Source organism: Micrococcus sp. 093350064-1, from assembly GCF_053627955.1.
In genome coordinates this window covers 1-80,747 of record NZ_JBSEYU010000009.1, presented here as the reverse complement: position 1 = coordinate 80,747, position 80,747 = coordinate 1, and the positions used below count along the sequence as shown (strand labels likewise).

The 80,747-nt window shown below is 74.5% G+C and carries 68 protein-coding genes, 1 tRNA gene and 1 rRNA gene; 24 read left to right on the top strand and 46 right to left on the bottom strand.

The features are described from left to right. From ACUW6W_RS10095 to ACUW6W_RS10075, 5 genes are all read right to left on the bottom strand, one after another. A 16S ribosomal RNA gene (locus ACUW6W_RS10095) occupies window positions 1–280 on the bottom strand; the annotation flags it as partial. Window positions 281–1,063: 783 nt separating this feature from the next. Further along, window positions 1,064–2,407, bottom strand: coding sequence for a tyrosine--tRNA ligase (gene tyrS, locus ACUW6W_RS10090; protein ID WP_036315682.1), 1,344 nt, complete (start codon window positions 2,405–2,407; stop codon window positions 1,064–1,066). Between the two features lie 68 nt (window positions 2,408–2,475). Beyond that, window positions 2,476–4,764, bottom strand: a complete 2,289-nt coding sequence (locus ACUW6W_RS10085; protein ID WP_069941798.1) for a HelD family protein — start codon at window positions 4,762–4,764, stop codon at window positions 2,476–2,478. A 168-nt stretch (window positions 4,765–4,932) separates the two neighbouring features. After that, window positions 4,933–6,393, bottom strand: a complete 1,461-nt coding sequence (gene argH, locus ACUW6W_RS10080) for an argininosuccinate lyase (RefSeq protein ID WP_454180163.1) — start codon at window positions 6,391–6,393, stop codon at window positions 4,933–4,935. An 85-nt stretch (window positions 6,394–6,478) separates the two neighbouring features. Further along, window positions 6,479–7,720, bottom strand: a complete 1,242-nt coding sequence (locus ACUW6W_RS10075; RefSeq protein ID WP_060775414.1) for an argininosuccinate synthase — start codon at window positions 7,718–7,720, stop codon at window positions 6,479–6,481. A gap of 623 nt (window positions 7,721–8,343) precedes the next feature. Between ACUW6W_RS10075 and rpf the strand changes: the two genes are divergently transcribed. Continuing rightward, the gene (gene rpf, locus ACUW6W_RS10070; RefSeq protein WP_123244378.1) at window positions 8,344–9,282 is read left to right on the top strand and encodes a resuscitation-promoting factor Rpf; all 939 of its coding nucleotides are present in this window, start codon (window positions 8,344–8,346) and stop codon (window positions 9,280–9,282) included. Window positions 9,283–9,396: 114 nt separating this feature from the next. On the opposite strand, the gene argR is transcribed toward rpf, so the two are convergent. The 6 genes from argR to argC are packed head-to-tail and all read right to left on the bottom strand — an operon-like array spanning window position 9,397 to window position 15,319. Next, entirely contained in the window at window positions 9,397–9,885 is a 489-nt protein-coding gene (argR, locus tag ACUW6W_RS10065) for an arginine repressor (RefSeq protein WP_036337506.1), read from the bottom strand. After that, window positions 9,885–10,844 carry an ornithine carbamoyltransferase gene (argF, locus tag ACUW6W_RS10060; protein ID WP_100059021.1) on the bottom strand — a complete coding sequence of 320 codons (960 nt, stop codon included), beginning with the start codon at window positions 10,842–10,844 and terminating at the stop codon, window positions 9,885–9,887. The genes argR and argF overlap by 1 nt, the downstream gene beginning before the upstream one ends. After that, complete coding sequence (locus ACUW6W_RS10055) at window positions 10,841–12,127, bottom strand: acetylornithine transaminase (RefSeq protein WP_036337502.1); 1,287 nt, start codon at window positions 12,125–12,127, stop codon at window positions 10,841–10,843. Before ACUW6W_RS10055 ends, argF begins: the two co-directional genes overlap by 4 nt. Further along, complete coding sequence (argB, locus tag ACUW6W_RS10050; protein ID WP_169577793.1) at window positions 12,124–13,110, bottom strand: acetylglutamate kinase; 987 nt, start codon at window positions 13,108–13,110, stop codon at window positions 12,124–12,126. Before argB ends, ACUW6W_RS10055 begins: the two co-directional genes overlap by 4 nt. An 11-nt stretch (window positions 13,111–13,121) precedes the next feature. Continuing rightward, entirely contained in the window at window positions 13,122–14,282 is a 1,161-nt protein-coding gene (gene argJ / locus ACUW6W_RS10045; RefSeq protein WP_036315662.1) for a bifunctional glutamate N-acetyltransferase/amino-acid acetyltransferase ArgJ, read from the bottom strand. After that, window positions 14,279–15,319 (bottom strand): N-acetyl-gamma-glutamyl-phosphate reductase, encoded by a 1,041-nt coding sequence (gene argC / locus ACUW6W_RS10040; RefSeq protein WP_036337497.1) that lies wholly within the window; start codon window positions 15,317–15,319, stop codon window positions 14,279–14,281. The genes argJ and argC overlap by 4 nt, the downstream gene beginning before the upstream one ends. A gap of 101 nt (window positions 15,320–15,420) precedes the next feature. Between argC and ACUW6W_RS10035 the strand changes: the two genes are divergently transcribed. The 3 genes from ACUW6W_RS10035 (at window position 15,421) to ACUW6W_RS10025 (ending at window position 21,888) form a co-directional block, all read left to right on the top strand. Further along, window positions 15,421–16,422, top strand: coding sequence for a quinone oxidoreductase family protein (locus ACUW6W_RS10035; RefSeq protein WP_454180162.1), 1,002 nt, complete (start codon window positions 15,421–15,423; stop codon window positions 16,420–16,422). 121 nt (window positions 16,423–16,543) lie between these two features. Beyond that, entirely contained in the window at window positions 16,544–20,551 is a 4,008-nt protein-coding gene (locus tag ACUW6W_RS10030) for a Pls/PosA family non-ribosomal peptide synthetase (RefSeq protein WP_454180161.1), read from the top strand. Further along, the gene (locus ACUW6W_RS10025) at window positions 20,548–21,888 is read left to right on the top strand and encodes a M1 family metallopeptidase (protein ID WP_036337490.1); all 1,341 of its coding nucleotides are present in this window, start codon (window positions 20,548–20,550) and stop codon (window positions 21,886–21,888) included. Before ACUW6W_RS10030 ends, ACUW6W_RS10025 begins: the two co-directional genes overlap by 4 nt. 18 nt (window positions 21,889–21,906) lie before the next feature. On the opposite strand, the gene ACUW6W_RS10020 is transcribed toward ACUW6W_RS10025, so the two are convergent. From ACUW6W_RS10020 to pheS, 3 genes are read right to left on the bottom strand one after another with little or no spacing between them, the layout of a single operon-like run. Beyond that, window positions 21,907–22,527 carry a 4'-phosphopantetheinyl transferase family protein gene (locus ACUW6W_RS10020; protein WP_036337488.1) on the bottom strand — a complete coding sequence of 207 codons (621 nt, stop codon included), beginning with the start codon at window positions 22,525–22,527 and terminating at the stop codon, window positions 21,907–21,909. 2 nt (window positions 22,528–22,529) lie between these two features. Next, complete coding sequence (pheT, locus tag ACUW6W_RS10015) at window positions 22,530–25,109, bottom strand: phenylalanine--tRNA ligase subunit beta (protein ID WP_044659791.1); 2,580 nt, start codon at window positions 25,107–25,109, stop codon at window positions 22,530–22,532. A gap of 3 nt (window positions 25,110–25,112) precedes the next feature. Next, the gene (gene pheS, locus ACUW6W_RS10010) at window positions 25,113–26,195 is read right to left on the bottom strand and encodes a phenylalanine--tRNA ligase subunit alpha (RefSeq protein ID WP_012750956.1); all 1,083 of its coding nucleotides are present in this window, start codon (window positions 26,193–26,195) and stop codon (window positions 25,113–25,115) included. 86 nt (window positions 26,196–26,281) lie between these two features. Between pheS and ACUW6W_RS10005 the strand changes: the two genes are divergently transcribed. Together ACUW6W_RS10005 and ACUW6W_RS10000 are read left to right on the top strand one after the other, a co-directional pair. Then, on the top strand, window positions 26,282–26,689 hold the full coding sequence (locus ACUW6W_RS10005) for a CHY zinc finger protein (RefSeq protein WP_073117126.1): 408 nt from the start codon (window positions 26,282–26,284) through the stop codon (window positions 26,687–26,689). After that, window positions 26,686–27,135, top strand: a complete 450-nt coding sequence (locus tag ACUW6W_RS10000) for a hypothetical protein (RefSeq protein ID WP_073117125.1) — start codon at window positions 26,686–26,688, stop codon at window positions 27,133–27,135. The genes ACUW6W_RS10005 and ACUW6W_RS10000 overlap by 4 nt, the downstream gene beginning before the upstream one ends. A 45-nt stretch (window positions 27,136–27,180) precedes the next feature. Here ACUW6W_RS10000 and ACUW6W_RS09995 read toward each other — a convergent pair whose 3' ends face one another. After that, complete coding sequence (locus ACUW6W_RS09995; protein WP_060974027.1) at window positions 27,181–27,843, bottom strand: pyroglutamyl-peptidase I family protein; 663 nt, start codon at window positions 27,841–27,843, stop codon at window positions 27,181–27,183. A 92-nt stretch (window positions 27,844–27,935) separates the two neighbouring features. Between ACUW6W_RS09995 and ACUW6W_RS09990 the strand changes: the two genes are divergently transcribed. After that, the gene (locus tag ACUW6W_RS09990) at window positions 27,936–29,009 is read left to right on the top strand and encodes an Rv2578c family radical SAM protein (protein WP_336575069.1); all 1,074 of its coding nucleotides are present in this window, start codon (window positions 27,936–27,938) and stop codon (window positions 29,007–29,009) included. Between the two features lie 34 nt (window positions 29,010–29,043). Here the strand turns inward: ACUW6W_RS09990 and ACUW6W_RS09985 are convergent, their stop codons facing one another. Continuing rightward, complete coding sequence (locus ACUW6W_RS09985; RefSeq protein ID WP_036315642.1) at window positions 29,044–29,556, bottom strand: (deoxy)nucleoside triphosphate pyrophosphohydrolase; 513 nt, start codon at window positions 29,554–29,556, stop codon at window positions 29,044–29,046. A 56-nt stretch (window positions 29,557–29,612) separates the two neighbouring features. On the opposite strand from ACUW6W_RS09985, the gene ACUW6W_RS09980 reads away from it, so the two are divergent. Both ACUW6W_RS09980 and ACUW6W_RS09975 read left to right on the top strand, forming a co-directional pair. Beyond that, the gene (locus ACUW6W_RS09980) at window positions 29,613–30,935 is read left to right on the top strand and encodes an MFS transporter (protein WP_061866993.1); all 1,323 of its coding nucleotides are present in this window, start codon (window positions 29,613–29,615) and stop codon (window positions 30,933–30,935) included. Between the two features lie 142 nt (window positions 30,936–31,077). Further along, window positions 31,078–31,350, top strand: a complete 273-nt coding sequence (locus tag ACUW6W_RS09975; protein WP_061866994.1) for a GlsB/YeaQ/YmgE family stress response membrane protein — start codon at window positions 31,078–31,080, stop codon at window positions 31,348–31,350. A gap of 109 nt (window positions 31,351–31,459) precedes the next feature. On the opposite strand, the gene ACUW6W_RS09970 is transcribed toward ACUW6W_RS09975, so the two are convergent. The 4 genes from ACUW6W_RS09970 to infC form a co-directional block, all read right to left on the bottom strand. After that, window positions 31,460–32,356, bottom strand: a complete 897-nt coding sequence (locus ACUW6W_RS09970; protein WP_049145970.1) for a TrmH family RNA methyltransferase — start codon at window positions 32,354–32,356, stop codon at window positions 31,460–31,462. A 136-nt stretch (window positions 32,357–32,492) separates the two neighbouring features. After that, window positions 32,493–32,879 carry a 50S ribosomal protein L20 gene (gene rplT, locus ACUW6W_RS09965; RefSeq protein WP_041105250.1) on the bottom strand — a complete coding sequence of 129 codons (387 nt, stop codon included), beginning with the start codon at window positions 32,877–32,879 and terminating at the stop codon, window positions 32,493–32,495. An 88-nt stretch (window positions 32,880–32,967) separates the two neighbouring features. Beyond that, a complete protein-coding gene (rpmI, locus tag ACUW6W_RS09960; RefSeq protein WP_002853699.1) occupies window positions 32,968–33,162 on the bottom strand; it encodes a 50S ribosomal protein L35 in 195 nt (64 codons plus the stop codon). 104 nt (window positions 33,163–33,266) lie between these two features. After that, window positions 33,267–34,241 carry a translation initiation factor IF-3 gene (gene infC / locus ACUW6W_RS09955; RefSeq protein ID WP_387265861.1) on the bottom strand — a complete coding sequence of 325 codons (975 nt, stop codon included), beginning with the start codon at window positions 34,239–34,241 and terminating at the stop codon, window positions 33,267–33,269. Between the two features lie 376 nt (window positions 34,242–34,617). Between infC and ACUW6W_RS09950 the strand changes: the two genes are divergently transcribed. Next, on the top strand, window positions 34,618–34,989 hold the full coding sequence (locus tag ACUW6W_RS09950; protein ID WP_036313345.1) for a DUF1844 domain-containing protein: 372 nt from the start codon (window positions 34,618–34,620) through the stop codon (window positions 34,987–34,989). Between the two features lie 67 nt (window positions 34,990–35,056). On the opposite strand, the gene ACUW6W_RS09945 is transcribed toward ACUW6W_RS09950, so the two are convergent. Then, complete coding sequence (locus ACUW6W_RS09945; RefSeq protein ID WP_041105247.1) at window positions 35,057–35,533, bottom strand: hypothetical protein; 477 nt, start codon at window positions 35,531–35,533, stop codon at window positions 35,057–35,059. Window positions 35,534–35,900: 367 nt separating this feature from the next. Between ACUW6W_RS09945 and ACUW6W_RS09940 the strand changes: the two genes are divergently transcribed. Continuing rightward, a complete protein-coding gene (locus ACUW6W_RS09940; protein WP_002854852.1) occupies window positions 35,901–36,149 on the top strand; it encodes a WhiB family transcriptional regulator in 249 nt (82 codons plus the stop codon). A 62-nt stretch (window positions 36,150–36,211) separates the two neighbouring features. Here ACUW6W_RS09940 and ACUW6W_RS09935 read toward each other — a convergent pair whose 3' ends face one another. From ACUW6W_RS09935 to ACUW6W_RS09925, 3 genes are read right to left on the bottom strand one after another with little or no spacing between them, the layout of a single operon-like run. Further along, the gene (locus tag ACUW6W_RS09935) at window positions 36,212–37,720 is read right to left on the bottom strand and encodes a sensor histidine kinase (protein ID WP_036316015.1); all 1,509 of its coding nucleotides are present in this window, start codon (window positions 37,718–37,720) and stop codon (window positions 36,212–36,214) included. Next, window positions 37,690–39,273: a tyrosine-protein kinase family protein gene (locus ACUW6W_RS09930; RefSeq protein ID WP_061866996.1), complete on the bottom strand. Its 1,584-nt coding sequence runs from the start codon at window positions 39,271–39,273 to the stop codon at window positions 37,690–37,692. Before ACUW6W_RS09930 ends, ACUW6W_RS09935 begins: the two co-directional genes overlap by 31 nt. Window positions 39,274–39,275: 2 nt before the next feature. Continuing rightward, window positions 39,276–39,923 carry an SAF domain-containing protein gene (locus ACUW6W_RS09925; RefSeq protein WP_060973787.1) on the bottom strand — a complete coding sequence of 216 codons (648 nt, stop codon included), beginning with the start codon at window positions 39,921–39,923 and terminating at the stop codon, window positions 39,276–39,278. A 225-nt stretch (window positions 39,924–40,148) separates the two neighbouring features. Between ACUW6W_RS09925 and ACUW6W_RS09920 the strand changes: the two genes are divergently transcribed. After that, entirely contained in the window at window positions 40,149–40,373 is a 225-nt protein-coding gene (locus ACUW6W_RS09920) for a helix-turn-helix domain-containing protein (protein ID WP_002854861.1), read from the top strand. Window positions 40,374–40,388: 15 nt separating this feature from the next. On the opposite strand, the gene ACUW6W_RS09915 is transcribed toward ACUW6W_RS09920, so the two are convergent. Beyond that, entirely contained in the window at window positions 40,389–40,946 is a 558-nt protein-coding gene (locus ACUW6W_RS09915; RefSeq protein WP_036383497.1) for a hypothetical protein, read from the bottom strand. Between the two features lie 156 nt (window positions 40,947–41,102). Between ACUW6W_RS09915 and ACUW6W_RS09910 the strand changes: the two genes are divergently transcribed. After that, the gene (locus ACUW6W_RS09910) at window positions 41,103–41,855 is read left to right on the top strand and encodes a LysM peptidoglycan-binding domain-containing protein (RefSeq protein ID WP_044659782.1); all 753 of its coding nucleotides are present in this window, start codon (window positions 41,103–41,105) and stop codon (window positions 41,853–41,855) included. A gap of 50 nt (window positions 41,856–41,905) precedes the next feature. Continuing rightward, on the top strand, window positions 41,906–42,418 hold the full coding sequence (locus ACUW6W_RS09905) for an Rv3235 family protein (RefSeq protein ID WP_061866997.1): 513 nt from the start codon (window positions 41,906–41,908) through the stop codon (window positions 42,416–42,418). Between the two features lie 87 nt (window positions 42,419–42,505). Here the strand turns inward: ACUW6W_RS09905 and secA are convergent, their stop codons facing one another. The 12 genes from secA to ACUW6W_RS09845 all read right to left on the bottom strand — a co-directional run bounded on the left by secA (window position 42,506) and on the right by ACUW6W_RS09845 (window position 57,633). Then, window positions 42,506–45,241: a preprotein translocase subunit SecA gene (secA, locus tag ACUW6W_RS09900; protein ID WP_061873065.1), complete on the bottom strand. Its 2,736-nt coding sequence runs from the start codon at window positions 45,239–45,241 to the stop codon at window positions 42,506–42,508. A 174-nt stretch (window positions 45,242–45,415) separates the two neighbouring features. Further along, window positions 45,416–46,093: a ribosome hibernation-promoting factor, HPF/YfiA family gene (hpf, locus tag ACUW6W_RS09895; RefSeq protein WP_061873066.1), complete on the bottom strand. Its 678-nt coding sequence runs from the start codon at window positions 46,091–46,093 to the stop codon at window positions 45,416–45,418. A gap of 149 nt (window positions 46,094–46,242) precedes the next feature. Further along, window positions 46,243–47,040 (bottom strand): ComF family protein, encoded by a 798-nt coding sequence (locus ACUW6W_RS09890; RefSeq protein ID WP_061873067.1) that lies wholly within the window; start codon window positions 47,038–47,040, stop codon window positions 46,243–46,245. Between the two features lie 109 nt (window positions 47,041–47,149). Beyond that, window positions 47,150–48,895: an LpqB family beta-propeller domain-containing protein gene (locus tag ACUW6W_RS09885; RefSeq protein WP_061873068.1), complete on the bottom strand. Its 1,746-nt coding sequence runs from the start codon at window positions 48,893–48,895 to the stop codon at window positions 47,150–47,152. Beyond that, window positions 48,892–50,832 carry an MtrAB system histidine kinase MtrB gene (mtrB, locus tag ACUW6W_RS09880; RefSeq protein ID WP_078025576.1) on the bottom strand — a complete coding sequence of 647 codons (1,941 nt, stop codon included), beginning with the start codon at window positions 50,830–50,832 and terminating at the stop codon, window positions 48,892–48,894. The genes ACUW6W_RS09885 and mtrB overlap by 4 nt, the downstream gene beginning before the upstream one ends. A gap of 4 nt (window positions 50,833–50,836) precedes the next feature. Beyond that, window positions 50,837–51,517: an MtrAB system response regulator MtrA gene (gene mtrA / locus ACUW6W_RS09875; RefSeq protein WP_061867002.1), complete on the bottom strand. Its 681-nt coding sequence runs from the start codon at window positions 51,515–51,517 to the stop codon at window positions 50,837–50,839. A gap of 152 nt (window positions 51,518–51,669) precedes the next feature. Continuing rightward, entirely contained in the window at window positions 51,670–52,785 is a 1,116-nt protein-coding gene (locus ACUW6W_RS09870) for a hypothetical protein (protein ID WP_078025575.1), read from the bottom strand. Further along, on the bottom strand, window positions 52,778–53,167 hold the full coding sequence (locus ACUW6W_RS09865; protein ID WP_060974202.1) for a chorismate mutase: 390 nt from the start codon (window positions 53,165–53,167) through the stop codon (window positions 52,778–52,780). The genes ACUW6W_RS09870 and ACUW6W_RS09865 overlap by 8 nt, the downstream gene beginning before the upstream one ends. 9 nt (window positions 53,168–53,176) lie before the next feature. Then, window positions 53,177–54,313 (bottom strand): tRNA 2-thiouridine(34) synthase MnmA, encoded by a 1,137-nt coding sequence (mnmA, locus tag ACUW6W_RS09860; RefSeq protein WP_069942006.1) that lies wholly within the window; start codon window positions 54,311–54,313, stop codon window positions 53,177–53,179. 39 nt (window positions 54,314–54,352) lie between these two features. Then, window positions 54,353–55,555 (bottom strand): cysteine desulfurase family protein, encoded by a 1,203-nt coding sequence (locus ACUW6W_RS09855; RefSeq protein WP_078025574.1) that lies wholly within the window; start codon window positions 55,553–55,555, stop codon window positions 54,353–54,355. A 37-nt stretch (window positions 55,556–55,592) separates the two neighbouring features. Next, window positions 55,593–56,282 carry a potassium channel family protein gene (locus ACUW6W_RS09850; protein ID WP_036315984.1) on the bottom strand — a complete coding sequence of 230 codons (690 nt, stop codon included), beginning with the start codon at window positions 56,280–56,282 and terminating at the stop codon, window positions 55,593–55,595. Continuing rightward, window positions 56,275–57,633: a TrkH family potassium uptake protein gene (locus ACUW6W_RS09845; protein ID WP_162833775.1), complete on the bottom strand. Its 1,359-nt coding sequence runs from the start codon at window positions 57,631–57,633 to the stop codon at window positions 56,275–56,277. Before ACUW6W_RS09845 ends, ACUW6W_RS09850 begins: the two co-directional genes overlap by 8 nt. 65 nt (window positions 57,634–57,698) lie before the next feature. Between ACUW6W_RS09845 and folP the strand changes: the two genes are divergently transcribed. Genes folP through ACUW6W_RS09820 form a run of 5 tightly spaced genes read left to right on the top strand, consistent with a single transcriptional unit; the run spans window position 57,699 to window position 62,468 of the window. After that, window positions 57,699–58,691, top strand: coding sequence for a dihydropteroate synthase (gene folP, locus ACUW6W_RS09840; protein ID WP_036315981.1), 993 nt, complete (start codon window positions 57,699–57,701; stop codon window positions 58,689–58,691). Further along, complete coding sequence (locus ACUW6W_RS09835; RefSeq protein ID WP_454180160.1) at window positions 58,688–59,479, top strand: pyrimidine reductase family protein; 792 nt, start codon at window positions 58,688–58,690, stop codon at window positions 59,477–59,479. The genes folP and ACUW6W_RS09835 overlap by 4 nt, the downstream gene beginning before the upstream one ends. Continuing rightward, on the top strand, window positions 59,476–60,429 hold the full coding sequence (locus ACUW6W_RS09830) for a J domain-containing protein (protein WP_063189526.1): 954 nt from the start codon (window positions 59,476–59,478) through the stop codon (window positions 60,427–60,429). Before ACUW6W_RS09835 ends, ACUW6W_RS09830 begins: the two co-directional genes overlap by 4 nt. 40 nt (window positions 60,430–60,469) lie before the next feature. Then, window positions 60,470–61,030, top strand: coding sequence for a tRNA (cytidine(34)-2'-O)-methyltransferase (locus tag ACUW6W_RS09825; protein WP_044659766.1), 561 nt, complete (start codon window positions 60,470–60,472; stop codon window positions 61,028–61,030). A gap of 7 nt (window positions 61,031–61,037) precedes the next feature. Beyond that, entirely contained in the window at window positions 61,038–62,468 is a 1,431-nt protein-coding gene (locus ACUW6W_RS09820; RefSeq protein ID WP_063189528.1) for an anti-sigma factor, read from the top strand. 63 nt (window positions 62,469–62,531) lie between these two features. Here ACUW6W_RS09820 and ACUW6W_RS09815 read toward each other — a convergent pair whose 3' ends face one another. Both ACUW6W_RS09815 and ACUW6W_RS09810 read right to left on the bottom strand, forming a co-directional pair. Next, window positions 62,532–63,311 (bottom strand): PIG-L deacetylase family protein, encoded by a 780-nt coding sequence (locus tag ACUW6W_RS09815; protein ID WP_061867174.1) that lies wholly within the window; start codon window positions 63,309–63,311, stop codon window positions 62,532–62,534. Further along, window positions 63,308–64,588: a S1C family serine protease gene (locus ACUW6W_RS09810; protein WP_061867013.1), complete on the bottom strand. Its 1,281-nt coding sequence runs from the start codon at window positions 64,586–64,588 to the stop codon at window positions 63,308–63,310. The genes ACUW6W_RS09815 and ACUW6W_RS09810 overlap by 4 nt, the downstream gene beginning before the upstream one ends. Window positions 64,589–64,846: 258 nt before the next feature. On the opposite strand from ACUW6W_RS09810, the gene ACUW6W_RS09805 reads away from it, so the two are divergent. From ACUW6W_RS09805 to ACUW6W_RS09795, 3 genes are all read left to right on the top strand, one after another. Further along, window positions 64,847–66,979: a TPM domain-containing protein gene (locus tag ACUW6W_RS09805; protein ID WP_063189530.1), complete on the top strand. Its 2,133-nt coding sequence runs from the start codon at window positions 64,847–64,849 to the stop codon at window positions 66,977–66,979. Between the two features lie 116 nt (window positions 66,980–67,095). Further along, the gene (locus ACUW6W_RS09800) at window positions 67,096–67,914 is read left to right on the top strand and encodes a PspA/IM30 family protein (RefSeq protein ID WP_036341166.1); all 819 of its coding nucleotides are present in this window, start codon (window positions 67,096–67,098) and stop codon (window positions 67,912–67,914) included. A gap of 179 nt (window positions 67,915–68,093) precedes the next feature. Continuing rightward, on the top strand, window positions 68,094–69,494 hold the full coding sequence (locus tag ACUW6W_RS09795; protein WP_036314362.1) for a sodium/glutamate symporter: 1,401 nt from the start codon (window positions 68,094–68,096) through the stop codon (window positions 69,492–69,494). Between the two features lie 125 nt (window positions 69,495–69,619). On the opposite strand, the gene ACUW6W_RS09790 is transcribed toward ACUW6W_RS09795, so the two are convergent. From ACUW6W_RS09790 to ACUW6W_RS09780, 3 genes are all read right to left on the bottom strand, one after another. Then, window positions 69,620–69,693, bottom strand: a tRNA-Met gene (locus tag ACUW6W_RS09790). A gap of 175 nt (window positions 69,694–69,868) precedes the next feature. After that, entirely contained in the window at window positions 69,869–73,012 is a 3,144-nt protein-coding gene (locus ACUW6W_RS09785; protein ID WP_061867014.1) for a UPF0182 family membrane protein, read from the bottom strand. A gap of 110 nt (window positions 73,013–73,122) precedes the next feature. Beyond that, complete coding sequence (locus tag ACUW6W_RS09780) at window positions 73,123–74,193, bottom strand: YlbL family protein (RefSeq protein WP_233569977.1); 1,071 nt, start codon at window positions 74,191–74,193, stop codon at window positions 73,123–73,125. Window positions 74,194–74,389: 196 nt separating this feature from the next. Here ACUW6W_RS09780 and ACUW6W_RS09775 point away from each other — a divergent pair, with 196 nt between their 5' ends. Next, window positions 74,390–75,790: a zinc-dependent metalloprotease gene (locus ACUW6W_RS09775; RefSeq protein ID WP_044659760.1), complete on the top strand. Its 1,401-nt coding sequence runs from the start codon at window positions 74,390–74,392 to the stop codon at window positions 75,788–75,790. Window positions 75,791–75,854: 64 nt separating this feature from the next. Here ACUW6W_RS09775 and ACUW6W_RS09770 read toward each other — a convergent pair whose 3' ends face one another. After that, on the bottom strand, window positions 75,855–76,526 hold the full coding sequence (locus tag ACUW6W_RS09770) for a M48 metallopeptidase family protein (RefSeq protein ID WP_078025608.1): 672 nt from the start codon (window positions 76,524–76,526) through the stop codon (window positions 75,855–75,857). A 97-nt stretch (window positions 76,527–76,623) separates the two neighbouring features. Between ACUW6W_RS09770 and ACUW6W_RS09765 the strand changes: the two genes are divergently transcribed. Beyond that, window positions 76,624–77,352 carry a ThiF family adenylyltransferase gene (locus ACUW6W_RS09765; RefSeq protein ID WP_078025607.1) on the top strand — a complete coding sequence of 243 codons (729 nt, stop codon included), beginning with the start codon at window positions 76,624–76,626 and terminating at the stop codon, window positions 77,350–77,352. Window positions 77,353–77,394: 42 nt separating this feature from the next. Here the strand turns inward: ACUW6W_RS09765 and ACUW6W_RS09760 are convergent, their stop codons facing one another. The 3 genes from ACUW6W_RS09760 to ACUW6W_RS09750 form a co-directional block, all read right to left on the bottom strand. After that, complete coding sequence (locus tag ACUW6W_RS09760; RefSeq protein WP_078025606.1) at window positions 77,395–79,524, bottom strand: ATP-dependent DNA helicase UvrD2; 2,130 nt, start codon at window positions 79,522–79,524, stop codon at window positions 77,395–77,397. A 15-nt stretch (window positions 79,525–79,539) separates the two neighbouring features. Beyond that, window positions 79,540–80,529 (bottom strand): NAD(+) diphosphatase, encoded by a 990-nt coding sequence (gene nudC / locus ACUW6W_RS09755; protein ID WP_095694747.1) that lies wholly within the window; start codon window positions 80,527–80,529, stop codon window positions 79,540–79,542. 59 nt (window positions 80,530–80,588) lie between these two features. After that, window positions 80,589–80,747 (bottom strand): integrase core domain-containing protein (locus ACUW6W_RS09750; RefSeq protein WP_363693048.1); only part of this gene is annotated, 159 nt, incomplete at its 5' end.

Genomic DNA, 80,747 nt, shown 5'->3' with positions numbered 1-80,747 from the left:
CGTCGTCGCCTTGGTGAGCCATTACCTCACCAACAAGCTGATAGGCCGCGAGTCCATCCAAAACCGATAAATCTTTCCAACACCCACCATGCGGTAGGCGCTCCTATCCGGTATTAGACCCAGTTTCCCAGGCTTATCCCAGAGTTAAGGGCAGGTTACTCACGTGTTACTCACCCGTTCGCCACTAATCCACCCAGCAAGCTGGGCTTCATCGTTCGACTTGCATGTGTTAAGCACGCCGCCAGCGTTCATCCTGAGCCAGGATCAAACTCTCCGTAAAAAAATTACAGAACAACACCGTGGCAGCCGGAAATAACCACCACGACATCCATTCAATACCTAGCAGACCATCACCACACCACGGGGGTGGCAGGCGATGATCAACCAATATATGTTAAAACAATTGGCATCAACAAACTTGGCACACTATTGAGTTCTCAAACAACAGGCGCTTCCAGCTTCAGCGACCCGCTCCGCGGGCCGTTTCGCTCTGGAGCAACTTCTCCATCCTAGACCATCCGTTTCGACCGTGTCAACTCCGTGTCCGAAGCATTCACCGTCTGTTCACATGGCCGGGCTAGAAAACCTTACCACGCGATCCGACCATGTCAACTCCGCTTCCGCAGGGCCAGACACTCACCGGACCATCCACGTGGAAGGCCTCGCAAAGCTTACCACATGATTCCCGGCTGTCAAACCAGATCATCTTCTTCAGGAATTCCGACCCGCATCACTGCCGGCCGCGCACCCGGTGAGCACCACCCGCCCTGGACCTGCCATTCTCGGCATGAATCCGCGGATTCTGTGTTCTTCACCCCGCCTCCCGGTCACCCGGTCGGCGTCTTGAGCACGAGATGGAACTCTACACACGAATCCCACCGAACACAAAACCAGGGGCGACACCCGGCGTCCGGGCACGAAGGAGGGCCCCGTTCTCCGCAGAATCCTGCGGGGAACGGGGCCCTGTGCTCCTCCCGTGGGCGGTTGCTTCGCCGTCGCCGCCCGTCGTGTCCTCGGTCACTTTTCGCGACTCACGGTGGACACCGGTGGTCTGCAGCCGCGGTCAGCCCTCCCCCAGGTCCGCACCCGCCATGCTCTTCTTGCCCCGGCGCACCAGCAGGTGTCGGCCGGCGAGGGCGTCGTCTCGGGTGAACACCTGGTCGGCATCCGTCACCCGCACGTTGTTCACCGAGGCGCCGCCGTCGCGCACCGTCCGACGCGCCTCGGAGCGCGAGGCGACCAGCCCGGTGGAGACCAGCAGCTCGACCGCGGTCACGGTGCCCGGCTCCCCCTCCCACTGGGTCCGGTCGGCCTGCGGCAGCTCGGCCAGCACGGCGGTCAGCGTGTCCGGATCCACGGTGGTGAGGTCGCCGCCTCCGAACACGGCATGGGAGGCCTCGATGACCTTCGTCGTCGTCTCCTCTCCATGGGCCAGCGCCGTGACCTCCCACGCCAGGCGCTTCTGGGCCTCCCGGCGGAACGGCTCGTCGGCCACCTTCTGCGCGTACTCCTCGATCTCCGCGCGGGTCAGGAACGTGAAGACCTTGAGCCGGTCGACGACGTCCGCGTCCGCCGTGTTGAGCCAGAACTGGTAGAAGGCGTACGGGGAGCACATCTTCGCGTCGAGCCAGACGGCGTTGCCCTCGGACTTGCCGAACTTGGTGCCGTCCGCGTTCGTGATCAGCGGCGTGCCCAGCGCATGGGCGTGGGTCCCCTCCACCTTGCGGATCAGCTCGGTGCCGGCGGTGAGGTTGCCCCACTGGTCGGAGCCGCCGGTCTGGAGGGTCACGCCGTGCCGGCGGTGCAGCTCGAGGAAGTCGTTGCCCTGCAGCACCTGGTAGGAGAACTCCGTGTAGGAGATGCCCTCATCAGAGTTCAGGCGCTTGGCCACGATCTCCTTCTTCACCATGGTGCCGACGCGGAAGTTCTTGCCGACGTCCCGCAGGAAGTCCAGCGCGCTCATGCCCGCGGTCCAGTCCAGGTTGTTGACCATGGTCGCCGCGTTCTCCCCCTCGAAGGAGAGGTACGGCTCGATCTGCGCGCGCAGGGACTCCACCCACGCCGCCACGGTCTCCTGCGAGTTCAGAACGCGCTCCGAGGTCTGCCGCGGGTCGCCGATGAGCCCGGTGGCGCCGCCCACGAGGGCGTACGGGCGGTGGCCGGCGAGCTGCAGGCGGCGCAGGGTGAGCAGCTGGACGAGGTGTCCCAGGTGGAGGGACGGAGCGGTCGGGTCGAAGCCGCAGTAATACGAGACGGGCTCCCCGGCCAGCGCCTGCTCCAGCGCGGCCTCGTCCGTCGAGACGTGCACGAGCCCGCGCCAGCGCAGCTCCTGCCAGACGTTCTCGAAGCTCGGGTCGTTCGCCTGTGCGCGCAGTCGGGCCGCGCGCTCCTCGTTCTGGGGTGCCATGGCCCCAGCCTAGCGACGCGCCCGCGCGCCTCCGCGACGCCGCGCACGTGCGACGTCGCCCGCGGGGCTCACTCCGGGACGTCCGCCAGCCCTGCCGGCAGCGCGGCCGCGTCCGTCCCGGCGACGACGGACAACGACTGGGTGGCGCGGGTCATCGCCACGTACAGATCGCCCACCACGCCGCGCGCGTCGGCCACGATCCGCTCGGGCGAGACGAGGACGACGGTGTCGAACTCCAGTCCCTTGGTCTCCCACGGGGTGGCGACGACGATCTCGACGCCGGGCAGCGGCGCGGTGTCCACGGCCGCCTCCCCCCACCGCTCCCGGAGGACCGTGAGCAGCTCCCCCGTCCGCCCGGCGGGGGCGATCACGGCGGTCAGGGCCTCGGGCACGCGGTCCCTTTCAACTTCGACCGCCTCGAGGGCCAGGGCGGCGACGTCACCGCCCGGCTCCGTCACCAGACGCGGGCGGTGGTCGCCCTCGCGCACGGCGCGCGGATGGGAGACCTCGAGCCCGGCCGCCCGTGCGACCTGCGCGGCCCAGCGCATCACGCGCGCCGGCGAGCGGTAGTTCACGGTCAGCTCTTCCAGGCGCCAGCGGTCCCCGAACTCCGGGGCGAGGACGGACGCCCACGAGCCGGCCGCGTCGCGACGGGAGGACTGCGCGATGTCGCCCACGATGGTGAACGACTTCATCGGGCAGCGGCGCGCCAGCAGGCGCCACTGCATCGGAGAGAGCTCCTGGGCCTCGTCCACCACCACATGGCCGTACGTCCAGGTGCGGTCGTGGGCGGCGGTCTCGGCGGTGGTCCGTCGTACGCCGCGCGTCTCATTGGCCGCGGCCAGCTGCTCGGCGTCCACGACGCCGTCGACGCCCAGGTCCGCGAGCGTCTGGTGCATGTTCTCCAGGGACGCCCGGGCGTTCTCGAGGTTGCGCTCGTGCTGGGCCGCGGACTCGCCGCCCCGGCCCGGGGTCTCGAGCCGTCCGAGCAGCTCGGCCGCCTCGTCCAGCAGGGGCACGTCGGCCTCGGTCCAGGGGGCGTCGGCCGGGCGCAGGAGCGCGCCGACCTCGACGTCGGACAGCCACGGGGCGGCCGCCCGGAGCAGGTCCTCCCGGGTGAGGAGGTCGCCGATGAGCTTCTCCGGCGTCAGCGGCATCCAGCAGAGGTTGAGCGCGATGCGCACGTCGCGCGAGGTGCGCACGTCCTCGAGCAGGAGGTCACGCTGCACCGGGGTGCCCGAGGACTTCTCCAGCTTCTTGCGCAGCTTCTCCGCGAGCTCGCGGACGAGGATCTTCACGAACGTCACCCGGGCCTCGTTGTGGGGCTTGCGGGTGGCCCGTGCCTTGTCCCGGGCGCGCCGGACCATGGCCGGCTTGAGCTTGACGGCCGTGCCGTCGATCATCAGGCGCCGCGGCTCGACGAGCAGGCGCTGGCGCTGCGCGACCGCGTGGGCGACGGCGTCCACCATGTCCAGCCGGCCCTTCACCGCCGCCGCGTCGAGGTCCCGCTCCGGGACGGCCCGCACACCCGGCATCAGCGTCCCCAGCGAGGACATCACGACACCGGTCTCGCCCAGCGAGGGCAGCACCCGCTCGATGTACCGCATGAACGCGGTCGACGGGCCGACGATCAGCACGCCCGAGCGCGCGAGGCGCTCCCGGTGGGTGTACAGCAGGTAGGCCGCACGGTGTAGGGCGACGGCGGTCTTCCCCGTGCCGGGCCCGCCCTGCACCACGACCGCCCCGGGCAGGGGCGCGCGAATCACCTCGTCCTGCTCCGCCTGGATCGTGGCGACGATGTCCCCCATCCGTCCCGTGCGTCGGGCGGTGACGGCGGCCAGCAGCGCACCCTGGGCATCGGCGCGCACGCCGTCCTCGCCCAGCAGCGTCGGGTCCAGGATGTCGTCCTCGAGGTCGCGCACCTCGCGCCCCCGCAGCATCAGGTGACGACGACGGCGCACGCGGCCCCGGTGGGCCGCCGTCGCCTGGTAGAAGGCGCCGGCCTCGGCCGCGCGCCAGTCGACGAGGAGGCGCTCGTGGTCCTCGGTGGTGAGGCCGATGCGCCCGATGTACCGCTGCTCGTCGGCCCCACCCTCCCGCTCGGCGTCGAGGTCGAGCCGGCCGAAGACGAGGCGGTCGTCCACGGCGTAGAGCTGGGCGAGTCGGTCCTCGTAGAGGCTGGCGAAGGCGTCGCGCTCGGAGTGGTTCTGCAGCGACCCCTGCGGGCCGGTCCGGCGCACGGCCGCGAGCTGGCGCTCCTTCTCCTCACGCAGGGCGTCGAGGCGGGCGTACCGCTCGGCGACCCGACCCCGCTCGAGGTCGAGCTCGGACTGGCGGACGGACACGGTATCGGTCATCGGGGGCCCTCGCGGTGCGGTGAGGGGCGGACCATGCTGCGGCCCGCCCGGCGGAAAAGTGACCACCCATGCTACGCCGACCACGGTGAACGGCGGGTGACGCGGCGGCGCCCTGCCGGGCACCGCCGCGTCCGGCCCGGCCGACGCCGACCCGGCCGGGCGACCGCGTCAGCGGGCGTCGACGACGGAGCCCGGCGTGTCGGCCCAGCGGCGCAGCGGCGCCAGGGCGTCCTCGAGCGCCCCGATCTGCGCCGCGACGGCCGTCGGCGCGGTCCCGCCCTGGGCGTCGCGAGAGGCGAGCGAGCCCTCCGTGCTGAGCACCTCGCGGGCCTGCGGGGTCAGCGCCGGCGAGATGGCGGCGTACTCCTCGTCCGTGAGGTCCCACAGCTCCACCCCCCGGGCCTCGGCCGCCTTCACGGCCTCGCCGGACAGCTCGTGGGCCTCGCGGAACGGGACCCCCTGGCGAACGAGCCACTCGGCGACGTCGGTGGCCAGCGCGAAGCCCTGCGGGGCCAGCTCCGCCATGCGCTCCGTCTGGAACTCGAGGGTGGCGATCATCCCTGAGACGGCGGGCAGCAGCAGCTCGAGGGTGTCCGCGGCGTCGAAGACGGGCTCCTTGTCCTCCTGCAGGTCGCGGTTGTAGGCCAGCGGCATGCCCTTGAGCGTGGCCAGCAGCCCCGTGAGGTCGCCGATGAGGCGGCCGGACTTGCCGCGGGCCAGCTCGGCGACGTCCGGGTTCTTCTTCTGCGGCATGATCGAGGACCCCGTGGAGTACGCGTCGTGCAGCGTCACGAAGCCCGCCTCCTTGGTGGCCCAGAAGATGACCTCCTCCGAGATGCGGGACAGGTCGACGCCGACCATCGCGGCGACCCACGCGAACTCCGCGTACACGTCGCGGGCGGCGGTGCCGTCGATCGAGTTCCACACGGCCGACTCGAAGCCGAGCTCGGTGGCCACGGCGTTCGGGTCCAGACCCAGGGAGGAGCCTGCCAGGGCCCCGGAGCCGTACGGCGAGACGGCCGCGCGCGCGTCCCAGTCCACGAGCCGCTGCAGGTCCCGCGCGAACGCCCAGGCGTGCGCGAGCAGGTGGTGCGAGAGCAGGACGGGCTGCGCGTGCTGCAGGTGGGTGCGGCCCGGCATCGGCGCGTGCGGGTGCGCCCGCGCCTGATCGAGCAGCGCGTCCACCGTGGCGATCACGCCCCGCGCGATGATGCGGGCGTGGTCGCGCAGGAACATCCGGCCGAGGGTGGCGACCTGGTCGTTGCGGGATCGGCCGGCCCGCAGGCGGCCGCCGAGCTCGGGACCGGCCCGCTCGATGAGGCCGCGCTCGAGCGAGCCGTGCACGTCCTCATCGGACGCCGCCGGGGTGTAGGCACCGGAACGCACGTCCGCCTCGAGACGGTCGAGGGCCGCGATCATCCCGTCCAGGTCGTCCGCACTGAGCAGACCGGCGGTGTGCAGCACCCGGGCGTGGGCACGGGAACCCGCGATGTCATAGGGCGCCAGGCGCCAGTCGAAGTGCGTGGACTTGCTGAGCGCGGCGAGCGCCTCGGAAGGGCCGCCGGCGAAGCGGCCGCCCCACAGGGCGCCCTCGTTGGTCCCGTGGCGGGCATCGGTGTTCTCGGTCATCGAAGGTCTCCTCGAGGTCGGTGACAGGCCGACGGCGGCCGGCCCGGTCGCGGGCGGGCCGCCGTCGTGCACGGGGCGTGCGGGGTCAGTCGTTGGACAGGCGGGCGACGTCCTGGAGGTCGTCGCTGCCGCGCAGGCGCTGCTCGCGCTCGGAGGCCGTCTTCGCGGACAGGCCGAAGATGTCGATGAACCCGCGGGCCGAGGACTGGTCGAACGAGTCGCCCTCGTCGTATGTGGCGAGGTTGAAGTCGTACAGGCCGGTCTCGGACCGGCGACCCTGCACCGTGGCGCGGCCACCGTGGAGCTCCAGGCGGATCTCACCGTTGACGTGCTCCTGGGTCGCGTCGATGAACGTGTCCAGGTTCCGCTTCAGCGGGGAGTACCACTGGCCGTCGTAGACCAGCTCGGTCCACCGCTGGTCCACATGCTTCTTGAAGCGCGCCTGTTCACGCTCCAGGGTGACGTTCTCGAGCTCACGGTGGGCCGCGATCAGCGCCATGGCCCCCGGTGCCTCGTAGATCTCGCGGGACTTGATGCCCACGAGGCGGTCCTCGACGATGTCGATCCGGCCCACGCCCTGGGCACCGGCCCGGCGGTTGAGCTCCTCGATGATCTCCAGCGGGCTCAGCGCGCGGCCGTCGAGGGCCGTGGGGACGCCGCGCTCGAAGGCGATCGTGACCACGTCCGGCGCCGGCGGGAAGGCGGGGTCGTCCGTGTAGTCGTAGACGTCCTTCGTGGGGCCGTTCCAGATGTCCTCGAGGAAGCCGGTCTCGACGGCGCGGCCCCACACGTTCTGGTCGATCGAGAACGGGTTCTTCTTGGTGGTGACGATCGGCAGGTCGTTGCGCTCGGCGTACTCGATGGCCTTCTCACGGGTCAGGGCGAGGTCGCGCACCGGGGCGATGCACTTCAGGTCGGGCCCGAGGGTCTGAATGGAGACCTCGAAGCGGACCTGGTCGTTGCCCTTGCCGGTGCAGCCGTGCGCCACCGTCGAGGCGCCGAACTGGCGGGCCGCCGCGACCAGGTGGCGGGAGATCACCGGGCGCGAGATCGCGGAGACCAGCGGGTAGGCGTCCATGTAGAGGGCGTTGGCCTTGAGCGTGGGCATGCAGTACTGCTCGGCGAACTCGTCACGCGCGTCGGCGACGTAGGCCTCGACGGCGCCGCAGTCCAGGGCGCGCTGGCGGATCGTCTCGAGGGACTCGCCCCCCTGGCCCACGTCGACCGCGACGGCGACGACCTCGGCGCCCGTGGCCTCGGCGATCCAGCCGATGGCCACCGAGGTGTCCAGGCCGCCCGAGTAGGCAAGGATGATGCGTTCCTTCACGTTTTCTCCTCTTTATATAGGGGGGGTCTCCCAGCGCGGCACGTGGCCGTCGGAGGCGTGCTCGGTGGCGATCCTACCCGGATCTTGAATAAATATGCAACTGACGGAATATCAGCTCCCGATGGCCCCTGTGCAGCCCCTCTGCGCCGACAGCGACGGCCACGGGCGACCATCGCTCCGCCCTCGAATCCCGGGTCGAACGCGACTCAGGTCACGGCCTCGGCCGTCGATCGTGACCTTCGCCCATGCCCCTGTGACGGAGGTTGTCCACACCGGCGGATCAGACACCATGACAGCAAATCCGACCAGTAGCGTGCATTTCATCCACGCGCCCACGACTCTAAGGATCGATTCGTCACCCGTTCTCAAATTTCAGACAGACGGGCAAGAATCCGTCGACCCATGATTTGACGCGAGGGGGGCTCCCGTCGTTGACTCTTCCGTAGCCGATTCGTGATCGAACCGTGATCTGACCGAGAGGTCGGGGACGGGGAGGCCACGACATCGAACCCCCTCCGACGGTCGCCCGCTGCTGGGTCGTCTCGAACCGACGGAGGGCATGACCCGACCAAGGAGAAGGACGACCCCGGTGCGCCTCGGCCGCCGATCAGCGAGGACTCGCCATGGACACCATGACTCTCTTCACCACTTCCGCCACCCGCTCCCGCCGTGCCACCGCCTCGATCGTCGCGGGCATGACCCTCGCCGGCGCCGCCGCCGTGGGCTTCTCCGCCCCGGCCCAGGCCGCCACCGTGGACACCTGGGACCGCCTCGCCGAGTGCGAGTCCAGCGGCACCTGGGACATCAACACCGGCAACGGCTTCTACGGCGGCGTGCAGTTCACCCTGTCCTCCTGGCAGGCCGTCGGCGGCGAGGGCTACCCGCATCAGGCCTCGAAGGCCGAGCAGATCAAGCGCGCCGAGATCCTCCAGGACCTGCAGGGCTGGGGCGCCTGGCCGCTGTGCTCGCAGAAGCTGGGCCTGACCCAGGCTGACGCGGACGCCGGCGACGTGGACGCCGCCCCGGTCGCCGTGGAGCGCACCGCCACCGTGCAGCGCCAGTCCGCCGCGGACGAGACTGCTGCCGACCAGGCTGCGGCTGAGCAGGCTGCTGCCGACCAGGCCGCGGCTGAGCAGGCTGCTGCCGACCAGGCCGCCGCCGAGCGCTGGGCCGCCAAGCAGGCTGCTGCCGAGCAGGCCGCCGCCGAGCGCTGGGCCGCCAAGCAGGCTGCTGCCGACCAGGCCGCCGCCGAGCGCTGGGCCGCCAAGCAGGCTGCTGCCGAGCAGGCCGCCGCCGACAAGGCTGCCGCCCAGCGTGCCGCCGCCGCGGAGAAGGCCGCCGCTCAGAAGGCTGCCGCCGCTGAGAAGGCCGCTGCCGCGGAGCAGGCCGTCGTCGCCGAGGCCGAGACCATCGTCGTCAAGTCCGGTGACTCCCTCTGGAAGCTCGCCAACGAGTACGAGGTGGAGGGTGGCTGGACCGCCCTCTACGAGGCCAACAAGGGCGCCGTCTCCGACGCCGCCGTGATCTACGTCGGCCAGGAGCTCGTCCTGCCGCAGGCCTGAGACGCCTGACCGGTCCCCCGGACCGGTGCCACACGAGGAAGGCCCCCGCCATCGGCGGGGGCCTTCCTCGTGCCTGGTGCCCGTCACCCGCGCGGGCGGGGCCGGACGGGTCGGTTAGCCCGCCAGACCCAGCAGGTGGGCCGCGACGGCCGGGGCGGACGTGGTCCCCGTGGTGATGAGGAGGATGGTGTCGTCGCCGGCGATCGTGCCCATCACGTGCTCCACGCGCGCCTGGTCGATCACGCTGGCCAGGAACTGCGCCGCACCCGGGGGCGTGCGCAGGACCACGAGGTTCGCCGTGGGCTCGGCGGAGACGAGCAGCTCGCGGGCCATGCTCGCCAGGCGATTCAGCTGCGCGTCCGAGCCGCGGCCCGGCACGGCGGCGTCGTCGCCCTCCGCCGGAAGGGCGTAGACCATGCCGGCCGGCCCGCGCGTCCGCACCGCGCCGAGGTCCACCAGGTCCCGCGAGAGCGTGCCCTGGGTGACGGACAGCCCGCGATCGCCCAGGGCGTCCGAGAGTTCGGCCTGGGAGCGGATGCCCCGGGTGGCCAGGATTTCCCGGATCGCGGCCTGACGGGCGATCTTCGTCGTGGGGGCGGCCATCAGCGCGGCTCCTCGGCCAGGCCGGAGCGGTACAGCAGCCAGGCGATGAGCGCCTTCTGCGCGTGCAGGCGGTTCTCGGCCTCGTCGAACACCACGGACCGCGGCCCGTCGATCACCTCGGCCGTGACTTCGTAGCCCCGGTACGCGGGCAGGCAGTGCAGGAAGATCGCATCGTCGGCCGCCCGCGCCATCGCGGCGGCGTCCACCTGGTAGTCGCGGAACAGCGCCAGGCGGGCCTCCTTCTCCTCCTCCTGGCCCATGGACACCCACGTGTCGGTCACGACGACGTCCGCGCCCGCCAGGGCCTCCACCGCGTCCGTCGTGACGAGGACGGAACCGCCCGTCTCCGCCGCCCGCTGTCGGGCAGCGGCCACGACGTCCTCGGCAGGCAGGTGCCCCTCGGGTCCGGCGACCCGCACGTGCATGCCGGCCGTCGCGCAGCCGAGCAGGTACGAGTGGGCCATGTTGTTCGCCGCGTCCCCCAGATACGTCAGATTGCGGCCCGCCGTGCCGCCGAGGTGCTCGCGCACCGTCAGCAGGTCGGCGAGGATCTGACAGGGGTGGTAGTCGTCGCTGAGCGCATTGACCACGGGCACCGAGGAATGGGCGGCCATCTCCTCGAGACCGGCCTGCGCGAACGTGCGCCAGACGATGACGCCGACCATCCGCTCCAGCACGCGGGCCGTGTCCGCCACGGACTCCTTGTGGCCCAGCTGCGACTCCCCCGGGTTCACGATCAGCGGCGTCCCGCCGAGCTCGGCGATGCCGGCCGCGAACGAGACGCGGGTGCGCGTGGAGGTCTTGTCGAAGAACACGATGCCGGTCCGGGGCCCGGCCAGCGGGCGGTGCCGGAACCGGTCGGCCTTCATCTGCGCGGCGAGGTCGAGCACCTCGGCCTGCTCGGCCGGGGTGAGGTCCGTGTCCACCAGGAAGTGGCGGACGGCGGCAGCGGGGGTCATGGGCGGTCTCCTTCGGCGGGGGTCAGGGCGGCGGCCACGAGCCCGGGCAGGGCCGCGGCGAAGCGCTCGAGCTCGGCCACGGGCACGGTGAGCGGCGGGGCCAGGCGCAGGGTGGAGGGGCCGGTGGCGTTGAGGATCCAGCCCGCCTCGAGGCCGGCGGCGACGACGGCGGGGGCCAGCCCGCCGGCCGGGGCCGGTCCCGCGGGGTCGGCCAGGTCGACGCCGATCCACAGGCCGTGACCGCGGACCGCGGCCACCTCGGGCAGGTCCTCCAGCAGGGCGGCCACGGCCTCGCCCGCGGCGCGGACGTGGCCGAGCAGGCCCTCGTCCTCGACGGTCTGGAGCACGGCCAGGCCCGCGGCGGTGGCCAGGGGGTTGCCGCCGAACGTGGTGCCGTGCTGGCCGGCGGTGAGCAGCCCGGAGACGGCGGGGCCGACGCACACGAGCGCCCCGATCGGCACGCCGCCGCCCAGTCCCTTCGCCAGGGTGAAGGCGTCGGGCACCACCGGCTCTGCCGCACCGGTGACGGCCGGGTTCTGGAAGCCGAACCACGTGCCGGTGCGGCCCACGCCGGACTGCACCTCGTCGAGGATCATCAGGGCGCCGGCCTCGCGGGTCGCGGCCCGCACCTCGGCCAGGTAGCCGGCCGGCCAGCCGTGCACGCCGGCCTCGCCCTGGACCGGCTCGAGGATGACGGCGGCGACGGTGGCGCCGTCGTCGTCCGGGGCCAGGGCCGCCCGCAGGGCTGCGGCGTCCCCGCCCGGCACGTGCTCCACGCCGCCGGGCAGCGGCTCGAAGGGCGCCCGGTAGGCCTCCTTGTGCGTGAGCGCGAGGGCGCCCATCGTGCGGCCGTGGAAGGCCCGCTCGAGCGCGATCACCCGCGTCCGGCGGCCGGACGGGTCGTCCGCACCGTGGCGGCGGGCGAGCTTGAACGCGGCCTCGTTGGCCTCCGTGCCGGAGTTCGCGAAGAACACGGTGGAGCCCGCGGGCACGCCGGCCAGTTCCAGCAGGCGCTCGGCCAGGCGGATCTGCGGCTCGGAGGTGAAGAGGTTGGACACGTGGCCGAGCGTGGCGATCTGCTCGGACACCGCCCGCACCAGCGCCGGGTGGCCGTGGCCGAGCGCGTTCACGGCGATGCCGGCCAGCAGGTCCGTGTAGCGCCGGCCGTCGGTGTCCCACACGTGGACCCCCTCGCCGCGCACGAGCACGCGGGCGGGGCGGCCGAAGACTCCGGTCAGGGCGGCGTGGTAGCGCTCCAGCAGCGCGGACTGGTCGGTGCTCATGCGTCCTCCTCGGGGGTGGTCGGGGCGGTGGGTTCGGCGTCGGGCACCACCTGGGTGCCGACGCCCGCGGAGGTGAAGACCTCCAGCAGCATCGAGTGGGGGCGGCGGCCGTCCACGACGTGGGCGCGCTGCACGCCGGCGTCGACGGCCGCCAGGCACGCGGCCATCTTCGGGATCATCCCGGAGGCCAGGGAGGGCAGCAGCGCACGCAGCTGGGCGGCGGTGAGCGAGCTGATGAGGGAGTCCCGGTCCGGCCAGTCCGCGTAGAGGCCCTCGACGTCGGTGAGCAGCACGAGCTTCGCGGCGCCGAGGGCGGCGGCCAGGGCCGCGGCGGCGGTGTCCGCATTGACGTTGAGGACCTGCCCGGTGGGCTCGCCGTCGTCGTCGATCTCGGGGGCGACCGACGAGACCACGGGGATCCGCCCGGACTCGATCACGTCGAGGATCGCGGTCGGGTCGACGCCGGTGACCTCCCCCACGAGGCCGAGGTCCACCTCCTGCCCGTCCACGACGGCGCCCGTGCGGCGGGCGCGCAGCAGCCCCGCGTCCTCGCCGGAGAAGCCGACGGCGTACGGGCCGTGGGAGTTCACGAGGCCGACCAGCTCGCGGCCCACCTGTCCCGTGAGCACCATGCGGACCACGTCCATGGCCTCCTCGGTGGTCACGCGCAGGCCGCCGCGGAACTCGGACGCGATGCCGAGGCGGTCGAGCATCGCGTTGATCTGCGGGCCGCCGCCGTGCACCACCACGGGGTGGACCCCCACGTGGTGCAGGAACACGATGTCCTCGGCGAACGCCCGGCGCAGCTCCTCCGACACCATGGCGTTGCCGCCGTACTTGACGACCATGACGGTTCCGGCGAACCGCCGGATCCAGGGCAGGGCCTCGACGAGGACCTCCGCCTTGGACTCGGCGCGGTCGAGCCGGTCCGCGGTGGACAGGACGGGTGCGGCCGCCGTGGCCGGGTCGGTGTGCGGGCTCATGCGGGGGGTCCTCACGTGGAGTAGGCGGAGTTCTCGTGGACGTAGTCGTGCGTCAGGTCGTTGGTCCAGACCGTGGCCTCGGCGTCGCCGGCGTGCAGGTCGACCTCGACGAGCACCTCGCGGGCCGTCAGGTCCACGCGGGAGCGGTCCTCCCCCACACCGGAGGCACGGCACACCTGGACGCCGTTGAAGCGCACGTCGAGGGCGTACGGGTCGAAGGCGGCGACCGACTCCGGGACCGTGCCGACGGCGGCGATCACGCGTCCCCAGTTCGGGTCCTGGCCGAAGATCGCGGTCTTGAACAGGTTGGAGCGGCCGACGGCGCGCGCGACGGCCTCGGCCGCCTCCTCGGTCTCGGCGTGGACCACGCGCACGGCGATGTCGTGCCGGGCGCCCTCGGCGTCGGCGACGAGCTGGCGGGACAGGTCCGCGCAGACCTCGTGGAGGGCCGCGGCGAACGCCTCGGGCTCGGGCGCGGTCCCGGACGCGCCCGAGGCCAGCAGGATCACGGTGTCGTTGGTGGACATGCACCCGTCCGAGTCGACCCGGTTGAAGGTGGCGCGCACGGCCTCGCGCAGGGCCGCGTCGAGGGCGGGTGCGGGGACGTCGGCGTCCGTGGTGATGACGCTGAGCATGGTGGCCATGCCGGGCGCCAGCATGCCCGCACCCTTGGCCATGCCGCCCACGATGAAGCCCTCGCCGCGGGCCACGGCGGTCTTGGCCACGGTGTCCGTGGTCTTGATCGCGACGGCGGCGTCCTCGCCGCCGTCCGGACTCAGGGCGGCGACCGCCTCGGACACGCCCGCGGTGAGCGTGTCCATCGGCAGGCGTTCGCCGATGAGGCCGGTCGAGCAGACGAGCACGTCGTCGGCGGAGGTCCCGAGGGCCGCGGCCGCGTGCTCGGCGGTGCGACGGGCGTCCTCGAGGCCCTCGGCGCCGGTGGCCGCGTTGGCCCCGCCGGAGTTCAGGACGACCGCGGTCGCGCGACCGTCCCGCACGGCGCGGCGGGTCCAGACCACGGGGGCGGCCGCCACCCGATTCTCGGTGAGGACGGCGGCGGCCGCGTCGCGCGGGCCCTCGTTGACGACGACGGCGACGTCGGGCGTGCCCGAGGCCTTCAGCCCCGCGGTGACGCCGGCCGCCCGGAACCCCTGTGCTGCGGTGACGCTCACGGCGCGACCCCCTGCTGCTCGAGCCCCGCCTGCTCCGGCAGGCCCAGGGCGATGTTCATGGACTGCACGGCGCCGCCGGCCGTGCCCTTGGTGAGGTTGTCGAGCGCCGCGCAGACGATCACGCGGCCGGCCCGCTCATCCACGGCGAGCTGCAGCTGCACGTGGTTGGAGCCGAGGACCGCCTTCGTGGTGGGCCACTGCCCCTCGGGGAGCAGGTGCACGAAGGGTTCACGGCCGTAGACCGAGGCCCATGCGGCGCGCACGTCCGCGGCGGCGACGCCGGGGCGCAGCCGCGCCGTGGCCGTCGCGAGGATGCCGCGCGACATCGGCGCGAGCGTGGGCGTGAAGGAGACGCGGACCGGCTCGCCGGCCGCCTGGGCCAGACCCTGCTCGATCTCCGGGGTGTGCCGGTGCCCGCCGCCGACGCCGTACGGGCGCATCCCGCCCATGACCTCGGCGCCGAGCAGATGCGGCTTCAGCGCCTTGCCCGCCCCGGAGGTGCCCGAGGCGGCGACGATCACCACGTCCCGCGGCTCGAGCAGCCCCGCGGCGAAGCCGGGCGCGAGGGCGAGGATCGAGGTGGTCGGGTAGCACCCGGGGACGGCGATGCGGCGGGTGCCGGCGAGTCGCTCGCGCTGACCGGGCAGCTCGGGCAGGCCGTAGGGCCAGGTCCCGGCGTGCGCGGTGCCGTAGAAGGCCTCCCAGTCCGCGGCGGACTCGAGGCGGTGGTCGGCGCCCGCGTCGATCACCAGGGTGTCCGGGGAGCGCTCGGCGATCTCAGCCGCGAGCGCCCCGGAGGCCCCGTGGGGCAACGCGAGGATCACGACGTCGTGGTCGGCGAGGACGTCCGCGGTGGTCTCCGCGAGGACGCGGTCCGCCAGGGCGTGCAGGTGCGGCTGAAGGGCGCCGAGGCGCTCCCCCGCGTTGGAGTGGGCCGTGATGGCTCCGACGGTGACGGACGGGTGGCCGGCGAGCAGGCGCAGGGCCTCTCCCCCGGCGTAGCCGCTGGCTCCGGAGACGGCGACGGTGTGGGTCATGGCCCCATCCTAGCGTAGATATGCGTTGCACGGAATATCTATGCGGCGCCTTGGGTCCCCGGGCCGGGCCGGATGTCCGGGCCCGCTCCTAGAGTGGGGCCATGACCACTGCGAACACCCCCGCCGTCCCCCGCACCCACCACGCCGTCGTCGTGTCCGCCACGGGCGGCCCCGAGGTCCTGCAGTGGACCGAGACGGAGGTGCCCTCCCCCGCACCGGGGCACGTGCTGGTGCGGACCGCGGCGGCGGGCCTGAACTTCATCGAGACGTACCAGCGCTCCGGGGTCTACGCGATGGACCTGCCCTTCACCCCCGGCACGGAGGGCTCCGGCGAGGTCGTCGCGCTCGGCGAGGGCGTGGACGCCGCGCTCCTGGGGGCCCGTGTCGCCACCGCGACGGCCACCGGTGCGTACGCCGAGCACTTCACCGCCCCCGCGGATCGTCTCCTCGCCGTCCCGGAGGGCATCGACCTGGCCGAGGCCGCCGCCCTTCCGCTGCAGGGCATGACGGCCCACTACCTCTGCCGGTCCACCTTCCCGGTGGAGGAGGGCTACACGGTGGTCGTGACGGCCGGTGCCGGCGGCGTGGGGCTCCTGCTCACCCAGCTCGCGACGGCCCGCGGCGCCCGCGTGGTCACCACGGCGTCCACGGAGGAGAAGCGGGAGCTGTCCCGGGGCGCGGGCGCCGTCGCCGCGGTGGACTATCCGGACCTCGCCGCCACGGTGGCGGAGCTGACCGACGGGGAGGGCGCGCACGCCGTGTTCGACGGCGTCGGGAAGGACACCTTCGACACCTCGCTCGAGGTGCTGCGCGTGCGCGGCACGCTCGTGCTCTTCGGCGGGGCCTCCGGGCAGGTGCCCCCCTTCGACCTGCAGCGGCTCAACGCGGCCGGCGCGCTGTACGTCACCCGGCCCTCGCTGGTGCACTACACGCGCACGGGCGAGGAGACCCGCTGGCGTGGTGGAGAGGTGTTCGGGGCGTGGGCCTCCGGCGAGCTCGACGTACGGATCGGCGAGCGCTTCCCGCTGGCGGACGCGGCCGCCGCGCACGCCGCCCTCGAGTCCCGCTCGACGACGGGCAAGGTGCTGCTCACCCTGTCCTGAGCCGGACCCGCCCGGTGCCTTCCGGGCGCCCCGCGCGGCCGCGGGCAGAGCATAGAATGTTCCGCTGCGGCCTGGTCCGTGTCCGACCCTCGGTTCGCCGCTCACCCTCCCGGAGGCCCCTGTGTCCCTTTCGTCCGCCGCGCCCACCCCGCCCTCCGTCCCCCTCGACCCCGCGGGCGCGCCGCATCGGCCGCAGCTGCCCGGCTCCGAGCGCACCCCGCCCGCCCGGACGCTCGTCGAGCTCTTCGCCGCCACGGCGCGCGAGCACCCGGACGCGACCGCCCTGGACGACGGCGTCGAGCCGCTGACGTACGCGGAGCTGCGGGAGCGCGTCGACGAGACCGCCCGCCACCTGTGGGCCGCCGGCGTGCGGGCGGGAGACCGGGTCGGCGTGCGGATCGCCTCGGGCACGGCCGCGCTGTACGTCTCGATCCTCGGCGTGCTCGCCGCCGGCGCGGCCTACGTCCCCGTGGACGCGGACGATCCGGAGGAGCGCGCCCGTCTCGTGTTCGGCGAGGCGAAGGTGGCCGGCGTCCTCACCGACGAGCGGGTCTACGCCCCGCACCCCGAGCACACCGTGGACCCGGCCGCCGAGGCCCGCGCCCCCGGGCTCGAGGACGACGCGTGGATCATCTTCACCTCGGGCTCGACGGGCACCCCCAAGGGCGTGGCGGTGAGCCACCGCTCGGCCGCGGCCTTCGTGGACGCCGAGGCGCGGATCTTCCTGGCGGACGATCCGCTCGCCCCGGGCGACCGCGTGCTGGCGGGACTGTCCGTCGCGTTCGACGCCTCGTGCGAGGAGATGTGGCTCGCCTGGCGTCACGGTGCGTGCCTGGTCCCGGCCCCCCGCTCGCTCGTGCGCTCCGGCATGGACCTCGGCCCGTGGCTCGCCGAGCGGCGCATCACCGCCGTGTCCACCGTGCCGACCCTCGCCGCGATGTGGCCCACCGAGGCCATGGACAACGTCCGGCTGCTGATCTTCGGCGGCGAGGCCTGCCCGCCCGAGCTCGCCGCGCGCCTGGCGGAGGACGGCCGCGAGGTCTGGAACACCTACGGCCCCACGGAGGCCACCGTCGTCGCGTGCGCGGCCCCGCTCACGGGTCTCGGCCCGGTCCGCATCGGCCTGCCCCTGGACGGCTGGGACCTGGCCGTCGTCGACCCGCAGACCACGCTGCCCGTGGCCGAGGGCGAGACGGGCGAGCTGATCATCGGCGGCGTCGGCCTGGCCCGCTACCTCGACCCGGCCAAGGACGCCGAGAAGTACGCCCCCATGCCCTCCCTCGGCTGGGAGCGTGCCTACCGCTCCGGTGACCTCGTGGTCTTCGAGCCGGAGGGCCTGCTGTTCGTCGGCCGCGCCGACGACCAGGTGAAGCTCGGCGGCCGCCGCATCGAGCTCGGCGAGGTGGACGCGGCCCTCCAGGCCCTGCCCGGCGTCCACGGCGGCGCCGCGGCCGTGCAGACCACCCCGGCGGGCCACCAGATCCTCGTCGGCTACCTCGTCCCCGCGGACCCCGAGGCCGAGCTCGACCTGCACATGGCCCGCGAGCACCTCGCGGCGGAGCTGCCGGCCGCACTCGTGCCCCGGCTGGCCGTCGTGGACTCCCTGCCCACGAAGACCTCCGGCAAGGTGGACCGCCACGCGCTGCCGTGGCCCCTGCCCGGCGCCGAGGTGGACGAGGACGCGCCCCAGCCGAACGAGGACACCGCCGACGGCTGGGTGCTGCGCCAGTGGGCGGACGTGCTCGGCGCGCCCCCCAAGGACGCCGACACCGACTTCTTCGAGGCCGGCGGCGGCTCGCTCGCCGCTGCCCAGCTCGTGGCCCGCCTGCGCCTGCGCCACCCGGCCGTGACCGTCCAGGACGTCTACCGCAACCCCACCGCCGGGGCCCTCGTGGCCGCCGTCGTGGGCGACGACGGCCCCCGCGGCATCGAGGTGCACGACCGGCACGTCGACCGCACCCGCCACCGCACCCAGTGGGTCCAGACCCTCGTGGGACTGCCCGTGTTCGTCCTGCCCGCCCTGCGCCTGGGCGTGTGGACCGGCCTGGCCCTGAACCTGCTGACGCTCTCCGGGCTCGCGCCCGGGCTGCCCACCGTGCCGTGGTGGGTGCTGATCGTGGCCGGTCTGCTGGTGGTGACCGTGCCCGGCCGCATGCTGCTCACCGCCGCGACGGCCCGGCTGCTGCTGCGCGGCGTGAGCCCCGGGTCCTACCCGCGCGGTGGCCGCGTCCACCTGCGCCTGTGGCTCGCCCAGCAGATCAGCGACCTCGTGGACCCCTACTCGCTGGCCGGCGCCACGTGGGTGCCCGCCTACGCGCGACTGCTGGGCAACCGGATCGGCAAGGACGTGGACATGCACACCGTGCCACCGGTCACCGGCATGCTCACGGTCGAGGAGGGCGCCGCGATCGAGCCTGAGGTGGACCTGTCCGGCTACTGGGTCGACGGCGACGTCGTCCGGCTCGGCGAGGTGCGCATCGGCGCGGACGCCGTCGTGGGCGCCCGCTCCACGCTCCTGCCGGGCGCCCAGGTCGGCGCCGGGGCGCACGTCGAGGCCGGGTCCACCGTCGCCGGGCGGGTGCGCGGCGGCCAGCGCCACGCCGGCTCCCCCGCCGTCAAGGTGGGCAAGGTGAAGTCCCGCGGCCCCGCCGAGGCGCCGCGGGAGACCCCGGGCTGGCGCCTGATGGCGACCGTCCTCTCGACCCTCATCTCCCTCCTGCCGCTCGTCTCCGCCGCCGCGGCGGCCGCGGTGGCCGCGTGGTCGCTGACCTGGTGGCCGCCGGCCCCGGAGGCGGGACCGCTGGCCGCCGTCGGGACCACCGCGGCGCGCCTGCTGGCCGCGAGCCCCCTGGTGGCCGGCGTGTGGTTCCTGACCCAGATGCTGCTCGTGCTCGTCACGGTGCGCCTGCTCGCGCTCGGCATCACGGAGGGGCACCACCCCGTGCGCTCCCGGGTCGGCTGGCAGGTGTGGGCCACCGAGCGCGTCCTCGACGCCGCCCGCGACCAGCTCTTCCCGATCTACGCCTCCCGCTTCACGCCGACGTGGCTGCGCCTGCTCGGCGCCGAGGTGGGCCGCGGCGTCGAGGCCTCCACCGTGGTGCTCGTGCCGAGCATGACCCGCGTGGGCGACGGCGCGTTCCTCGCCGACGACACGATGGTCTCCTCCTACTCCCTCGACGGCGGGTGGATGCACGTGGCCCCCGCGAAGGTCGGCAAGCGCTCGTTCGTGGGCAACTCCGGCATGGTGCCCGGCGGCCGCACCCTGCGCCGCGACTCGCTCGTGGCGGTGCTGTCCACCACCCCGGCCAAGACCAAGGCGGGCACCTCCTGGATGGGCTCCCCGCCCGTGCGCCTGCGCCGCAACGAGGTCACCGCGGACGCCTCCCTCACCTACGACCCGCCGGCCCGGCTCAAGGCCGCCCGCACCGCCTGGGAGCTGCTGCGCGCGATCCCGGTGTGGCTGCACGTGGCCCTGTCCATCGCCGTCGGCGCGACGCTGGCCGCCCTCATCGCGGTCGGCACGTGGGTGCTGGCCTTCGTCCTGGGCGGCGTCGTCCTGCTCGCGGCCGGCGCGGTCGCGGCGGGCCTGACCGTGCTCGCCAAGCGGGCCTTCGTCGGCCGGATCCGCGCGGGCGAGCACCCGCTGTGGTCCTCGTTCATCTGGCGCAACGAGGTCGCGGACACCTTCACCGAGTTCCTCGCCGCCCCGTGGTTCAGCCGGGCCGCGGCCGGCACCCCCGCCCTGGTCTGGTTCCTGCGCGCGATGGGCGCCCGCATCGGCCACGGCGCCTGGGTCGAGTCCTACTGGCTGCCCGAGGCCGACCTCGTGGAGCTCGGCGACGGCGCCACCGTGAACCGCGGCTGCGTCGTCCAGACCCACCTGTTCCACGACCGCGTGATGTCCCTGGACGCCGTCGTCCTGGAGGACGGCGCCACCCTCGGCCCCCACTCCGTGGTGCTGCCGGCCGCTCGCCTGGGCCGCGGCACCACCGTCGGCGCCGGGTCCCTCGTGATGCGCGGCGAGGAGCTGCCCGCCGGCACGTGGTGGCTCGGCAACCCGGTCTCCCCGTGGCGTCGTCCCGACGGCGACCCCGCCGCCGCGGCCACCCCCTCCCGAGAGGAAGCATGAGCACCGATCCCTACGTCCCGGGCGTCGGCACCGACGCCGCCACCGTCGAGCACATCGCACTGGACCTCGACGTGCGCCTGGCCGCGAACCGGGTCTCCGGCACCGCCGTCCTGCGCGTGCGCCTGACGAAGCAGAGCCGCCGCATCGAGCTGGACCTGTACCGGCTGCGCGTGTCCCGGGTGGACGCCGTCGTCGACGGCCGCGCCGTCGCCTCCTCGTTCACCCAGCCGGGCCGCGCCCCGAGCCGCCTCGTCGTCGACCTGGACGAGAGCCGGCCGGAGGGCACGCTCGTGGAGCTGACCGTGGTCTACGCGGGCACGCCCACGCTGCGGCGCAGCCCGTGGGGCACGATCGGCTGGGAGGAGCTCACGGACGGCGTGCTCGTGGCCGGGCAGCCCCACGGCGCCTCCACGTGGCTGCCGTGCGTGGACTCCCCCACCTCCCGCTCGACGGCGGAGATCACCCTCACCTGCGACGCGGGCTACCTGCCCGTCGCCAACGGCGTGGGCGCGCCCGTGCGCACGCGCGGCTCGCGGGTCACGTGGCGGTGGCGGCTCGACCAGCCCGTGCCCGCCTACCTGCTCAGCGTGCAGATCGGCCGCTACCGGCTCGTGGACGCCGCCCCTCCCGCCGAGGGCCTGCCGCCGCTGCGCCTCGTGGTCTCCCCGCGGACCGAGCAGCGGGCCCTCCGGGCCCTTGCCCCCCAGCCGGCCATGATGGCCACGTTCATCGACGCCTACGGGCCATACCCATTCGAGGACTACACCGCGGTCGTGGCCGACGAGGAGCTCGAGATCCCGCTCGAGGCCGCGAGCATGTCGCTGTTCGGCACCAACCACCTGGACGGCTCGTGGGAGTCCGAGCGGCTGATCGCCCACGAGATGTCCCACCAGTGGTTCGGCAACGCCGTGACCCTGGGCCGCTGGTCCGACCTGTGGCTGCACGAGGGCTTCGCCTGCTGGTCCGAGTGGCTGTGGGCCGAGGCCTCGGGGCGGTCCAGCATCACCTCGATGGCGCGGCGGGCCTGGCAGAAGCTGGCCGCGCACCCGGTGGAGCAGGCGCTGGCCGAGCCCGGGCCGGAGGAGATGTTCGAGGACTGGGTGTACAAGCGCGGCGCGCTCACCGTGGAGGCGCTGCGGCACCTGCTGGGCACGGACCTCTTCGGCTCCATGCTGCGCGCCTGGGTGCGGGAGCACCGGTTCGGCACCGTCGACTCCCTGGGGCTGCGCACGCACGTGCACGCGTGGGCCCCGCACGCCGGGGTGAGCCGAGCGCAGGTGGACGAGCTCTTCGACGCGTGGACGCTGCGGCCCGAGCTGCCGCCGTTCCCGGGCTGAGGCGCCCGCGCGGTCGACTCAGCGGCCCCGCAGCGCCAGCGCCCCGAGGAGACCGCCCGGCAGCCGGTCGGTGAGGTCCACCAGCACGACGTCGGCCGGCACGGTCAGTGCGTCGACGGCGGCGGGGTCGCCCGTGAAGCCGGTGCCGGCGGCCTTCACGAGCGCCTCCTTCCGCGTCCACAGCCGGGCCCGCGCGGCGGGCCTCTCGGGGGCGGGAAGCTCCCGCACCCGGGCGCGCTCCGCCGTCGAGAAGCCCACCCCGCCCAGGCCGTCCTCGTCCGCGAAGGCCGCGGCGTCCGCCCGCTCGACGTCCACCCCGAGGCCGAGCCCGTCGGCGGGCCGTGCCGGCGCCCACCACGCCCCGATCCGAGCCCGGTCCTCAGTGCCGGGCATCCGGACGCGCGTGAACGAGACGAGGGCGACCCGGCCGGGGGGCAGGCCGGTCAGCGCGGGGACGCCGTGCGCGGCCGAGCCGCAGCGCGGGCAGGCGTGCCGGAGCCCGAGCGGCCCCACCGGCACGCCCCAGGCCGCCGTCAGGGCGGTGCGCACCTGACCGAGCAGCGCGGAGACGGCGTCGGCCGCCCCCGCCGAGGCGGGGACGGCCGAGGTCAGGCCCCACGGGCCGGTCGCGACGGACACGGTCAGCGCTGGACCGCCCCGTGCCGCTGCGCCGCGAGCGCGGTGGCCGCGGCGCGGGCCTCGGAGACCTCCTCCGCGGTGAGCGTGCGGTCAGGGGCGCGGAAGCGCAGGGAGAACGCGAGGGACTTCCGCCCCTCCGGCACGCCCGCGCCCCGGTAGACGTCGAACAGCTCGACGGCCTCGAGCAGCTCCCCGGCACCCTCGGCGAGGGTCGCGCGCACGTCCCCGGCCACGACGGCCTCGTCCACCACGAGCGCCACGTCCTGCGTGCTCACGGGGAACGTGGACAGCGGTGCGGCGACCACGATCTCGGGGGCCGCGGCGCACAGCGCGTCCAGGTCCAGCTCCCACACGCTCGTGCGGGCGGGCAGGTCCTCGGCCTCGAGCCACTGCGGGTGCAGCTCGCCGGCGACGCCCACCACCCGGTCCCCGTGCTCGGTCACGACGACGAGCTCGGCCACCCGGCCCGGGTGGAACGCGTGGTGCCGGCCCTGCCGGACGGTCAGCTCGACGCCGAGGACGTCGGCCACGTCGAGGGCCCCGGCGATCGCGTCCTGCCAGTCCACCGGGCGGGGGTCGTGGTCCGGCCCGGGCGCCGAGTCGTGCCCGGCGTACAGACCGGCCACGTGCCACGGCTGAGCGGGGATGCCGGCCTCGAGGTCGGCGAGGACCTCGGCGGAGGGGTGGACCGCGCGCGGGGGGATCGTCGCCGAGCCCAGCTGCGCGCCGGGCAGGAAGACCAGCCCCATCTCGTACAGCGCCAGATCGCGGAAGCCGCGTCCGAGGTTGCGGCGCGCGGTCTCGACGAGGCCCGGCAGCAGCGACAGGCGCAGGTACCGGTACTGGGAGGCGATCGGATTGGCCAGGGCCACCATCGCCAGGGCCTGGCCCTGCGCGTCCGAGTCCGCCCCGAAACGCCGGTTCTGCTCCTCGGAGACGAACGGGTAGGCCAGCACCTCGGTGAGTCCCGCGGCCGCGAGCGCCGCCGACACGCGGCGACGCTGGGCCTGGCGGCGGGTGAAGCCGCGGCCCGGCGGGGCCACGGGCACCACGGAGGGGATCGCGTCGTAGCCGCGCAGGCGCGCGACCTCCTCGGCGAGGTCCTCGGGGATGCGCAGGTCCGTGCGCCACGACGGCGCGGTCACGGTCAGCCGCGGGGCGACGTCGGCGGCGGCCTCGGCGACGGTCACCTCGGCCCCCAGGGCCCGCAGCGTCACCACGACCTCGTCGGTCGTGTACGCCACGCCCACCAGGGCGGAGGGGAAGTCGGCGGCCATCTCGACGACGGCCGGCTGCGGCCGCGTCCCGACGTCGGTGACCCCGGGCTCGGCGGTGCCGCCGGCGAGCTCGACGAGCATCTGGACGGCCCGCTCGGCCGCCTCGTCGGCGATCTCCCAGTCGACGCCGCGCTCGTTGCGCTTCGACGCCTCCGAGGGCAGGCGGTGCCGGCGCCGCGTACGCGCGATCGACACGGGGTCGAAGTTCGCGGACTCGACCACGATCGTGGTGGTGGCGTCCGTGACCTCGGTGGCGGCCCCGCCCATGACGCCCGCCAGGCCGATGGGGCCGGAGTCGTCCGTGATGAGCAGGTCCTCCGCGTCGAGCTCGCGCTCCTTGCCGTCGAGGGTGGTCAGAGTCTCTCCGGCCCGCGCGCGGCGCACCACGATCTCGCCGGAGAGCGTGTCCGCGTCGTAGAAGTGCAGGGGCTGGCCCAGCTCCCACATGACGTAGTTGGAGATGTCCACCGGCAGGGAGATGGTGCGGATGCCGGCCAGGCGCAGGCGCGCGGCCAGCCACGGCGGGGTCGGGCGGGTCGCGTCCACGCCGGAGACCGTGCGGGCCACGAAGCGGGTGGCCCCGGGCTCGCCGTGGATCGGCGCGTCGTCGTCGATGCGGACGGCCGGGCCGGCGTCGTCGGCCGCGGGCGGGTGGACGGCGGCGGCCGGGTCCGTGAAGGGCACGCCGGTGGCGTGCGCGTACTCGCGCGCGACGCCGCGCATCGAGAACGCGTAGCCGCGGTCGGGCGTCACGTTGATCTCGGCGGCCTCGCCGTGCAGGTCCAGGACGTCCCGGGCGTCGGTGCCCGGCTCGGGGTCGAGCCCGAGGTCGCCGAGCACGATGATCCCGTCCGTGCCGTCGTCGCCCATGCCCAGCTCCGTGCTGGAGGCGATCATCCCGGCCGAGACGTGCCCGTAGGTCTTGCGGGGGCTGATGCGGAAGTCGCCGGGCAGCACCGCGCCGGGCAGGGTCACGACGACCTTGTCCCCGACCTCGAAGTTGTGGGCGCCGCACACGATGCCCTGCACGCCGGAGGGCTCGATGCCCTCGCCGGTGAGCGGCTGGGCGGCGCCCTCGGGAACCACCCGCACGGAGCACCAGTTGATGGTCTTGCCGTTCTTCTGCGGCTCGGGCTGCTTGGAGAGCACCTGCCCGACGACGATCGGGCCCTGCAGCTCGGCGGCCGGACGGTGGACGTCCTCCTCCTCGAGGCCGACGCGGACGAGGTCGGCCATCACGTCCTCGGCACGGTGCTCCGCGGGCACGGGGACGAACTCCCGCAGCCAGTCCAGGGGGATGCGCATGGATCAGACCTCCATTCCGAAGTGCTGGGAGAAGCGGACGTCGCCCTCGATCATGTCGTGCATGTCCGGGACCTCGTTGCGGAACATGAGCGTGCGCTCCACGCCCATGCCGAACGCGAACCCGGAGTACTCCTCCGGGTCCAGGCCCGCGGCGCGCAGCACATTCGGGTGCACCATGCCGCAGCCGCCCCACTCGATCCAGCGGGGCCCGCCCTTGGCGCCGGGGTGCCAGATGTCCAGCTCGGCGCTGGGCTCGGTGAACGGAAAGAAGTTCGGGCGCAGGCGGATGGCCGCCTCGGCCCCGAACATCTGGCGGGCGAAGTACTCGAGGGTGCCGCGCAGGTGGGCCATGGTCAGTCCCTTGTCCACGGCCAGGCCCTCGAACTGGTGGAACACCGGGGTGTGCGTGGCGTCCAGCTCGTCCGTGCGGAAGGTGCGGCCCGGGCACAGCACGTAGGTGGGGGCGCCCCGCTCGAGCAGGGAGCGCATCTGCACCGGGGAGGTGTGGGTGCGCAGCAGCAGGTGGGCCTCGGCCGGGGCCACGAAGAAGGTGTCCTGCATCTCGCGGGCCGGATGGTCCGGCGCGAAGTTGAGGGAGTCGAAGTTGAACCACTCGGACTCGAGCTCGGGGCCCTCCGCGATCTCCCAGCCCATGCCGACGAAGATCTCCGAGACACGGTCCATCGTCAGCGAGAGCGGGTGACGGGCGCCGACGCGGCGGCGACGGACCGCGGTGGTCACGTCCACCGTCTCCTCGCGCAGGATCCGCGCGGCCTGCTCCGCCTCGAGCACCTCGGTGCGGGCGGCCAGGGCCTTGCCCAGGCGGCCGCGTGCGGCGCCCATGAGCTTGCCGGCCTCCGCCTTGCGCTCCTTGGGCAGGGCGCCGATCGCCTTGTTCGCGAGAGTCAGGGGGGCCCGGTCGCCGGTGTGGGCCAGGCGGGCGGCCTTGAGCTCATCGAGGTCCGCCGCGGCCTCGTACGCGGCGAGCGCGGCCTGCACGGCGGCCTCCACCGCCTCCGCGTCCACGGGGGAGATCTCCGCCACGGGCGCGGTGGGTTCCGCGCCGGTCTCGGGGCTGGGTGTCATCAGGGCAACGACCTTCGCATGGGGGACGGTGGGACGCCCGTCAGTCTAGTGTCCGCCCCGGGCGCGCTCGGCCTAGGCTGAGGCGCATGACCGCCCCGGACTCCCTCGACGGCACCGACCCGCTGCTGCGGGGCGTGGGCCTGGACGCGCAGACCCGCTGCGCCCATTACGCCACGGCGCGGGACGTCGTCGCCCTGCGCTTCGCCTGCTGCCCCGCGTACTGGTCCTGCCACCGCTGCCACGCGGAGCTCACCGACCACCCGGCCGTGCCGGTGCCCGCCGACGACTTCGACCGGCCGCATGTGCTGTGCGGGGTGTGCCGCACCGAGCTGAGCGTGACCGCGTACCTCTCCCTCGAGGCCACCGCCGATCCCGCGTGCCCGGCCTGCGGGGCGCCGTTCAACCCGGGCTGCGCCGCCCATGCCCCGCTCTACTTCGACGTCCCCGCGTCTGGGTCCCCCGCCTGTGGCACCGGACCCACGGCGCGGCCATGACCGCGGCCCCCTCCCGGCCGTCGCCTCCGGCGCACGTGCGGGCGCGCGGGCTGTGGAACCTGGTGAACCTGGCGACGCCGCTGGGGCTGGTGGGCGCCGTCGTCGCCGGCTGCGCGCTGCAGCCCGGGCCGCACGGGCTGGTCGAGGCCCGCGGCTGGACGCACCGGTTCCCGGGCGGGGCCGCGTTCACGGTCGGCGACGTCGTGTTCACCCGCCCCGGCCTGCGCATGACGCCCGCGCTGTGGCGGCACGAGGCCGGCCATGCGGACCAGTACGCCCTCCTGCTGGGTCTGCCCTTCCTGCCGGCGTACGCGCTGGCGGCGGCGTGGTCGACGTGGCGGACCGGGGACCCGGCGTCGCGCAACGTCTTCGAACGACGCGCGGGCCTGGCCCTGGGCGGCTACGTCGAGCGGCCCGTGGTCCGCGGCCTGCGGCGCCGCCGCTGACGGGCACGGGCGATCGCGCCGACACGGACCCGGGGTCCGGGGAGGTCAGTGCAGGGTGCCGCCGGGGACGTCGAGGTCGGGGCCGCCGGCCAGCGCCGTCAGGGCGGCCTCGGCCACCGCGCGCGCCAGGTCGGCCGCGGGCAGGGCCGGGGTGTCCGGCGTCGGGCGGTGCTCGGTGTCCCACGGCACGTGGATGAAGCCGGCGGCCCGGGCGGTGCCGGGGCCGTCGAGGAGCGAGTACATGACGTGGTTGCACACGAACGCGCCTGCGGACAGGGACGGCTCCGCGGCGACGCCGGCCTCCCGGATCGCGGCGACGGCACGCTTGGCGGGCAGGGTGGCGAACAGGGCCGCGGGACCGTCGGCGCGCACGGGCCGGTCCACGGGCTGCTCCCCCGCGTTGTCCGGGATCCGGGCGTCCTGCAGGTTCACGGCCACCCGTTCGACCCGGACCGTCGCCGTGCCGCCAGCCAGCCCGACGGCGATCGCCACCTCCGGCCGGACCCGGTCGAGGGCCGCGGTCAGGGCCGGCCCGGCCGCGCCGAACGCGCACGGCAGCTCGACCGCCTCGGCCGTCACACCCCGGTCCGCCAGGATGCCCACGGCGTCCCGCGCGGCGGCGATCGACGGGTTGTGGACATCGCCGCCGAAGGGCTCGAAGCCCGTGAGCAGGACGCGGGCGGCCGGGGCGGGTGCACGGGAGGTCATGGCGACCACGGTAGGCGCGTCTCGGCGCCCGCGCCACGCCCGGACTCGAACACGCTTGCGGGTCGATTCGAACATGTGTTCTACTTCTGGCCATGCGATGGGAAGCGCAGACCCTGCGGTCCGAGGGCGGAGCCCAGCGGGCGACGGCCGGCACACCGGCCGGCTCCGCCGCCCTGCTGCCGCTCTCGGACCTGCAGCGGAGTGTCACCACCCCGGAGTTCGCGGGCGTCACCTTCCATGAGGTGCTCGCCAAGACCGCACTGAACTCGGTGCCGTCCGCCTCGGCCATGCCGTTCCGCTGGACCGTGAACCCGTACCGCGGCTGCACCCACGCCTGCCGGTACTGCTACGCCCGCAGCACCCACACCTTCCTCGAGCTCGACGCCGGGGCCGACTTCGACCGGCAGATCGTCGTGAAGGTCAACGTCGCCGAGGTGCTGCGCGCCGAACTCGCCCGCCCCACGTGGGGCCGCGAGGCGGTGGCGTTGGGGACGAACACGGACCCGTATCAGCGGGCCGAGGGCCGCTACGCGCTGATGCCCGGGATCATCCGGGCCCTGGCCGATTCCGGCACCCCGTTCTCCGTGCTGACCAAGGGGACCCTGCTCGCGCGGGATGTGCCCCTGCTGCAGGCGGCCTCGCGCCAGGTGCCGGTGCTGGTCTCGCTGTCCCTGGCGATGCTCGACCCCGCCATCGCCGCCGCGGTCGAGCCGGGCACGCCGTCGCCGACCGCACGCCTGCGCCTGATCGAGCGGCTCGCCGCCGCGGGTGCGGACGTCACCGTCATGGCCATGCCCCTGCTGCCGTGGCTCACGGACGGGGACCGCGAGATCGACGCCCTCATGCGCGCGCTGGCGGACGCCGGAGCCGCGCGCGTCATGCCGGGCGCCCTGCACCTGCGGCCGGGCGCGAAGGAGTGGTACCTGGACTGGATCCGCCGCGAGCACCCGGATCTGCTGGCCGGCTACGAGCAGATGTACGCCCGGTCCGCCTACGCGCCCGAGTCGTACCGCCGCATGCTCACCCGGATGGCCGGGGAGGCCGCCGCACGGCACGGCCTGGCCCGCGGCGGCGCCCACGGCATCCGGCGCGAGGACGGTCCCCCGGCCCGGCGCCGGCCGGCGTCCCGGCCCTCCGCTCCGGCGGCGCAGCCCGCGCTGTTCTGACCGGTCCGCGGGGCGCGGCCGGCCGCGTGTCGACTCAGCGCCCCGCGGAGAACGCCGTGGCGGCGCCACGGAGCACCTCGGCCACGATCGGCCGGTCCGCCGGGATCCAGTCCAGGTGCCGCACGCCCGGCCCGGCGAGCGGCAGCCACGCCAGCAGGTCGTGGTCCTGGAGGGCTCGGGGTGTCGTCCCCTCCTCCGCCAGGACGCCCCAGAACACCCGCATCCGGGCGCCGTTGGCCAGCTCCCACCCGTCCGGCTCCGGCGCCGCCACCTCGGGGCCGAGCCGCACGGCGACCCCGAGCTCCTCCCGGCACTCCCGCAGCAGCGCCTCCTGGACGCCCTCCCCCGGCTCGACCTTGCCCCCGGGGAACTCCCAGAGCCCCCGCAGCGGGGCAGGCGCGCTGCGACGGGCCGCCAGCAGGCGGGTCGGCGCGGCCACATCGTCGAGCAGCGCGAGCCCCACGACCAGCCGCGGTCGCGCACCGTCCCGGGGCGACGTCGTCGGGCTGGCAGCGGGCGCGGGGCGAGCGGGTGTGGCGGAGGTCATGAGCCCAGGCTAGCGAGGCCCCCGCCCCCGCAGACCGGAGTCCGTAGGCTGGGTCGGTGCCCATCCCCACTCCCGCCGCCGACGGCGCCCACGACCGTTCCCCCCGTGCTCCGCGTCCGACGCGCCCAGACCCGTCCGTTCCGCCGACCGTGCCGCCGGGCCCGGGCGCGTTGCTGGGCGGCCGCCGTGTGCGTCTGCTGCCGGCCATCCTCGCGCTGGCCCTGGGCAGCTTCGCGATCGGCACCACGGAGTTCGCGATGATGGGCCTGCTGCCGCAGGCGGTGGCCGACCTCGGCGTCGGTCTCGAGGCCGGCGGCGTGCTCATCTCCATGTACGCCCTGGGCGTCGTGATCGGCGCTCCCCTGCTGGCCGCGTCGTTCGCTCGCGTCGACCGGCGGGTCACGAGCATCGTGCTGATGCTGCTGTTCGTCGTGGGACACGTGGCCGCGTTCCTCGCCCCGGACATGGGGAGCATGATGGCGGCCCGGTTCGTGTCGGGCCTGCCCCACGGCGCCTACTTCTCCGCGGCCGCCCTGGCCGCGGCGGACCTCGCCGGGCCCGCCCGCCGCGGCCAGGCCGTGGCGTGGGTGATGGCCGGGCTGTCCGTGGCCAACGTGCTGGGCGTGCCGGGCGCGACGGCGCTCGGGCAGGCCGTCGGCTGGCGCTGGATGTTCGTCATCGTGGCGGTCTGCGCGGCCCTGTGCGTCGGGGCGACCGCGTGGCTCGTCCCGTCCGTGCCGGCCCCCGCGGGCGCCTCGGTCGGCCGCGAGCTGCGCGGTCTGGCCTCCGGCCGCCTGTGGGCGACGGTGGCCGTGGGCGTGATCGGCTTCGCCGGCATGTTCGCGCTCTACACCTACATCGCGCCGCTGCTCACGGAGGTCGCGGGCCTCGAGGAACGGTGGGTCCCCGCCGTGCTGGCCCTCTACGGCGTCGGCATGGTGATCGGCACGCTCGTCAGCGGCGCGCTCACGGACCGCGACCCGGTCGGCACCCTGCGCCTGAGCTTCGGGCTCAGCGCGGTCTCGCTGGCCGCCGTCGCACTGACGGCCCCGTGGGCGCCGGTGATGATCGTGTTCCTCTTCTGCGTGGCCGTCAGCGGCTCCGGGATCGCCCCGTCCCTGCAGGTGCTGCTCGTGGACTCCGCGCCCACCGCACCCCAGCTGGCCGGTTCGCTCAACCACTCCGCGCTGAACATGGCCAACGCGATGGGCGCGTGGGTCGGGGCGGCCGCGATCGGGGCCGGGGCGTCGCTGCGGACCCCGCCGCTGGTCGGTGCGGGCATCGCCCTGGCGGGCCTGGTGCTGGCGTTCCTCCTCGTGCGCCGCGACGTCGCGGCCTCACCCGGCGTCCGGGCTGACGACGGCGGCTCGCCCCGCTGAATCTCCCACACGAGGCCGGGGCGAACCTCGTCACGTCGGAGAATCTCGAAAAAGTCGGGGCGCCAGAGGTGGCCCCCCGTGAAAATCCCTTGCTACGTTCCTTCTCGTACGTCAGATTCGAAACCCGAAAGGAACCATCATCATGGGCATCATTGGCTGGATCGTTCTCGGCCTCATCGCCGGTGCCATCGCTCGCGCCATCCTCCCCGGACGTCAGGGCGGCGGCTGGCTCGGCGCCCTCCTCACCGGCATTGTCGGTGCTCTCCTCGGCGGCTGGATCGCCTCCCTGGTGTTCAACATCAACGTGAACGAGAAGTTCTTCAGTCTGGGCACCTGGATCTTCGCGATCATCGGTGGTGTCATCGTCGCGGCCGTGTGGCAGGCCATCACCCGCCGCACCGGCACCCGTGCCTGAGTGAGCTGAGCGGCCCGGTTCGACCCGGACACGCAGAAGGGGCGGGGATCCACGCGGATCCCCGCCCCTTCTGCGTGTCCGGACGGCTGGCGCCGCCTCGTGCGCCACGTCAGCCGGCGCGCCGCGCCCCCGCCATCGCGGACGAGTACAGGCACACCGTGGCGGCGGTCCCCACGTTCAGGGACTCCGCGGCCCCATACAGCGGCACCGCCACCCGGCGGTCCGCCAGTGCGAGCTCACCGTCGTCCAGGCCCTGAGCTTCGTTGCCGAACAGCCACGCGGTCGGCGCGGCAACCACGCCGGGGGCGAGGGCGTCGAGCCGGTCCGAGGCGTAGCCGTCGGCGGCCCACACCTGGAGGCCTGCGGCCCGGGCTGCGGCCGCCGCCGCCTCTGCGGGGACGGCGGTGGCCACGGGCAGGTGGAACAGCGACCCGGCGGTGGACCGGACCACCTTGGGGTTGAACGGGTCGACGGAGCCCGGGGTGAGGACCACCGCGTCCGCCCCGGCCGCGTCCGCGGCCCGGATGACCGTGCCGGCGTTCCCCGGGTCCTGCACGCGGCACAGCACGGCGGCCAGGCGCGCCTCCTCGAGGACCGCTTCGACGGCCTGCGGCTCCGGCATCCGCGCCACGGCGACGATGTCCTGCCCCGTCACGGCGTCGGCCATGGCGGTGAGCACCTCGTCGCTGGCCTCGCGCACCAGGACGCGCTCACCACCCGGCGTCGGGCGGTCCCGGACGCGCGCCACGAGCTCGGCCAGCGCGGGGTCCCGGTCCACGAGTCCGCCGGACACGTACACCTGGGTCAGCACCCGCCCGGCGCGCCACTGCCCCGCGGCGGCCGTCGGCCCCTCCCCCAGGTGGGCGCGCAAGGCCTCGCGGCAGGCCTGCGGCCCCTCGACGAGGAACGTGCCCGTCCGGCGTCGGGCGGAGCGGCCCGCGAGGGCTGCCACCGCGCGCACGCGCTCGGCGCGGGGATGGGTCATCGGCTCGGCGTGCGGGGTCATGGGGTCTTCCTGGTCGGGGCTCGGCTGCGGGTGCGCAGACGCCGACGGGGCGGGCCTCGGTGGAGGACCCGCCCCGTCGGCGGTGGTGCTCACGCCTGGGGCGTGGTGGTGGGGCTCTCAGGGCCCCGGAGCCGGCTCAGCGGGAGACGGCGGGGGCGTTCACGTCCGCGGGCAGCGCCTCGCGGGCGGTCTTCACCAGCACAGCGAAGGTCGCGGCGTCGGAGACGGCGATCTCGGCCAGCATGCGGCGGTCCACCTCGACGCCGGCCAGCTTGAGGCCCTGCATGAAGCGGTTGTAGGTCATGCCGTTGGCGCGGGCGGCCGCGTTGATGCGGGTGATCCACAGGCGACGGAAGTCACCCTTGCGCTTGTGGCGGTGCTGGTAGTTGTAGGTGAACGAGTGGAGCATCTGCTCCTTCGCCTTGCGGTACAGGCGAGACCGCTGGCCGCGGTAGCCGGAGGCGCGCTCCAGCATGGTCCGACGCTTCTTGTGGGCGTTCACTGCCCGCTTCACACGTGCCACGTGCGTACTCCAATCTGTGTGGTCCCCGGGGCGCGCACTGGCGCGTCACGGCCGAGGAGGAAGGGGTTCCGGCGAGGCCGGGGGGGTGTCAGATGCCGAGCATCCGCTTGATCTGCTTGATGCTGCCCTTGGAGACGAGCTGGTCGCCCTTGAGACGGCGGGTCAGGCGCGAGGACTTGTGCTCCAGGTAGTGGCGGCGGTTCGCCTGCTGGCGCATGATCTTGCCGGAGCCGGTCACGCGGAAGCGCTTCTTGGCACCGCTGTGGGTCTTCATCTTCGGCATGGCTGCCGTTCTCCTTCACTCATCGCTGCCGTGCGCGGCGCGCGCGGCAGTGCTGGTCACCCCGGTCCGTCCGGACCGGGCTGGTCTGTGGCGACCCCGGGGGGTCAGGCCCGAGGACCGGGCTTGGGGGCACCGCCGCGGGGGGCGGCGGGCTTGGGCGGGGCCGGCATCGGCTTGGCCGCCGGCTTCGGAGCCGACGACGGCGCGGCCGGCTTGGCGGCGGACCGCGGCTTCGGCGTGGCAGCCGGCGCAGCCGAGGACTGCGGCTTCGGCGTCGCGGCCGGCTTCGGGGCCGATGCGGGCGTGGCGCTGGAGGCCGGCTTCGCAGCCGGGGCGGCCGCGGCCGGGCGGGGAGCCGCCGGGGCCGGGGTCTTCGGCGCCTGCGTCGTCTCGGCCGGGGCCGCGGAGGCGTTCTCCTGCGTCCGGGCGGCCATGGCCTTCAGCTGCTCGGGGAACGCATCCCCGACCGAATTCCGCACCGGGGCGGAGTCGGACGCCGCCTTCTGCGCGGCGCGCTCCTTGGCCTCGCGGGCGGCCTGGTCGCGACGCGAACCGCCGCCCTGACGCTCGCGGTGGCTCTCGGCCGAGTTCTTGCGCTGGTCCGCCCGCGCATCGGCCTTGGTGCGCAGCGGGCCGACCACCATCACCATGTTGCGGCCGTCCTGGCGCGGCTGCGATTCGACGGTGCCCAGCTCGGCGACGTCCTCGGCGAACTGCTGCAGCAGCTTGATGCCGAGTTCGGGACGCTGCTGCTCACGGCCGCGGAACTGGATGATGGCCTTGACCTTGTCGCCCTGGCTCAGGAACTTCTTGGCGTGGCCGGTCTTGGTCTCGTAGTCGTGCTTGTCGATCTTCAGGCGGAAGCGGACCTCCTTGAGGACCGTGTTCACCTGGTTCTTGCGCGACTCACGGGCCTTCACCGCGGCCTCGTACTTGTACTTGCCGAAATCCATCAGCTTGCACACCGGAGGCTTGGCCGTGGGGGCCACCTCCACGAGATCCAGGTCCGCCTCGGCGGCGAGCCGGAGGGCGTCCTCGACGCGGACGATGCCGACCTGTTCGCCGTTCGGGCCGACCAGGCGGACTTCCGGAACGCGGATACGCTCGTTGATGCGGGGATCGCTGATGGTGGTACTCCTCTGTGTGAGACGACGGGTGACCCCGCGCCCACCGGAGGGGCCCTCGGAAACGAGGAAGGCCTCCCCTGCGCGGACGCAGACGGAGGCCTCGACACGATCCCGTCGGACGGGACCCTCGGTGCGGGCTGCGCGCCACGACGCGGCGGTCCCGACCGGCGACCCGGCAACTCGGCCCGGGGCGAACCGGACATCCTGCTGACGCGGGTGGGAGAGAGGCCTCCACTTTGCTGCTCCTGGCCCGTGCATGCCCGCCCCGGGGTCACCGGATGACGAGGTCTTGCGCGGACCACGAGTGGTCTATGGGAAGCTTACCACCATGACAGACGAACGTCAGGCCCAGGACGCCACCCCCATGGACGCCCCCGCCGAGATCCGCGACATCCACGAGGTCCCCGCCGTCGAGGTCATCACGACCACCGCCGTGCACCTGATGACCGCCGCCGCCGTCAAGTGCGGCCTGGCCGACTCCCCCGACGCCCGCGAGCTCATCGATCTCGACGAGGCCCGCAAGCTCATCACGGCCCTCGCCGGGCTGGTCACGGCCGCGGCCCCCGAGATCGGCAGCCAGCACGCCGGACCGCTGCGCGACGGGCTGCGCTCGCTGCAGCTGGCGTTCCGTGAGGCCTCCCCGTTCCCGGACGCCCCGGGCAAGGGCCCCGGCGAGAAGTTCACCGGCCCGGTGAACTGACCACGGCCCCGATGACGACGACGGCGCGCCCCTGGCCGGGGGCGCGCCGTCGTCGTCGGGGCGGGGCTCAGGCGTCCGTCGAGGCCTCCGGGGCGGGGGTGAGATGCCGGGTGACCGGCGTCGTGAAGAGGGTGAGCAGCGCGACGCCGGAGACCGCGAGCAGCGGCCCACCCAGAGCGGCGGCGTCCACGCTGAAGAGCCACGAGGACAGGAGCACACCGAAGAGCTGGATCGCGACGGCGGCGCCGCGGCTCCACGCCCGACCGCGCAGCAGGGCGACGGCGGTCGCAAGGATCCACAGGGTGAGCAGCGCGTAGATGACGACCAGCATCACGCGGGCGCCGGCCGGGAGCACCCCGTCCGCCGCATGCACCACCGCGTCCACGGCGAGCCAGAGGAGCGCGCCCGCCTCGAGCACGAGCGCCGCGGCGACCACGAGGACGGCCACCGGCAGGCCCCGGCCGGGGCGGGGCGGGACCGTCGTCGCGTCGGCGCCCGACGACTCGGACGGGGCGACGGGGTCGGGGCGGCGGGACTGTGCCATGGGGCCTCTCCTGCGGGACGGCTGCGGGGACGGACGTGTCCCCCACCGTACGCCGGGCGGTGCGCGGGCCAGGTCCGCGGCGACGCGCCGCCCCGGGCACAGGTGTGACCAAGGACTCACTGGGAGGTGCGGTGATGCACCTCATTCACCTCTTGTTCACTCGTGAGGGCCGTGCGAGGATGGCACGCGAAAGATTCCCGGGGGCCGCGTTCGTACGAAAGCGGTCCCCGTTGCAATGACCAGGGTCGCCCTCCGTATCGGTCGTGCCGCGCGTCGTCCGCGCAGGCCCCCGCGCCCGCCGCCGGCGGAGGCCGTGACCACCGGCGCCCGCGGGCTCCGGCTCTTCCGACAGAAAGTGAGCGGACCGATGGATTGGCGCAGTAAAGCAGCGTGCCTGGACAAGGACCCGGAGCTGTTCTTCCCCGTGGGCAACACCGGCCCCGCCCTCCTGCAGATCGAGGAGGCCAAGGCGGTGTGCCGCTCGTGTGAGGTCGTGGACACGTGCCTGAAGTGGGCCATGGAGTCCGGCCAGGACTCGGGCGTCTGGGGCGGCATGAGCGAGGACGAGCGGCGCGCCATGAAGCGCCGTGCGGCACGCGCCCGCCGCGCCTCCTGACCCACCCGGACCACCGGCCCCGTCGACCTCGTCGACGGGGCCGTCGTCATGCCCGGCCGGGTTCACGTCAGGGGCAGTCGCAGCACGACGCGCGTGCCGCCGTCGTCGGACCGCTCCCAGCGCAGGGTGCCGCGCAGGTCCCCCTCCACGAGCGAGTGCACGATGCGCAGGCCGAGCCCCGATCCCTCGCCCGCGCGGGGAGACTCCCCCGGCACCCATCCGTCGGGGGCGGCGGGGCCGCCGTCCGTCACGGACACGACCAGCACCGTTCCTGCGGGGGTCGACTCGCGGTCGGCGTGCAGGCCCACGCAGCCACCGCCCGGCGCCGTGCCGTGCTCGACGGCGTTGGCCGCCAGCTCATTGAGCACCAGCGCCAGCGGCGTGGTCACGTGGGAGGGCAGTTCACCGAACTCGCCCGTGACCGCGACCTGCAGCGGCCGCCCGTCCCCGGCCACCTCGACGGCCAGGCGGAACTGCCGCTGCAGCAGACCGTCCACGGGGACCTGGTCCTCGATCTCCTCGCTCAGCGTCTGGTGGACGAGGGCGATCGTGTCCACCCGCTGCATCGCCTGACGCAGCGCACGCTCCGCCTCGGGCGAGGACGTGCGCCGCGCCTGCATGCGCAGCAGCGATCCCACGGTCTGCAGGTTGTTCTTGACGCGGTGGTGGATCTCGCGGATGGTCGCGTCCTTGGTGAGCAGACGCTGCTCCTGGCGGCGCAGCTCGGTCACGTCGCGCAGCAGCAGCAGCGCCCCCTGCCAGCCGTCCGGACCGAGCAGGGGGACGGAGCGCACCGTGAGGGACGCCCCGCCGGACTGCACCTCCCGCCGTCCGGCACGCAGGCCGGTGAGCACCGCCCACGTCCCCTCGTCGGTGGGAACGCGGGCGGCCTCGGTGCTGGCCAGCACGTCGGTGAGCCGGTGCCCCTCGAGGGTCGAGGCGATGCCCAGCCGGCGCAGGGCGGAGACCGCGTTGGGACTGGTGAACTCGGCGACCGAGTCCGGCCCGAGCACGACGAGGCCGTCCCCCACCCGCGGCGTGCCGCCCGCCCAGAGGCCGGAGGGCTCCTCGGGCGCCGGCCAGCGGCCGTGCTGCATCATGTCCAGCAGGGTGCTGGCCGTCCGGCTGTAGTTCTCCTCGATCACCGAGCGCGCCGGCCGGCCGTTCGGGTCCGCGTGCGCGGAGACGACCGCGATGACCCTCCCGGCGCGGACCACCGGCCACAGACGCACCTGCAGCGTGCCTCCCGGGGCCTCGACGGGGCCGGCCCCCTCGGCCCGCTCCCCGCCATGCCACGTCTGCCCGACGACGGCCCGCAGGTCCGCGCGGGCGCGCGAGCCCACGATGTCGCGGTGGAAGAGGGTGGGAGCGGTGAAGGGCCGGACCTGGGCGAGCGCGACGAACCCTCCGGCCTCGTCGCGGCGGGGCACGGGGCACCAGAGCACGAGGTCCGCGAGCGCCAGGTCTGCCACGAGCTGCCAGTCCCCCACGAGCCGCTGCAGCCAGGCGCGGTCCTCGTCTCCGATGTCCGGGTGCGACGTCAGGGGGTCCTGCGCGAGCGAACTGACCATGGGATCAGGGTACGGCGACGTGCCGGGCGGCCCGTGTCCGTGGCGTCGCGGGCGGCGTCGGACGACACGGCGGCGATGGTCTGCGAGGGCCGTGCGCGGTGCCGTCCGCGGCGGGCGGGGCGGGCAGGGACACCGGCCAGCGTGGCGAGGGCGCGACGCAGCGGGCTGTTCGGAGCGGCCTCGGCGAGCACCTGGCCGGCGAGCAGCGCGGGGTCCGCGGCGGCCGGGTCCCACGGCAGGAACGCCTCCAGGGGCGTGGCCGGCGAGGCGTAGCGGTTCCAGACGGCCTCGACCTGCCCGCGCGGGGCGACGCCGGCGGCCGCGGGCCGGAGCCGGTTGACCACGACGCGCAGCCGTGCGGCCGGGGCCACCTCCGCCAGCTCCTCGACCCCGCGGACCAGGCGGGGCAGCGCGACGGCGTCCGGCCCGCCGACCGCGATGACCTCGTCGGCCGCGGCGAGCGCCGCCAGGGTCGCACCGTTGCGCTGTGGGGCGGGCACGTCGAAGGACAACTCCTCGTCCTGCTCGAGACCGAACCCGACGTCGACGACCACGCGGTCCCACCGTTCCCTGGCGGCCGCGATCAGCGCGGAGACGGCGGCGGGGCGCAGCTCGGGCCACCGGTCCACGCGGGTGAGCCCCGTCAGAACCGTCAGGTCCGCGCCGGCGACGCGGACGCGGACGCCCGCGGCCGCCAGGTCGGCGGCGCCCAGCCGGCCGTGGTCGGCCCGCCGCACGGCCCGCGCCACGCCGGCCGACTCCTCCGTCAGCCCCAGGTGCACACCGACGGCGGGGCCGTACGTGTCCAGGTCGATCAACAGCGTGTTCCGGCCGGCCACGGCGTGCTCGGCGGCGAGGTTCACGGCGACGGTGGTGCGTCCCGGAGCGCCGGTGGGGCCCCACACCACGGTCACCAGGGACTCCCGCGCGGGTCCGGCCGGTTCGCCCTCCTCCGGAGAGGGTGCGGGGTCGGCTCCCTCGTCCGCCGTGGCGGGGCCGCCGTCGGGCGTGGCCGCGGCGGGGGCGGCACCCGGCCCGGCGTCGTCGGGCTCGTCGGCGCCGCGCCAGGGGTCCGTGAGGCCGGGCACCTCGTCCGCGCCGAGCGTCTCCAGGGTGATCGGCAGGTCGTCGAGGTCCTCGGCGTGATCCCGGGCGTGGTCGGCGTCCTCCCCGTGCGAGGTCTCCGGCCGGCGGCCCTCCGCGGCGGCGCTCGCGGACTCCACGACGACGGCCGCGATCTGCTCGGGGTCGGCGTCGGCGCGCACGCAGGGCACCCCCATGCTGCGGAGGCGACGGCGCTCGGTGCGAACCTCGCTGAGCGCCGCCACGCCCACGGGTCGGGGCAGCCGGGCCGTCTCCTCCAGGAAGGCGGCGGTGAGGGACTCGGTGTCCCCGGCCACGAGGACCGCGTCCACGAGACCGGAGCGGGCGATCGCGAGCAGCTCGGCGAGGTCCTCGGCCCGGCGGAGCACGGTGATGTCCGTCTGGTGCCGCTCGAGCGGGCCGATGTGGTCCAGGCCCGGCTGGACGGTGGTGGCCAGGGCGATGCGCACGGTCAGCGCACCCCGTGGGCCGGCACGAGGGTGACCCGCGCGTCCTTTACCTTCGCGTCCACGATGCGCGGCAGGGTCTCCTCCGGTGCCAGCAGCTGCACCCGGGTGGTGCCCGAGCCGCCGAAGCCGTTCTGCTCCGCCGCGACCTCGGAGATCTCGAGCGCCTCGGCCAGCCGGGCCGGGTCCGCATGGCCGCGGCCTCCCTCCGCCGGCATGGCCACCCAGACGTCCACGCGGTCTCCCACGCCCACGCCGGACGGGAGCGGCTCGTCCAGGGCCACCCCGACGGGACGACGGCCGTCCGGGTCCGCGTCCACCAGTGCCGCCGCCGGCAGCAGCTCACCGGCCCGGACCGTCCCGGAGACCATCCGCCCCTCGGGAGCCGGAGCATCGGCGCTGAGGTACCGCTCGCCGGCCTCGCTGAGGTTCACCTCCACGGGGCGCAGGTCCCCGGACGCGATGGGTGTGCCCGGGGGCAGGTCCTCCGCAGCTGTCCAGTACGCGGCGGTCTGCTGGGCGGAGGCGACCAGCGCCACGACGCCGGCGATCGAGGCGAGGACGAGCACGAGACCGACGAGGAGCCGGGGATCCCGCCAGCGGGGCCGGCGCAGACGGCCGCCCTCGGCGGACGCGGACATGGTCGTGGACACCGGATGTTCCCCCCTTCGGACCGGCCCCTCGGGCCGCCGCGGCCCCGGCACCCCGTCGGTGTCGGCCCCTCCGCGCTGCGCCCAGAGTAACCACTGGGGCCGTGGATCGCCGGATCCGCCGCGTACGCTGTGGAAAAGTGTCGCCTCCGGGTGTTCCCGGGGTTGAATGGGTCGACGTCGTGGGCCGCCCGCGACCGTCCTGGACGCCTCGACCGAAGGAGCACCGTGCAGCGCTTTCTCACCCTGACCGACGTCGCGGAGACCCTGAACATCTCCGGTCAGGCCGCCCGTGCCCTGGTCCGCTCGGGTGAGCTGCAGGCCATCCAGGTCGGGGGCCGCGGTCAGTGGCGCATCGAGGTGTCCTGGCTCGAGGACTACGTGGAACGTCAGAAGGAAGTGACGCGCGCCCGCGTCCGGGAGTGGACCGAGGCGGACGCGAAGGCCCGCTGAGCCCACACGGTCTGCTCAGGCGGGGCGCAGCGCGGTCCGGACCGTCCCCAGCGCCCCGAACGGGATGACGAGCCGCCCGCGGACGGCCGCGGCCCGCCGGGCCTCGTCCCGCGGGTGGCGGGCGATGTCGAGGTGGTCGCCGCCGACCCGGTCCACGGTGCCCTCCGCCAGCGCCGCGCCGAGGCGTCCCGTCACCGCCACCGGCTGGCGCGTCCGCGCGATGCCGCGCAGCACCGTCCCCCAGCCGGCCGCGGCGAGCTCGGGCGCGGCCACGGCCCGGGTCAGGTCGGCCTCCACGGCCGCCACGCAGTCCACCGCGACGATCGCCGATCCCGAGCCGTCGACGTGCACGCCGACCCAGCCCTGGCCCACCGTGTGCACCACGCCGTCCACGACCTCGCCCCAGGCCAGGTGGAGCCGGACCTGCCGCCCTCGGGCTCCGCGCAGGCGGTCGGCCAGGGACAGCGCCATCCACTCCGCTCGGGTCAGCTCCGCGGCCTCGGCCACCGTCTCCTGCCAGCCGAGGTCGGCCCAGTGCGCCTCCAGGTCGTCGAAGAGTCCGTTCCACCGCATGCGCTCAGTATAGGAGGCTCAGCGCCGGACATCGGTCGTCATCAAACATCATCAAACATCACTCTTGACACCTATCGGCCCGTGCAGTTCACTGTGATCATCATCACCGGCCTGATCGCGGGATCCCGGCCGGACGGACGCACAGGAGGGGAATCCATGGAGCGCTCGACATCACCGGCCGGCCCGGCCCCGACCCGTCCGGTCGACGCGGCGGACGCCGTCGGCCTCACCGTCCTGCTTCTGGCCGGTCCCGGTCTGCTCGCCTGTGCCGCGGCGCTGCTGCAGACGGGCACCAGCGCGCCCGGGGCGGAACTGACCCGCGTGCTGGGCCTCGGTGCCGGTCTCGCCGGGCTCGGACTGCTCGCATGGTGGGCGGTGGGCCTGATCGGGCTGGCGCTCGTCGCGCTGGGGCGCCGCGCGGGTCGGCCGGCCTGGGCCCGCCTGGGCCGGAGCCTCACTCCCGCCCTGCTCGGACGCGTGGCAGGCGCCGTCGTCGGTGCCCAGCTGCTCGCGGCACCGGCCGCGTGGGCGGACGCGGCTCATCCCGTGCCGGACGCCTCCTGGACCGTGGCTGCGGTGCCTGCGCACGCCACCGGCGTCGAGGCCCCGGCGCCGGACGCCGCGTGGACGCCCCGGCCCCCGGCGCCGGCCCCACCGGGCGCCGGCACCGGCCGTGCGGATCCGGACCACCCGACCGTCACCGTCCGGCGCGGCGACTGCCTGTGGCACCTCGCCGCCGCCGAGCTCGGCCCGGACGCGACCCCCCGAGAGATCGACGCCCGCTGGCGCCGCTGGTACGAGGCCAACCGACGGGTGATCGGCGACGACCCGCACCTGCTGCTGCCCGGCACCGTGCTGACCTCCCCCGTGTTCACCCCGCACGCCGGCGTGGACGGACCACGGCCATGACATCCACGACCCTGCACTCCCCCGCTTCGCCTCGTCCTCAGGAGACCGCCATGACCACCCTCGCCACCCGCCCCCGCGCCGCTTCCGACCGGCGCACCGCCGACACCCTCCTCCACGGGCCCGCCCACAGCCCCGCAGTCCTGCCCCGCGGTGAGGAGATCGCCCGGCGGGCCCGCACCGAACAGGGGCGCGAGGAGCTGCGCCGCGTCCGCTCGCTCGCCGCCGTGATCGCCGTCGCCTGCGTCGAGGTCGAGACGGGCCGCCGTGCCCTGCGGGACCTCTCCGCCTGGCTCTCGCCCGAGGTCCTGGACAAGTTGACCCGTCGCATGGAGCTGCTGGGCGCCGTCGCGCCGACCGGGCCCGGTCGACGGCCCTCCGCGGCCGTCCCGCCCCGGACGCCCAAGTCCGCACCCCGCCCGGTGGGTGCCCGCGTGTGCGAGGTCGCGCCCGGCCGGGTGGAGGCCAGCGCGACGGTGCTGTGGGAGGGCCGGGCCCGGGCCTTCGCGCTCCGACTCGAGCGGCGGCTCAGCCGGTGGAAGGTGACGTCGGTCGAGATCGGCTGAGCCGGATCGTCCCGTCGGACTGACGAGCGAGGGCCCGGAGACCTGGAGGTCTGCGGGCCCTCGTCCTGCGTCGTGGCAGGATGCCGGTCAGCCGCGGCGGCCGCGGCGCTCCGCCTGACGGCGGGAGCGGCGGTTCGTGCCCGCCGCGACCGTGGCGCCGGAGTCCGTGCCGCTGCGGGTGACCGCGCTCTGCCCGTCCTCGGACGGACCGGTGAAACGCAGCTGCGCCGGCTGCTGCGGGGCGTCGATGCCCTCCACGGAGATCTGCGGGGCCATCGTCACGGCGCGGGCGTCCTGGACGCCGGGCAGCGACGTCGACGCGGGGGCCGCACTGATCTGCGCCTGGAACAGCGTGCGCACGGCGTCCTCGCGGATGGCGGCGAGCATGTTCTGGAACATCGTGTAGCCCTCGCGCTGGTACTCCACGAGGGGCTCGCGCTGGGCCATCGCGCGCAGCCCGATGCCCTCCTTGAGGTAGTCCATCTCGTAGAGATGCTCCTGCCAGCGGCGCCCGATGGTGGCGAGCACCACGCGACGCTCCGCCTCCCGCAGCGCCTCGGACCCCACCTGCGCCTCCCGGTCCTCGTACGCCAGGAGCGCATCGGAGACGAGTTCGCGCTTGAGGACCTCGGCCTTGAGCCGGCCCCGGCCGCCGACCTCGTCGAGGACGTCCTCCTGCGAGATGCCCACGGGGTAGAGCTCTGCCAGGTCCCGCCACAGCTGGTCGAGGTCCCAGTCGGTGGCGTGGCCCTCCTCGGTGGCCGCGTCCACGATGTTCCCGACGGCGTCCTCCACGAAGCGGCGCACCCGGTCCTGCAGGTCCTCCCCCTCGAGGATGGAACGGCGGTCCGTGTAGATGGCCTCGCGCTGGCGGTTCATCACGTCGTCGTACTTGAGCACGTTCTTGCGCTGCTCGGCGTTGCGCCCCTCGACCTGCGCCTGCGCGTTCTGGATCGCCTTCGAGACGAAGCCGAACTCGAGCGCCATGTCGTCCGGGATCGACGGGCTGTTCATGATCCGCTGGGCCACGCCCGGGTTGAAGTTGCGCATGAGCTCGTCCGTGAGGGAGAGGTAGAACCGGGACTCGCCCGGGTCGCCCTGACGGCCGGAACGACCGCGCAGCTGGTTGTCGATGCGGCGCGAGTCGTGGCGCTCGGTGCCCACCACGTACAGGCCGCCGGCCTCGATGACCGCGCGGTGCGCGTCCTCCACGGCGGCCTCGGCCTGCGCCAGCACCTCGGGCCAGCGGGCCTCGTACGCCTCCGGGTCCTCGGCGGCGTCGAGGCCCAGCTCCTGCATGCGGGCCACCGCCGTGAACTCGGCGTTGCCGCCGAGCATGATGTCGGTGCCGCGGCCGGCCATGTTGGTGGCCACGGTGACGGCGCCCGGGCGGCCGGCCTGCGCCACGATGGCGGCCTCGCGGGCGTGGTTCTTCGCGTTCAGGACCTCGTGGCGGACGCCGCGCTTGGCCAGCAGCGTGGAGAGGTACTCGGACTTCTCCACCGAGGTGGTGCCCACCAGGACCGGTTGGCCCTTCGCGTGCCGCTCGGCGATGTCGTCGACGACGGCGTCGAACTTGACCTTCTCGTTCTTGTACACCACGTCGTTGCGGTCCACGCGCTGTCGCTCCCGGTTCGGCGGGATCACGACGACGCCGAGGCCGTAGGTCGACGTGAACTCGGCGGCCTCCGTCTCGGCGGTGCCCGTCATGCCGGCGAGCTTCTCGTAGCCGCGGAAGTAGTTCTGCAGGGTCACCGTGGCCAGCGTCTGGTTCTCGGGCTTGACCTCGACGCCCTCCTTGGCCTCGATGGCCTGGTGGAGCCCCTCGTTGTAGCGGCGTCCCTTGAGCACGCGGCCCGTGTGCTCGTCGACGATCTGCACCTCGCCGTCGAGGACCACGTAGTCCTTGTCCCGCTTGAACAGCTCCTTGGCCTTGACCGCGTTGTTCAGGAACTGGATGAGCGTGGTGTTCTGCGTCTCGTACAGGTTCGTGATGCCGAGGTGGTCCTCGACCTTCTCGATGCCGGGGCCGAGGATGCCGACGGTGCGCTTCTTGTGGTCCACCTCGTAGTCCGTGTCCGCCTCGAGGCGGCGCACCAGCCGGGCGAACTCGCCGTACCACCGGTTGGCCTCTCCCTGGGCGGGGCCGGAGATGATCAGCGGGGTGCGGGCCTCGTCGATGAGGATCGAGTCCACCTCGTCGACGATCGCGTAGTGGTGCTCACGCTGCACGAGCTCGTCGAGGGACCAGGCCATGTTGTCCCGGAGGAAGTCGAAGCCGAACTCGTTGTTCGTGCCGTAGGTGATGTCCGCGGCGTACTGCTCGCGGCGTACGGCCGGGGTCTGGCCCGCCACGATGACGCCCGTCTGCATGCCGAGGAAGCGGAACACGCGGCCCATGAGGTCGGCCTGGTAGGAGGCGAGGAAGTCGTTGACCGTCACCACGTGCACGCCCCTGCCGGACAGCGCGTTGAGGTAGGCCGGGGCGGTGGCCACGAGGGTCTTGCCCTCGCCGGTCTTCATCTCCGCGATGTTGCCCTGGTGCAGCGCGATGCCGCCGAGCAGCTGGACGTCGTAGTGCCGCTGGCCGAGCGTGCGTCCCGCGGCCTCCCGGACCGCGGCGAACGCCTCCGGCAGGAGCAGGTCCAACGACTCGCCGTCCGCATGCCGGGCCCGGAGCGTGTCCGTCTCGGCACGCAGCTCCGCATCGCTGAGCGCCCGGAAGTCGTCCTCGAGGAGGTTCACGGCGTCCACCGTGGCCTGCATGCGCTTGAGGACGCGGTTGTCCGAGATCTTCAGGACGCGGTCGATGATCGAAGGCACTGGTTCTCTGCTCCCTTGCGGTGTGGCCGGGGCGGGACGGGATGCCCCTCGCGCTCGGCCGTGGCGCGGTCTCCGGGACAGTGTACGGGCCGAGTCCGGACGGGCCGCGGCGCCCGTCCCGGAGGGGACGGGCGCCGCGGCGTCAGCAGGTCGTGGTCGACGTCGGCGGGGCGGTCAGTCCTCGCGCGCCTGGTAGGCCCGCTCCCCCTCGGAGGCGGAGACGTGATCCTGCGGGAGGGACTCGTCCAGGCGGATCACGCCGTAGCTCCAGCCCCGGCGGCGGTAGACCACGGAGGGCACGCCGGTCTCGGCGTTCTGGAAGAGGAAGAAGTCATGGCCCACCAGCTCCATCGCGTCGACGGCCTCGTCCACGCTCATGGGGGTCGCGGGGAACGCCTTCTGGCGGATGCGCACCGGGGTGCCCACCTCGGGGGCGTCCTGCTCGGCGGCCTCCTCCGCGGCCAGCGCGGCACCCGACGGCGGCAGCGGCGGCACGAATCCGACCTCGCCCGCGCCGCGGGAGGCGCCGAGCTTGCCGTGACGGCGGTCCTTGCGGCGGTCGCGCAGGCGCCGCAGGCGCTCGGCCAGTCGGGTGGCGGCCTGGTCGAAGGCGACCAGCTTGTCGTCCGCGTCGGCCTCGGCCCGCACGACGTCCCGCGGGCCACGGACCGTCAGTTCCACGCGGACCGTCTCGTCCGAGTGCTTGTGGTGGGAGGACTTCGTCACGCGGACCTCGAGCGTGTCGGCGCCCTCGGCGAGCGGCTGGAGGCGCTCGGTGCGCTCGACGACGTGGTCGCGGAAGCTCTCCGGGAGCCTGAGGTTGCGGGCGATGTAGCTGACATCCATGGTCATGGCGTCCTCCTGGTCCGACTCTCACGGGTCCGGCCTCGGGAGGGGAGGTGCGCCTCGGTGTCGCGTCCGCAGGGCGGCGGCGGGTCCGAGGGTGCGACCTCCTTCCAGCCGTCGGCAGGACGGGAACCGTAGGGGCGATTCCGTGCCGTTCACCCTACCCGGGGGCCTGGCCGGGGGCCAGGCTCGGCGGGGTCCCGCGGCGGGGCCACGGCCGCGAGCACGACGGCCCCGACGGGGTGCCCGCCGGCGCGGCGCACCGCCTCCGCGAGCGCGGCGAGGGTGGCGCCGGTGGTGAGGACGTCGTCCACGAGCAGGACGGGCGCGCCGGCCGGCAGCCGCCCGGCGGCGACGCGCCAGTCCCGGGCCCGCCGGCGGCGCTGGCCCGCCCCGGCGCCCGCGTGGGACGGGCCGCCGCCCCGGAGCGTGCTCGCGCGGGGCAGCAGGCGCGCACGGACGGCGTCGGAGACCAGCCACGGCGCCGGCAGCGCCCGGGTGAGCTCGGCGAGCGGGTCGTAGCCGCGCCGTCGGAATCCGACCGCGCCGCCCGGGACCGGGACGAGCAGGGCGTGCCGCGCCCCGGGCAGGTCCGGCTCGAGGCGCGCCGCGGCGACGGCCCGGCAGAGGGCCTCGCCCAGCACGCCGCGCAGGTGCAGCGCGTGATGGTCCTTGAACGCGAGCACGGCGGCCGCCAGCGGGTCTGCGTAGCGCCCGGCCGCCATCACCGGCAGGGGAGCGCCGCCGGGGCCCAAGGGTAAGGCCGGGGCGTCCTGCTCCGCCCGGAAGGGCCGGGACAGGACGGCGGTCAGTCCCTCCGCGCAGGCCGGGCAGAGCCGGTGGCCCGGCGCCGCGCACACCGCGCACTCGGCGGGCAGGACCAGGTCGGCCAGGGCCCGACCGAGGGTGCCGAACACCGACGGCGGGGACGGGGAGGACGGCGGGGAACGCATGCAACGAGTCCACCGCACGCCGCCGCCGTCCGGGCGCCGGGGCGAGCCGCTGTGCGGGCCGGGGCGGCTGTGCAGGAGTGGACGACGGGGCGGCGGGCGCGGGCTCGGCTCAGTCGGGGAACGAGAGGTCGCGCACCCCGCGGTCGAGCTCCTGCGCCCGCCACGAGGAGCCCACCAGCAGGAACACGAGCTCCTCCGTCTCCGCGTAGTAGGCGCCGTCGTCACCGGCGGAGATCCCCCGCAGACCGCCCAGCGGGTTGAGCTCCCGGACGGTGCCGTCGATCGAGACGATCCGCGGCACCACGCGCTCGTCGGGCTTCTCGGCGTACGCCGAGACGAGCAGGTTCGTGTCTCCGGCCCACTCCACCGAGTCCTCGGAGCCGGAGGAGGGCAGCAGGATCGGCTCGGTCAGGGCGTTCGGCACCCCGTCCGAGCCGCGCACGACGCCGGACACGCGCAGGGTGGTCCGCTGGCCGTCGTCGACGAGCATCGCGGCCCGGGCCCCGCTCCGGGCCAACCGCAGGTCGACGATCCGCTCGCCGGGGCGCAGCCAGGTGGCCGTCACGATGCGCTCCTGCCCGCCGGGCTGGGCCGAGACGGCGCGGATCCGCGAGGTCGTGCCCCGGTCGGCCGCCCACACCCAGCCCAGGAGGTCCAGCGACGGGACGGTGAGCCCGGTGCCGCGCAGCACCTCCCGCAGGGAGCCGTCCGTGCCGGCGACGTGGACCGCCGTCCGGTCACCGGTGACGAACGCGAATCGGCTGCGGTCGCCGGACATCGTCGGGCGGACCGGATCGAGCGCGGTGACGTCCGGAGCGCCGCCCACCGGCGTGACGCTGCTCCCCTGCACGTACACGAGTCCGCCCGTCGCCGCGTCGATGCCCACCTGGACCGATCTGACGGCGGGGTCGGTCTGGACCGGGGCGGGGCCGTCGTCTCCCGACGTGGACAGCTGGGCACCGGCGACGGTCACCTCGACCTCCTTGACCGACTGGAGGCCCCTCAGGGTCAGCTCCAGCTGCTCCCGCATGCGGTGCCGCCGCTCGGCGTCGGCCCCCTCGGCGGCCGCCTGGGTGAGGTCGACGTGGGCCACGCCGTCGTCGTCGACGGGCACCGTGGGCGCGGCCAGGTCGGTGCCGGTGCGCAGCGGGAAGGCCGTCTCCACCGCCCCGGCCAGATACGGTGCCGGCCCGCGCAGCAGCGCTCGCGTCACCGCGGTCACGGTGGTGCCCCGATTGACGAACCACCGCACGTCCGGCACGATATAGCGCTTCGCGGTGTCGTAGAAGGCGAGCTCGTGCGGCGCGAACAGCTGTCCGAACTGCGCCTGGGAGAGCAGCGTGCCGTTCTCCGTGGACGTGATCCGCATGCCCTGGGGCCGTTCCTGCACGGTGACCGCCCAGGCCCGTGTGGTCCCCGGCGGCGCGACGGTCCGCAGGCCGTACTCGTCGATCTCCGAGTCGACCTCGACCTGGATCTGGTAGTCCCCGTCGCCGTCGCCCCGGGTGATGCGCGGCTCCGCCGAGTACACGAGGGTGCGCTGCCCGGGCGTCCACTGGGTGGCCGCGGGGCCGTCGAGGAACTCGCGCGCCACCGCGTAGTCGTCCTGCGGGCTCGTGCCCGCGAGCAGGAAGCCCCGGATGGCCTCCTCCGCCGTGTCCGACTCGGCGGGTCCCGGCGGATGGAACTGCGGCGCGTCGGCGGCCGCGCTGGCCCCGTCGACCGGGTCGGCGCTGCGCACTTCGGAGCTCTGGGGGATCTGGGTGCAGCCGCTGAGGGCGAGCACCAGGGCGACGATCACCGCGACGACGGCGACACGCGGCGGGCGGGGCGGCTGCGGATCCACGGTGGTCATCGGGCCTCCTCTGCCGCATCCTCGCCGGTCCGGTCCCCGGCGGCCGGCCCGTCGGCGGGATCCCCCGGAGGGACCCTGCGCACCGGCCGGGTCGGTGCGGTCAGGGCCTGCTCGTCCTGGCGCGCGCACGGCGGGGCGTCCGCGGCCGTGGCGGCGACGTCCGCGACCCTGCCGACGGCGTCGGCGTCGGCGTCCGCCTCCTGCGGGACGGGTCGGGACAGGTCATCGGCGTACCGGCGGTCCGCCGTGCTGTAGCGGGGCGGGATGGGCAGCACGGAGCGGCCGATCGGTTCCGGGGCCTCCGCGCCCTGCGCGGCCGGGCGCGGCGCCCGCGGCAGGGTCACCATGAACGTGGACCCCTCCCCCAGCTCGCCCCACGCCTCGAGCCGGCCGCCGTGCAGCCGGGTGTCCTCGGTGGCGATCGCCAGACCCAGTCCGGACCCGCCGGTGGTGCGCTTGCGTGAGGGGTCGGCCCGCCAGAACCGGTCGAACACGCGCTGCACCTGCTCGGGGCTCATGCCGATGCCGTGGTCCACGACGGCGAACGTGACGGCCTCCTCGTCGGCCGCCACGAGCACGTCCACCGGCCGGCCCTCGGCGTGCTCGATCGCGTTGTTCACCAGGTTGCGCAGGATCCGTTCGATCCGCCGCGGGTCGACCCAGGCGACGTGGCCGTCGGCGCGGTCCCGGTCCATGGGCACCACGTACACGGGCACGCCGCTCTGATCGGCCAACGGCTGAGAGGTGAGCACGACGTCGCGGGCCAGCTCGAGCATGTCCGTGGCCTCGAGGGCTGGGGTGGCGGCGCCGGCGTCGAACCGGGTGATCTCCAGCAGGTCCGCGAGCATGGCCTGGAAGCGATCGACCTGGTGGTAGAGCAGCTCGGTCGAGCGTCGGTTGACCGGGTCGAAGTCCTCGCGCGAGCCGTACAGCACGTCGGCCGCCATCCGCACGGTCGTCAGCGGCGTGCGCAGCTCATGGGAGACGTCCGAGACGAACCGCTGCTGCATCTGGGACAGCTGGGCGAGCTGGCCGATCTGGTCCTGGATGCTGTCCGCCATCCGGTTGAAGGACATGCCCAGGCGGGCCATCTCGTCCTCACCGTCGACCGGCATCCGCACGGCCAGGTTGCCGCTCGAGAGGGACTCGGCCGCCCGGGCCGCCTGCTGCACGGGCAGGGTCACACGCCGCGAGACCCACCACGAGACCAGCACGTTGATCACCAGGAATCCGACGCCGAACACCAGCAGCACCCCGAGCACCGAGTCCAGCGAGCTCTGGACGTCCGCGAGGTCGTAGACGAGGTAGAGCCCGTAGGTGGCACCCGGGGGCAGCACCACCTGGGCGCCGAACACGAGGCCGGGCCGGGTGCCGCCGCCGGGGTCCGGCAGCGCCACGCTCGCGTCGTACACGCCCGGCCCGGAGGCGACCGCGTCCTGCAGCTCCTGGGGGATCACCGCGGGATCGAGACCGGCGGAGGAGATCGTCCCCACGTACGCGGACTCGGAGCCCGGCAGCGGGGCGAGGTGGTAGCGGCGGCGGATCGTCGTGCCCGAGTCCCCCTCGAGGGCACGCAGGGTCTGGGTCACCAGCACGTCCGTGCTCTGCGCGTCCGTGGCGGTGGTCTGCGCGAACGTCTCGCGCACCTGACTCAGGCCACGGCGGGCCTCGGCCTGGACCTGCTCGTAGCGGGCCTCGAAGAGGGCCTGGGTGATCTGCTGCGTCAGGAACGCGGCGACCACGAGGCCCGCGAGGATCGAGAGCAGGGCCGCGAGCACCGCCGTGCGCAGCCGCAGGGACCGACGCCACCGGCGGCGCAGCGCACGCCACGCGGGGCCGGGGACCCACGACCGTGGGCGGCCGGCGGCGGGCTCGACCGGCTCGGCGCCGGGCTCGGCCGCCGGGGCCGCGCTCAGACCCGGGCCGGACACCGTCATGCCCTCAGCCCTGGCCGGCCTTGTACCCGACGCCGCGGACGGTCAGCACGACGCACGGGTTCTCGGGATCCGGCTCGACCTTCGAGCGCAGGCGCTGGACGTGGACGTTCACGAGCCGGGTGTCGGCCTGGTGCCGGTACCCCCAGACCTCCTCCAGCAGCATCTCGCGGGTGAAGACGTGGCGCGGCCGCCGGGCGAGGGCCACGAGGAGGTCGAACTCCAGCGGGGTGAGGGCGATGCCGACGCCGCCGCGGGTGACCTCGTGGCCCGCCACGTCGATCTCGAGGTCCCCGATGTGCAGGACCTCCGCCGGCTTGGCCTCCCCCTCACGCAGGCGGGCCCGGACGCGGGCCACGAGCTCGGCCGGCTTGAACGGCTTGGGCACGTAGTCGTCCGCACCCGACTCGAGGCCGCGCACGACGTCCGCCGTGTCCGACTTGGCCGTGAGCATCACGATCGGCACGTCCGACTCGTCTCGGATGAGCCTGCAGACCTCGATGCCGTCGATGCCGGGGAGCATGAGGTCCAGCAGCACGAGATCGGGACGCTCGCGGTGGAACGCGGGCAGTGCGGAGGTGCCGTCCGCGGCGAACGCCGGCTCGAAGCCGTCGTTGCGCAGGACGATGCCGATCATCTCGGCCAGCGCCTCGTCGTCGTCCACCACCAGGATCTTGGCCTTGCCCATCCTGACCTCCTCGTCAGCGCTCCCCCCGGCGCCGCAGGCGGGACCGGCCCCGGGCACAGGAAATTTTCAGGATCAGCCCGATGATACCCGCCGGGCGGGCCCGTCCACGGCCGACGACGCCGGAGGTCGTCCCGGTCCGTCGGGGCGCCGGCTCAGCCGCGCAGCTCGGCGAGCCGTGCGGTCAGCTCCTCCGCGTCCCGCCGCAGAGTGTGGAGCACGACCGGGTCGTGCAGCCCCGCCGCCGTGAGGCCGACGTCGCCCACGCGTCCGGGGTCCACCCCCAGCCGTTCCCACGTGCGGACGACCTCGACCGGGCGCACGCCCGGTTCGGGGGCCAGGGTCAGCCCGCGCCCGATGTCGGCCCAGCCGGCCGCCGCCTCCCACGCCTCGCGGGTGCCGGGCGTGCCGTCCGCGCCGTCGTCGAGGGCGCCCACGCCCACCACGAGGGAGACCGGGGCCGGGGCGGGCGCGTCCGCGGCTGCGTCGGGCCTGGGCAGGGACTCTCCCGTCAGCGTTGACAGCGCGGCGGGCCCGGGCAGCTCGGCCCCCGGGGAGGCGGCGCGGCGGCCCGGTGCGAGCCACACCCGGGCGACGTCGGGCAGGGCGGTGAGCCCGTCGAGGGCGGCGCGCCACAGCCCGCGGGCCTCCTCGCGCGGCAGCGACCGGACGGTGCGGTACCCGCTCGCGGTGGGCAGGGTCCCGGCGAGGACGGCCGCCGCCCACGGCTCGTCGACGACGACGCCGAGGCGTCCCGCGCCGGTGGCCCTCCGGAGGCGGGGCAGGGCGTCCTGCAGTCCCTCGAGATAGGACTCGGCGACGTCGCGGCGCGCGCCGTGGTCGCCGAGCACGCGCTCTCCCCCGGGCAGCCAGAGGCAGGCGAGCAGGCTGAGCGGGCCGCGCACCCGCACGGCCAGACGTTCGACGACGGCGCCCTCGGCCCCCGCGGTGTCCGCCCAGCGGTGCGCGTCCTCGCGCCAGAGGGAGACGGCCCGGCGTCGGTCTCGGCCGGAGCCGGCGGCCCCGGGCGGGCTGACCCGCCAGCCGTGCGGCTGCAGGTCGACGGCCAGCTGCTGCAGGAGGGCGGCCGAGCGGCCGGTGGCGTCGGCGCCGGGTCCGCGATCGGGCAGCTCGGGGAGTACCGGCCAGTGGTCCGCGCCGAGTTCGCCGAGCGTGACGCGCTGCGCCTCGGCGACGTCGGTGCCGCGCCACGGCGTGCCGCCGAGGGCGACGGGGCCGGTGGCGCCGTCGTCGTGGGCGGCCTCAGTCATCCGCGTCCCCGGGGCTCTCCCCCGGCTCCGCCTCGGCGTCCGGCCGGCCCTCGGCCGCCAGCGCGCGGTGGTGGCGGATGACCTCGGCGATGATGAAGTTCAGGAACTTCTCGGCGAACGCGGGCTCGAGGTCCGCCTCGAGCGCGAGTCGGTGCAGCCGCGCGATCTGGGCGGCCTCACGCCCGGGGTCCGAGGGCGGCAGGTCGTGCCGGGCCTTGAGCGCGCCGACCCGCTGCGTGAACTTGAACCGCTCGGCCAGCAGGTAGACGAGCGAGGCGTCGATGTTGTCGATGCTGCCGCGGATCGCGAAGAGCTCGTCGAGGACCGCCGGGTCCGCGGTGCCGGGCAGCGAGCTGGCGTGGGGGTCGTAGTCCGGGCTCATGGCCGAAGCCTACGCATCCGCGGGGGCGGACAGCCGGGCATTGCGGGCGGTGTCGATGGTGGCCTGGCCGAGCACGCGGGTGCCCCGGTACAGGACGGCCGTCTGACCGGGAGCCACGCCGCGCAGGGGGCGCCCCGGCTCGATCTCCCACCCCGGATGCCCCGCCGCGTCCGCGCGCTGGCGGGCGCGGGCCTCGACGATCTCGCCGTGGGCCCGGAACTGCAGCGCACAGTCGAACCAGGCGCCCGTGCGGGCTTCGGGCACCGGGGCGCCGGCCCAGGACGGGCGGATGCCGGTGATGCGGTCGACGTCGAGCAGCTCGCGCCCGCCGACGACCACGGTGTTCTCCTTCGGCCGCACCTCGAGCACGAACCGGGGCTTGCCGTCGGGCGCGGGACGGCCGATGGCCAGGCCCTTGCGCTGGCCGACCGTGAACGCCTGGGCGCCCGCGTGGGTGCCGAGCTCCTGCCCCTCCGGGTCGACGATGGGGCCGGGGGCCAGGTCGATGCGCTCGGCGAGCCAGCCGCGGGTGTCGCCGTCGGGGATGAAGCAGATGTCGTGGGAGTCCGGCTTCGCCGCCACGGACAGGCCGCGCTCGGCCGCCTCGGCGCGCACGAGCTCCTTGGACGGCGTGTCCGCGAGCGGGAAGAGGCAGTGCGCGAGCTGATCCGCGGTCAGCACACCGAGCACGTAGGACTGGTCCTTCGCGTCGTCCGCGGCGCGGTGCAGCTCCAGCGAGCCGTCCGGACCGGGCCGCACGGCGGCGTAGTGGCCGGTGCAGACGGCGTCGAAGCCCAGCTCGAGGGCGCGCTCGAGCAGCGCCGCGAACTTGATGCGCTCGTTGCAGCGCATGCACGGGTTGGGCGTGCGGCCGGCCTCGTACTCGGCCACGAAGTCGTCCACGACGTCCTCCGCGAACCGCTCGGAGAAGTCCCACGTGTAGAAGGGGATGCCGAGCCGCTCGCACGCGCGCCACGCGTCCGAGGCGTCCTCGATGGTGCAGCAGCCGCGCGAGCCGGTGCGCAGGGTGCCGGGCATGCGGGACAGGGCCAGGTGGACGCCGACGACGTCGTGCCCGGCGTCCACGGCACGCGCCGCGGCGACGGCGGAGTCGACTCCCCCGGACATGGCGGCCAGGACCTTCACGGGCGGGCTCCTCTCTCGACGACGGACGGGCGGTCCAGTCTAGACGCCCGGCCCCAGCAGTGTCCGCAGCGCGTCGATGAGCGCGGCCGCCTCGGCCGGTGTCGTCGTCCGGCCGAGGGTGAACCGCTGGGTGGCCCGCGCGTCGGCCTCCGTCCGCCCCGGCAGGGCCGCGACCACGTGCGACGGCTCGGCCACCCCGGCGGTGCACGCCGACCCGGACGAGGTGTCCAGCCCGGCCATGTCGAAGGAGAACAGCAGCGCGTCCGCCGTCCGGCCCGGCACGGTGATGTGGACGTTGCCGGGCAGTCGGCGCGTCCCCGGCGACAGCGCCTGCCCCGTCGCCGGGTCGAGGTCTCGCGGCCCGGTCAGGCGCACCCCGTCCAGGGCGTCGACGGCGGCGATCACCTCGTCCCGCAGCCCGCCCAGGCGGGCGGCCTCGGCGGGCTGCTCCGCGACGGCCTCCGCCACGGCGGCCGCCAGCGCGGCGGCCAGGGCCACCGAGACCGTGCCCGAGCGCAGGCGGCGTTCCTGGCCGCCGCCGTGCACCACGGCCTCCAGCGTGACGTCCCGGCGCACGAGCAGGGCGCCGACACCCACGGGGGCGCCGACCTTGTGCCCCGAGACGGCCAGGGTCGCGGCCCCGGACGCGGCGAAGTCCACGGGCACCGCCCCGAGGGCCTGGACGGCGTCGGTGTGCAACGGGACCCCGTGGTCGGCCGCAAGCCGGGCGGCCTCGGCCACGGGCTGGACCGTGCCGATCTCGTTGTTGGCCCACATCAGCGTGGCCAGGGCGGTCCGCTCGGGCGCGGTCGCCAGCGCGGCCCCCCATGCGGCGAGGTCGACCCGCCCGTCGTCGTCGACCGGGACGAGCACCGGCTCGGCGCCCTCGTGCGCGGCGAGCCAGTCCACCACGTCGAGGACCGCGTGGTGCTCGATGCCGGTCAGCACGATCCGGGTGCGCTCCGGAGCGGCCGCGCGGCGGGCCCGGTACAGCCCCTGGATGGCGAGGTTGTCCGCCTCGGTGCCCCCGGACGTGAGGATCACCTCGGTGGGGTGCGCCCCGAGCGCCGCGGCGATGCGCTCCCGCGCCTCCTCGAGGCGCAGCTTGGCCCGGCGGCCGGAGGCGTGGAGGGAGGCCGGGTTGCCGGGCAGCGCGGCCGCCTCGGCCAGGGCCGCGAGCGCGGTGGGGCGCACCGTCGTGGTGGCGGCGTGGTCCAGGTGCACGCGGTCCGGGGTGGTCACCCGGCCAGTCTAGGAGCCGCGCCGGATGTGCCCCGGCTCAGTCCCGGGCGAGGAACCGCTCGACGTCGCGGGTCGGGCCCACCAGGAGGATCGTGTCCTCGGGCTCGAGCACGTAGTGACTCGGCGGGTAGAGCCACGTGCCGCGGCTGCGGACGGCGACCACGCGCATGCCCCGCTCCCCCGCGAGCCCGGTGGCTCGCAGGTCCCTGCCCAGCAGGCGCGACGGCGGCGTGGCCCGGACCATGGCCAGGCCCGGCTCGACCTCGACGAAGTCCTGGAAGGACGTGCTGACCAGGTGCGCCACGCGGCGGCCCATGTCCCGCTCCGGGTGGACCACGTGCTCCACGCCGAGCTGACGCAGGATCTCGCCGTGGCGGTCGTCATTGGCCTTGGCCCAGAGCTGGTGCGTCCCGAACCGCCGCATCAGCGAGACGGTGAGGATCGAGTCCGCGAGGTCGCCGCCGATGGCGACGACGACGTGGTCCATCTCGTGGACCGAGAGCTGGCGCATCGCCTCCTCGTCCGTGCTGTCCGCGCGGACGACGTGGGTCAGCCGGCCGTTGAGCGCCTGGACGGCCTCGGCATCGGCGTCGACCCCCAGCACGTGGCAGTCGGACTCCATGAGCTCGCGGGCGACCCCGGAGCCGAACCGGCCGAGCCCGAGGACGGCCACGGTGGGGCGGTCGCCCCGGCGGGGGGCGAACAGGGAACGGGTGAGATCAGCCAATGAGGGGTCTCTCCTTCGGGTACTCGAAGTGGCGGGTGCGGTCGGTCAGGGCCAGGCTGCCGGCGACGGTGGCGGGGCCGATGCGGCCGACGAACATGAGGAGCATCAGGATGCCCTGCGCGGCCGGCGGCAGCTGGGCGGTGATGCCGGTGGACAGGCCCACCGTGCTGAACGCGGACACGCACTCGAACAGGATCTGGTCGGTCGTGAACGAGGACAGGCCCATGAGCGCCATCGTGGCGACGGCGATCGCGGTCGCGGAGAGCATGATCACGGTGATCGCCTCGCGGTGCGTGGTCCGGGAGAGCCGGCGGCCGAACGCATGGACGGCGCCCTCCCCCCGGATCTCCGCGAGCACGATGAACAGCAGGACGCTCGCCGTCGTGATCTTCACGCCCGAGGCGGTGCCGGCGGGGCCGCCGCCGATGAACATGAGCACGTCGGTGGCGAAGAGCGTCACGGGGTGCATCTGCCCGTAGTCCAGGGTGTTGAAGCCGGCGGTGCGGGTCGTGACGGACTGGAAGAACGCCGCGAGCACGCGCGAGGCCGGGTCCAGACCGCCCAGGGTCCGCGGGTTGGACCACTCGAGGACGAGGTACATGAGCGTGCCGCCCACCAGCAGCACCGCGGTGCCCACGAGCACGAGCCGGACCGTGAGGTTCCACCGCTCGGGTCGGCGCAGGTCTCGCCGCAGGGTCAGCACGACCGGCAGGCCCAGGCCGCCCAAGATGATCGCCGCCGCGATCGGCAGGCAGATGAACGGGTCCGAGACGAAGCCCATGAGGTTGTCGCTGAACAGCGCGAACCCGGCGTTGTTGAATGCGGAGACCGCGTGGAAGACCCCCTGCCACAGTGCCTGGCCCGGGGACATTCCCGCGCCCAGCCAGAAGCGCAGGCTCAGCAGCAGCGCCACCGAGGCCTCGACGGCCGTGGAGTACAGGATCAGGGCCCGCAGCACCCGGGGCAGGTCCCCGATCCCCTCGGCCCGGGTGGAGGCCGCGGCGTCGAGGCGCTGGGTGAGGCCGAGCCGCCGGAGGATCACCAGCCCCAGCAGCGACGTGAACGTCATGACGCCCAGGCCACCGAGCTTGATGAGCGTGAGGATCACGAGCTGACCCAGGGGTGTCCAGAACGTCTGGGTGTCCACGACGCCGAGGCCCGTCACCGTGGTGGCGCTGGTCGCCGTGAACGCGGCCTCCAGCGGGGTGGGCGCGCGGCCCTGATACGAGGCGGGCAGCAGCAGTGCGCCGGTGCCCGTCACGATGGCGACGAGGAAGGACCCGACCACGAGCTGGGTCGGACGGATGCGGGGCCGACGCGGGCCGACCCGCGGCGACGAGGTAAATGTCACGGGAGGGAAACATAGTCCTTCCGGGGCGCACTGTCACCGTGCGGCGCCGGTGGTTGAATGGCCGGGTGCCGACCCCCTCCGTCCCGCTCGTCCACCCGGTGCACCGGTTCGCCCACCACGAGATCGACTTCCGCCGCCGGATCGTCACGATGGCCGTGGTCAACCGCACCCCGGACTCCTTCTACGACGACGGCGCCGGCGCCGTCCTGGAGGACGCCCTCGCCCAGGCCCACGCCGCGGCGGACGCCGGAGCCGAGTGGGTCGACGTCGGCGGCGTGCCGTTCGCGCCCGGGGCGGAGCTCGACCCGACCGAGGAGGCGGCGCGGGTGGTCCCCCTGATCGCGGCCCTGCGGAGCGGGGACGGGGCCGGGTCGTCCGAGGCATCGCGCCGGCTGATCCTCTCGGCGGACACGTTCCAGCCGGCCGTGGCCGAGGCGGCCCTGGCGGCGGGGGCGGACGTCGTCAACGACACCACGGGACTGTTCCACGCGGACCTGGGCCGGGTGGTGGCCGCCGCGGGCGCGCACCTCGTGGTCACCCACTCCCTCGCCCACGTGCGCGGACCCCGGGCCGTGGTCCCCCGGCCGACCTACGGCGACGTCGTCAGGGAGGTCCGCGACCACCTGCGGCGCACCGTCGACCGGGCCGTGGCGCTCGGCGTCCCCGAGGAGAGGATCATCGTGGACCCCGGCCACGATCTGAACAAGAACACCCGGCACACCCTCGAGATCACGCGGCGGCTGGACGAGATCGCCACCCTGGGGCTGCCCGTGCTGGCCGCGGTCTCGAACAAGGACTTCATCGGCGAGAGCCTGGACCGGCACCGGCACGAGCGCCTGCCCGGCTCGCTGGCCGCGGCCGCGGCCTGCGTGTACGGCGGCGCCCGGATCCTGCGCATGCACGACGCCGACGCCTCCGTCTCGGCGGCCCGCATGCTCGAGTGCGTGTTCGGGTGGCGTCAGCCGGCGCGCCTGGTCCACAACATGGGCGCGGAGAACCCGCCGCCGGACCGCAGCACCCTGGCCGGACACCGCGCCCACCGCGGGGGGCGGGCATGAGACGGCTGACCGAGACCGGCCCCGGCCTGGACGACGACGCCCTCCGCACCGCCCTCGCGGCCCCGGCGGCTGAGGACACCGGCCCCGGACCCTGGGTCCGCGTCGTGTTCATCGCCTCCGCCGACGGCGCGGCCACCCTGGACGGCCGTGCGGGCGGGCTCGGTTCCCCCGCGGACCAGCGGCTGCTCTCGCTGTCCCGGCACGACGCCGACGTCGTGCTCGTGGGGGCCGGGACCATCCGGGCCGAGGGCTACGAGGGTGCGCTGCTGTCCGAGGAGGACCGGCGTCGACGCGCGGAGGCCGGCGGGCCCGCGGACCCGCCCGTGGCCGTGGTCAGCGGCAGCCTGAACCTGGACCCGGCGTCCGCGTTCTTCACGGCCGCCCCGGTGCGCCCCTGGATCCTGACGTCCCGGGCCGCCCTCGCGGCCGAGCCGGAGCGGGCGGCGGCGCTGGCCGCGCGCGCGGACGTGCTGGCGGTCGGCGAGGAGCACGTGGACCCCCAGACCGTGGTGGCGACCCTGCACGCGCGCGGCGCCCGCGTCGTCCACTGCGAGGGCGGACCGCGCCTGTTCGGCAGCCTCGCGGCGGCCGGCCTCGTGGACGAGGTGCACCTCACCGTGGCGCCGCTGCTGGCCGGACCCGCCGCCGGCCGCGTCCTGACCGGCGAGGACGGCCCCGGCCTCCCCGCCCGGCTGCAGCTGGTCCAGGTGCTCCACGACGACGGCATGCTGTTCCTGCGCCTGCACCACGAGCGGCACGCCTCCCCCGGCCCGGACCCCACGCCGTGAGCGCGGCCGAGGAGCACCGCACCGCCTACGAGGTCCTGGGCGTGCCCCGCGACGCGACCGCCGAGGAGGTCCGGCGGGCCTACCGCCGCGCGGCCCGGGCCGCGCACCCCGACGTCGGCGGCGACCCCGCCGCCTTCCGGGCCGTGACGCGGGCGTGGGACCTCCTCGGCGACGCCGAGGCCCGGCGCCGATACGACCTCTCGCTGCCCGGCCCGGACGTCGGTCCCCGCGGCCCCCGCGCGACGGCCGGATCAGGGCGGGCGAGACCGTCGGGACGGTCCGGACCCGGCGGACGTGCCGCCCGCCCCGTGCGCTACGAGCCCCCGCCCGGCGAGGCGGAGGCGGACCCGACCGTGCTGGACCTGCCGCGATCGAGCCAACGCGTCCACGGGGCGCCGCGGCCGCGCGGGATCCTGCCGGACGAGCACCGGGTGCTGCGGCAGGCCCGCACCCTCGACGTGCTGCTGCGCCACGTGGCGGACGCGCTCCCGGCCGCCCGGGTCCTGACCGGGCTGCGGCTGGGCGGGCGCTGGGGACGGCACCTCGACGTGGACCACGCGGTGCTGTGCGGCCACCGCCTGGCGCTGATCGGCTCCGTCATGGTCCCGGAGGGGACCTACACCTGGGACGGGGCGGACCTGCGCTCCCGGGGCCGCCCCGTGGCCCCGCCGCTGCTCGGCCCCGCGATGATGGCGTGGCAGCAGGCCCTGCCCCAGGTCACCGTCGGCGGATTCGTGCACGTGATGACGGACCGCGACGCGCGGCACGCCCCCGTGATCCGCCACACGCGCGGCGCCGACGCGCCGGAGGCGCAGGCCGACCTGCTCACCGCCCCGCCCGCGCCCGGGATCGCGTTCGCGCGCGAGGTCGCGCTCTTCCTGGGCACCGGCACGGACCCGGATCTCGTGGACCGGCGCGCGCTCGGCGCGCTGGTCGGCCGGCTCCACTGAGGCACGTCCCCGCCCGGCGGCGCCCCACTAGGCTGGGCGCGTGCCCGACTCCCCCACCCCACCCCGACCGAACCCGCACGAGGGCGCCGACCGCGCCCCGGCGCCCGGCACCCCCGGCTTCCGGATCCTGCTGCTCACCCCGGAGATCCCCGGCAACACCGGCAACGCGATCCGGCTCGCCGCCCTCACGGGGGCCGAGCTGCACCTCGTGGAGCCGCTGGGCTTCGGGTTCGAGGACGCCCACCTGCGCCGCGCCGGCCTGGACTACCACGACCTCGCGGTGGTGACGGTGCACCCGGACCTCGACGCTGCGCTCGCGGCCCTCGCCCCCGCCCGTGTGCTGGCCTTCACCGCGCGCGGGTCCGTGCGGCACGACCGGGTCGCCTACCGGCCCGGCGACGTGCTGCTCTTCGGCCGCGAGTCCACCGGCCTGCCCGAGGAGGTGCTGACCGATCCGCGGGTCACCGAGACCGTCTGCCTGCCCATGCAGCCGGCCCGTCGGTCCCTGAACCTGGCGAACGCCGTCTCCATCGCCGTGTACGAGGCCTGGCGCCAGCACGACTTCGCCGGGTCCGCTGCCCGCCCCGATTCCCTAGACTGAGGCCACCATGCAGACTCCTGACGCGTCCGAGCCCCACGCCGACCGCCCCGATGACGCCGGCCAGCCCGCCCTGGACACCCTCCTGCGCCGCAGCGCCGAGGGTGACCGGGCCGCGTTCTCCGCGTTCTACGACGCCACGGTCCCGTGGGTGCACGGCCTGGCCGAAGCGATGTTCGGCCCCGGCGACGACGCCGCCGCGGCCACGGTCCGCACCTACCTGACGGCATGGGAGGAGGCGTCCGAGGCCGGCCTCGACCTGAGCGAGCAGGACGACGCGACCCACCGCGAACGCCAGGTGTTCACGTGGCTCGAGGTCCTCGCCCACCGCGTGATGACCTCGCTGCGCCGCGCCGGCGGCTCCGCGGCGGAACGTGGGCGTCGTCCCGGCCCGGCCGGCCCCGCCGCGCTGCCGGAGGACCTCATGGACCGGGTGGACCCGGACGCGTTCGAGGCCGTGCGGCTGGCCTGGCTGGGCGGCTGCACGGACCGGGAGGTCGCCGATCGGCTGGATCTGCCGGCCGACCGGGCCCGCACCCTCCTGCGCGACGGCGTCCGGCAGGTCGTCGCGGCCCGCCGCGACATCACCCAGGACGCCGCCCGGCCGTCCGCGCCGGCCCCGGCGACCGGCCCGGCCCTCGGCGCGGACGTGCGCGAGGACGTGGACGCCGGCCGCGCACTCGAGCTGGCCGACCTCTCGGCTGTGCACGCCCTCGACACGGCCGGGCACACCGCGGCCTTCTCCGCCGTGCAGCGGCGGGGCGGCGAGCTGGCCCGGTGGCGCTCCCGGGTGGACGGGGCGCGCCAGGCGGTGGCCTGGGCGTTCCGGTCCGTGACGGCCGAGCCGCCGTCGGCCCTGCTCGACGAGGTCCTGCGTCGCCTGCCCGCCCAGGACGTGGGCATGGACCTGATCGGCGACGAGTCCACCCCCGCCGGCCCGCCGCGGGACCGCCTGCGCTGGCTCAAGGTGACCGCCCTCCTGCTGCTCGCGGCCCTCGTGCTCGGCATCGGCGGGTGGACGGTGTGGAGCCAGTTCACGCGACCGGGCATCGTGCACCGCATCGACCAGTCGAAGGACCTGTTCACGACCTCGGAGTACCCGGCCCAGGACGGCGGCACGGTCCAGGCGTTCCTGTCCCGGGAGCAGAACAGCGGCTACCTGACGATCAGCGGGATGCCCCAGCTGCCGGAGGGTCAGTCCTACCAGCTGTGGCTCTACCCCTCGGACGGCACGGCCCCGGCCTCCCTCGGCACGTACGACGCCAACGGCTTCGGCGAGCCCGTCACCTTCCGGGGGCTGGACCGCTTCGCGGCGATGGGCATCTCCGTGGAGCCCAGCTCGGGATCGGAGGTGCCGACGTCGGAGCCCATCGTCGGCGTGGACCTCGACCCCACCGCGCAGACCGGCCCGCGCTACGGCGGGCGACCGAGCACCAACTGAGAGGTCCCGCAGGGGGAGGGCCGACGACGCGTCCCGTCGTCGGCCCTCCCCTGCGGGCACGGTTCAGAACCCGGCGATGGTGCCCGGGCCGTTGACCGTGACCAGGTGGAACGCCTCGGCGTGGCCCGGCCCGGCGGCCGGGCCGGCGGCGTGCCGGTGGTGCTCGGCCATCTGGGCGAGCACGTGCCGCCGCATCGCGTCGACGTCCGGGTGCTGGGAGAGGTGGGCGTCGAGGGCGCGCAGCTTCTGCTCCGCCAGGCCCGTGACGTCCACGACCGTGTTCCGGCGTGCGGCGGGGGCGGCGTACAGCAGCAGGTTCCGGATCTTGAACGCCTCCAGCCCCTCCGCCGCGAGCTCCGGGTACGCGTACGGGTTCTCGACCGCCGGGTACGCGGCGCGCACCACGGCCTCGCCGCAGGCGAGGTGGTCCGGGTGTGCGGCCTGCATCCGCTCCCAGTCCCGCTCGGGGTGAGTGCTGAGGACGACGTCCGGGCGGACGCGGCGCATCAGGGCCACGAGCTTGCGGCGCACGCCGTGGTCCGGCTCGAGGTGTCCGTCGCGCTCGCCGAGGAAGTGGACCTCGGCGGCACCGACGACGGCGGCGGCCGCGCGCTGTTCGGCGTGCCGGCGGGCGGTCATCGCCTCGGCACCCTCCGAGTCGAAGCCGCCGGCGTCCCCGTCCGTCACGATGCACAGCTCGATGTGCAGCCCGGCCGCGCTGAATCCGGCCAGGGTGGCGGCGGCCCCGAAGTCGAGGTCGTCCGGATGGGCGCCGACGGCCAAGACCCGGCGCCAGCCGTGGTGGGCGGCGAGCTCAGCGGGGGTGGTGAGTGTGGTGGTCAGGATTGGGTGTCCTCCGTGAACGTCACCTCGGTCTTCTGCTCCGCGCCGTCGCGGAGGTAGGTGACGTCCACCGAGTCTCCCACGCGGTACTCGCGGACGACGGCGGTGAGGGACTCGGAGTCGATCACCGCGCGGTCGCCGACGGCGGTGATCACGTCGCCCTCCTTCAGCCCGGCCGCGTCGGCCGCCGACCCTCCCACGACCTGCTGGACGCGGGCGCCGTCGCTGAACACGGTCTGAGCGTTCTCGCCGCCGCCCTGCACCTCGGCGGGCTCCGGGGTGACGCTCACGCCGAGCATGGCATGCGTGGCCTTGCCGTGGTCGATCAGGTCCTGCGCGACCCGCTGGGCGTAGTCCACGGGGATGGCGAAGCCGACCCCGATGTTGCCCGCCTCGCTCGGGTCCTGGCCGGCCGAGGCGATCGCGACGTTCACGCCCACCAGGCGACCCTCGGCGTCGACGAGCGCGCCTCCGGAGTTGCCGGGGTTGATGGCCGCGTCGGTCTGCAGCACGTTGATGTACACCTCGCCCCGGGTGCCCTGCGGGGTGCCCGGCAGCTGGAAACGGTACTGGTCGGAGCCGGAGGACGAGCCGGAGCTCTCGCCCTGCGGCTCGGGCGCCTCGGAGGACGCCACCGCGATGGTCCGGTCCAGGGTGGAGATGATCCCGTCGGTCACGGTGTTCGGCAGGCCCAGGGGGGCGCCGATGGCGACGGCCTCGTCCCCGACCTTCAAATCCCCGGACCGGCCGATCTGGATGGGGGTGAGGTCCGGGGCGTCGATCTTGATGACGGCCAGGTCGGACAGCGGGTCGGTGCCCACGACGGTGGCAGCGTAGACCTCCCCGTCCGAGGTGCGCACCGTCAGCTCGGCGTCGTTGGCCTGGCCGCCGAGGGTGACCACGTGGGTGTTCGTGAGGATGTGCCCCTCCGTGTCCAGGATCGACCCGGACCCGGAACCGGAGGCGGAGCTCGACGTCGCGGAGATGGTCACCACGGAGGGCAGCGCGGTCCTCGCGGCGTCCCCCACGGCGGTGTCCGCCACGGGCTGTCCCCCGGCCTCGGCCGAGGTGTCCGTCGCCTGCGAGGACGAGGAGCTCGCGGCCTCGGACGCGGCCTCGCCGCCGTCCTCCGCGACCGCGCAACCGGAGAGCCCCACCATGAGCACGGCCGCGGCGAGCAGGCCCGCCCCGGCACGGGCGCGGGACTGGGGCCGGGGACGCGCGACGGTGCGGGCCGTCGGCACGGGGGGCTGGGTGGGGGCGGCGGTCTGGTCCACGGGGTCCTCGCTTCGGGTCGGGCCCCGGGCGGTCGACACGGACGCCCGTCGTCTTGCGGACGCGCGCCCCGGGGCACGTCCACGCTAGCGTGCATGACTGAACGCCGCCTAGAGGTCGGCCGAACGTCCGCTCCTCCCACGGTTCCGGCCGCGCCGGATCCCTGGTGCCCGATTCCCACGCCGCCCTACACTCAACCCCAGGATCCGGCGGGTCCGCCCGGTGCGGCGGCTCGCCTCCGCCGTCGAAGGAGACCCCACATGACCGTGCTCACCCGCCCCGCCGATGTCGGCCGTCTGGCGCGTGCCGTGACCGCCGCGGGCCTGGGAGGTCTGGGCCTCCTGGTGGCGGCACCCACCGCGCAGGCCGTGGCGGTGCCGCCGGGCGTGTACGTGGTGGACGAGGCCGGTGTGCTCTCGACCTCGGATGAGCAGCGCCTGACCCAGGAGATCCAGGACCTACGCCGGGACACCGGGCAGGGGCTGTACGTCGTCTACGTGGATGAGTTCAGCACGGACGCCCAGACGCTGGCCCAGGACGTGGCGCGCCAGCGCGGGCTCGGGACGAACGACTCGGTCCTGGCGATCGCGGTCGAGGAGCGCGCCTATGGGCTGGACAGCGGCGGGGACGCGAACCTGCAGAACCAGGTGACGCGCACCTACGTGGGCCCGCAGCTGTCCAAGATCGGCACGGACCCCGGCTCGGCGGAATGGCTCGCGGTGGGCATCGCCGCGGTGCAGGGGCTCGACGACGCCGCCGACGGCACGCTCGACGGCACGGGGGCCAGCGGGGCCGAGTACGATCCGGCCGGCGCCCTGCCGGCCGGCACCACGGGCGGCGGGAGCACGGCCCAGGGCGCCTCCGACGGCGGTGGGGCCCTGACGGCGGTCCTCGGCGCAGGTGCGGTGGCCGCGGCCGTGGGCGGCGGCGTGCTCGTGGCCCGCAGCCGGAGGCGCACGCAGGGTGGCGCCGTCGAACGGGGCCGCACCGAGGAGGCCCGCCGCGACCCCCTCGACGAGCTCAGCGTGGAGCAGCTGCGCACCCAGGCCGGCTCGAAGCTCGTGGCCGCGGACGACGCCATCCGCTCCTCGGAACAGGAGCTGGGCTTCGCCGAGGCGTCCTACGGGGAGAAGTCCGTGGCGACGTTCCGCCAGGACATCGACCAGGCCAAGGAGCACATGCGGGCCTCGTTCCAGCTCCAGCACCAGCTCGACGACGAGATCCCGGACACCGAGGCCGAGCAGCGCGCCTGGCTCAAGGAGATCATCCAGCGCAGCGAGGCCGTGGGTGCGTCCCTGGCGGCGCACAAGAAGGAGTTCGACTCCCTGCGCGACCTCGAGAACCAGGTGCCCGAGGCCCTCGAGCGTCTCGAAGCCCGCCTGCCCGAGGCCCGGTCCCGGGTGCAGGACTCCGAGTCGGCGATCACCGCGCTGCACGGCCAGTACGCGGAGTCCGCCCTCGCCGAGGTCGCGGACAACGCGGCGCAGGCCCGGGAGAGGCTCGAGTTCGTGGAGACCGCCCTCGCGAAGTCGCGGAGCGCGTGGGAAGCCCAGGACCGCTCCACGGCGGCGCTGGCCGTGCGTGCCGCCGAGGAGGCGCTCAGCCAGGTGGACACGCTCACCGAGGCGGTCGGCAAGGCCGAAGGGTCCCTGCGGGCCATGCTGGGCAACCTGCAGACGGGCCTCGCCCAGTCCGAGCAGGACGTGGCCGAGGCCGAAGCGCTCGTGGCCAACGGATCGCACCCCGAGCTGGCCGGCCCGGTGGCGGGGATGAAGACCGCCGTGAACGCTGTGCGCCAGGCCCTCGCGGCCGGCCGCCCGGATCCCCTGGAGCTGCTCCACCAGCTCGAGGCCGCGCACCGCCAGCTCAACACCCCCCTTGCCGGCGTCCGCGACGCTCGCGAGCAGGCCCGCCAGGCCTCCCAGGTGCTCACCTCCACGATCGCCCAGGCACAGGCGCAGATCGACGGCACGGCCGACTTCATCGGCGCCCGACGCGGTGCCGTGGGCTCGGAGGCCCGGACCCGGCTCGCGGAGGCCGACCACACGCTGCGTTCGGCGATCAGCCTCGGCCGCACCGACCCCGTGGCCGCCCTCCAGCAGGCGCAGCGCGCCTCCCAGCTGGCCGAGCGCGCGAGCGAGCTGGCCCGCGCGGACGTCGAGGGCTTCGGCTACGGCCCAGGCATGGGCAGCAGGTACGGCACGCGCCCGCGCGCCGGAGTGGGCGGCAGCTTCGGCGGTGGCCTCGGCGGCGCGCTGCTCGGCGGCATCCTGATGAACTCGATCCTGAACAGCGGCCACGGTGACAGCTGGGGCGGCGGCGGCTTCGGCGGGTTCGACGGCGGCGGCCTCGGCGGCGGCGACTTCGGCGACATCTCCGGCGGCGGCTTCTGACCGCCGCCCCATGAACTCCGGCGCCTCGGGCGCCGGCCCGGCCCGCAGGAGCGGGACGGGGTGGACGCAGGCCGACGGTCTGCGCTGACGTGAAAGACCGACGAAAGGCAGACACCATGGTCAAGCAGTCCATCTTCGGCCGCATCAGCACGCTGGCGAAGGCCAACATCAACGCGATGCTGGACAAGGCCGAGGACCCCCAGAAGATGCTGGACCAGATGGTCCGCGACTACACGAACAACATCGCCGAGGCCGAGGCCGCCGTCGCCCAGACGATCGGCAACCTGCGGATGATCGAGGACGACTACCGCGAGGACCAGGACGCGTCCCGCAGCTGGGGCCAGAAGGCGCTGGCCGCCTCCCAGAAGGCCGACGACTTCCGCGCCAAGGGCGACACCGCCTCGGCGGACAAGTTCGACAACCTCGCCAAGGTGGCCATCGAGCGCCAGATGGACTTCGAGCGCCAGGCGAAGTCCGCGGAGCCGACCATCGCCTCGCAGCGCGAGATCGTCGAGCGCCTGAAGACCGGTCTGGACCAGATGAAGGTCAAGCGTCAGCAGCTGGTCGCCAAGCGCGACGAGCTGACCGCCCGCGCCAAGTCCGCCCACGCCCAGTCCGCGGTGGCCGACGCCGTGAAGTCGATCGACCTGCTGGACCCGACCTCGGAGGTCTCCCGCTTCGAGGAGAAGGTCCGTCGCGAGGAGGCCCGCGTGCGCGGCCAGCAGGAGATCGCCGCCTCCTCCCTCGACGCCCAGTTCGAGTCCCTCGAGGACCTCGGCGAGAAGACCGAGGTGGAGGCCCGCCTCGCCGCCCTCAAGGCCGGCGGCGCCGGCCAGGCCGCCCTCACCTCGGGCGACGTCGACGCCGACGAGACCCTCACCCTCGACTACGCGGCCGAGGGGACCGCCGAGGAGACCGGCACCGCGCGCGGCTGACCCCGCCCCTCCCCACGGCCCGTCGCCCGGCCCACGCCGGCGCGGCGGGCCGTCCTCGTGCGCCCCGGCCCGGTGCCCCTCCCGGACGCGCCCCGGCCCCCGCGCTCCTTTGGTACTGTCCCGGGGTCCCTCGGCACGCTCCGTGGGACACCCCCGTCCCCGCACAGAGGAAGAACCCCATGCAAGAGCAGTTCACGGCCTGGTCCGTGCTGGTCGACGCCGGCCTCATCGGCGCGCTCCTGGCCGTGGGCACGCTGGCCCGTGCCGTCATCACGCCCCTCCAGACCCTGATGATCCCGGCCTCCGTCATCGCGGGCATCCTGGGCCTGGCCCTCGGCCCGAACGGCCTGGGCTGGCTGCCGTTCAGCCCCCAGCTGGGCACGTACGGCTCGATCCTGATCGTCATCGTGTTCGTGTGCATCGCGCTCACCGACGACTTCGACGTCCGCAAGATCGGCCGCCCCGTGGGCGCGTTCGCGTCCTACGGCGTGCTGATCTACTCCTCCCAGGTGGCCATCGGCGCCCTCGTCACGCTGGTCCTCCTGCAGCCGCTGTTCGACGCGCCCGACTCGTTCGCCGCCCTGCTGTTCGCCGGCTGGGCGGGAGGCTTCGGCTCCGCGGCCGCCGTGGGCCAGGCGTACGCGGCCAACGGTGATGCGACCGTCACCTCGCTGGCCTACACCTCGGCCACCGTCGGCATGATCGTCGGCGTGGTGGGTGGCATCATCCAGGCCAAGATCGGCGCGCAGCGCGGCCACGCGCGGGAGTTCGCGGGCCTGACCTCCATCCCGGAGGAGCTGCGCACCGGGGTGCTGAACCAGGTGGAGGAACGCCCGGTCATCGGCCGGCACACCTTCTCGGCGGCCTCGGTGGAGTCGCTGGCCTTCCAGGTCGGCGTGGTCGCGATGATCGCGGCGGCCGCGCACGGCGTGGTCTCCTGGATCACGGCCGTGTGGCCGAGCGTCGTGGGTGAGGACGGTCCCCAGCTGATCATCCCCGCGTTCGCGATCGCGTTCCTCCTCGGCCTGATCGCCCGCGTCCTGTTCCAGGCCACGAAGACGGCGAAGTTCCTCGACCCGGGCTCGCTGAACTCGGTGTCCGGCACCGCCACGGACATCCTCATCGTCTGTGGCATCGCCGCGATCGCCCCGACCGTGGTCGTGGACTACTGGCAGCCGCTGCTGCTCCTGTTCGTGATCGGCCTCGCGCTGGCCCTGTTCCTGGGGATCGTCGTGGCGCCGCGCGTCATGACCGACGCGTGGTTCGAGAAGCAGCTGTTCACGTGGGGCTGGGCCACCGGCGCCGTCGCCACGGGCGTGGCCATGCTGCGCATCGTGGACCCGAAGCTGAAGTCCGGGACCATGGAGCAGTTCGGCGTGGCCTACATCCCGGTGGTGCCCGTGGAGATCGCGGCCGTGTCCTTCGTGCCGCTGCTGCTCATCGCGGGCCTGTCCTGGGCCGTGGTCGGCATCTGGGGCGCCATCGCGATCATCGCGATCATCGCTGCCGTCTGGCTGCGCCGCACCGATCCGGGCCGCCGCACCCCGGCCCAGCAGGCGGTCCGGGCCTCGAGCCGCTGACGCTCCCCCACCGATCGCCCGAGGGCGGTCGGCTCGCCCGCCAGCACCGTGCCGGTGGGCCGGGGCGACCGGGTCCGGACATGCGAGAAGGCCCCCAGCAGATGCTGGGGGCCTTCTCCTTCTCGTTGCGGGGGCAGGATTTGAACCTGCGACCTCCGGGTTATGAGCCCGGCGAGCTACCGAACTGCTCCACCCCGCGGCGACTTCTAGAACTATACACACCTGTCCCGTCGAGTTCAAATCAGCGTCAGCACCCCGCCATCCGGCGGCCATGCGGCGGCCATCTGCCCCGAGACGACAGCGGCCCCGACCACGCGCGGTGCGTGGCCGGGGCCGTCGTCGACGGTCCGGCGGGCCCGGCCCGCCGACGCCCGTCAGCCGCTCGGCGTCGGGCTGGGGCTCGACGACGGCGCGGGGCTCGCCTCGGCCGGGGCCTGGTCCTGGGCAGGCGCGTCGCCGCCCAGGGCGTCGTCGGCGGCGGTGGCACGCTTCAGGGCCTCGTTGAGACGCTTCTGCTGCTCGCCGTAGCCGGCCCAGTCGCCCTCGGCCAGACGCTCCTGGCCCTGGGTCAGGGCGTCCTGCGCCTCCTCGAGGGCCGCCGAGAGCTCCTCCTCGACCGTGCCCGGAGCCGACGGCTCCTCGCCCGGGGCGGGCGCCTCCGCCTGGTTCTCCTCCGGGGTGACCGCGCCCGAGTCGCCGTCGAACACCTGGTCCAGGGCCTCCTGGAGGGTGTCCGCGAAGCCGACCTTGTCGCCGAACGAGACGAGCACCTTGCGCAGCGTCGGGTAGGTGGTGCCGCCCGAGGAGCGGACGTACACCGGCTGGACGTAGAGGATGCCGCCGGCCACCGGCAGGGTGATCATGTTGCCGTTGAGCACCTCGGACGCGCCCTGGCGCAACAGGTTCAGCTCCCGCGAGACGTCCGCGTTCGAGTCGAAGTTCGCCTGCGCCTGGCCAGGGCCGGGCACCGTGGTGGACCGCGGCAGCTCGAGCAGTCGGAGCTGCCCGTAGCCCTCGGCCTTCACGCCGTCCTCCCCCGTGCCGGCGTCGCCGGCGGCGGAGAGGAACCCGTAGAGCACGTTGCGCTGCTGGGCACCGTCCGTGATCTGCGGTATGTAGCTGCTGGTGAGGGAGAACGCCGGCTCGTCCTGGCCGGGCATCTGCAGCGTCATGTAGTACGGCGGCTGCTTGACGTCCTCCTCGCGCGTGGGGTCCGACGGCACGGACCACGCGTCGTTGTTCTCGTAGAAGTCGTCCGCGTCGGTCACGTGGTAGCGGCCGAGCAGCTCGCGCTGGACCTTGAACATGTCCTCCGGGTAGCGGACGTGGTCCAGGAGTCCGGCGCTCATCTCCGAGTACGGGCGCAGCGAGGACGGGTAGACGTTCTGCCAGGCCTGCAGCAGCGGATCCTGGTCGTCCCACGCGTAGAGAGACACCGAGCCGTCGTACGCGTCCACCGTCGCCTTCACCGAGTTGCGGATGTAGTTCACCCGGCCCTGGAGCGCCGGGTTCTGGCCCTGGCTCAGGGAGTCCACCGTGACCTCGCCCAGCTGCTGGGCGGTGGAGTACGGGAACTGGTCCGAGGTCGTGTAGGCGTCCACGATCCACTGCACGCGGCCGTCGACGATCGCCGGGTAGGGGGCGGTGTCCACCGTCAGGTAGGGCGCGACCTTGCGGACGCGCTCGGCCGGGTCGCGATCGTAGAGGATCTGCGAGGCCTCGTTCACGTCCGAGGACAGCACGAGCTCGGGCGAGCCGAACTTCACCGCGTACGCGAGCCGGTTGAAGAGGTTGCCCACCGAGGGGCCGCCGTCGCCGGAGAAGGTGTACGCCGTGTCCTCCTGGGAGTCGGCCGTCTGCGGCCGGTCGCGTTCGACGGCCGGCGCGCCCTCGGGCGCACCCACCACCGAGTACGAGGGCGAGTTGTGCCCGAAGTAGATGCGCGGCTCGTAGTCCTGGTCGGAGGCCAGCGGCCCGCGCGTGGGGATCTCGGAGAGCAGCCACTGGGGCCGGCCGCCGGCCGCGACCTCGGAGGCGTCGGCCACGACCATGCCGTAGCCGTGCGTGTAGATGGTGTGGCGGTTCACCCACGACTGGGAGTCGTCCACGTTGACGTCACGGGCCGCCAGAATGGTGTCCCGCGTCTGGCCGTCCACCTCGTAGCGGTCCACGTGCAGGGTGGTGGGGAACGCGTAGTACGGACGGAACTGCTGGAGCTGCCCGAAGGTCTGGGAGATCAGGTTCGGGTCCATGAGACGGACGTTGGCCGTGTTGGCCTCCTCGCCCGCCAGGGCCCCGGCCTCGGTGTCCGTGGCGCCCTCATAGTTCGTCACCTCGACGTCGTCCAGGCCGTACGCCTCGCGCGTCATGGCGATGTTCCGCTCGATGTACTGGGATTCGAGCGTGCGCTCGGACGGCTTCACCTGGTACTCCTGCACGATGAAGGGGTACGCCGTGCCCACCACGAGCGCCGTGATGACCAGGACCGCGGTGCCGATCAGCGACAGCCGCCACCGGCCCGAGACCACCGTCCACACGAACAGGCCGGCCACGATCACGGCCGTGACCGCCAGGATCGCCGACGTCGGGATGACCGCGTTCACGTCCGTGTAGAGCGCGCCGGCCCAGTTGCCGGTCTGCGACTGCGTGGTGCGGTAGCGGTTGAGCCAGAAGTTGACGCCCTGCAGCAGCAGGAACACGGCCAGGGTGATGCCGATGTGGGCGCGCGCCGCCGGGGTGATCCGCACGCCGCCGCCCTCCTCCACGCGCACCGCGCCGTACAGGTAGTGCACCAGAAGACCGGTGATGCCGGAGACCAGGACCACCGAGATCAGGTACCCGACCACGAGCGTCAGGAACGGCAGGGTGGCCATGAAGAACATGAGGTCCAGGCCGAACTCCGGGTCCGCCTGGCCGTAGGGCACCTGGTTCAGGAACAGCAGGACCGTGTTCCACCCGTTCATCGCGGTGGAGCCGGCGAACACGCCGAGCACGAGCGGGACACCCAGGAACACCAGGCGCCGGATGGGCTCCAGCTGGCGCTGGGCCTGGCTGAGCGAGTCCCGCGCGGCCGCGGACGCGTCCGCGGGGCGGTGGCGCCAGGCCGTGCGGATCGCCAGCCACACGGCGAGGGCCATCCCGAGCCCGGCGATCAGGAACAGCGCGGCCTTGGCGACGACCTCGGTCCAGAAGACCTCGGTGAAGCCCAGCTGCGAGAACCACAGCACGTCCGTGTAGACGTTCGTGAACACCACGAACAGCCCCACGAGCACGGCCACCGCGATGATGGTCAGCACGAGCGCGCTCGGCCGGCCCGGCCGGCCCCTGCCGCGCGCGGCGGAGGACCCGCCCCCGCCGAACGGGCCACCAGGACCGCGGTCGCCGTCGTCGCCCGGGCCGCGCGGGGCGCCGCCGAAGGGGCCGAACGCCCCGAACGGGCCGGACTGGCCCCCGGCGGTCCCGCCGCCGTCACGGGGCGGGCCGCCGAACGGTCCGCCGCCTCCCTGTCCGAAGCTCACTGCTCTGTCCTCTTCCCTCCCGCGTCCGCGGGGCTCTGCTCCGGTCCGGGGCGCTGCGCCCCGGACATGTCGTCCGGTCTGGTGGTCTGGTGGTCCTGGTGTGCGTCGGCTCAGCCGCACGTCCGGGCGGCGGCCGGGCTCTCCCCCCGGGCCACCGCCTCGACGATGTCGCGGGCCTGGCCCAGCGTGTCCACGGGGTACACCGTCAGACCCTCGGGCACACGGCCGGCCAGCTCCTCGCAGTTCGCCGTGGGGGCGAGGAACGTCGTGGCCCCCGCCTCGGCGGCGCCGCGCACCTTCTGCGGGATCCCGCCGATGGGACCCACGACGCCGTCCCCCGAGATCGTGCCCGTTCCCGCGATCGGGGCGCCCCCCGTCATCGCCCCCGGGGTCAGCCGCTCGATCACGGTGAGCGCGAACATCAGACCCGCCGAAGGTCCGCCGATGTCCGGCACGGTCAGCTCGACGTCCACCGGGACGTCGTAGGCGGTCTCGATCAGGGCCCCCATCTGCCACGGCTGGGGCGCGCCCTCGGGGGCGGCCGCCACCGGCACCTCGAGGTCCTGCTCCACGCCGTCGCGGCGGACCGTCAGCGTGACCGGGTCGGGCCCCGCGGCCCCGACGGCGGCGCGCACGGCCTCCAGGTCGGCCACGGGCCGTCCCTCGGCGGCGATCACCTCGTCCCCGGCCCGCAGGACGCCCTCGGCGGGCCCGCCGGGCACGAGCTGCTGCACGACGAGCCGCTGGGGCACCTCGCGTCCGAGCTCGTGCAGGGCCGCGGCGGTCGCGGTCTGCTGGGAGTCCGACATGGCCGCCGAATTGGCCTCGCCGACCTCGTCGGAGGTGACGCCGGTGGGATACATCAGCTCGCGCGGGGCCACGTCCACGGCGGGGTCCGTCAGGCCGCGGCCGAGGTCGAGCAGGGAGGTGGTGCCGATGGGAGGACCCCCGACCATCACGGTGGTCATGTGCAGGGTCCCCTCACCCGGGTCCGCCTCGCCGCCCTCGACGCGCAGCACGGGTCGACCCTCGCGTTCGCCCAGCAGGTCCACGGCGGGGCCGGGGCCCTCGAGGATGTAGGGGGTGGGGGCCAGCAGTGCCAGCCCGGCGCTGCCCAGGGCGAGCCATCCGGAGAAGGGCACGCGGGCGGCGCGGGTGGTCCTCGAGGGCACTGCGCGCACGCGACACCGTCTTTCCTGGGGGTCCTGATCGGGCCGTCCTCGCCGCCGGGCACGGGCCGCGCGGCGACGGTCACACCAGTCTACGCGGGGCCGCGACCCCCGCCTGCCCCGCGCGACGCCGTGCGCCATGGGCGAACCGCGCCGCCGCGACGTCGGGAGGGCGGGCGCGCCGCGCCGACGCGGATACGCTGGAGACATGAGCAACGACGCGCGCACGCCCGGATCCGACGACGGCCGCGACCCCCTGGAGGAGATGCTGCGGCAGCTCTTCGGCGGCCAGGGCCCCGACCCGGACGAAGTCCGACGCGCCATGGAGGGCCTGGGCGGCCCCGGCGGGGTGCCCTTCGACCCGTCCCAGCTGAATCCGGCCATGATGCAGCAGGCCATGGCCCAGTTCCAGGCGATGATGAGCTCCGGCTCCGGCTCGGACGGCCCCGTGAACTGGGCTCTGGCGAAGCAGGCCGCCCGCCAGGCCGTGGCCGGCGAGGACCCGGCCGTCGGCTCGTTCGCGCGACGCGAGGTGGACGAGGCGCTGCGGCTGGCCGAGCTGTGGCTCGACGGCGTCACGCAGACCGAGCCCGTCGGCAGCGTCGGCGTGGCCTGGTCCCGTGCCGAGTGGGTCGAGGCGACCATGGACCAGTGGCGCCGGCTCACCGAGCCCGTGGCCGTCTCGATGTCCCGCGCGATGTCCGCGGCCATCGAGCAGCAGCTGCCGGGCCAGCTCCCCGAGGGCATGGACGCCTCCCTGCTCGGCGGGCTGCAGCCCATGCTGAAGAACATGGGCGGCACGATGTTCGGCCTGCAGCTCGGCGGCGCCGTGGGCGCCCTGGGCAAGGAGGTGCTCTCGGGCACGGACATCGGCCTGCCCGTCGCCGGCCACCGTCTCGCCCTCGTCCCCGTGAACATCGAGGAGTTCGGCGACGGGCTCTCGGTGCCGGACGACCAGATCCGCATCTACCTGGCCCTGCGCGAGGCCGCACGCATGCGCCTGTTCCTGCACTCGCCGTGGCTCGAGCGGGACCTGTACGCCGCCGTCGAGCAGTACGCCGCGGGCATCCGCCTGGACACCGAGGGCATCGAGCGGGCCGCGCAGTCGGTGGACCCGATGGACCCCGGCTCCCTGCAGGCCGTGTTCGACGGGGCGTCCTTCATCGCCGCCCCGGACGCCACCCAGCAGGCCGCGCTGGACCAGCTGGAGCTGCTCGTCGCCCTCGTGGAGGGCTGGGTGGACGTGGTGGTCGCCGAGGCCGCGCGCCCCCTCGAGTCGGCGGCCGCCCTGCGCGAGACCATGAACCGCCGCCGCGCCTCGGGTGGCCCGGCCGAACAGGCCTTCGCCGCCCTCGTGGGCCTCGAGCTGCGCCCGCGCCGCCTGCGCGAGGCCGCCGCGTTCTGGGAGCACGTCACGGCCGAGCACGGCACGGAGTACCGCGAGGAGATCTGGCGCCATCCCGAGCGTCAGCCCACGGCGGAGGACCTCGAGGACCCCGCCGGGTACGCCGGGCGCCGCTCCGCCGCGGACGCCAGCGCCGAGTCCCTCGACGACGAGCTGCGCAAGCTCCTCGAGGGCGGCTTCGGCGACGCGCCGCGCGAGGGCTGAGCCCCTCCCGGCACGACGGCGGCGGGCGGTCCGGCACCTCGGGTGCGGGCCGCCCGCCGTCGTGTCAGCCCGCGTCCTCGTCCTCCGCCCACCGGTCCGGCGCCGTGCGACCGCGGCCCTCGGCGAAGGTGACCCCCTCGAGGAAGGCCATCGCCTCGGCGTAGCGCGGGTACCGGTCCACGAGGCGTCGGAAGGCCGGGCCGTGTCCGGACTCCAGCAGATGGGCCAGCTCGTGGACGAGCACCGCCGCCACCACCCAGTCCGGCATGCCGCGCAGCTGCGTCGAGAGCCGGATGGTGCCGCGGGCCGGCGTGCACGAGCCCCAGCGGCGGCGCTGCCGGGCCGACCACGTGACCGCGACCGGACGGGCCCGCCCGCCCAGGTGCGCCGCCGAGAGCCGTCCCGCCCAGGCCAGGAGCGCGTCGTCGGAGCGGGCGTCGGCGGGGCGGCCGTCCGGGTCGGCCGCGGGCTGCCCCGTCCCGCCGCGTGCGCCCACCTTCGCAACCATCCGGCCGATCCACTCGCGCTCCTGCGCGGCCGAGAGCCGGGCCGGGACATTGACCTGCAGGCGGCCGTCGCGCCACGCCGCCGAGACGGTGCGGGTGCGGGCCGTGGAGCGCACGAGCCGCACGGGCGTGCCCTCCCAGTCCAGATCGATGCTCTCGCGGGCGGGACCGCGGTGGGCGGCCGGGACAGCACGGGGAGGGCGGCCGGGGGTGGGCGGGACAGGGCGCATCCGGCCATTGTCCGGCATGGGCAGCAGGCTGTGGACAATCCGGCGCGGTCCGGGAGTGCCCTGGCAGGGTGGGAGGCACCGAGCTGAGAGGAGAGCCGTGCGCACCGTCGCCGAGACCGTCACCACCGTCCCTCATGACGCCGCCGCGTCAGCGCTGGAGCCGGGGGCGTGGGCCCCGCCGACCGACGTCCATGTGGCGGGCCTCGACGCGGTGGGCGCGGCGATCGCCCACGCACTCGCGGGGGCCGGGGCGCTGCGCCTGGCCCTGTGGGATCCGCGGCCCGTCGACGCCGCGGACCTGGGGACCGGCCTGCTGCCCGGGGACCTCGGTCGGCCCCGGGCGGGTGCGCTCGCGCGCCGGCTGGGCGATGTGGCCCCCGGGCTGCGCCTCTACGCGCACCACGGCCCGGTGCCGGTGCTCGTGGGGCAGGCGACGGTGGCGGTGGGGTCCGTGCTCGACGCGGACCTGGCCGCGCACGCCCTCGCCGCCGACCACCCGCTGCTGCCGGTCACGGTGGGGCCGAGAGCGGTCACGGTCGGACCGTGGTGCGCCCCCGTGGTGCGCGGGTGCCCGCTGTGCCGATGGCCCGCGGACCCGGCGGGCGTCCCCGGTGCCCCGACGGCGCCCGGCCCGTCGGCGCACCGGGGACAGGTGGACGGGCTCGCGGCGCTGCGGGCCGCCGTGCTGACCGTGGACGCGCTGCGGACCGGACCGGCCCCCGGCGTGCTGCGGGCCGATCGGGTGACGGGACGCACGCGCCGAGTGAAGGTCCGCCCCCGGCCCGGCTGCGCCTGCGACCCGGACGCGCTCGGCTGGGCGTTCTGACGGGGGCGGCGCCGCCGGCGGAACGGGGTGCGGGCCCGCGGCTCAGGCCGTCGGGGTGCCGTGCAGCAGCTCGAGCAGCTCCGGTCCGTGCTTCTCCAGCTTGGCCTTGCCGAGGCCGGGCACCTTCAGGAGCTCTGCCGGGGTCCTCGGCATGGCCTCGGCGATGGCCACGAGGGTGGCGTCCGTGAACACCACGAACGCGGGCATCCGCATCTCGGCGGCCGTGCGGGTGCGCCAGTCGCGCAGCTCCTCGAGCACCGCCTCGTCGTAGGTGGCGGGGCAGTCCAGGCAGCGGCCGACCTTGCGCTCGGCTCCCGTCTCGAGGGGCTTGCCGCACGTGCGGCACACGGCGACCTTCGCACCCCGGCGCCGCGGCGCCGTCGGGCCGGCCGCGGATCCGCGGGCCGGGGCGTGCTCGCGGGTGCCGCCGAGGGTCGGGTCGATGGCCCACAGGAACCGGGAGGGCCGCCGGGTGGAGCGCCCGCCCGTGCCCCGCGAGAGCGTCCACGTCAGCGACAGGTGCTGGCGGGCACGCGTGATCCCCACGTAGAGCAGGCGCCGTTCCTCGTCCACCTCGGCCTGGGTCTCCGCGAAGGAGATCGGCATGAGCCCCTCGGACAGGCCCACGAGGAACACCGCATCCCACTCGAGGCCCTTGGCCGAGTGCAGCGAGGCCAGGGTGATGCCCTGCACCGTCGGCGCGTGCTGGTGCTGGGCCCGCTCGTCGAGCTCGGCCACGAGCTCGGTCAGCGTGAACTCGGCCCCGCGCGTCGTGGCGAGCTGGTCGGCGAGGTTGACGAGGGCGTGCAGGGACTCCCACCGTTCACGGGCCGCGCCGGTGGCCGACGGCGGTTCGGCGGAGTAGCCGAGCGAGGAGAGCACGTCCCGCACCCGGTCCGTGACGTCGTCACCCGTCAGGTCCTGGGCCGCGCGGGCGGCCGCCCGCAGCTGCAGGATCCCGTCGCGCACCTCGCGCCGGGAGAAGAACCGCTCGCCGCCGCGCAGCTGGTAGCCGATCCCCGCCGAGGACAGCGCCGTCTCGAAGGCCTGGGACTGGCCGTTGGTGCGGAACAGGACGGCGATCTCGGAGGCGGGCACGCCGTCGTCGATCAGCGCCGCGATCCGGTCGGCGACCCAGCCGGCCTCGGCCTCGTCGTCGGTGCACTCCGCGAACACGAGGTCGGGGCCGGCCGGCCGCTGGGAGACGAGCTCGAGGGGGTCGGGCCAGCGCGGCATCGTGCGGTCCCGCTCCCCCGCCTTGGTGCGGTCCGCCAGCAGGCGGTTGGCCGCCTCCACGATCTGCGGGCTGGACCGGTAGTCGCGCACGAGCCGGACCACCGTGGCCGCGGGGTACCGCTCACGGAAGTCGGTGAGGAAGCGGGAGGTCGCGCCCGTGAACGAGTAGATCGTCTGGGAGGCGTCGCCGACGACGCACAGGTCGCCGCGGTCGCCGAGCCAGAGGTCGAGCAGGCGGTGCTGCAGCGGCGAGACGTCCTGGTACTCGTCCACCACGAACACGCGGTACTGGTCCCGGATCGTGGCCGCGATCTGCGGCTCGGTGGACAGGATCCCCACGAGGATCAGCAGCACGTCCTCGAAGTCGATCATGTTCCGGGCTGTCTTGGCCTCCTCGTAGCCGGTGTAGAGACGGGCGACGGTGGTGGCGGTCCAGCCGGCGGGCATCTCCCGCTCCTTCGCGGCCTCGGCGTAGCCCTCGGGGGCGTGCAGGGAGACCTTGGCCCATTCGATCTCGCCGGCGAGGTCGCGCAGTCCGGCCCGGTCCACGGTCATCCGCATGCGCTGGGCGACCTCGGTGAGCAGGCGCACCTTGTTCTCGATCAGCGAGGGCATGGGGCCGCCCACGGCCTGGGGCCAGAAGTACTGCAGCTGGCGCAGGGCAGCGGAGTGGAAGGTGCGGGCCTGGACGCCGGCCACGCCGAGGTCGCGCAGGCGGGTGCGCATCTCCGCGGCCGCACGCGCCGTGAAGGTCAGGGCGAGGGTGCGGTGCGGGTCGAAGACGCCGGAGGCGACGCCGTAGGCGATGCGGTGCGTGATGGCGCGGGTCTTGCCGGTGCCGGCGCCGGCCAGGATGCAGACGGGCCCGTGCAGGGCCGTGGCGGCCCGGCGCTGCTCCGGGTCGAGGCCGCGGAGGATCTCGTCGGGAGTGCTCATGCGGGACGAGTCCTCCTAGGTGATCAGGGTCTGCGCATCGGGCAGCGTCCCACCGTACCAATCCTCGATGAGCGCCCGCGCGATGGACACGGCCCCGGGCAGGGTGACGTCGCCCTCGCGGGCCAGACGCGCGAGCTCCTCCCGCTCGAACCAGCGCACGGAGAGGATCTCCTCGCCGTCCGGAACCGGCTCGACGCCGGCCGGGGCCAGGGCGGTGAACCCGAGCATGAGCGAGCGCGGGAACGGCCACGGCTGGGAGCCGCGGTAGCGCGGGTGCGTCACCGTGATCCCGGACTCCTCCGCGATCTCCCGGACCACCGCGTGCTCCAGGGACTCCCCCGGCTCCACGAACCCGGCCAGGCAGGAGTACAGCCCCTCGGGCCACGCCGCGTTGCGGCCCAACAGGATCCGCCCGGCCGGGTCGATGACGGCCACGATCACCGCCGGGTCCGTGCGCGGGAACTGCTCCCGGGAGCAGTCGCGGCAGCGACGCACCCAGCCGGCCGCCTCGACGTCCGTGACGCCGCCGCAGAACGCGCAGAAGCGGTGGGTGGCGTGCCAGTTGGCGTTCGCGACGGCGGCCACGAACAGCCCGGTGTCCGCGTCGCTGAGGGCGGCGGCCGCATCGCGGAGGCCGACCCACACGGCGTCGGCGAGCGCGGCGGCCGCGTCCTCGGGCAGGGCCGCCGGCGGCTCGACGGCGACGGAGACCACCTCGCGCTCCCGCCCGTGCGGGCCCCGGTCCGCCGCGGTGCCGCGGCCCAGATACGCGGCCTCGGCCGGCACGGGACCGGAGGGCGCGGTGAAGACGAGCCGGCCGTCCGCGACCGGTGCGCGGCCGCCCTGCAGCCACAGGACCTCCGTCCCCTCGCGCGCCCAGGACGCCGCCAGGTGGCCCGGGTCGAGGCGGGCCACGGCACCGCGGTCCAGCTCCTCGCGGGCCAGCGGCAGGGCCAGGGGTGGTGCGGCGGTGGGGTCGGACGACGACGGGGGGCAGGAGGCCATGCGTCCAGGCTAGCGACCCGTCTCCGGTGCGCCCGACGACGGGGGAGGGCGTTCCGCGCCTAGGTGTAGGAGGGCATGACGTTGTTGACTCGGGCCGGTGCCAACGAGGTCGGAGGAGCGTCTCCGCAGGAGGTATGAGGCCGATGGTAGTTGTAGTGGTTCACCCACACCGCCAGGGCCTCACGCCGAGCCTGCTCTGAGGTGTAGGGGCGGGCGTA

Bases quoted from the DNA above. Each gene is read 5' to 3' on its own strand.
- tyrS (WP_036315682.1), bottom strand. From the start codon at position 2,407: ATGGCACCCCAGAACGAGGAGCGCGCGGCCCGACTGCGCGCACAGGCG.
- ACUW6W_RS10085 (WP_069941798.1), bottom strand. From the start codon at position 4,764: ATGACCGATACCGTGTCCGTCCGCCAGTCCGAGCTCGACCTCGAGCGG.
- argH (WP_454180163.1), bottom strand. From the start codon at position 6,393: ATGACCGAGAACACCGATGCCCGCCACGGGACCAACGAGGGCGCCCTG.
- rpf (WP_123244378.1), top strand. From the start codon at position 8,344: ATGGACACCATGACTCTCTTCACCACTTCCGCCACCCGCTCCCGCCGT.
- argR (WP_036337506.1), bottom strand. From the start codon at position 9,885: ATGGCCGCCCCCACGACGAAGATCGCCCGTCAGGCCGCGATCCGGGAA.
- argF (WP_100059021.1), bottom strand. From the start codon at position 10,844: ATGACCCCCGCTGCCGCCGTCCGCCACTTCCTGGTGGACACGGACCTC.
- ACUW6W_RS10055 (WP_036337502.1), bottom strand. From the start codon at position 12,127: ATGAGCACCGACCAGTCCGCGCTGCTGGAGCGCTACCACGCCGCCCTG.
- argB (WP_169577793.1), bottom strand. From the start codon at position 13,110: ATGAGCCCGCACACCGACCCGGCCACGGCGGCCGCACCCGTCCTGTCC.
- argC (WP_036337497.1), bottom strand. From the start codon at position 15,319: ATGACCCACACCGTCGCCGTCTCCGGAGCCAGCGGCTACGCCGGGGGA.
- ACUW6W_RS10035 (WP_454180162.1), top strand. From the start codon at position 15,421: ATGACCACTGCGAACACCCCCGCCGTCCCCCGCACCCACCACGCCGTC.
- ACUW6W_RS10025 (WP_036337490.1), top strand. From the start codon at position 20,548: ATGAGCACCGATCCCTACGTCCCGGGCGTCGGCACCGACGCCGCCACC.
- pheT (WP_044659791.1), bottom strand. From the start codon at position 25,109: ATGCGCATCCCCCTGGACTGGCTGCGGGAGTTCGTCCCCGTGCCCGCG.
- pheS (WP_012750956.1), bottom strand. From the start codon at position 26,195: ATGACACCCAGCCCCGAGACCGGCGCGGAACCCACCGCGCCCGTGGCG.
- ACUW6W_RS10005 (WP_073117126.1), top strand. From the start codon at position 26,282: ATGACCGCCCCGGACTCCCTCGACGGCACCGACCCGCTGCTGCGGGGC.
- ACUW6W_RS10000 (WP_073117125.1), top strand. From the start codon at position 26,686: ATGACCGCGGCCCCCTCCCGGCCGTCGCCTCCGGCGCACGTGCGGGCG.
- ACUW6W_RS09995 (WP_060974027.1), bottom strand. From the start codon at position 27,843: ATGACCTCCCGTGCACCCGCCCCGGCCGCCCGCGTCCTGCTCACGGGC.
- ACUW6W_RS09990 (WP_336575069.1), top strand. From the start codon at position 27,936: ATGCGATGGGAAGCGCAGACCCTGCGGTCCGAGGGCGGAGCCCAGCGG.
- ACUW6W_RS09985 (WP_036315642.1), bottom strand. From the start codon at position 29,556: ATGACCTCCGCCACACCCGCTCGCCCCGCGCCCGCTGCCAGCCCGACG.
- ACUW6W_RS09975 (WP_061866994.1), top strand. From the start codon at position 31,078: ATGGGCATCATTGGCTGGATCGTTCTCGGCCTCATCGCCGGTGCCATC.
- ACUW6W_RS09970 (WP_049145970.1), bottom strand. From the start codon at position 32,356: ATGACCCCGCACGCCGAGCCGATGACCCATCCCCGCGCCGAGCGCGTG.
- rpmI (WP_002853699.1), bottom strand. From the start codon at position 33,162: ATGCCGAAGATGAAGACCCACAGCGGTGCCAAGAAGCGCTTCCGCGTG.
- ACUW6W_RS09950 (WP_036313345.1), top strand. From the start codon at position 34,618: ATGACAGACGAACGTCAGGCCCAGGACGCCACCCCCATGGACGCCCCC.
- ACUW6W_RS09945 (WP_041105247.1), bottom strand. From the start codon at position 35,533: ATGGCACAGTCCCGCCGCCCCGACCCCGTCGCCCCGTCCGAGTCGTCG.
- ACUW6W_RS09940 (WP_002854852.1), top strand. From the start codon at position 35,901: ATGGATTGGCGCAGTAAAGCAGCGTGCCTGGACAAGGACCCGGAGCTG.
- ACUW6W_RS09935 (WP_036316015.1), bottom strand. From the start codon at position 37,720: ATGGTCAGTTCGCTCGCGCAGGACCCCCTGACGTCGCACCCGGACATC.
- ACUW6W_RS09915 (WP_036383497.1), bottom strand. From the start codon at position 40,946: ATGCGGTGGAACGGACTCTTCGACGACCTGGAGGCGCACTGGGCCGAC.
- ACUW6W_RS09910 (WP_044659782.1), top strand. From the start codon at position 41,103: ATGGAGCGCTCGACATCACCGGCCGGCCCGGCCCCGACCCGTCCGGTC.
- ACUW6W_RS09905 (WP_061866997.1), top strand. From the start codon at position 41,906: ATGACCACCCTCGCCACCCGCCCCCGCGCCGCTTCCGACCGGCGCACC.
- hpf (WP_061873066.1), bottom strand. From the start codon at position 46,093: ATGACCATGGATGTCAGCTACATCGCCCGCAACCTCAGGCTCCCGGAG.
- ACUW6W_RS09890 (WP_061873067.1), bottom strand. From the start codon at position 47,040: ATGCGTTCCCCGCCGTCCTCCCCGTCCCCGCCGTCGGTGTTCGGCACC.
- ACUW6W_RS09885 (WP_061873068.1), bottom strand. From the start codon at position 48,895: ATGACCACCGTGGATCCGCAGCCGCCCCGCCCGCCGCGTGTCGCCGTC.
- mtrB (WP_078025576.1), bottom strand. From the start codon at position 50,832: ATGACGGTGTCCGGCCCGGGTCTGAGCGCGGCCCCGGCGGCCGAGCCC.
- mtrA (WP_061867002.1), bottom strand. From the start codon at position 51,517: ATGGGCAAGGCCAAGATCCTGGTGGTGGACGACGACGAGGCGCTGGCC.
- ACUW6W_RS09870 (WP_078025575.1), bottom strand. From the start codon at position 52,785: ATGACTGAGGCCGCCCACGACGACGGCGCCACCGGCCCCGTCGCCCTC.
- ACUW6W_RS09865 (WP_060974202.1), bottom strand. From the start codon at position 53,167: ATGAGCCCGGACTACGACCCCCACGCCAGCTCGCTGCCCGGCACCGCG.
- ACUW6W_RS09835 (WP_454180160.1), top strand. From the start codon at position 58,688: ATGAGACGGCTGACCGAGACCGGCCCCGGCCTGGACGACGACGCCCTC.
- ACUW6W_RS09820 (WP_063189528.1), top strand. From the start codon at position 61,038: ATGCAGACTCCTGACGCGTCCGAGCCCCACGCCGACCGCCCCGATGAC.
- ACUW6W_RS09805 (WP_063189530.1), top strand. From the start codon at position 64,847: ATGACCGTGCTCACCCGCCCCGCCGATGTCGGCCGTCTGGCGCGTGCC.
- ACUW6W_RS09800 (WP_036341166.1), top strand. From the start codon at position 67,096: ATGGTCAAGCAGTCCATCTTCGGCCGCATCAGCACGCTGGCGAAGGCC.
- ACUW6W_RS09795 (WP_036314362.1), top strand. From the start codon at position 68,094: ATGCAAGAGCAGTTCACGGCCTGGTCCGTGCTGGTCGACGCCGGCCTC.
- ACUW6W_RS09775 (WP_044659760.1), top strand. From the start codon at position 74,390: ATGAGCAACGACGCGCGCACGCCCGGATCCGACGACGGCCGCGACCCC.
- ACUW6W_RS09770 (WP_078025608.1), bottom strand. From the start codon at position 76,526: ATGCGCCCTGTCCCGCCCACCCCCGGCCGCCCTCCCCGTGCTGTCCCG.
- ACUW6W_RS09760 (WP_078025606.1), bottom strand. From the start codon at position 79,524: ATGAGCACTCCCGACGAGATCCTCCGCGGCCTCGACCCGGAGCAGCGC.
- nudC (WP_095694747.1), bottom strand. From the start codon at position 80,529: ATGGCCTCCTGCCCCCCGTCGTCGTCCGACCCCACCGCCGCACCACCC.